This is a genomic window from Novosphingobium sp. NBM11 (assembly GCF_015390225.1).
Classification (GTDB): domain Bacteria; phylum Pseudomonadota; class Alphaproteobacteria; order Sphingomonadales; family Sphingomonadaceae; genus Novosphingobium.
The window spans coordinates 56,389-169,283 of record NZ_VUOG01000001.1; the positions used below are offsets into that span (position 1 = coordinate 56,389).

A 112,895-nucleotide genomic window follows, 5' to 3' on the forward strand; every position below is an offset into this window, starting at 1 on the left:
GGCCAAGAACGCCGAGACGTTCGGTTCCGCCCGCTGGGCGGTCGCCCCCGAAGTGAGCGCCGCCGGCCTACTGGGCCCGGATGGCGTCATCCTGGGGAAATTCGAGCGTGACTATCTCCGCCACGACGGGCCTGAGCATGTGCTGTGCTTTGCGCCTACCCGATCCGGCAAGGGCGTCGGCCTGGTCGTGCCGTCACTGCTGACCTGGCCGGGCTCTGCGATCGTCCACGACATCAAGGGGGAGAACTGGCAGCTCACCGCCGGCTTTCGCGCGCGTCACGGTCGCGTGCTTCTGTTCGATCCGACCAACGCGAAGTCCGCCGCCTACAATCCGCTGCTCGAGGTGCGTCGCGGCGAGTGGGAGGTCCGCGACGTTCAGAACATCGCCGACATCCTGGTCGATCCGGAGGGTTCGCTGGAAAAGCGGAACCACTGGGAAAAAACGAGCCACGCGTTGCTGGTCGGCGCCATCCTGCACGTCCTCTACGCCGAGGCCGACAAGACCCTGGCTGGCGTCGCCGCCTTCCTCTCCGATCCGAAGCGGCCGATCGATTCGACGCTCGCCGCCATGATGAAGACCGCCCATCTCGGCGAAGCCGGTCCGCATCCGGTGATCGCCAGCGCCGCGCGCGAGTTGCTCAACAAATCGGACAATGAGCGGTCGGGCGTGCTGTCCACCGCCATGTCGTTCCTCGGTCTCTATCGCGATCCTGTCGTCGCCGAGGTCACACGCCGATGCGACTGGCGCATCGTCGATATCGTCGGCGGCAAGCATCCCACGACGCTCTACCTCGTCGTGCCGCCGTCGGACATCAATCGGACCAAGCCGCTGATCCGCCTGATCCTCAATCAGATCGGCCGGCGGCTCACCGAGGATCTGAACGCGAAGGGCAACCGCCATCGCCTTCTCCTGATGCTCGACGAATTCCCGGCCCTTGGCCGCCTCGACTTCTTCGAGAGCGCGCTCGCCTTCATGGCGGGCTACGGCCTCAAAGCCTTCCTCATCGCCCAGTCGCTGAACCAGATCGAGAAGGCCTACGGGCCGAACAACTCGATCCTCGATAACTGCCATGTGCGCGTCAGCTTCGCGACCAATGACGAACGGACCGCCAAGCGTGTCTCGGACGCGCTCGGCACAGCGACCGAGATGCGCGCGATGAAGAACTATGCCGGTCATCGCCTGTCGCCCTGGCTCGGCCACATGATGGTCTCGCGCTCGGAAACAGCCCGGCAACTGATGACCCCCGGCGAGATCATGCAGCTTCCGCCATCCGACGAAATCGTCATGGTCGCCGGTACACCGCCGATCCGCGCGAAGAAGGCGCGATATTATGAGGATCGCCGGTTTCAGGAGCGCATCTTACCGCCTCCGAACCTGGTGAAGCCGACAACGGCCCGACCGGACGACTGGAGCACGCTGCCCCTTCCAGCGACACCGGCCGTGTTGACGGCGACAGGCGGCGGGAGCGGATCGGAGGATGAGGATACGACCGACTCCGAGCGCCGACATCAGCCAGAACTAAGCCGCGCAAAGCCCGTCGAGCCTAAGCAACCCATCGAAAACGAGTTCGAGATCGATCCCCGCGACGATGCCGATGAGGATGCCGCACGTCTCTCCCGCATGAACCACACCATGCGCCAGGTGGCACGCCAAGCATCGCTCGATCCCGGCGACGGCATCGAGCTTTAGGAGGCACCATGGCGAAGCCCCCCAAAAAGCAGCGGCTATCCGTGTATCTCGAACCGGACGTCATGAAGGCGCTCGCCGCGCACGCCGCCCGGCGCGATCAATCCCTCTCGCTGATCGCGGAAGCCGGCATCGCCTCGTTCCTGTCGCCTGATGCTGCCGAGCGGCAGGAGGCGGCGACGACGAAGCGGCTCGATCAGCTCGACCGGCGAATGGCGCGTATGGAACGCGACCTTGGCATCGCCGTCGAAACGCTGGCCGTGTTCATCCGCTTCTGGCTGACGACGAACCCGCCACTACCGGAGCCCGCCCAGGCAGCCGCGCGGGCCAAAGCCGGCGAGCGCTACGAGGCGTTCGTCACTGCGCTCGGCCGGCGACTCGCTCACGGACCGAAACTTAGGCAAGAGATCTCCGAGGATATCGAGCCCACGAACGAAAGTTAGAAAACTCGGCAGGCAAGCCGCAGCCTCGCCGAATAGCTCGATTTGGAGGAAAGTGCTCGGGCAGCTTTCGGTCAAGGTTCGTGAGAACCTCCTGTTCCCTTGCCGGCCAACGTCAGACAACCATCAACCGGTCCGCTATGCGCGCTCGAAGGCGCCACTCGGCGGGTTCGGGTCCGGTCGCCGAAAACTGCCCCTCGTTCAGGAATTTCGCGCCCGGATGATACGGCGTGCACGGGCCAGGTTGGCAATGAGTTCCGTCCGAGTCTGGCGTTCCTGCTTCCATGCGGGTTGACCCGGGTGGGTGCGCCAGGACTCGCTGAGCGGGCTGTTGTCGACAGTGTCGAACCCGAATTGGTCGTACAGTCGCCTTACGATCTCCACCGCGTCGGGAAAATCGCTCGACGCCGAAAGCGCCAGACGGTCGGAGGAGTTGGCTGGCTTCCCCCAAGCGATGATCCGGGGAGCCTGGATGTGCGTGAAGGCCTTGACCACCTTCGATGCGGGAAGCTGCTCCTGACGCAGTTCGTGCTCCGTCTTTTCGCCCCGTTCGACGATCGGGCAATGGCCGTCGCGCCAGGCCATGTAGTTGTTCGTATCGATTACGACCTTCCCCGCAAGCTCAGTCGCAGGCATGTCGTTGACCAGCTTGAGCGGGACGGCCACCACGACGAACTCGCCCGCCGCGGCAGCGCCGGTGGCCGATGCCGCGCGTGCTGAAGGGCCTAGCTCTTCGATGAGCCTCTCCAACGTTTCGGGTCCTCGAGAATTGGCGATGACGACTTCGTAGCCGCTTGCGATGGCGGCGCGGGCGACGTGGCTGCCAACCTCGCCGGCGCCAATGATGCCGATGGTCGTCATAGCTGGCTAGGCGCCGAACGCGCCGTCGATCGTGTGCATTGCCCCGGTCGCGAAGCCCGCCTCCGGCCCCGCCAGCCAAGCCACCATCCCCGCCACTTCCTCAGGCCGCCCGTGCCGCTTGATGGCCATGAAGCTGTGCATCAGGTCTTTCATCGGGCCGTCTGCCGGGTTCGCATCCGTATCGATCGGCCCAGGCTGCACGATGTTGATGGTGATGCCGCGTGGCCCGAAATCCCGCGCCAGCCCTCGCGCCATTCCCTGCAGGGCGGACTTGCTCAGCGCATAGGAAGCCATGCCCGGGTTGGGCATACGATCGCCGTTCACGGAACCTATTACAATGATCCGCCCGCCCTCCGGCATCCGCCGCGCCGCTTCTACCGAAGCGTGATAAGGGGCGTGGACGTTGATCCGAAATAGCCGATCGATTGCGTCTGGGTCCTGTTCCAGCGCATCGCCGAAGACGAGGATGCCAGAATTCACCACCAGCACGTCGAGCGGTCCGCTGTCCCGCACCCGCGCGATCACCGCATCCCGATCCGCGCTGTCTGTCAGGATCGCCGTGCTGTCCGTCTCGGCCGCCAGTCGCTCCGCCGCCTCACGCGATCCGGCATAGGTGAAGGTCACCACCGCACCCTCCGTCGCGAAGCGCCGGACGATCGCCGCCCCAATTCCTCGGCTACCGCCGAGCACCAGAACGGACTTTCCTTGAAACGCGGCCATCGGGCTCTCCTTGAGCTTTAATGTAAGATGCACTACATAAAGCGTCTGATGGTCACGTCAAGGAGTTTTGTAATAGTGACTACAAATACCTCTCGCCCGCGCGGCCGGCCCCGGCGCTTCGATCCCGAGGAGGCGGTTGCCACCGCCCAGCACCTCTTCCACGCTCGCGGCTATGACGCCGTCAGCATCACGGACGTTACCCAGGTTCTGGGCATAAACCCGCCCAGCTTCTACGCTGCCTTTGGCAACAAGGCCGGCCTCTACACCCGCATTCTCAACCGCTATGCCGACACTGACGCCATCCCTCTCGCCGACCTGCTGCGGCCTGACCGTCCCGTGGCCGCATGTCTCGCAGCCGTGCTGGAGGATGCAGCCCGCCGCTACGCCGCCGATCCCGCGGCTGCCGGCTGCCTTGTGCTGGAAGGCACCCGCTGCAACGATCGAGAGGCGCGCGAGGCGGCGCGCGCCTTCAACCTCGCCGCGGAAGGCATGATCCGCCACTACATCGCTGCCCGCTACCCAGAGGACGCCGAGCGAGTGACTGACTTCGTCAGCACGACCATGTCCGGACTTTCCGCCAAGGCCCGCAACGGGCACGGCTTGGACCAACTCCTTGCCACTGCCCGCCTCGCCGGTCTGGCCCTCGCGCAGGCCTTTCCGGGCTGAGAGCTGCGCTGATCGGCGAAGCGATAGCCGCTTTTGGTTCAGGCCTGCTGAGCCGCAGCCGGCTGATCGTGGTCCATAGCGGCCAATTCGATAGCGCGACGCGATATGGTTTTCCCCAAACATTTCGCAAGTAATCGGTAGCTCCGCCGTTTCCCTGTCTTTGTACGCCACAGTACGACGACCACATGATGGTTGTTGTCATGCCCTGATTTCTGCCTCTTCTACTCATCCCCGATCCAGGGCCGCACTTCGCGGACCCGCAAGAGAACGGGGACGACGTGGCGGCCACCCACCAGAAATCGGAGGCGATCCTTCGCGGCGCACGCATGCTGCGCACGGCTCTCGGGCCGGCGATCGCCCGGTTTCTGGAAGACCCCACGATCGTCGAGGTGATGCTCAACCCCGATGGGCGGCTCTGGGTCGACCGGCTCTCCGAAGGGCTTTCAGACACGGGTGAAGTGCTGTCGCCTTCGGACGGCGAGCGGATCATCCGTCTGGTCGCCCATCATGTCGGCGCCGAGGTTCATCCTGGCGCCCCGCGTGTCTCGGCCGAGCTGCCCGAGACGGGGGAGCGGTTCGAGGGGCTGTTGCCCCCGGTGGTGTCCGCGCCGGCCTTCGCGATCCGCAAGCCCGCCGTCGCTGTGTTCACGCTCGACGATTATGTCGCCGCCGGGATCATGGCCCCAGGTCAAGCCGAGACGCTGCGCCAGGCCGTCGCCGACCGGCGCAACATCCTCGTCGCCGGCGGCACCTCGACCGGCAAGACGACCCTCACCAACGCTCTGCTGGCCGAAGTCTCGAAGACCTCGGACCGCGTCGTCCTGATCGAGGACACGCGCGAGCTGCAATGCGCCGCGCCCAATCTGGTCGCGATGCGGACGAAAGACGGCGTCGCCTCGCTCTCCGACCTTGTCCGCTCCTCGCTTCGCCTGCGCCCCGATCGCATCCCGATCGGCGAGGTGCGCGGGGCCGAGGCGCTCGATCTATTGAAGGCCTGGGGCACCGGACACCCCGGCGGGGTCGGAACGATTCACGCTGGCACCGCCATCGGCGCGCTGCGTCGCATGGAGCAGCTCATCCAGGAGGCCGTCGTCACCGTCCCACGCGCCCTGATCGCCGAGACGATCGACCTCGTCGCCGTGCTCTCCGGCCGTGGCGCGTCGCGCCGCCTCACCGAACTCGCCCGCATCGAGGGCCTTGGCCCCGACGGCGACTACCGCGTCACCCCCGCAAGCCAGGCCCTCACAGGAGACCCGTCATGATCAAGCACGCTCTGCGCATTCGCCGCCACATCGCCACGGCGGTGTCCGTCACCTTCGTCTCGCTGGTGCTTGCGCCGGCCGCCCACGCCTCCGGCTCGTCAATGCCCTGGGAGGCGCCGCTGCAATCGATTCTCGAATCCATCGAGGGGCCGGTCGCCAAGATCATCGCGGTGATGATCATCATCATCACCGGCCTGACGCTGGCCTTCGGTGACACCTCGGGCGGCGCGCGCAAACTCATCCAGATCGTGTTCGGCCTGTCGATCGCCTTCGCCGCATCCAGCTTCTTCCTATCCTTCTTCTCGTTCGGCGGCGGGGCGCTCGTTTGATGGCCAACGGCGCGGATCATCATGGCGAGCTGGTGGGCTTCTCGGTCCCGGTCCATCGGGCGCTGACCGAGCACATCCTGCTCGGCGGCGCTCCGCGCTCTATCGCCATTCTCAACGGCACGCTCGCCGCCGCGCTCGGCCTCGGTCTGCGCCTCTGGCTGGTCGGCCTGGGCCTTTGGGCCGTGGGGCATTTCGCGGCCGTCTGGGCGGCCAAGCGCGATCCGCAGTTCGTCGATGTCGTGCGCAAGCATTTGCGCATCCCCGGCCACCTGTCGGTTTGAGGAGCGACGCCGATGATGAACCTCGCCGAATATCGCAACCGCAATACCCGTCTCGCCGACTTCCTGCCCTGGGTCGCTCTGGTCGGCGAAGGCATCGTCCTGAACAAGGACGGCAGCTTGCAGCGCACCGCAAGATTTCGCGGACCCGACCTCGACAGTGCCGTTCCGGCCGAACTGGTCGCGGTCGCCGGACGCCTCAACAACGCCTTCCGTCGCCTGGGCTCTGGCTGGGCGATCTTTGTCGAGGCGCAGCGCCATGGCGCTGCGACCTATCCCGCCAGCATGTTCGCCGACAGCGCGTCGGCCTTGGTCGACGCCGAGCGGAAAGCCGACTTCGAGGAAGCCGGCGCGCATTTCGAGTCGAGCTACTTTCTCACCTTCCTCTATTTGCCGCCCGCCGAAGACGCGGCGCGCGCAGAGACCTGGCTCTACGAGGGTCGCGATCACGCCGGCGTCGATGCGCACGAGATCCTGCGCGGCTTCGCAGACCGCACCGATCGCATTCTTCAGCTCATCGACGCCTTCATGCCGGAATGCGCTTGGCTCGATGACGGCGAGACCCTGACCTATCTGCATTCGACCGTCTCGACCAAGCGCCATCGCGTCCGCGTGCCCGAGACGCCGATGTATCTCGACGCGCTGCTCGCCGATCAGCCGCTGACCGGCGGGCTGGAGCCACGCCTGGGCGACGCGCATGTCCGCATCCTCACCATCGTCGGCTTCCCGACCGCGACCACGCCGGGCATTCTCGACGAGCTGAACCGCTTGGCATTTCCCTATCGCTGGTCGACGCGGGCCGTGCTGCTCGACAAGACCGACGCCACCAAACTGCTGACCAAGATCCGGCGGCAATGGTTCGCCAAGCGCAAGTCGATCGCCGCCATCCTCAAGGAGGTGATGACCAACGAGGCCTCCGCGCTGGTCGACACCGATGCGGCTAACAAGGCGGCCGATGCCGACATGGCGTTGCAGGAGCTGGGCGCGGACTACGCCGGCCAGGCCTATGTCACGGCGACGATCACCGTCTGGGACGATGATCCGCGCGTCGCCGCCGAGAAGCTGCGCATGGTCGAGAAGGTCATCCAGGGCCGCGATTTCACGGCCATTCCCGAGACGATCAACGCGGTGGACGCCTGGCTCGGCTCACTACCCGGCCATGTCTACGCCAACGTCCGGCAACCGCCGATCTCCACATTGAATCTCGCCCACATGATCCCGCTGTCGGCGGTGTGGGCGGGACCGGAACGGGACGAGCACTTCGATGCACCCCCACTGCTTTACGGCAGAACCGAAGGCTCGACCCCGTTCCGGCTTTCCATCCATGTCGGCGATGTCGGCCACACCCTGATCGTCGGGCCAACGGGCGCCGGCAAGTCGGTGCTGCTGGCGCTGATGGCGCTGCAGTTCCGGCGCTATTCGCAGTCGCAGGTTTTCGCCTTCGACTTTGGCGGATCGATCCGCGCCGCCGCGCTCGCCATGCGCGGAGACTGGCACGATCTTGGCGGTGGCCTCACCGAAGGCTCAGACGACAGCGTGTCGCTTCAGCCGCTCGGGCGCATCGACGATGTCGCCGAGCGCGCCTGGGCCTCCGACTGGCTGATCGCGATCCTGGGGCGCGAGAGCGTGCCGGTCACGCCCGAGGTGAAGGAGCATCTCTGGTCGGCGCTCTCCTCGCTGGCGTCCGCGCCGATCAACGAGCGGACGCTCACCGGCCTGTCCGTCCTGCTGCAATCCAACGACCTGAAGCAGGCGCTTCGGCCCTATTGCGTCGGCGGTCCCTATGGCCGGTTGCTCGACGCCGAGGCCGAGCATCTGGGCGAAGCGAATGTCCAGGTCTTCGAAACAGAAGGGTTGATCGGCACGGGCGCCGCCGCCGCCGTGCTCGCCTATCTCTTCCACCGCATCGAGGACCGCCTCGACGGTCGCCCCACGCTGCTGATCGTCGATGAAGGCTGGCTGGCGCTGGACGACGAGGGTTTCGCCGGTCAGCTCCGCGAGTGGCTGAAGACGCTGCGCAAGAAGAACGCCAGCGTCATCTTCGCGACGCAGTCGCTCTCCGACATCGACGGCTCAGCGATCGCGCCAGCCATCATCGAGAGCTGTCAGACTCGCATCCTGCTGCCGAACGAACGCGCGATCGAGCCGCAGATCACCGCCATCTATCGCCGCTTCGGGCTCAACGATCGCCAGATCGAGATCCTCGCGCGGGCGATGCCTAAGCGCGACTATTACTGCCAGTCGCGGCGCGGCAACCGGCTGTTCGAGCTGGGGCTGTCGGACGTGGCGCTCGCGCTCTGCGCCGCGTCGTCCAAGCAGCACCAGGCGCTGATCGCGGACGTTCACGCCCGCAGCGGCACGGATGGCTTCCTCGCTGAGTGGCTCGCCGAGAACCGGCTTGCCTGGGCCGCGGACCTCATCGCCGACCTCACCAATGTCATCCCCCAAACCGATCCGGAGACACGCCCATGACCCGTTCTACTCAATCCCGCTCGCTTGCACTGCGTATCACCGCAGCGCTGCTTGCCGCGCCGATCGCGCTTTCGCCGATCCTCAGCACTCCCGCCGCTGCGCAATGGATCGTCTACGATCCGACCAACTATGCGCAGAACGTCCTGACGGCGGCGCGCACCCTCCAGCAGGTCAATCAGCAGATCACCCAGCTTCAGAACGAAGCGACGATGCTGATCAACCAGGCCCGCAACCTCGCCAGCCTGCCATACTCCTCGCTCCAGCAGCTTCAGCAGTCGGTTCAGCGCACCCAGCAGCTCCTGCAACAGGCGCAAGGAATCGCCTACGACGTCCAGCGCATCGACCAGGCGTTCACGTCGACCTACGGCAACGCCTCCATGTCCGCCTCCGACCAGGCGCTCGTGGCGCAGGCGCGGGAGCGCTGGCAGAACACGGTCGGCGGCCTGCAGGACGCCATGCGCGTCCAAGCCGGCGTGGTCGGCAACATCGACACCAACCGCGCCGAGATGTCGTCACTGGTCGGCCAGAGCCAGGGCGCGACGGGAGCGCTGCAGGCGACGCAGGCCGGCAACCAGCTTCTCGCGCTGCAAGCGCAGCAGCTTGCCGATCTCACCGCCGTCGTTGCCGCCAACGGCCGGGCGCAAAGCCTGTCCGAGGCCGAGCGATCTGCCGCGGCCGAACAGGGTCGCGAACAGCGCCGACGGTTCCTGACGCCGGGCACCGGCTATCAGCCCGGCAACGCCCGCATGTTCCCGAACGGCAACTGAGGGCGCGGCCATGGACGGCAAGATGCTCGCACGGCTCGGCGCTGTCGTGTTCGTGGCCGTCGCGATCACTGCGACCGCGATCGAGATGAACCGGAAAGAGGAAGTGCGGGAGGCGTGGCCGTCCGACCGGACCACCCAAGCGCAGGGCGATCCGTTGCGCGACGAACTGATCCGCTGCCAGGTGCTCGGCGAAGCGGGGCCGCGCGATCCGGCGTGCCTGCGGGCCTGGGCCGAAAACCGCAACCGCTTCCTCGCGCCCGGCGCGCGACCTACCGAGCGCTTGCCGGACATCCCGCCAGCGCCGCGAAACACTCTCATACCCCAATCGGACCGCACCGATCAGCCGGCCTTCGAGCCCGCCGCACCGATCGCGCCGCCGCAGCTCGACGAGGCGAGATAAGATCATGGGCGGCACCGGCGTCATTGACCATTTTCTTGAGGTCTTCACCCGCTACATCGACAGCGGATTCGGGCTACTCAGCGGCGAAGTCGCCTTCATCGCCACCACCCTGATCGTCATCGACGTGACGCTGGCGGCGCTGTTCTGGAGCTGGGGCGCCGACGACGACATCATGGCCCGCCTGGTGAAGAAGACGCTGTTCGTCGGCGTGTTCGCCTACATCATCGGTAATTGGAACAACCTCGCCCGGATCATTTTCGAGAGCTTCGCCGGCCTCGGCCTGAAGGCTAGCGGCACCGGGTTCACCACGGCCGACCTCTTGCGCCCTGGCAAGGTCGCTCAGACCGGGCTCGACGCCGGACGGCCGCTGCTCGATTCCATCTCCAGCCTCATGGGCTACTGGTCGTTCTTCGAGAACTTCATCCAGATCGCCTGCATGTTCCTGGCCTGGGCGCTGGTGCTGCTCGCTTTTTTCATCCTCGCCATCCAGCTCTTCGTCACGCTCATCGAGTTCAAGCTGACGACGCTCGCCGGCTTCGTGCTGATCCCGTTCGGCCTGTTCGGCAAGTCGGCCTTCATGGCCGAACGCGTGCTCGGCAACGTCATCTCCTCCGGCATCAAGGTGCTGGTGCTGGCCGTCATCATCGGCATCGGCTCGACGCTCTTCTCAGAATTCACATCCGGTTTCGGCGGCCAGAACCCGACAATCGACGAAGCGATGGCGATCGTGCTCGCCGCGCTGTCGCTGCTCGGCCTCGGCATCTTCGGTCCCGGTATTGCAAGCGGCATCGTCTCCGGTGGTCCCCAGCTCAGCGCCGGAGCAGCAGTCGGCACTGGCCTGGCCGCAGGCGGCATGGTCGCGCTCGGCGCTGGCGCCGTCGGCGCCGCCGCGTCGGGTGGCGCTGCGCTGGCCAGTGGTGCGGCCGCCGCCGCTCGTGGCGGTGCTGCGATCGCTGGCGGCGCGTCCACCGCTTACAGCCTTGGCGCAGCCGGGCAGTCCGGCGCGGCCGGCGTCGCTTCCGGTCTCAGCGGGGTCGCCCGTGCCGGCGGCAGCGCCGCCGTCTCACCCCTGCGCCGCACTGCGTCGCGTGCCGCCGAAAGCATGCGCTCAAGCTTCAACGCTGGCGGCAAGGCCGCCTTTGAGGCGACAGGCGGCACTTCCACCATGGGCTCGATCGGCGGTGACGCGGCCGGTGATGGCGCCGCTGCCGCCGGTTCCGCGAACGCCGGCGGTCCGCCGGCCTGGGCGCAGCGGATGCGCCGATCCCAGCACATGACCCATGCCGTCCAGGCCACGGCCCATGCCGTCCGCTCCGGCGACGCCCACGGCGGCGGCTCTTCCATCAATCTTTCCGAAGGCGATCGCTGATGTTCAAACGACCCTCTACCCATTATGGCAAGGCCCCCGAGCCGGCGACGCCCTATCAACGCGCCACCCAGGTCTGGGATGAGCGCATCGGCGCCTCGCGCGTGCAGGCCAAGAACTGGCGGCTCATGGCGTTCGGCTCGCTGATCCTGTCGGCCGGGTTCGCCACCGCGCTCGTCGTGCAGTCAGCACGCGGGACGATCGTACCCTGGGTGGTCCAAGTCGATCGCATCGGTCAGGCGCAGGCCGTCGCGCCCGCCGAGGCCGACTATCGTCCGACCGATCCGCAGATTGCCTTCCACCTAGCGCGCTTCATCGAGCAGGTCCGGAGCATTCCGGCCGATGCGATCATCGTCCGGCAGAACTGGCTGCGCGCCTACGACTTCACGACTGACCGCGGCGCCATGGCGCTCAATGACTACGCCCGCTCCAACGACCCCTTTACACGGGTCGGCCGGCAGCAGGTCGCTGTCGACGTCTCCAGCGTCATCCGCGCGTCCCCGGACAGTTTCCGCGTCGCCTGGGTCGAGCGCCGATACGAAAATGGCCAGCTCGCCGAGACCACGCGCTGGACCGCGATCCTGACGATCGTCGTGCAGATCCCCCGAAACGCCGACCGGCTCAGGGCGAACCCGCTCGGCATCTACGTCAACGCCATCAACTGGTCACGGGAGCTTGGGCAATGAAGCCGTATTTCCGTAAAGCCGGAAACCCGGCTTCACACACACACGTACTCCCGGCTCTCCGTAGAGCCGCATTCCCGGTCGTTCTGCTAGCGGCGACCGCGCTCGCGGGCTGCGCGACCACCAATCCGCCGCCGGAGATTTCCTACGACAATGCGGCTCCGGCGGTGCAGACCGTCGATCCACCCGCGCCGGTCACCGTGGTCGAGCTGCCCCGGCCGCTGCCGCTGCCTGGCCAATTGCAGCGTGTGGAGGAGACGCGGCGTGCCCCGGAGCCTTCTAATCCGACCGCTCGCGTCAACCAGGCAAACGAGGCGGCACGAGTCCAGCCGGTGCGCGACGGCTTCATTAACTCGATGCAGGTCTACCCGTGGACCCAAGGGGCGCTTTATCAAGTCTATACCGCCGTCGGGCAGATCACCGACATCGCGCTCCAACCCGGGGAGCAGCTTGTCGGCGCAGGCCCGGTGGCCGCCGGCGACACAGTGCGCTGGATCATCGGCGACACCGAGAGCGGATCGGGGGCAACGCGCCAGATCCACATCCTAGTAAAGCCCACCCGCGCCGACCTGATGACCAACCTCGTCATCAACACCAACATGCGCACCTATCACATGGAACTGCGCTCGACAGAGCGCACCTATATGGCGTCGGTCTCATGGCAGTATCCGCAAGACCAGCTCATTGCGCTGCGCCGTCAGAACGCCGAGGCGCAAGCGGCCCAGCCGGTGGCGAGCGGCGTCGATCTCGCGAACGTCAACTTCCGCTATGCGATCGAGGGCGACCGTGCGCCGTGGCGGCCGCTGCGCGCCTTCGACGACGGACGCCAGGTCTTTATCGAGTTTCCGCGCGGCATCGGTCAGGGCGAGATGCCGCCACTCTTCGTCGTCGGCCCCGAGGGCAACACCTCCGAGCTGGTGAACTATCGCGTTCGCGGCCACCACATGATCGTTGATCGTCTGTTCGCGGCTGCCGAACTTCGCTTCGGCTCCGGCCGCGAGCAGAAGCGCGTCAGGATCGTCCGCACAGACGGGAGGCCGACCTCGTGAGCGAGAACCCGCCCCGGAATGAGGAAGTGCCGGACGACGATGCGCAGCCCCTGACCGGCGAGCCGGTCGGGCCTGCGCCGATGCGGCTGCGGGCCGAACCGCCCCGCGTCACCCGGTTATCGCGGAAGGTTCTCGCCGGCCTCGGTCTTGTCGCCAGCGTCGGGCTCGGAGGTGCGCTGATCTACGCGCTTCAGACCCGTGACGCCGGTCGGCCGAACGACGAACTCTATTCGACCGAGAACCGCTCGACCGCTGACGGACTGGCCGGCCTGCCGCGAGATTACAGTGGCGTGCCGCAGCTCGGTCCCCCTCTTCCCGGTGACCTCGGCCGGCCGATCCTCAGTACCCAGGATCGCGGACAGCCGGTGCCCACACCCGGGACGGCCACGCCCAATCCCGGCATCAGCCCGGAAGAGCAGCGCCGCCTTCAGGAAATCGAGACCGCGCGCACCAGCCGTCTCTTCTCCGGATCGGAAAGCCGGGGCGCACCCGCTGCTGCGGGAGCTGCCCAAGCGCTCGCGCCGGCGCCGGATTTGGCGGGCCTTGGCCTCGCTCCGCCGCCCGCCACGCCCTCGGCGCAGGACCGGCAGAACGCGTTTTTGAACGCAGCGGCCGATCGCAGGACGGTTGCGCCCGATCGCGTCGCTGCGCCAGTATCGCCGAACGTCCTTCAGGCGGGCGCAGTGATATCCGCGGCGCTGATCACCGGCATCCGATCCGATCTACCCGGCCAGATCACCGCGCAGGTCACCGAAAACATCTACGACAGCCCGACCGGCCGTATCTTGCTTGTGCCGCAAGGCACTCGTGTGGTCGGGCAGTACGACAACAACGTGCAGTTCGGCCAGAGCCGCGTCCTGCTCGTCTGGACTCGGCTCGTCTTCCCGAACGGGCGATCGATCGTTCTCGAGCGCCAGCCTGGTGCTGACGCTGAAGGGTTCGCCGGGCTTCAGGATGGCGTCGATTACCATTGGTGGGATCTGGCCAAGGCTGCGGGATTGTCGACACTGCTGAGCGTCGGCGCCGAACTCGCGGTCGACAACGACGATCGGCTCGTTCAGGCGATCCGGAACGGTGGGCAGGACACCATCAACGACGCAGGGCAGCAGATTGTAAGGCGTCAGCTCAACGTCGCGCCCACGATCACTATTCGGCCCGGATTTCCCGTGCGCGTTATCGTGACGCGAGACTTGGTGCTGGAGCCATATGGAGGATATTGATGGCGAAGCTGAAGCTAGGCCCCATCGCGGACGAAAAGCCACTTAAGGTACAGGTCGAGCTACCCGCAGCTCTCCACCAGGACCTTGTTGACTACGCCCACCTATTGGGCCGAGAGCAAGGTCAGTCCGCTGTTGACCCAGCTCGGTTAATCGTCCCGATGTTACAACGGTTCATCGCGACAGACCGTGGCTTCGCCAAAGCCAGGCGAACGTTGACGCCGGGGAGCGCCGATTAATCCGTGGTCCCCGCTCTAATGCTAGAGGGGGTGTTGAAACACTTCAGCAGCAGCGGCAAAGTCGGATTGTCGTTGTCTCTGGAGGAAATTATAGCGGCAGTCGGCGCCCGCGCCGATGGGAGCGGGATCAACGCAATATCCGGCCGGTAGATCACGCTGGTGATGGTCAAGCCGAAGCCCTGTTCGACCATCGTCAGCAGGGTTTCTCGGCTGACTTGTTGGATCGAGAGTTGAACCGCTCCGTCTCCGGCGCCCACCATGCGCCGGAGTATGCCAGCGAGCTCACGCCCAGCGCCATCCGAGCGAACGAGGAAGACTTCGTCACAAATGTCCTCCCACGACAGCTGTGGTCGTGCTGCCAAGTCGTGAAGCGGGGATAATGCCACGAACAGATCTGGTTCGCAGAGACGTCGAACTTGGAACCGAGGGCTTTTGCTCGCACTCAGGCTGATTGCTGCGTCCAGTAACCCGCGCTTCACCCCCAAAGAGTTTTCTTCTGAAGTGCCTTCCTCAAGCTTTACCTCGATCGTCGGATGTCGATTTCTGAATCCCGCGAGAATGTCGATGATCGGGCACGCCGGAAACGCTTCGAGCATTCCAAACCTCACTAGCCCGGTTTTGAGTTTTCGCGCGGAGCGGATCTCCGTTGCGGCGTTACGAAGGTAGCGCGCTCCCACCACCGCTTGTTGAAGGAAGCGCTCACCTTCTGGAGTCAGCCCTGCCCCCGCTCGCGTACGCTTGAAGAGAGAAAAGCCAAGCTGGCGCTCAAACAGCTGCACACGTCGGCTGACGGTGGATTGCGATATCGATAGGCGTTCCGCCGCTCGGCGGAAGCTGCCGGCCTCGGCGACCTGAACGGCGTATTTCAGGTATCGGAGATCAAGAGTCAGATCGGGCATGAGACCCGTCCGATCATACCGGCGATCTCATTGGCGAACCGCCTGCGCCCGGTGAGAGGCACCCATGCACGTCCATTCTCATCGAGCCCACCCCCGCTAGCGCCTGGGGTACAAGCACGTCCGTTGATCTCGGATGTGGAATCCGAGCTGAGCCCCTCAATGAGCATGACCATGTCCGAATCTGCCATAGATGCATGCGGCGGTCATACATTTTCACACGCTTGAAGTCTATGCGCGAAGCATATCTTATTGCGTTATGGAGCCTGAGGTCGCCAAGTACCATTTTGGTGCACTCGCGTTGGCGGTTGCTGACAGAATCGCCAGTGTCTCGGCCTCGTTTTCACCAAGCGGTCCGGCGACCGCAGTGATGGTGTTTCTCAGCTTGGAGCCCGGACTGCCGATCAGCGTGTTGGCAAGCCGGATCAGGCTTTCTCATGCCGGAACGGTGCGATTGATCGATAGGCTCGAGCACGAACAGTTGGTGGAACGACGACGACATATCGCCGACAGGCGGGCGCGCTTCATTCACCTCACCAATTCGGGGAAGAAGATAACGGGAGCCTTGCTCGAGGCACGGGAGCAGGTGATCTCCGAATGTGCTTCGCCCCTGTCGCCCAATGACCTCGACATTCTAGGCGTGCTGTCGGAGCGGCTCCTTGTGGCAAACGGCTTCGACAAAGATGGCTCGATCAGCCTTTGCCATCTGTGCAGCTACAGCAGGATCGCGCCTTCCCGTACTAAAGCGAAGCCGGGGCGCTCACGACGCCGGAACGTCGCACCGAACGGCTGACGATATGATCAGGCAGGCTTGATATAATGGGATCGTTGGCGCTCGAACTTCTTCTATGCGTACTTGCCTTCGGGTTCGGATATGCCGCGAACCAAGGCGGAACCTGTTTAGTGGTGGCCGCCCATGAGTTACACAGACGACAGCCGCCGAGAATGTTCGTCGGATTTCTCGCAGCGTCGGCAGCGGCAGGGCTGGTTGCGGTCCCGATAGTCTGGACGGGAATACTGGGCGCAACACTCGCACCCTCGACCAGCATCAATTTCCTCCTGCTCATCGGCGCTATCGCCTTCGGCCTCGGCGCACTCATTAATGACACATGCCTGCTCGGATCGCTGGCGCGGCTTGGGGATGGGGAGATGCGGCTTCTAGCTCTACCCTTGGGATTGGCGATTGGCATCTTGGCTGCCGACCATGGCAGGTTCGGCGATGGTGCAACATGGCCAAGCTTGATCTCCAGACCAAGCGTAACAGGCCTCGTTACTCTCCTAGCCTTCCTTGCTGTGCTCGTGCTGGCACTCGTTTTCGTTTCCATGAAGAGCGTTCTGCGAACAAAGCCGGGTTGGTCGTTCGGCGCTTCGATGATTGGACTCGGTATCACTGGTGGACTTCTATATGCACTCTCGCCGGCCTGGACCTTCGCAGACCTGATTCAACGCGGCCTTCCTCTCAGAATGTCGCCGGCCGGCGAGGTCACGCTCACTGCGGTGATCTCTTCGATCGCAGGCGCCCTTACCGCCTCCTTTCGCCAAGGAAATCTGCGTCTCCAACTGCCGACAGCGAATGGCATTCTGCGATCTGTCGTCGGCGGCACATTGATGGGTATCGGCATCGCGCTCATACCCGGCGGGAATGATGGGTTGATCCTCGCAGCGGTTCCGACACTTTCACCTGGTGGGATAGTCGCCTACCTTCTGATGACGACGACAATCGTCTTCGGATTTGCAGCGCGTGGTAAGTTATTCCGGCGCTGCCTTTCAGGGCCATGACAAGGGCAACAGAGGACTTGCCCCGCTGAGGTTCTGCAGGATTTGCGCGCCCGCCGTCACGAGAGGACCACAGTCACGAGGGCACAAGCGCCCCTCTGTGGCGGACCGAAGCACGCAGCAGCACGAGGGACGCCGCTAGCAGAACTGCGTCCTTCAGTAGAAACTGCCCTGGTGCAGCCGAAATCGCAGGAAAGCCGCCGGCAGTCTGCTCCGCGACACCTGGAGTGGTGATGAAAAAGGTCAGCGTGATCAGATAGGTCGCTGCTGACATTAGTGCGCCTAGCGCAGAGAAGAGTGGACGAAATGCACCAAGGATCAGAACGAGACCGGTCGATAACTCGATAACGCCGATGAAATAGCTTTGTCCCTGCGTCCCGAACATGCCCAGCCAACTCATGATCGGGCTGTGCTCGATAAACGGGGCGATGCCATAGGCCTCGTACGCTGTGAACTTCATCGCGCCGAACCACAGAAATACGATCACGAGAGCCCATCTAAGTAGGCCGAGATCCCTCCGACCGTGCTCGGGGACAAAAAATTCGTAACGGTCGAAAATGCTCATCTAAAATTCCTCAACAGTGGTCCCGTGGGAACGTCACGAACGACGTCTTCGTGCTTCGGGCAGGCGTTGCAGTATATGCGCGACGCATATACTAATAAGCGAGATATGTCAAGCGGCTGTTGGCTCGCGCTTCGCTGCCTCACGATGCCACCCTCATCGGCGATGCCTTTACTGAGCAAACGCGCGACCTTGCGGGATTTTGACTTGATGGGGCTGGCGCTCCGGCTGGGCCTATAGCCTGTTGGCAAACGTCCAGCCTGTACGGATGGACGCGGCCCTGGACGAGATACCATGGCCGACCGAAGTCGTAGCAGCGATCGCCGCACTCCCCGACGTCGTGGAGCACGGACTGTTCCTCAATAAGACGGATACAATCGTGGTCGCGCGCGGTGAAACGATGGAAGTGCGACACCGTGGGGCAAGCTAGGTCTCGCTGATCTACACCTGCGCGGCCTGGATGACGGCGCTGACGCGGAGTGATTCTCGGGCGCGACCTACGGCGATTCCGAGCGAAGAGGCTTGCCCTATAGCCGTCAGGTATCAACGGTTCCGCGGCCTTAACGAGCCGGACCCGCTTTTTTCGGCGCGCTCGATCAGTCGAATCCTCCGAAACCCTTTTAAAACAGGAGTTTTTCCATAAGCCGCGCGGAGAAAGAGGACCACGGTATGGCTTGCTGTCTATGCTCCGCGCACATATAGATGTGGCAATGGATGGACCTCGAGATCGAAACATTTTCGGGGCGTTCGCACTCATGATCAGCGACGACATCGTTCGCGCTAGTTCATCGCGGGCGCCGGAAGCTGGACCCGCCGCCTCCGCGCTGGCGTTGCTCGCGCACAAGCCCGGGCTCTCGATCCGTATGCTTGCGATCGGGGTGGGCCTTTCACATGCAGGGACCGTTCGCCTAGTGGATCGATTGGCGACCGAGGGATTGATCGAGCGTAGGGAGCATTCGACAGACGGGCGCGCGCGATCCCTCTATCTTACTCCAACTGGCAAGGTCGCGAGCGACGAGGTCCTGGCCTCGCGCGATCAAGTGATTGCCGAAGGGCTATCGATCCTTAATCCAGACGAACTGAAAATCTTATCGGACATCGCTGAACGCGTTCTTCGCAATCGCTTGGAAAACCTCGAGCAGTCATACCGCATCTGCCGGCTGTGCTGCTACGAGGGTTGCACGAACTGCCCCATTGATGCCGAATTGTATGAGCGAGGCGTAGACCGCGAGAAGAGCGACGACGCGTAGAAGGCTCGCAGTCGCGGCCTGTAGCGACGCGACGCGCTTTCGACTACATTCGCCAGGTATTTAAGACAGCATCTCCGACTTGCTCATTGACCTGATCCATCCAAGCGCCAGGTCGGGCGCGCGAAGTGGCAGCTATAGCCCCCAGGATAGCGCACCAGGTATCTTTGGTGCTCTGGCTCCGCCTCCCAAAAGGGTTCTTCCGGATTGATTTCCGACACGACCGGGCCAGGCCAACGACCTGATGCCTCAATCTCGGCGATGGTCGCCAGCGCGATTTCCTTCTGCACCTCGGTGGTATAGAAAATTGCCGATCGATAGCTCGGACCGACATCGCTGCCCTGTTGCTCGTAGGTCGTGGGGTCGTGGACCTGGAAGAAGAGCTCCAAGAGAGAGCGATAGCTGAGTACGGAAGGGTCGAAGGTCACTTCTACTGCTTCCGCATGGCCGTAATGTCTCGCATAGGTCGGATCAGGCATTTCCCCGCCTATGTAACCGACACGCGTCGATACCACTCCATTCGCTCGGCGCAGCAAATCCTCCATGCCCCAGAAGCAGCCGCCTGCGAGAATCGCTCGCTCTGTCGCGGCCACCCCATTGCCGGTAGGTGATTGGCTCACAGTCCGTTCGCCCTCTTCCGCGTGTGCCACGGTCAAGTCAGCCTCTCGGGATCGGCGGCCTTGCTGGTGCTCGAGAGCTCGGTCTGCACGTCCGAACCGCGGACAAGAGTTAAATCAACCGGACACCGATCAGCGATCGCGAGAATCCGAGCGCGCTGATCATCACTCAGCGGCCCATCGAGGACGATGGTACGCGTGAATCGGTCGGGCGGCATCATGTCCAGCACCTTCTCGTGCTGCACGGTCGTGCTCGCCCGTTCGAGCGGAAAGCCCTTGCGGTTCGCATAGAGACGCATCGTCATCACCGTGCAGGCTGCGAGGCCGGCAGATACGAGCTCGTAGGGAGATAGTCCGGTCCCGAGGCCACCGACCGATGCTGGCTCGTCGGCGAACAGAGTGTGCTCGCCGCTGCGGACCTTGAGCTGGAACGTCCCTGCAAGAGTTTCGGTGGCGACGACGCCCTCCGCAACCTCGACCTGTGGAAGATCCGCCGTGAGTGGTGGGAGAAAGCGGCTCGCCCAAACCGCCACCATGGCCGCAGCGTAGTTCGCGTCCGCGACGTCGGTGAGAAGGTGATCCGCGTTGTGGAGCGAGATGAAGCTTTTAGGGTGCCTGGACGCGACGAAGATGCGCGACGCGTGGTCGATGCCGACCACCTGATCCAGCGGAGAGTGCATGACCAGCACCGGCCGTCGCAGGGAGGCAATGGCCTTCTCGACGTCGATCCCCTCAACCGCCTCAAGGAATCCTCGGCGAATGAGGAAGGGCCTACCGGCAATCTCCACCGAGGCCTCGCCCTCGCTCGCGATGGTGTCCAGATCATTCGGTCCGAAGAGGCGCAAGATATGCTGAAGGTCGGCCGGCGCACCAATCGTCGCGACCGCCGCAATATCACGCATGTCGGCGGCGGCTGCGATCGCAGCGGTGCCACCCAGGCTGTGCCCGACGAGGAGGGACGGTGACATGCCCGCCGCCGCCATCGCCTTTGCGGCGGCCCGAAGGTCCTCGACGTCCGACGCGAAGTTCACAGGTTCTCCCGTCCCACCGCCGATCCCGGTCCCGGCGAAATCGAACCTCAAGACCCCGATGCCCGCACGCGACAGCGCGCGCGAGATGTAAACGGCGGCGCGACTGTCTTTCCCGCAGGTGAAGCAGTGGGCGAAGATCGCCCAGCCCCGCGGCGTCCCTTCCGGCGGTTCGAGGTGCCCGGAAAGCTGAGAGCCAGCCCCACTAGCAAACGTGAATGTCTTTTCTGCCATGTCCATCGAACCTCCAGCACGCGGCTTGGCGGTTGCGCTCTCAGAACCTTCAACGGAGCTGAGCGGAGCGCACCGCCAACCGAAGTCGTCATCTCAGGGTATCATTTATATGTCTGGCGCATATAGACAAGCCCCTGGACCATGATTATATGCGTCATGCATACTTCTGCGGCCTGCTTTCCACCGACGGTCTCACGGAAGCGGCATCAGTCAGGCGCATGGGCCAAAGGACTATGGAACTCAATCAAGTCAGCTATTTCATCAACTTGGCCGAGACGCTGAATTTCACAGCGGCCGCTCGCTTGAGCGGTGTGTCACAGCCAAGTCTGGCTCTGACTCACTTTTGCTGCTGGAGGTGCTCAGTTTGCGCCGACGAGGCGAGCTTCAAGCAGATCGAGCTTTGCGCGGCCATACATTTGACGTTTGATCAGCTTTAGGCGGGTAATCTGCCCTTCTGTCTGTCCGTTCGACCATTGTGATACCATTGCATTTCGGACCGCTGCCAAGTCTCGTTCAACGCCGTTGACAAAAGAGCTCACGAGGCCGCCTCTTGCGCTGTCGAGCCAGTCACTGAGCTTAGCCGCTGATTTTGAACGGATCATCGATTGGAACTCGCTGATCGCTTGACGCGCTGCGACCAGATCAGGGACATGATCTTCGATCACGGCCACAAGGATCGCTTCGGATCTGGCAAGTCCGTCGCGCGCAGATGTCATCAGCCGCGCAAGCACCCGTGCCGATGGTGTGCGAGCGAGGCCGCTTTGATTGGCCTTCTCGGCAAGGCGCCGACGTTGCGCCCATTGCGATACGATACCACGTTGCCCGACAAAGCCTTCGTTGCGCATTTCACGCCAGAGCGCCGAGGCATTGCGAGCACCAGCCTCCCACCTATCATTCATCCATGGCAGCCAGGCATCAAGGGAGCTAGGCCGAGTGCGGAATACATCCAGACGCTGACCGCGCAGCACGTCGCGTACGAGCTTGCGGCTGTACCCCGTTTGTCGAACGATTTGCCGGATGGAGGTCCCATTCTGTGAGAGTTGTTGGATTGCTTCATTCGTCTCCTGCCGGCGCAGGTAGCCTTCATACTGCAGCTTCTCGGCACAGGTGAGAAGCTTGGGATCCACGACATTGTTGCCGACCGCATGCCTAATCTGACGCATGGATTTGTTCACGGCATCAAGGAATGCCCGGCTCGAGTTCTCCATAAGATGCCATCTGTCCGCGACCTGTTCAGCATCAGGTAGACCTTTGGCGATGGCTTCACCGTAGCCGCCACCGCGATCACGGGCGACAACCGATATCGAGGGATGCCTTGCAAGCCAGGCGCGGGACGTTTCCAAGGCGCGATCTGGCAGCAAGGTAACAGGTTTGCGCCGTTCCAAATCGCAAACAATCGTGCCGTAAGTTTGACCACGCCGAAAGGCGAAGTCGTCAATGCCAATGACATTGAGCTCATCGCACCGTGCACCGACACGTCGCCGTACGACCCGCAACAGAGTGTCTTTGCTCACAGGCATCATCAGCCGTTGGGCAAAAGCTGCTCCAGGCCTGCCACCAAGCGCCAGTCCAAGCTGATGAACGATCGTTTCGAGCCGCTGAGTTCGCCGAGCGTACCGGGTAAGAACGCTTTTATTGAATTGCTCGCAAAAGATGCGTCGGCCACAAACTACCACGTCACACCAGAAACGACGTGCCTCGATCAAGAGAATAACCCGCCGACCGCTAAGCGGAAGGTCCGATGGTCTGCGCACATATCGACTTTGTACGCGCCGACTTCGTCGGCCACAGTCGGGACATGTCCCTACAGAGCAACGCGACCGTAACAGAATATGGAAATTCTCACCGACGCTATCAACCGAAACGACCACGAAACCTTCGGGGACCAAGTTCGCGCGCTGAAATCGACCGGGCATGGCAGATCCTCTCAATGGAACAGCCAAAGCCTATCATACCAGCAGCAAAAGTGAGTCAGAGCCCAAGTCTGACCCGCGCGATCCGCCGCTTGGAAGATGAGCTTGGCGGGCCGCTGATCTATCGCGACGGGAAGAACAGCCGCCTGACTGGCCTTGGCCATGACGTCGAGGCAGAATTCCGGCGCATGGTGGTCGCGATGAAGAGCGTTCGCAATCACTCGGAGCACTGGGCGATGGGGGGGCACCGCGTGCTGGATGTCGCCGTCGCGCCCACCGTCGGACCAAAGGAATTTACGGCATTCTTCGAGAGCGCATTGGCGGAGATGCCATCCATCGAAATCAAGCTGCACTCGCTCCAGTCGAACGAGGACACATCGGAGGTGCTTTCAGGAAAATACCACGCGTGCATCATGCCGCGTGAAACAAGACCGGAACGCAAGCTGGATGTGCATCCTCTATTTTGGGAGCGCTTCGTGCTCGGCTGTTCTGCAAACCATCCCTTGGCTGCCAACGAGATCGTGAGCGGCGAAGACCTGCTCGAGTTTCCTTTCGTCGATCGCCTGAAATGCGAGTTTCGCGATCGGATCCTCGATCACTTCGCGCGACGGGACTTGCTCATGCGACCTCGCTTTCGATCAGATCGCGAGGACTGGGTGCAACGGGTCGTCGCTGACGGCCACGCCATATGCATTCTTCCGGAACGATCGGCGACCGTGCAAGGCCTCGTCACTCGGCCGATCGACGGATTTGTCTTGGAGCGCGAAGTCGTGATCGCGACAGTATCCGGCTCCACGGCAACGGTCGAGATACGGAACATCGCGCAGCTGGCAACCCGGTACGAGTGGAACTGAATCACGACGTGAAGAGCTTCGGCGCTATGGAAACTATACGCGCAGCGTATTGGATAAATCTGAGGCGCACTGCGATAGTCGGCGCAATGACTGCAAAGATAAATGACAGTGTGCCTAGCTCTCTAGGTTAAGTATTGGAGACTATCATGAAGTTTGAGAAGTCACAGGCAGCAGTTGACCGCCTGACCCCCGAGCAACGCCGGATTACCCAGGATTCGGGGACCGAAAGGCCCTTCACGGGTGAGCACAACGACAACAAGGAGCCTGGCATCTACGTCGACATAGTGTCGGGAGAGCCGCTGTTCGCTTCAACAGACAAGTTCGATTCGGGTACTGGCTGGCCCAGCTTCACCAAGCCGATCGTTCCCGCAAACGTGAACGAGGTGCGGGACAGCGCACACGGCATGGTCCGGACGGAGGTCAGGTCGGTACACGCCGACAGCCATCTGGGCCACGTGTTCCCGGACGGTCCTTCCGACCGCGGCGGTCTGCGCTACTGCATCAACTCAGCGTCCCTTCGCTTCATCCCGCGCGACGAGATGGAGTCCGAGGGATACGGTGAATATCTCGATCAGGTAGAGGAGGATTAACATGCATCAGCGCGCAATTCTCGCAGGCGGATGTTTCTGGGGTATGCAGGATCTCATCCGCAAGAGGCCCGGCATCGTCTCGACTCGTGTGGGCTACACCGGCGGCGATGTTCCGAACGCCACGTATCGCAATCACGGCACGCATGCCGAGGGGATCGAGATCATGTTCGACCCGGCGGTGACGAGCTACAGGAACATCCTGGAATTCTTCTTCCAGATCCACGATCCGACGACGAAGAACCGCCAGGGCAATGATCGTGGTCTCTCCTACCGGTCGGGCATCTATTACGTCGACGAGGAGCAGAAGCGCGTCGCCGAGGATACGATCGCCGATGTGGATGCCTCCGGGCTATGGGATGGCAAGGTGGTCACCGAGGTCGAGCCGGTCGGCGATTTCTGGGAGGCCGAGCCGGATCACCAGGATTATCTGGAGAAGCGGCCGGGCGGCTACACCTGCCACTTCGTCCGTCCCGGCTGGGTGCTTCCGAAGCGTCAAAAGGCTGACGACGTGCAGCCCGCGGCCGGGACTGCAGCGGAATAGGCTTCACTGCCGTTGCCGCTGCACCGGTCCGGTTCGCAATCTTCGCGACCGCGTCGTTCAACGACGCGGTCGCCGAACCCTGCTTCAGAGAGACGGGCGGTTCCATTCAGTCGCCATCGCAGCACAGGATCGCAGATTTATGCCAGACCTCTCGTCCTTTCCGATCACGCAGCGCTGGCCGGCATCTCATCCCGATCGCCTGCAACTCTACGCCGCTCCCACGCCCAATGGCGTCAAGGTTTCGATCATGCTGGAGGAGACTGGCCTGCCGTATGAGCCCCACTTCGTCGACATCTCGAACAACGAGTCGAAGGACCCAGCGTTCGTGTCGTTGAATCCCAACGGCCGCATACCCGCGATCATCGATCCGGCTGGCCCTGACGGCCAGCCCATTGGCATATGGGAAACCGGTGCGATCCTCATCTATCTGGCCGACAAGACGGGGCAGCTCATCTCAACAACACCCGCCCAGCGGTACGAGACCCTGGCCTGGGTGTTCTTTCAGGTGTCGGGCGTTGGGCCGACCTTCGGACAGCTAGGCTTTTTCCTGCGATTTGCCGGCAAGGACTATGAGGACAAGCGACCTCGGCAGCGCTTTGTTGATGAATCCAGGCGTCTTCTCGGGGTCCTGGATCACCGGCTGGAGGGCCGCGAATGGATTGTCGATGATTACTCGATCGCGGACATTGCGACGTTTGGCTGGGTGAATGCGCTGGTCGAATTCTACGCAGCGGGCGACATCCTCGGCCTAAGCAGCTATTCGAACGTGCAGGCATGGCTCGAACGCGGCCTGGCGCGACCGGCTGTACAGCGTGGCCTGCGAATTCCTGCGAGGCCTGCATGACCATTATCGCCGCATATTATTACAACGAAGGTAAGCGAGTCCGTGAAATCAGGCTCGATGAGCACGTCGAACTAAACGAGAATCGCTCGGGCTTCTGCTGGATCGCGCTTAGCGAGCCCACCGCAGACGAACTCAGCGCGATCCAGACGACGTATAACCTCCATCCTTTGGCGATCGACAACGCCATGCACCCGCTGTGCCCGCCCAAGCTCGAGGTCTACAACGATGAGTTGTACGTCGTCGCCCAGACCGCCGAGCTGGTCGGCGACCGGATCAGCTACGGCAAGATGGCGATCTTCACCGGTCACAATCACCTCATCACCGTGCGGCACGGCAACGCCGGAGCGCTGGGCAAACTTCGGGAGCAACTCGAGGCATCGCCGACGCAGTTCGGCAAGGGTGTCGACTATGTGCTGCACGCGATCTTGCACCGCGTGGTCGACCAGTATCTGCCCATCTTCGAAATGATCGAGGACGACGTCCTGGCGATGGAGCGACGGTCGCTGCACGATTTCCTCGGGCCAGAAGAGGTGGCGCGAATCTTCGAACTAAGGTCCGAACTCACGCGGTTCCAGCGCACGCTCGGGGCTATGGCCGAGCTGGTGCGAAAGCTCGTTCGCGGCCACTTTCCCTGCATCAGCGCCGAAATGACACCATATTTCCACGACGTCGCGGACCATGTCCACCGCGTGCAGTCCATGGTCGACGGCCTCCTGCTTGTCCTGTCCACGGTCTTCGAGGCCAGCAGCCTTCTGGAAGCGCAAAGGATCGGTGTGGTCACTCGCCAGCTCGCGGCCTGGGCGGCGATCTTGGCGGTCCCGACGGCGATCGCCGGAATATATGGCATGAACTTCAAGCACATGCCGGAACTGGACACGCCATATGGCTACTTCGTCGTGCTCGGAGTGATAGCGGTGTTCTGCCTTCTCCTGTTCATGCGCTTCAAGAAGGCCAAGTGGCTATGAGTAACGCACTTCGCGAGCTTCTCCGTCCGCTGACGAGTCACAGCGCGCTTTGTGCGCGAGCGTGTCCAATCCAGTTCAAGATGAAGGTGCTTCCATGACCTCCCAGGTGACCGACGTTCTAGAAGCAGTCCAGTCATTGATCGCCAAAGGCTATGACCGCGAATACCGCGTAAAGGACGGCAATCTCGTCGATCTCGAACTAGGGTCAACCCTCGATGCATGCAGCATTCGCGTCGATGCGGCGTTGCGCCTCGAGAGCGGGGACGACGGCGAAGATGCCTCCAACATCTACGCGATCACCGATCCGGCGACAGAGCATAAAGGCCTGTTGATCGACGCCTTCGACGTGTTCCACGAAATCTGCCCCCGCGACTTGTCCGAGCGCCTTGAAGCGCATCGGGAAACAGCGCCCGCGGGTGACCAGGACGCGCCGAGCAAGCATGGACTGCGGAAAGTCTACAAGAGCGAGTTTCACAGCGATCCCGAGCGTTACGTTCTGCGCGAGGGCTTTCCAGACTTCCCGCCATGCCCTTTCGGCCAATCCTTCAGCATCCTCGGCTTCGATACCGCCGAGCAGGAATATGTCTGGCTCGTCACGAGCATCATTCGAGATCCTCGGCTGATCAGGGTTCCATACCAGGGCGAAGACGTCATCAGCGACGAATAGCGGTGTCGCTTAGCCGGAAAGGCTGACCTTCCTGGCCCACACATCTGCAGGCTGAACTTTAAGAACATCGAAAATTAGGAGGTGATTATGGACTGGAACAAGGACCACATACGAGAAACTATGCTCTTGCTGGAGACAGCAGCGTTGCACAGCGCTCGCGAAAACTACCTGGACTATGTCTCTACCGCTCGGCTCGATCGGAGCGAACCGATCGAAAACGACGAACTAGCTCAGGCCGAGGTCGCGAGCGACTTCGCTGAAGCGCTCGATGACACGCTCCATGACTACGCCGATAAACTCGAAAAGCTCAGGACGATCGATTTCGGCCCCAAGTTGGCCGTCAACGAAGGCGCTGTCGTCAAGCTGTCCGGCCGCCACTTTGTGATCGCGGTGTCAACGAGCAAGTTTACCTGTCAGGGGCGTGAGCTCATGGGCATTTCCACGATGGCGCCGATCTTCGAAGCGATCGAGGGTGCCCGAGCCGGGGAGACCGTGCAGTTCAACGGCCGAGACCTCACCGTAGAAGACGTGGAATAAAGCCCTCCACCGCAGCCGGCGCGCTAGTGCCGAACGCCCTGCATCTCTTTCTGCATGCATACGGTCACTTGCAGCCGCATTGACCTGGCTCATCAAAGGCAAACTCATGACAACACCTTCATTCTTCATCACCCCCGGATACGGGACGCGCCTGCATGACGCGCTTCATTATTCTCAGGCAATGCGCATTGGTGACCGCGTGGAAATCTCCGGACAGGGCGGATGGAACGACGATCTCGTCATTCCGGAGTCGATTGAGGAAGAGATCGAGCAGGCGTTCAAGAACGTGGAACGGACGCTCGCGACCGCCGGAGCACGCTGGCCGCATGTGGTCCACGTCAATTCCTATCACGTCGGTGGATTCCCTCCTGTGATCAACGAAACAATGGCCAAGCTGTATCGCCACTACATGCCCGACCGCGCTCCAATCTGGACGCAGTTGGGAATCGAAGCGCTGGGGCTTCCAACCATGCGTATCGAAATTCGCGTAACAGCTATCATCGCCTGACCCCGCGGTTCGTGCAGGAGCCGTGCCGCGCTAATCCCGCACGCCCTGCGCCCGCTTCTCCATGCATATCATCGTATCGAGAGATCCGGTTATCATCGGCGTGCTCGGAGAACGGGGGGCCGCCTTGGCCTGGTTGGCGCGCCTCGGCTGCCTGCGGGCGATGGCCAGCACTGCCAGGAGCGTGAGCAACGCCGCCGCATAAAGGAACAGGCCGCCAGGGCCGACGATATTCATTGCAGCTGCTCCTATTAGGGGGCCAGCGGCTGTCCCGATCCCGTTGAGCAACAGAAGCCCGCGCGCGGTGCCGAGTAGCCGACCGGCCGGAAGATCGTCGTTTGCGACGGCGAGACACAACGAATAAATCGGGATGCCAAAGCCGCCGAACAGCGCACCCGCCGCAAGGAGCAGCGGCAGAGGCGCTTCCACCGCCAACGCTACGCCGATGGCAGACGCTGCGGACGCCAGCGCCGCACCGGCGATGACAAGATTCCGGGGCACTCGATCCGAAAGCCAACCGAGTGGCCAATGGAAGGCGAGCGTTCCACCAAGAACCGCAGCCATGAAGGCGGAGATACCGCCCACATCGAGGCCGATGCTCTGGGCGAAGCTCGCGCCCATGCCCCAGAAACCACCGATAGCCAGGCCGGCCAGGAAAGCGCCAGCCGCAGCGAGAGGTGATACGAGGACGAGGTCCCTGAACGCGACCCATTCCTGTTCCACCTGGGCCGGCGGATGACTGGGCAGCAAGGTGATCGGAACCACCGCCGCTGATATCAGCAGCGACACGATGAGGAACAATGTCACGTCGGCGGGCGGTGCGATGTTGAGTAACGCCTGCCCGATTGCCCATGAGGCCATAGAGACAACTCCGAATATCGACAGGAGCTGCCCGCGTGTGGATGGCAATGCGTGGGCGTTGAGCCAACTCTCCGTTGCGAGGATCATGCCCGCGTAGGCGAAGCCGGTAATCAGGCGAAGCGGCATCCAGGCGATCGGCTCCACGAACGCCACATGGAGAAGGGCGGTCATCGAGGCAATGGCCGCGAAGCCGGCGAAGGTTCTGACATGTCCCACGGAGACGATGATCGGTGGCAACACGAGCGCGCCGATCGTGAAACCCGCGAAGTAGAAGGACATCATCGCGCTGATCGCGCCGGTCGAGAACCCCTCATGGCCGGCTCTCACGATCAGGAGCGTGCTCAGCAGGCCATTGCCCAGCAGCAGAGCGGCGACGCTCAGCAGCAGCGCCGCCACCGGCGCGAGAACGAGGCCGCGCTTGCCCGCCGACCTCATGGTATCCATCGCCGGGCTCATTCTCGGGCCTGACTTGAGGGTTGATACTCTGCCGCACTGATGAACTGGTCGAATGCTTCGCACCAGATGACGACCGTGTTGTAGTCACGGACATCGATGCCGGCAGGCACCTCGACGATGAAGCCGTTGAACGTCTTCACGTCGCCCACGCGGACTGATCTGTCCTTGATCAGGAGAAAGGCCTCCTTCGTGTCGACGAAACGTGGTGCGAGGTAGAGCTTGTAGTCGGGACCAGGGGCGAGGCGCCCGATATGGGCGATACGGTCGCGCGAGACCCGGATCTCGCCTTCCCCCCAGTGAAGCAGGTCGCTGCCTTTGAGATCGCGGGCCAGACGCCCTGCGTAGAGCGTCTCGGCTGAGATGGTCCGCAAGGCCGCCGCATCCGGGGCCTGGGGGGCGGTCAGGATCGGCAGCGTGTAGACACCGCCCGCGAAGCCCATGGCGAGCATCGCGAGATGGGTGGCAATCAGGATGACCCAGCGCCGCATCGGTTACACCAGCTCCAGTCCCTTCACGAGCTGATCGGCGTCGAGATGGAAGTCCGAGAATACGATGCGGCCGCCAGCGTCCATCACGGAGAACCAGGGCGTTCCCCGCGTGCGGTAGTCCTCCATGAAGGTGGGAAGCGTCGCGCCGGCAGGTGGCTCGTCGTGACCGAACGCGACAGGAAGCGCATACTTGAGCTGGTTCACGCGCAGCTTCTCGAAGGTGTTCTCATCCGCTCCTTCGAAGACGGTCTGGATCACCGCGAAGCCCACGCCCTTGGCGCTCAATGCACCATGCAACCTTTGTAGCGTCGGAAATCCATGCAAATGGCAGCCACGGCACCAGTGCTGGAAGGCGAAGAGGACTTTCGGGCCGGTGCCGAGATCCGACAGCTTGAGCGGCGCGATGCTTTCTCCATCCACGCCAATCCATCTCTGCACCCGCAGCTCGGGGGCTTGTCGTTCGTCGACGCTCATCTAATCCTCCAATTCCGATGCAGAAGTCCGATGAGTGGTCGCGTGTGGCGATGGCACGCGAACCTCACCGCCTTGATCCCCTACAGGTTGTAGGATGCGAGTTCGCCGACCGATACCTCGTGGCCAGCGCCGCCGTTCTTCCGTCGGTGTGTCACCGCCGCCCCTCAATGACAAAGGCGCGATAGCGGGAACCGGCAAAACGGTGCGCAGCGATGGTTTGGTAGGCGGGGCTATGATACCAATCACGGGCGGCCTGCATCGTCGGGAACCGCAAAATTACGGCCCCTTCGACGGGCGGCCCCTCCAAATGCTCCATCGCGCCATAAGCGGCGAGAAAGGTTACGTCGTGGCCATCGAACGATGGGCCGACGCCTTCAGAATAGTTTGCGAGTTCTTCCGGATCGGTGGTTTCTTCGCGGGTGAAGACGACGAACGCTTCCATCTTAAAGTCTTTCATAAGGTCGCATCTGCAGGCCACCGCCGCTGGCGATGGCCTTAATGTCGTCAGGCTGGCAGCTCGAACCCGATTTTCGTGAGTGCCTCGACGCACGCATCCTGATCCTGCTGATAGTTGCCTCCGGAGATGCCGATCCCGCCGATCAACTTCCCGTCTTCCAGGATCGGATAGCCTCCGCCGACAGCGACCATCCGGGGGCGATAGGCCAGCGGCGCCACTTTTGGATCGTTCGAAACATAGTCGTTCCAAACATGGGTCGGGTACCCAAACGAGGCGGAACTCCAAGCCTTGTCGATGGCAACATCGACGGTGAGAAACGGCGCGTCATCAGTGCGCTCGAACGCGCGCAGGTTACCGGTGGCGTCGACGACGGCGACCGCAGCCGGGATGCCGATTGTACGTGCCGCGGCGATCGCCGCGTCGATGAGGGCGACGGCGGTTTCGCGGTTGATCGAGGCGGTGGCAATGGATTTCGTCATGGAATTTCCTTCGCCGTGGCGTAATCCGTCCGGCGTTCTTGAGGTTAGAAAAGACGTTCGGCGGTGGCAGTCATCAGAAGCCTTCGAGGACAATCTTGCCTCTTGCCGCGCCACTTTCGATCAATGCGTGCACCGTCTTCAGATTGGCGGCATTAATTGGCGACAATTTTTCGGTTAGCGTCGTGCGAATTTTGCCGTCGTCCACCAGCACCGCCAGCGAATTGAGGATCTTGCCCTGCTCATCCATGTCGGGCGTGCCGTAGAGCGACCGTGTGAACATCAGCTCGTGGTGGATCGACACTGCCTTGCGCTTGAACAGCATGACGTCGAGCGCCTTGGGATCGTCGATGAATCCGAACCGTCCTTGCGGGGCGATCAGTTCGGCGATGTCGGATGCATGCTGCTCGGTATGCGTGGTCGAGAACACGAAAGCGGGAGCGCCGATGTTGAGCTCGGCGATCTGTGGCGCGAGCGGCCGAGAGTGGTCGATGACATGATGAGCCCCAAGCCCTTTAACCCACTCCTGGGTTTCCGGCCGAGAGGCGGTGGAGATGACGATGAGATCCGTGCGCTGTCGAGCGATCTGGATGGCGATCGACCCGACCCCACCCGCACCACCGATGATGAGGATCGCCGCCGCCGCCCCGGGAACGGGCTTCGTCACGTCCAGGCGATCGAACATGGCTTCCCAGGCCGTCAACGTCGTGAGTGGCAGCGCCGCCGCTTCCGCCCAGTCGAGCGACGCGGGTTTACGACCGACGATCCGGGCGTCGACGAGATGGAACTCCGCATTGGTGCCAGGCCTTATGAGCGATCCGGCATAATAGACCTCGTCGCCTACCGCGAACTGCGTCACGTCGGGGCCGACCTCTTGCACGATCCCGGCCGCATCCCATCCCAGCACCTTCCAATCGCCATCAGCGGGCGGCGTGCTGCTGCGGATTTTGTAGTCGACCGGGTTGACCGAGACAGCCTTCACCTCAACCAGGATATCGCCTCCTTCAGCGACAGGCCGAGGCAGATCAATGTCGACCAGAGAGGCGTCCTCGGCGATGGGTCCCGGAACCTTGTAACCAACGGCTTTCATCGGTGTCTCCAGCTTGCTGTATCCTGAAGTCTTATCGATCAGATCGAATTTTCTTCCGAAATATACTCAGGATTTAAAGATTTCGCGTGTCAGACTATGAAGGTATGCGCGCAACATATCCAATAGCGGTACGACATAGTTTCCATACCTCGGAGCCGGATTCAGAAGTTTATCGAAAATAGCGGTTTATTGCTGTTCGGCGGGTGAGCATTCGGATGGAGGCGATAAGCGCCCAAGCGGTTGAGGAGTCGACCTCTCAGCGGTCGCGTTGGCAGGGGCGATCTCGCCCGCCGGTCTCACACCAACGTTGGCAAGCGACGGCGTCCGCTCGAAATCCGCTGACGGGGATACGCCTGCAATGCCGATTCGAAGCTATCGAAACTATAGCTACAGGGTATTGGGAAATCATACTGGACTGACGCTATAGTCTTCACGCATAACCACGACTCAAAATGGTCCAACACTTTTATACGCTAATAGAGAATCCGGTATTCTGATTTTCAGTGAATTGGCTCGTTCGGCGGTGGTGCGCGCAAAGATCTTTTACAGAATTCTGAACTGAATCAGGTTCTGGTCTGTCGTGACAAGCAAGGGGGTTTCGCTATGGTCACCAGAGGTTTCACAGGCCGCGGGCCAGGCGGCGACCAGTACGATCGGATTCCGCCGGGTCAGCATCTCGTGGAGAATTTCCCTGTTCTGACGGCCGGGCCAACGCCGAACGTGGAGCCCTCCGATTGGAAATTCACCGTCAAGATCGGTCCGAAGCCGGTCAAAGTGTGGAATTGGAGCGAGTTCAACGCTCTACCGAAGACCAAGGTGACCCGAGACATTCACTGCGTCACGTCCTGGTCCAAGCTGGATACCGCGTGGGAGGGCGTACTCGTAGAAGACATCCTTGCAGATGCAGGGCTCGATCGGCCCACCGATTTCGTCTTGGCGCACTGCTACGATAACTACTCGACAAACATCCCGCTGGCGGATCTTCTCTCCGGGAAAGCGATGGTCGCCCTCAACTATGCGGGCAAGCCGCTTCCCCGCGATCATGGAGGGCCGGCGCGTCTTCTGGTTCCGCACCTTTACTTCTGGAAGTCCGCCAAATGGGTGAACGCGCTGCAATTCACAACGCGTGACGAGGCCGGATTTTGGGAGCTGCGCGGCTATCACATCTACGGCGATCCGTGGCGCGAGCAACGATACACCAATGACTGAAAACGGCGCGCAAATCGCGTGGCAGCCATGCGTAATCGACGAAATCGTCCAACAGACCCCGAGTATCAAGAGCTTCTTCCTTCGGTTGAGCAAACCGTTCGCGCACATCGCAGGGCAGCATGTCGATGTCCGGCTGACCGCGCCCGGTGGCTACAGTGCGATGCGGAGTTACTCGATCGCGTCTTCGGCAATCTCGTCTCCGATCGTCGAGCTCGCTATCGAGCGCCTACCGGATGGCGAAGTTTCGCCGTTCTTTCACGATGTCGCAGCGATCGGCGACGAAATCGAGCTTCGTGGTCCGCTCGGCGGCCATTTCCTGTGGCCTGAACCTGCCATAGACCCAGTGCTGTTGGTCGGGGCAGGCTCGGGCCTCGTGCCGTTGATGGCAATGATCCGGCAGCGCCGCGCGCTGGCCCAAGTCGTGCCGACAGCGCTGCTCTTGTCCGCACGAACCGCTGAGGACGTTCTCTTCTCAAAAGAGCTTCATTCCATCGACGTCAGCGACCCGGCATTCGTCTTGGCGCTGGCAATTACGCGCGAGAAACCGATCCGCCCATCGGACTTTGCGCGACGGATCGACGGCGCGATGGTCCAGGAAATCCTGGCTCGGCTTCCCCGAAATCCCACACAAGTCTTCGTTTGCGGATCCAACGGATTCGTCAACATCGCGACCGAGGGCGCGCTGCTGGCCGGCCTAGACCCCTCCATTGTCAAAACCGAGCGCTACGGCGGCTAGCGGCGCAAGCTACTTCGCGTCCCGCCGATCGTGGACGTGCAGCCCACGGATTAATTTTGGAGATCATCATGAGCCGCTTTGCCGAACCCGTCTTCATTGCCGCCGGCCTTCGGACGCCTTTCGGCCGCGGTGGAGGCGCGTTGGCTGCCTACGATGCCATCTCTCTGTCCGTGCCTGTCGTGCAGGCGATGGCGGCGCAGGCGGAGCCTGATCTCCTCGTCTGGGGAACCGTGATCCCGAATTTGGGCTGGAGCAATATTGCTCGAGAGACCTGGCTTGACGCCAAGCTCACTCCGACGGTTCCGGCATTCTCCGTCGTCCTGGCATGCTCAACCAGCATGACAGCGACCTTCGCTGCGGCGGGGATGCTAGGTGGCGAAACGGACCTCACCATGATCGGCGGGTCCGAAGTGATGAGCCGCCCTTCAATCGCCCTGACGGCCGAGGCGTCGAAGCGGCTCACTGACCTCTTTGCGAAGGATGCGATGGGCGCGCTCACCGCCCTGCAGTCCCTTGCCCCAAACGACTATGTGCTCCCCACCAAGGGCTGGGCCAACCGGATCACCGGCAGGACGATGGGTGATCACATGGAGGAGACCGCCAAGGCCTGGCGGATCTCGCGCGAGGCTCAGGATGATTGGGCGCTCAAGAGCCACGAGCGCGCCGTCGCGGGTTGGGAACGGGGCTTCTTCGACGATCTCGTGATTCCCCTGCCTGAACTGGCGCGCGATGCGAACCCGCGCGCCGACACGTCGTCCGAGCGGCTTGCCGCTTTGAAGCCGGCCTTCGATCGCGACAGCGGGAGGGGAACCTTGACCGCCGGGAACAGCTCGCCAATCACGGATGGCGCCGCCGGCTGCTGGGTCGCCACCGAAGCCGGTGTGGCGAGACTCCCGGCGGGCACCCCCTACGCGCGGCTCGTTGACTACGAGGTCTCGGCCGTCGATTTCCACACCGAGGGTCTGCTGATGGCGCCCTCCTACGGCATTCCGCGCCTGCTCGCCCGCCATCAACTCGGCTTCTCCGACATCGCGCTCTGGGAAATCCACGAAGCCTTCGCAGCCCAGGTGCTGGCGAACGTCGCGGCCATCACCGACCCGGAGTGGGTGCGCGCGACAGCCGGCGTCCAGGCGGCGATGGGCGATTTCGACTGGGACCGCGTCAATCCCAATGGAGGCTCGGTCGCCCTGGGTCATCCGTTCGGGGCTACAGGCGCGCGCGACCTCAGCCAGGCGGTGAAGGAGCTCTGGGCCATGCCGCCCGGATCGCGAGCGATCGTCAGTATCTGCGCCGACGGCGGCCAGGGCACAGTCGCCCTTCTCGAACGCGGCTGACCGGAGATCGCCGCCACGAAAGCGATCCGCTTCCAACTGTCGGAGACGCGATATGACAACTGATGTGCTGCTGTACACCACGAACTGGTGCCCCTTCTGCCGCCGGGCGAAGACGCTCCTCAAGGAGAAGGGCGTGCAATGGAAGGAACTCGATATCGAAGCTGATCCGGTCCACCGGCAGGCCATGACGGAAGCTTCGGGTCGAAGCTCCGTGCCGCAGATATTCATCAACGGCACGTATGTCGGTGGCTCCGATGAGCTTTTCGCGCTCGATGTTAGAGGCGAGCTCGACAAACTTCTCGGGCGCACGTCGCCCTCCGCCTGAGGAAACCCGGGCCGGACAATGCGGGGCCCCGCACGGGTCGATGAATACGAAAGGAGAGCCTCTTGGTCTCAGCAATCTGGAACGGCGCCACCATCGCCACAAGCGAAGAGACAGTCGTCATCGATGGAAACCACTACTTCCCGCCTTCGGCGGTCGATTTCGGCCTGCTCGAGATGAGCCCGCACACATCCGTCTGCCCGATCAAGGGCGCCGCGCGCTACTTCCATGTTCGCGTGGGCGAAGACCTCAATGTGAATGCGGCCTGGACCTATCCCGAACCAAATCCGGGCTCCGAAGGCATCCGGGATCACATCGCCTTCTGGAAGGGCGTGGAGGTCGGGTAGAAGACCGGACCAGCGGCAGCTTGGCAGATGGTTCGGTAGGGGTCTGCGCCGCAATCCATTCGCCCGGCCCGGGACGGGTGGGCTCTCGCAGCCGCAGGGGACTTCCCGCGGACGGGCGCCTGCAGCCGATGCGCGGCCGCGCATCGGCTGATCAGGACGGAGGGACATCATGGAGCATGCCGAGTTCAACTCCGCTTTCGCGAAGCTTGCACTGGGATACGGCGAAGGCGTCTACGACGGCCGGCGTTTCGGCGTGACGGTCCGGCGATCCCCGGATGGACGGCGCAACAGCCTGTTCGCCAGGGAGTTGGCTGGAACCAACATCGTCAGCTTCAACCTCTACCGGACCGGGTCGGATCAAACCTTGCTTAAGCCCTGCGAAATGTCCGCCGAAAAGGTCTTGGCATTCGTGCTGGATTTCAAACCGGACTCCTGACGGGCAGGTGGAGGTCGCGGCCGACCGGTTCGACTGCGACGCCCGCCCCCTACGATTGCGCATGGCGCTCAAAGGTATCGAAACTATAGCCGCCGGTCATTGGACTTCGTCGGGCGATGAATTCATCTTCTATAAATCGCCATCCGTTGGGGAATCGGTGCTGGCTCTGGTCTACGCCAGATTGAGAAAGTCTAAGCGATGACGAACAACAATGACGCTACCTTTCCGACACCTTCTGATCTTGATGAAGGCGCGGCGATGACTGTCGCCGACGCTCTGAAAATTATTCTGGCGAACAGCTACGCGATTTACCTGAAGACGAAAAATTTCCACTGGCACGTCTCTGGACCCTACTTCAGGGACTATCACCTGCTTCTTGATGAGCAGGCCGCAGAGATCCTCGCCGCCACCGATGCGATCGCCGAGCGCGCCCGAAAGACGGGCAATACCACCATTCGATCGATCGGCGATATCGCGCGCCACCAGACCATCAAGGACAATGATGCTGAGTTCGTGACGCCGCAGGACATGCTGGGCGAACTCCGCGCCGACAATCTCCACATGGTCGAGTCGTTTCGCCGCGCAAAGGACGTCGCGGACAAGGCGAAGGATAATGCGACGTCCGGCCTGATCGACGCTTGGACGGACGAGGCTGAGCGCCGTGCGTGGTTTCTCTTCGAAATCAGCCGCTAGCGCTTCGCCGAGCAAACCTGCGTCAGGAATGACGCCCGGGCGTGGGAGGCGATGATGGCGAAGGCCGGCTTTGGAGGGGGATGCCATTGGTGCACAGAAGGCGTGTTCCAGGCGTTGCGCGGGGTCGCCCAGGTCGACCAGGGCTTTGTCCAGTCGGACGCGCCGGCAGATACCTGGTCAGAAGGGGTGATCGTCACCTTCGATCCATCGGTTATTCCGTTGGCGACGCTGTCCGAGGTGCATCTCAGAACGCATTCCGCTGCCAGGGTCCGCTCACCTCGCAGCAAGTACCGTAGCGCGATCTACGTCTTTGAAGAGAGCCAGCGGCCTGAGGCCGAACAGGCGATCGTCCGCTTCGCCGACGCGTCTGGCAAGGCGGCGCACACCCTGGTCCTCCCGTTTAAAGGTTTCAGGGCGTCGGACGAGCGTTACCAGAACTACTATCGAACCGACCCGAGCAGGCCCTTCTGCCGCCGCTACATCGATCCCAAGCTGGATCATATCCGACGGCACTTTTCGGAACTGGCGCTCCCTGAAGCGACCCCGACTGTCCGGCGAGCCATCGAAAGCGGTGATGGCTCGTAGTTCTAATGCGGCTCTCGAACGCGCCGGCTTAAGCGGCTCGCCGTTGAGCAGCGCGGTATCGTCCGTAGCCAACCTTGATCAACAGTCCCTCCTCGCACATCCGAGTTAGGTAGCACCGAGGAATACCGATCTCCGTCAGATCGCGGGTGCGGGCTTCGCCGAGCTTCTCCACCAACCTCACTGCATGCTCTCGGAGAGTCGGCATCGGCCCGCCGGCAGCGGCAATCCTCTCTGCTCTCAGTCGATCACGCTTACGCACCTTGACGGAGGGCGTTTGGATATGATTGAGGGAAATTGGCAGGTCGAAGTTCGCATTTTCGTCGACCCCGGCGAGCCACTTCCCCTTCCTCGCGCCAGAGCGCCGGAAGGGAGAAACAGCGAAGCCACACAAACCGCGTTTACACCTCCATTGCCAATTCGGTCGCTTGCCGGATCGCGCGCTTGGCATCGAGCTCCGCCGCTTCACAGGCGCCGCCGACAAGGTGCGAGCGGATGCCCGCCGCCGCCAGGTCATCGTGCAATCCGCGCGCCGGTTCCTGGCCGGCGCATACGATCACGGTATCGACATCGAACAACACCGGCTGCCCTTCGACCAGCGTGTGCAGCCCGGCATCGTCGATGCGCAGGTATTCGACGCCGCCGACCATGCGCACGCCCCGGCGCTGAAGCGTAAGACGATGGGTCCAGCCCGTGGTGCGGCCCAGACCCTTGCCCACGGTGGTCGCTTTGCGCTGCATCAGCGTGACCTCGCGATCGTTGCGCGCCACTACCGGTTCCACCCCGGTCACGCCGCCACGCGGATGATTGCGGAAATCGATGCCCCATTCTTTGCAGTCGCAGTTTATGTCGAGCGTGGCGGCGAGAGACGCAGGTTTCCTTCGGTTTTCCATGATTTCACTCCAGATAATTACGGTTCCCTCGACCTGAACAAGTCGAAGGAACCAACATGCGATCAAGATCATTATTGTCGTTTCGAGCGGCCCGGCTCCGGGTCGAAGACCCGCCCAGTCACGACGCTCTACTCACCGCATTCCTCTCCTCTCTGTCGCTCGACGAGAGGTCAGGCAGTGCGATTCTGTTTGGCGCTGCGGCCCGTCATTTCCTGCATTGGATGGAACTGCATGGGATCGCGATCCGCACGATCGACGATCGGACCGTTCGGCGGTTCGAGAAGCATCGGTGCCGTTGCCACCGGTATTCGGCGCAGCAGCCAGTCTATAAGGCGGACATTGCAGCGCGAGTCAGGCGCTTCGTCCGCTTCCTGGAGGATCAAGGCTACGTCGGTGTCGACGACGGGATCGACGATCTGCCACGGCACCTCGCCGACTATTTCGATGGGATCGATCGCTTGCAACTCGCGCAAGGACCGGCCCAGTCCTATCGATCCGAGGCCGAGCATTTCGCGGCCTGGCTTCGCATTGCGCGACGACAATGGGCCGATATCGATGACACGATCATCGACCAGTACGGCGCGCATGATTGTCGATGTCCGGTCTGGCGCAAGCGAGGCAAGCTTGTTGCCTCGGGCGCGAAGCGGCGGCGGCGAGGCGCTCGGCACTTCGTCGAGTTCTTGCGCGACCGCGGTGTCATCCCTTCAGTCGAACTGGTGTCGGATGACGACCCGCACATGGCGGCATATCTGGCATGGCTCAAGCAACACCGCGGCGCGACCGATGAGACGATCCGGCGCTACCGGGCCGATATCAGGCGGCTCGCGCCTATGCTCGGCGAGCCTTCACAATGGGATGCAGCCGTCCTCAGACGGGCGTTTCAACAACGAAGCAAGGAGACGCCGGGTTCGGCATCACTGCTCGTCACGATAATACGGAGCTATATTCGGTTCCTGGTCGTGCAGGGTATTTGCCGTCCAGCTTTGTTGCACGCGATCCCATCAGTGCAACGCTACCGTCTTTCGACGCTGCCCCGGCACGTTAACCCGGCAACGATCGAGCAGATCATCGGCGCATGTCCGACTGATCGCCCGGTGGAAGTTCGGGACAAGGCCATCATTCTCCTGCTCGCCCGGCTTGGCCTGCGTGCCGGTGATATTCGGGATATGCACCTCGACGATATCGACTGGCGCTCGGGCCACCTGACGGTCAAGGGCAAGACGCGTCGGCCTGATCGCCTGCCATTGCCTCAGGACGTCGGTGACGCGATCCTGGACTACATTGCCACGGCGCGTCCCAAGACCGCCGATCCGCATCTGTTCGTGCGCGCGCAAGCCCCGTTCCGTTCGTTCCGCTCATCGGCGGAGATCGCCGGCATCGTTGCACGCACGCATGAGCGCGGCGGGATCGAAGGCGTGCCGACCGGATCGCACATTTTCCGGCATTCGCTTGCCACCAACTTGCTGCGCGCGGGCGCAGGGCTGGAGTCCGTTGGAACGATCCTGCGCCACAGCTCGCCCGAGACCACCGCCATCTACGCCAAGGTCGACCTGCCGATGCTCATGAAAATCGCGCAGCCATGGCCGGGAGAACCGTCATGCTGAGCACGCAGATTGCCAGATACGTCTCGCTGTATCGCAGCTTGGGGCGGAAGTTCTCGGAACAGGAACGACTGCTGCGCCAATACGCCGCTTTCGCTGAACGCTTCGGTGACCGGCACACCCGAGTGCAGCGCATCTACGACTGGTGCCACACGGCAAGCTCGCAAAACGTGGCTCGCCATAGGTACGACGCTGCTCGTAACTTCAGCCTTTTCGCTCATGCCGAGGACCCAGACAACGAAGTCCCGCCTGTCGGCGTTTTCGGCCGGGGGAAGCGGCCACGTCCCACTCCGACCATAATCGAAGCGGACCAGGTGCGGGCGATCATGGCGGCGGCATTGAACGTTCCGCCCCATGGCACGATTAGCCCATACACGTACCATTACCTGTTCGGCCTGCTCGCGGCGACAGGTCTCCGGATTTCCGAGGCTCTCGCGCTACAGTGCAACGATCTGGTCGAGGATGGGCTGGTCGTCCGCAACGGCAAGTTCGGCAAGCAGCGACTGATCGCCTTGCAGCCATCGACGCGCCAAGCACTCGAAGCCTACATTGCGATCCGCGCGAAGCACCCGGCCAAGTGTAATGACCTGTTCGTCACTATCCGGGGGCGGGCGCCGCACAAGGTGCGCGCCCACGTCGTGTTCGTCAGGTTGGCCCGGCTTCTCGGATATCGTGGAGCAACCGGTACGGCAGGCATGCGACTCCACGATCTGCGACATACGTTCGCTGTTCGCTCGCTTGAGTCCTGCCCGCGTGACAGGGAGGCCATTGCCCACCACATGGCCGGTCTCAGTGTCTACCTGGGGCACGCGTCGATCGCCAACACGTACTGGTATCTCGAAGCCACGCCAGTGCTGCTGCGCGACATTGCGGCTGCAAGCGAGCAACTTTTTCAAGGAGAAGCGGCATGACGGCGCTTGCTCTCCATCTCTCGGCATATCTGCGGGAACATCTGCCGCGCGAACGCGCCGTCAGCCCGCACACGGTGAAGACCTATGCCAACTGCTTCGTCCTCCTCGTCCAGTTCGCTGCCGATCGGCTGAAGCGCCGACCGACCGATCTCGAGGTTGAGGATCTCGGCACAGACATGATCATGGCCTTCCTCGATCATGTGGAGATCGGCCGCGGCAGCTGCGTGCGGACCCGCAATGGCAGGCTCGCCGCGATCCGATCCTTCTTCCGATACATCGAGTACCGGATTCCAGCCTGCCTCGATCAGGCACTCCGTGTCAGAGCAATCCCGACCAAGAAGACAGACAAGGCGCTGATCGATTACCTCGACCGGGCCGAGATCAAGGCTTTGCTCGATACACCCGATCCCCGGACACGCCTCGGCACCCGTGATCGCGCGATGCTGCATCTTACCTATGCTGGCGGACTGAGGGTGTCGGAACTCGTAACGCTGCAACTGGGCGATTTCCCGGACCGCTCCCTGTCCACCATGCACATCATGGGCAAAGGGCGACGTGAACGGGTCCTGCCGCTGTGGAAGGAGACCCAGATCGCATTGCGCGCATGGCTTGCGATCCGGCCTCAAGTTGAGGTCACCGAGATTTTCCTCAATGCCAACGGGCAGCCGATGACCCGCGACGGATTTGCGTTCCGATTGGCCGAGCACGTCAAGACGGCAGCGACGAAGCAGCCGTCGATCCTTGGGAAGCGCGTCACACCCCACGTGCTTCGTCATTCTTGCGCGATGCACACGCTCGCGGCGACGGGGGACATTCGCAAGGTCGCATTATGGCTCGGCCACGCCAGTATCCAGAGCACCGAGACCTACTTGCGCGCCGATCCCGAAGAGAAGCTGCAGATTCTCGCAGCCCACGGTGCCCCTGCGATCAAGCCGGGGCGCTTCAAGCCGCCTTCCGACGCCTTGATCACAATGCTCACCGACGTTCGAAGGCGGGCCTGACCCGTCTTCGAACACTCCCTCTAACCCGCATATTATCTGGAGTGAAATCATGGAAAACCGAAGGAAACCTGCGTCTCTCGCCGCCACGCTCGACATAAACTGCGACTGCAAAGAATACGTTTAATGTGGAGCTCCACATTACACATATTCGCGGGCGAACACATCGATATCGAGCGCGGCGGACGTGCCCTGGTGGGTGATCAGCTCCGCCACGTCGAAGCCGATGCCGCCCGCCCCCATGATCGCCACCTTGCGGCCGACCTGTGCCGCGCCCGCGATCACATCGATGTAACGCACGGCCTTGGGATGATCGATGCCGGGCAGATCGGGCCGGCGCGGCGCGATACCCGTGGCGATCACGATCTCGTCGAAGCCGCCGTCCGCCAGCATCGCGGCATCGACGCGCGTACCCAGTTTCAGCGTGACCCCGTGCACATCGATCATCCGGCGAAAATAGCGCAGGGTCTCGTGGAACTCCTCCTTGCCGGGGATGCGCTTGGCGAGATTGAACTGCCCGCCGATTTCGTCCGCCGCATCGAACAGAGTGGCGTCGTGCCCGCGTTCCGCCGCGAGCGTAGAGAAGGCGAGGCCGGCCGGCCCCGCGCCGACCACTGCGATTCGCTTGCGCGGCTGCGCCGGGCGCATCACGATCTCCGTTTCGCGGCAGGCCCGTGCGTTGACGAGGCATGAGGTCAACTGGCGGGTGAAGGTATGGTCAAGGCAGGCCTGGTTGCAGCCGATGCAGGTGTTGATCTCGTCCTCGCGCCCTTCGCGCGCCTTGTTGACCAGATCGGGATCGGCCAGCATCGGCCGCGCCATCGAAACGAGATCGGCATCCCCCCGCGCAAGGACGGCTTCCGCCACATCGGGCATGTTGATGCGGTTGCTGGTGATGAGCGGGATCGACAATTCCTTGCGCAGCCGCCCGGTCACCTGCGTGAAGGCCGCGCGCGGCACCATCGTCGCGATCGTGGGCACGAAGCTTTCATGCCAGCAGAAATGCGTGCTGATGACGTCGACGCCTTCGGCTTCCAGCGCCTTCGCCAGCGAGACGACCTCGTCCCACGCCAGTCCGCCCTGGAGCATGTCCATGGCGGAGATACGGAAGATCAGCAGAAAGTCCGGGCCAACCGCCACGCGCACACGCCGCACCACTTCCAGCGGAAAGCGCATCCGGTTTTCCCACGAACCGCCCCAGCGATCGGTGCGCTGGTTGGTCTTTTCGACGAGGAAGGTGGAGATCAGGTAGCCCGCCGAACCGATGATCTCCGCGCCGTCGTAGCCAGCTTCCCGCGCCAGCTTCGCGCAATTGGCGAACGCGGCGATCATCTCCTCGATCCCCGCTTCATCCAGTTCGCGCGGGACATAGGCGCCGATGCGCGACTTTACCGGCGATGGCGCGACGCAATCCGGGGTATGGGCCAACGGGCCAGTATGGAGGATCTGCATGCAGATCTTCACGTCGGGATCGGCCGCGTGGACGGCGTCGGTTACGTGCCGGTGCAGCGGTATTTCGGACGGTTCGGATAGTTTCGCGCCGACGCCGCCCGTCACGTGCGGCGCAATGCCGCCGGTGATGATCGTACCGACTCCCCCCTTCACGCGGTCGACGAAATAGGCGGCAAGCCGTTCGGCGGCATCCGGCACGTCTTCCAGGCCGGTATGCATCGATCCCATGATGATCCGGTTCTTGAGCCGATGCGGGCCGATCGCCAGCTCGGAGAACACGTGCGGATAGCGGACAGGTGCGTTCATGGAATCCTTCCTCCCGGATCATTGCTAAACACTGTTTAGCAATTGCATAATAAACGTCGTTTAGTATGGCAAGGGCCATGGCCGTATCGTTGACAGAGGAACAGGTTGGTGCGGTGCGCGAACGCATCCTGCGCACGACCGAACGCCAGATCGCCACGCGGGGCATCGACGGCACCTCGCTGCGCTCGATCGCGACGGAGATAGGCTGGACGGCGGCCTCGCTTTACCGCTATTTCGCCAGCAAGGGCGAACTGCTGGCCGCCGCGCGCGCCGCCGCACACGACCGCTTTTCGGACCGGATCGAGGCCGCCTATGCCAGTGCGGACGATCCGTGGCAGCGCTCGCGCGCGATCGGCGACGCCTATGTCGCCTTCGCCTTTACCGAGCCGGCGGCGTATCAGCTCATCTTCGCCTACAACCAGCCCGACAGCGAACGCACCGACGACCTGCGCCGCGCCGAAGCGCGTTCGCGGATGACGATGACAGGCTATGTGCGCGACATGGTGACCGAAGGACTGCTGGAAGGCGATCCCGACGCAATCGCGCAGTCCTACTGGGCGGCGCTGCACGGGCTGATCGTGCTCCACATGGCGAACAAACTGGGCGACGCGCCGGGGTTCGAACGGATGCGGCACGAAGCGGCGCGGCTCATCACGCGCGGCGCCCGCCCCCTCCTATCCCGGCAGTCGGATGGGTAGCCCGTCAGCCTAGGGCAACGACCTCGTCCACCAAAGACTCGTCCGCCGGCACCTGTCCGTCGAGCATCAGCATGGCAAGCCCGTGGACCAGGCTCCACGCCCAGATCGAACGAACCTCGGCCGCGCGACTGTCCGGCGCGGCGCCCGCCGCCTGCGCGGCGTTGGCCCGCAGGAACGCCATCGCGTCGGTGCCATCGACATGATCGGCCGAGGGCGGAGCCGACGTAAAGATCATGCGGAACAGCGCCGGGTTCGCCAGCGCGAAGCGGACGTAAGCCCGCCCCGTCGCGGCAAAGCCGGCCGCTCCGCCGCCCGCTGCCACAGCCGCCTGCCGTTGCGCCGCGCCGAGCCGCTCCAGCCCGTCCGCCGCGAGCGCCGCCAGAAGGGCAGCCTTGTCAGGAAAATGGCGATAGACGGAGGTCGCGCTGACCCCCACGGCGCGCGCCACTTCTCGCAGCGAGAGATCGTCCGCCGCGCGCGTTTCAAGCAAGCGCAGGCCCGCCTCGATCAGTGCCGCGCGCAGATCGCCGTGGTGGTACTTCCGATCCATGTTGACACTGTTATCATTATTCGTCATGTTCACACCGTAAACATAGGGAGACGATCATGGCCACCAAAATCGACGAGGAACTGGCTTGTGCCCCCGTTCCCGTTTCCGACCATCCCTTCCTTTCCGGCATCCACCGCCCGATGACGGCGGAACACACGATCACCGACCTCGCCGTGGACGGCACGATCCCCGCCGCGCTCGACGGCTGCTACCTGCGCATCGGCCCCAACCCGATCGCACCCGATCCGGCCAATTATCACTGGTTCTCCGGCGATGGCATGGTCCACGGGCTAAAACTCGCGAACGGCAGGGCGCAGTGGTATCGCAACCGCTGGATCCGTTCGGAACGGGTGGCCGAGGCGCTTGGCGTGCCCAAGGCCCCCGGCCCGCGCAACCTGTTCGACACCGTGAACACCAATGTCCTTGCGATCGGCGGACAGACTTACGCGCTGGTCGAAGCCGGCAGCTATCCGGTGAAGCTTGGCCCCACGCTGGGCGACCAGCAGTACGATGCCTTCGGCGGCACGCTGCTCGGCTCCTACACCGCGCACCCGCATCTCGACCCGCTGACCGGAGAGAACCACGCGATCTGCTACAGCGCGCATAATCCGGGCGAAGTCCGCCATGTCGTCGTCGATGCCCACGGCAAGGTGACGCGCGAACTGGCGATCCCGGTTGAACACGGCCCGATGATCCACGATTGCGCGATCACCGCGCGCTACGTGGTGATTCTGGACCTGCCCGTGACCTTCTCGCTGCCGGCGGCGATGGCGGGCAAGCCCTTCCCCTACCGCTGGAACCCGCAGCACCGCGCGCGCGTGGGCCTGCTGCCGCGAACCGGCGCGGCGTCGGACGTGATCTGGTGCGACGTGGAGCCATGCAGCGTGTTTCACGTAGCCAACGCCTACGACCGGGCGGACGGCGCGGTGATCATGGATGTCTGCGCATATGGCACGATGTTCGGCCCGGAAGCCGTCGGCCCCGACGGCGCGGCCCGCGGGCTGGAGCGCTGGACGATCGATCCCGTGACCGGGACGGTGGCGATCGCCACGATCGACGCTACCCCGCAGGAATTCCCCCGTCCCGACGAACGCCGCTTCGGCCAGCCCTATCGCTATGCCTATGCCATGGCCGTGCCCACCGATCCGGCGGCGGAATTCATCGGCGATACCCGGCTGTTCCGGCACGATCTGGTGGAGGGCACGAGGCAGGTTCACGATTTCGGTCCGCGCCGGCATCCGGGCGAATTCGTGTTCGTCCCCGCATCGGAAGACGCGGCGGAAGGCGAAGGCTGGCTGGTGGGCTTCGTTGTCGACATGGCGAACGACACCACCGACTTCGTGGTGCTGGACGCAATGCGCTTCGAGGAGCCGCCAGTGGGTGTGGTCCACCTGCCGCATCGCGTGCCGGCAGGCTTCCATGGCAACTGGGTGCCGGGCTGACATCACCGCACGCGGAGATTTCGTCTCGTAAAAGCGCCAGCAAGATCGTGGATCACAGTGATCGGGGAAATCCGCGAGACTTTCGCAGCGGCCAACCCCATCATGAACGCATGAAACAGATCGAAAACGCCATCGCCTTGCCCGTGCGGCAGATCGTGCCCCCCGCGCAGCTTGCCATTGGCGGGCTGATTGCGCTGACCGGCGCGGTCATCGCGCTGGCGCCGCTGGTCACGCCGGGCTGAGAACACAACCCGAGCGCGTGATCCTAACGCGCGTGCGCCGGTTTGCCCTTGCGGTGCGGGCGCTTTTCGGAGCCTGGGCCGCCTGGCCGATGCGGTTTGGGCGCGCCGTGATTGCCGCGCGGGCCGTTCGGACGGGGCCTGTCGTTGGGTCCATCGTTGGGGCCACCCCGCTGCTGGCGCGCGTTGCGCCGGGCGGTATCGCGCGGCGGCTCGGCCGCCAGTTCGATCGTGACGCCGCTCTCATCGCCGGCATCCTCGCGCGCGGTGCGCTTCACTGCAGCGACGAAGCGCGCTTCCAGCGTTCGAGGAATCTGGAACCAGGTCTCGTTGGCGGCGATGCGGATCGCGCCCACCTCGTTGCGGGTGATATGTCCGCGGCGGCACAGCAGCGGCAGAATCCAGCGCGGATCGGCGTTCTGGCGCCGGCCGATGTCCATGCGGAACCACACGATATCGTCGAAGCCTTCGCGGTGATGCTCCTTGCCCCGCTCCGGCTTCCCTTCGCGCGTGGAGATGTCGATCAGTTCCTCCGGCTCGGGCATCGCCTTGCGGTGCGCCTGCACCAGCGCGGCGGCAATCTCGATCGCGTCGCGGCGGGACAGCAGTTCGCCGGCCAGCGCGAGATCGGCCTCGCTCGCTTCCACCGGTTGCGTGAGAATTTCAAGCAGGCGTTCGCGGTCGCGCTGGCGGATCACCTCGGCATCGGGCACCGCGATCCAGTCGGCGGAAATGCGCGCGGCGCGCAACATGCCTTCCACCCGGCGGCGGCGCGGATAGGGCACGATCAGCACGGCGGTGCCCTTGCGCCCGGCGCGGCCGGTGCGGCCGGAACGGTGCTGCAGCACTTCGGCATCGCGCGGCACCTCCACGTGGATCACCAGGCTGAGCGTGGCGACATCGATGCCGCGCGCGGCCACGTCGGTCGCCACGCAGACACGTGCGCGGCCGTCGCGCAGCGCCTGAAGTGCATGGTTGCGCTCGTTCTGGCTGTGCTCGCCCGAAAGCGCCACGGCGGCGAAGCCGCGTTCGACCAGCGTCGCGTGAAGATGCCGCACGTTGTCGCGCGTGGCGCAGAACAGCATCGCCGTTTCCGCTTCGTGGAAGCGCAGCAGGTTGATGACGGCGTGCTCGATGTCGGCCGGCGAAACGGTCACCACCTCGTAGGCGATGTCGCCATGGCCCTGCCGTTCGTCGATTGTCGAGACGCGCAGGGCATCGCGCTGATAGCGTTTGGCCAGCGCCTGGATCGGCTTGGGCATCGTCGCCGAAAACAGGAAGGTGCGGCGACCTTCGGGCGTGGCGTCGAGCAGTTCCTCGAGATCGTCGCGGAAGCCCATGTCGAGCATCTCGTCCGCTTCGTCGAGCACCGCGAAGGCGGCGGCAGAGAGGTCGAGCGCGCCGCGCTCCAGATGATCGCGCAGACGGCCGGGCGTACCGACGACGATGTCCGCGCCCTGGAACAGCGCGCGCCGTTCGCGCACCGGGTCCATCCCGCCGACGCAGGTGACAATGCGCAGCCCTGCCTTGCCGAACAGCCAGGCGAGTTCCTTGCTGACCTGTAGCGCCAGTTCGCGCGTGGGGGCGATTACCAGCGCTCGCGGCGCCTTCGCGCCATCGGGAATCCCGCGGGCGGCGAGCAGGTCTTCCGCCATGGCGACGCCGAACGCCACCGTCTTGCCGGAACCGGTCTGCGCGGAGACGAGCAGGTCGCGCCCCTGCGCCTCCGGCTCCAGCACCGCTGCCTGCACAGGGGTGGGCGCCTGATAGCCACGCTCGGCAAGCGCGGCGGCAACGGATTCAGGAAGGGTCGAAAACGGCATGGAACAGGGCTTCTCGGCTGGATTGGGAGCAGTCCGCGGGCGACGTGCTCTAACGATCCGCCGGATGAACTGGGTATGAAAGCGCGCGGTAGGTGGCCGGGCACGAAAGTCAATCAAAACCGCGTATTTCAAGCCGCCGGCACCCAGCGTTCTGCCAACGGATCAATTCCGTGCCGTATCGAGGAATGCTTGTGCCGCGCGGCTGACGCGCCGTGCGCGATGCCGCAGCAGCAGGAAATCGCGCTCGACCAGCGCGCAATCGAGTTCGCGAACCAGGCCCGCGGCCACGCGTGGCCCGGCGGCCAGATCGGATACTGCCGTCACCAATCCGCCCGCGCCCAGCGCTTCCAGCACCGCGCCGTTGGAAGGAAGCTCCAGCCGCACGTCGAGATCGGCCAGCGTCAGGCCGAACCGCGCGTGCAGGCTGTGCTCCAGGTGGTTGCGCGTGCCCGATCCCTGCTCGCGCAGCACCCAGCACGCGGTCGCGATGTCCTCGCGCGCGAGCGGGCGGCCGGCGAGCGGGTGTGCAGGCGCTGCATAGAGCGCGAGGCGGTCCCCGCCGATCCGCTCGACGGCAAGAATATCTTCGTCCACCCCGCCCTCGACGAAGCCGAGATCGGCCGCGCCCGCCAGCAGCGCCGCCACCGCCTGCGCGGTGTTGCCGACTTCGAGATGCAGCGTGACGCCGGGGTGTGCGGCGGCAAAGGCGGCCATGCGGCAGGGTAGCCAGTACGTCGCGACCGTCTGGCTGGCGGCGATGCGCAGATCGCCCCGCTTCAGCCCGGCCAGATCGTCCAGCACGCCCAGCGCATCGGCCGCCTGCGCCAGCACCGCGCGCGCTTCGGGCAGGAAGGCGCGGCCCGCGTCGTTCAGTTCCAGCCCGCGCCCCACGCGATCGAACAGGCGCGTGGCGTGGCGTTCCTCCAGCGCGGCGATGGCGGCGCTGACCGCGGGCTGGGTCAGATGCAGGCGTTCCGCCGCCGCGCGCATGTTCAACGTTTCGGCAACGGCGACGAAAATGCGCAACTGTTCGAGCGTCATGCAGCGGCCGCTATTCAGGCGTGATGCGCAGCACCGGCTTGACCACGCTGCCGGTCTCGCTGGCGTGCACCGCCGCGTCGATGGCGTCGAAATCGAAATAGCCGATCAGGCGTTCGAACGGAAAACGGCCGGCAACGTGCAAATCGATCAGTTCGCGCAGGAACGGACCGATGTCGCTGTCGCCGCCCAGCACACCCATCACGGTGCGCCCCTGCCCCATGAACGCCGTTTCGTTGAAGGCAAGCGTCGCCTCGGGCCCGGAGGCACCGACCATCGCCAGCTTGCCCCTGGGCGCCAACAGATCGAACGCTCCTTCGATCACCCGGGCGATGCCGGTCGTGTCGAGGGCATAGCCAAGCCCGGCTGGGCAGGCCGCGCGGATCGCGGCGGCCACATCGTCGCGCGCATTCACCGTGTGCGTCGCGCCCAGTTCGCGGGCCAGCGCCAGGCGATCGTCGTTGATGTCGATCGCAAAGATCGGATTGGCCCCGGCGATCCGCGCCGCCATGATCGCGGCGATGCCGACCGTGCCCGAACCGAACACCGCGACCGGCATGTCGGCGCGCACCTTCATGCTGCGCAGCACGGCGCCCGCCCCGGTCATCAGACCGCAGCCCAGCGGAGCCAGTCTTTCCAGCGGGATCGCGGCGGCGCTTTCGGGCACGACCACCACGTTGCGCTGGTGCGCGATGGCATGGGTGGCAAAGCTCGACTGGCCAAAGAAATTGGCGTGGAGCGGCGCACCATCGCGAAAGAGCGTCGGCGAACCGTCCGCCCGCGTGCCGGACCAGTTGTGCGGGAAGAAGTTGTAGCAATAGGTCGGCGCCTCGACCGCGCAACTGGGGCAATCGCCGCAGCTGTTGAAGCTCATCAGCACGCGGTCGCCCCGTTTCGCGGCGGTGACCGCGCTGCCAACGGCCTCGACGATCCCGGCCCCTTCGTGGCCCAGCACGATCGGCAGCGGCACGGGCAGTTGCCCGTCGCGCACCGCCAGATCGGTGTGGCACACGCCGCAGGCCACGATCCGCACGCGCAGTTCGTCAGGCCGCAGCGCGTCCAGCGTGGCGTCCTCAATCGTGAACGGGGCGTCCTTGCCCCGGCAGACGGCTACTTTCGCCGATACGGTCATATCCCCTCCGTTATCCGTTTCCGCTTATCCGGCTTCGCCTGTCATGGCTTTGCGCCACCCCGGATGATGCTCAGCCACGGGTTGAGATCGGCCTCGCCCACCTTGACCAGCTTGTTGCGGTCGCGGTGCGCGAACGGCTCCTTGCCGCGTACCACCAGCGTGGTGTCGCTGATGTAGCTCCATGATCCGTCGGCGTTGAAGGTCACGTCGATCTGGTAACGATCGGTGCGGAACGCCTCTTCCAGAAAGGTCGTCGAACAGATGCCGTAGTCGGTCCTGCCCCGTTCGGCGGAGAGCGAAAGGTGCGTATCGTCCTTTCCGGCGTGGCCCGAAGCCATGGCGATCTGCCCGCGCGGGATGGCCAGCGTCTGCATGATCAGGCCGGTCGCCGGCTCCCACAGCCAGAACCCCACCTGGTCGTGGAAGGTGATGTCCTCCTCCACGGTGTTGATGTGCTGGTGATAGCGCAGCCCGTAGAGCAGCTGGGGGCCATTGGCCTGCGGATCGATCGGCTGCATCTCGATCCGCTCGTAATAGGCGCGCCGTTCTGGACCGTCGGCCTTCGGCGCGATGTCGATGCCACCGCGCCCTTCCCAGATGCCGGCCAGATGGCGCAACGGACCCAGATTGGCCAGCGCGTCAGGATCGACGTCCTCGGGTTCGGTAAAGATGTCATCGGGAATGGCCATGCGTCTCCTCTTTCGGTCACGGTCCGCGTGGTGCTGTGCGGTGCGGCATTTATCCTAGCGCCGAACCACGGCACGAACAGCGCGAAATTGCGGGATCGTGGCGAGAGGTGGAAGAAACGCATAATGGTTGTAACACCCGATAGTATGAAGTATTTTTAAGTTCTGCATACAATGGGACGGAATGAGCGGGCAGTGGGCAAAGCAATGCGAGCCGGGCAAAACGGTGTGCCCGAAACGACCATGGCCGCTATTGCAGCGGTCTTGTGCCTTGCGTGCACGCACGCCGCGCTTGCCGCCGAGGAAGCGCCCCCGCCGGGCGACGACATCGTCGTCTATGGCCGTGCCCTGCCCCAGATCGGCACCGCGATCTCCGGATCGCAGGGCGTGGTGGGCTACCAGGATTTCGAGAACAAGCCGCTGAGCCGGGTGGGCGAACTGGTGGAAAACGTGCCCGGCGTGATCGCCACGCAGCATTCGGGCACGGGCAAGGCCAACCAGTATTTCCTGCGTGGCTTCAACCTGGACCACGGCACCGATTTCGCCGGCTTTGTCGATGGCGTGCCGGTCAACATGCGCACGCATGGCCATGGGCAAGGCTATCTCGATCTCAACTTCCTGATCCCCGAACTGGTCGAACGGATCGATTACCGCAAAGGCCCCTATTTTGCTGACGTGGGCGATTTCTCGTCAGCCGGCACCGTGCAGTTCACCACCGCCAGCCGCCTTGCCCGTCCCATCGCCGAAGCTACCGTGGGCATGAACGGCTATTATCGCGCGCTCGCCGCCGGCAGCGCGGGCGTGGGCGATGGCGATCTGCTGGTGGCGATCGACGGCACCCGCTCCAACGGACCGTGGGATCTCAACGAGGATCTCAAAAAGGTGAACGGGCTGGTCAAGCTTTCGCAGGGCACGACGAATCATGGCTGGAGCCTCTCCTTCACCGGCTATCACGCCACCTGGAACGCCACCGATCAGGTGCCCGAACGCGCCATCGCCAGCGGACTGATCAGTCGCTGGGGCAATATCGATCCAGCGCTGGGCGGCCGCACCACGCGGCTGGGGCTGACCGCCAACGCCACGCTGGGCGGCACAAGGCTGAACGCCTATGCGCTCTATTACGATTTCCGCCTGACCTCGAACTTCACCTATTTTCTGAATGATCCGGTCAACGGCGACGAGTTCCAGCAGGCGGACCGGCGCGGCGTGTTCGGCGGATCGGTGCGGCACGATTTTGCGCCGGCCTCGCTCGGCGGCGTGCCCGTGACCTTCGCGGTGGGCGGCGATGCCCGCTGGGACCATATTGGCACGATCGGCCTCTACAGCTCGATTGCCGGCACGCGCAGCGGCACCGTGCGGCAGGACAAGGTCGATGAATATTCCGGCGCGCTCTATGCCGAAGGCACCGCCGCGCTGACCGGCCGGCTGCGCCTGACGCTGGGCGTGCGCGGCGATGTCTATGGCTACGATGTCGATGCCCGCACGCTGCCGGTCAATTCGGGCAAGGGATCGGCCGCGCTGTTCAGCCCAAAGGTGGCGCTGGCCTGGCGCGCGGCGGACCATCTCGAATTCTACGCCAACTATGGCGAGAGCTTCCATTCCAACGACGTGCGCGGCGCGTCGATCCGCGTCGATCCGGCCACCGGCGATCCGGCGGAGCGGGTGCAGGTGCTGGTCAAGGCGCGCGGCGCGGAACTGGGCGCGCGCGTGGAAACCGCGCGCTTCACCGCCTCGCTCGTCGGCTTCTGGCTGAGCCTCGGCTCCGAGCTGGTGTTCGTGGGCGATGGCGGCACGACCGAGCCGAACGACGCCACCCGCCGCTACGGCGTGGAAGGCAGCCTGTTCTGGCGGCCGACCGACTGGCTGACGCTCGATGCCTCCGCCGCCGCAACGCGCGCACGGTTCCGTGGCGTCGCGCCCGGCGCCACGTTCATTCCCAACGCGGTCAGCAACGTCATTTCAGCCGGCGCGGCAGTGGATTTCGGCAAGGGTTTGAGCGCCTCGCTGCGGTTGCGCCATTTCGGTGCGGCGCCGCTGATCGAAGACGATAGCGTGCGCTCCGATCCGACCACGCTGGTCAACCTGGGCGCCTATTACGCGCGCGGCCGGATCAAGCTGGGGCTGGACGTGCTCAACCTGTTCGACGCCAAGGACGCCGACATCACCTATTTCTATGCCTCGCGGCTGCAGGGTGAACCAGCGGACGGGGTGGAAGACCGGCACATCCACCCGGTCGAGCCGCGCCAGGTGCGCGCCTCGATCCGTTTCGCGTTCTGACGGAACCGCCGTCGGGTCCGCTGGACTGCTATTCCTCGCCCATGCGCAGCGCGGCGATGAAGGCTTCCTGCGGAATCTGTACGTTGCCGTATTCGCGCATCCGGGCCTTGCCCTTCTTCTGCTTTTCCAGAAGCTTCTTCTTGCGGGTGATGTCGCCGCCATAACACTTGGCGGTGACGTCCTTGCGCAGCGCGGCAATCGTCTCGCGCGCGATCACCTTGCCGCCGATCGCAGCCTGGATCGGAATCTTGAACAGATGGCGCGGGATCAGGTCCTTCAGGCGCTCGCACATGCCGCGCCCGCGCTCCTCGGCCACCGCGCGGTGCACGATCATGCTCAGCGCGTCGACCGGCTCGTTGTTGACGAGGATGCTCATCTTGACGAGATCGCCCTCGCGCAGTCCGATCTGTTCGTAGTCGAAGCTGGCATAGCCGCGGCTGATCGACTTCAGCCGGTCGTAGAAATCGAACACCACCTCGTTCAGCGGCAGCTCGTAATTCACTTGCGCGCGCCCACCGACGTAGGTGAGGCCCGTCTGGATGCCGCGCCGGTCCTGGCACAGCTTCAGGATCGATCCGAGGTATTCGTCGGGGGTGTAGATCGTTGCCTTGATCCACGGCTCGTCGATCTGCTCGATCCGGTTCGGATCGGGATAATCGGCGGGATTATGCAGCAGGATCTCACGCGCGTCGTCGGTCTTGCTCGCGCGCAACTGGATGCGATAGACCACCGACGGGCTGGTGGTGATGAGGTCGAGGTCGTACTCGCGGCTCAGCCGCTCCTGGATGATTTCCAGGTGAAGCAACCCCAGGAACCCGCAGCGGAAGCCGAAGCCAAGCGCCGCGCTGCTTTCCATCTCGAAACTGAAGCTGGCGTCGTTGAGGCGCAACTTGGCGATGCTTTCGCGCAGCTTGTCGAAGTCGGCGGCGTCGACCGGGAACAGGCCGCAGAACACCACCGGCTGCACTTCCTTGTAGCCCGGCAGGGCCTCGGTGGCGCCCGCCTTCACCGTCGTGATCGTGTCGCCGACCTTGGCGGTTTCGACCTCCTTGATCTGCGCGGTGATGAAGCCGATCTCGCCCGGCCCCAGTTCGGGCAGTTCCTCGCGCTTGGGCGTGAAGCAGCCGACACGGTCGATCAGATGCTCAGTGCCGCCCTGCATGAACTTGACCTGCAGGCCCTTCTTGATCACCCCGTCGACCACGCGCACCAGGATGACGACGCCGAGGTACGGGTCATACCAGCTGTCGACCAGCATCGCCTTGAGCGGACGGGTTCGGTCGCCCTTGGGCGGGGGGATGCGGGCGACCACGGCGTCGAGCACGTCCTCGATGCCGATGCCGCTCTTGGCGCTGGTGAGCACCGCCTGGCTCGCGTCGAGACCGATCACTTCCTCGATCTCGGCCTTGACCTTTTCCGGCTCGGCCGCGGGCAGGTCGATCTTGTTGATCACCGGCACGATCTCGTGGTCGTACTCGATCGACTGGTAAACGTTGGCCAGCGTCTGCGCTTCCACGCCCTGCGCCGCGTCCACCACCAGCAGCGCGCCTTCGCAGGCGGCCAGGCTGCGGCTGACCTCGTAGGCGAAGTCGACGTGGCCCGGGGTGTCCATCAGGTTCAGTTCGTAGGTCAGCCCGTCCTTGGCCTTGTAGTTCAGGCGGACGGTCTGGGCCTTGATGGTGATCCCGCGCTCTTTCTCGATATCCATGTTATCGAGCACCTGCGCGCTCATCTCGCGGTCGGTCAGGCCGCCCGTGAACTGGATCAGGCGGTCGGCCAACGTCGATTTGCCATGGTCGATATGGGCGATAATCGAGAAGTTACGGATCAGTGCAAGCTCGGTCATGCGCCGCCGTTAGCAGCGGCGGGCGCACAAGTCAGCCACCTTCGTCATCCCACCTTGCGCAGGCCCGCCGGCTCGGTCTGCACGGCCGGTACCGCCTTCACCGCCACCGCCGCGATCCGCCCGTTTTCGTCAAGGTGCAGCGGTTCTGCGAACTCCACGCCCATGCGCTCTCCCTCGCTCCATTTGCAGATCGCGGTGACGGCATAGGTTTCCGACAGATAGAACCGGAAGCTCGTCTCGGGCGGCACGTTCCACAGCCCTTCGATCAGCGCGCCCGATTGCGAAATGTTGCGAACCGTGCCGTTGTAGCGGTGGCCGCCATGTTCCAGCACCACCTTGCGCAGCATGGCCTGGCGCGGCGCGCGGGCGGAACGGGGGCCGTGCGCCACCGCGATCAGGCCGGTCGACAGCCGCGCCGCGGCGTCCAGCGCGGAAAGCGGCCGTTCGTAGATATAACCCTGCACATGGCTGCACCCGAGTTCGCGCACGAGGTCCAGCTCGTCGAACGTCTCGACGCCTTCCGCCGTGGTTTCCATCCCCAGCGCTTCGGCCAGGCTGACGATCGAGGCGATGATGGCGCCATTGATGCTGCCCGGCTGCGTTGCGCCGCGCACGAAGCTCTGGTCGATCTTGATCTTGTCGAACGGGGCCTTCTTAAGATAGCCGAGCGAGGAATAGCCGGTGCCGAAATCGTCCAGCGCCATGCGCACGCCGATCGCCTTCAGCGCGCGGAACATCTGTTCGGTGCCCTCGTCATCGTTGATGAACACGCTTTCGGTGATTTCCAGTTCCAGCCGCTGCGGATCGACCTGCGCGTGGGCCAGCGCCTGCGTGACGATAGACGGCAGAGCCGGATTGGCGAACTGCAACGCCGAAACGTTGACCGCCACGCGCACGTTCGCGGGCCAGCGCGCCAGATCCTTGCATGCCGTGCGCAGCGCCCATTCGCCGATTGCGGCGATCATCCCGGTATCCTCGGCGATCGGGATGAACTTGGCCGGCGAAACGAACCCGTGCTGCGGATGGTTCCAGCGCAGCAGCGCCTCGAATCCGGTGATCTTCTCGGTCGCCGTCTGCACGACCGGCTGGTAATAGAGTTCGAGCCCCCCGTTCGCCACGGCGTCGCGCAGATCGTTCTCCATCTTGCGACGCTCCTCGGCGTCGCTGTGCAGGTCGGCCGCATAGAAATGATAGCGGCCGCGCCCGCCGTCCTTCGCCGCATAAAGCGCAAGGTCGGCGTTGCGGATCAGCGCCTCGCTGGTCACGCCGTCGCCGGGCGCCAGCGCGATGCCGATCGACGCGCCGATCGTGACCCGGCTGCCTTCCAGCGAATAGGGCTGCGAAAGCGCCTCGATGACCCGCGCGGCGAGATGCCCCAATTCGTCACGATCGATCTTGCCGGGGAAGATGACCTGGAACTCGTCGCCGCCGAGGCGGCCAACGCGCCCCATCGCACCCACCGTGCTCTCCAGCCGCTGCGCCACCTGCTTGAGCAGCGCATCGCCGGCGGGGTGCCCCATGGTATCGTTGACCTGCTTGAAGCGGTCGAGATCCAGCAGGAACACGCTGCACTCCCGATGCTGCTCCTGCGGCGCGTTGAGAATCTTCTCCAGCGTCTGAGAGATGCGGAAGCGGTTGGACAGCCCCGTAAGCGAATCGAAATGCGCCAGGCGCGATGCATGTTCCTGCGACCGGCGCTTTTCGGTCAGATCCGCGCCCGAACCGCGAAAACCCTGGAAGTTGTTGAAGGTGTCATAGGTCGGCCGGCCCGTGATGGACCACCAGCGCTCGTCGTCGCGGCACACCGCGCGCACCGCCAGTTCGCTGAAGCTGGAGCGCGCCGAAAGGTGGAAGGTGAGCGTGCGCTCGCCGTCGCCGGACTGTTCGGACAAGTCGAACAGGTCGGTGAAAGGCTTGCCGACAAGGTCTTCCGTCTTGCGGCCGACGGTTTCGGCCACGGTCGCGGACAGATAGGTCAGTTGCCCGCGCCGGTCGGTTTCCCAGAACCAGCCCTGCCCGGTCTCTTCGTATTCGGCGAGGAGCTCCTGCGCGCGGGCCTGCACGCGCTGCGCCTCTTCGGCCTGCTCCTGCGCGAGCCGTTCGATCTGGCGCTGGCGCAGGAAGGCGATGACCGTGATGACCGTGCCGATCGCCAGCGTGGTGAAGCCGCCAATACGGCTGGCCACGCACGTGACGCCGGACCACATCGCGATCTGCGCGACAAGCACGCCTGCAAGCCGCCCGGATTCGGTCACACTCGCCAGCAGCGAAATTGTGACCAGCACGGCCAGGCATTGCAGCCACGGCATCAAGCCGGCCATCGCCAGCAGGCCGATGGCGGAGCCATAGAGCATCATCGGCAGACCGATGACCAGACCCATCAGGCTCATCCGCTGGCCCGTGGAAAGCCGCTTGGTCTGTTCCAGCCGCACCGCGTATACCGAACAGAACGCCACCACGATGGCGATGCCGGCCAGAACCGTCGGCACCAGAGGCGGCACCACCATGTTAAGCCCCGTAAGCGCCACCATGCCGCCGAGCATGGCGATGCCCATCTGCGGCCATTCCTTGGCGATCAGGTTGTTCTCGCGCCCCACCCCGAACAGGAAGTTCGACATGGCGGTGCCATCCTGCACCGGACTCGTCCGGTCCCGACGGCGATGCGTTCGCGCGAAATCGCGCACGCCAACGGGCGGCATCTCCTCGGTTTGAGAAGCTATCTGCAAGCGGGAACTTTCAAGATCGGGCATTGGCCCCGATTGCCCGATTTGCTTTGAGAAACGGTTAAGCGGCGCGCCTCGGAAACGGCTTCGGTCCGCCCTTTCTCGTGCGGTCCCGGCATGCTAATCCGGCGCCGGTTTGCGGAGGCAGGGTTTCGGTTCGTGTCGGGTACAGCGGAATTTTCGATGATCGGCGTGGCCGGACGGCGGCTTCGCATGGGGCAATGGCATCGCGAAGCCACAGGGCGGCGACCGCTGGTCTTGCTGAACGGCATCGGCATGAACATCGAACTGCTGGAGCCGGTGGCGCGGGAACTGAACGATCGCCGGATCATCAGCATCGACATGCCGGGCATCGGCAAGTCGCCCGATCCCGTCTTCCCCTATACCATCCCCTGCATGGCGCTGACGCTGGCGACGCTGCTCGATCGGCTGCGGATCGACCGTGCTGACATTGCCGGCATCAGCTGGGGCGGCGCGGTGGCGCAGCAGTTCGCGTTCCAGCACCGCGCCAAGACCGGTGGCCTGATCCTGGCCGCCACCGCATCGGGCGGCGCGACGATGGTGCCTGCCAACGGTTCGATGTTCAGCCACCTCGTCGATCCGATGGAATATACGGTGGAACGGGCGCTGCGCCGCAACCTGGCCTCGCTCTACAACGGCGGCGGGCGCGGCAGCGTGTCCCTGAACGCCGCCAAGGCGCCGTCCCCGCTGGGCTGGGCCTGCCAGATGACCGCGTTCGGCGCGTGGAGCAGCGTTCCCTTCCTGCCGCTGATCTCCCCGCCCACGCTGATCATGGCGGACGAGGACGATCAGTTGATCCCGCCCGCCAATTCGCACTTCCTCCACAATGCCATTCCCGGCAGCCAGCTCGAAATGTTTCGCGGCGGCGGGCACTTGTTCATGCTGTCGGATCCGGTCTCCTTCGGGAATCGCGTGCGCACGTTTCTGGACGCCGCCGCCAGCAAGGGCTGACCGCACACGCCGCTTCCCTTTTCCCCGTCGCGCGCTAGCATCCCGCAAAACGAGCAGGACAAGCGCGGGAGAATGAATGCGGCACATCGCCATTATCGGTTCCGGTCCCGCCGGATACTACACCGCCGAAGCCGCGCTCAAGCAGTGGGGCGAAGATGTAAAGGTCGACATATTCGACCGCCTGCCCGTTCCGTTCGGCCTGATCCGCACCGGCGTTGCGCCCGATCACCAGTCGATCAAGGGCGTCTCGCGCCGCTATGAACAGACCGCGCTGTCGGACAACGTGCGCTTCGTGGGGAACGTCACCATCGGCCAGGACGTGAGCATCGAGGAGCTGGGCGGCTTCTACGACGCGGTGGTCCTCGCCACCGGCGCCCCGCGTGACCGGCCGCTCGACCTGCCCGGCGATCGGCTGGGCAATGTCTTCGGCAGCGCGGCTTTCGTCGGGTGGTATAACGGCCACCCCGAATTCACCTCGCTCGCGCCCGATCTTTCAGGCGAGACCGCCGTGGTGATCGGGATGGGCAACGTGGCGCTCGACGTGGCACGCATCCTGTCCAAGACGCGCGACGAATTCGCCGGGAGCGACATCGTGGCGCACGCGCTCGACGCGCTCGATGTTTCGAAGCTGCGGCGGATCGTCATCCTGGGCCGGCGCGGCCCGCACCAGATCATGATGACTCCCAAGGAACTGGGCGAACTGGGCCATCTTTCGCGCGGCACGCCCGTGGTCGATCCGCAAGACCTGCCGGACGGGGCAGAGGATGCCCTGCTGGAGCCCGGCATCCGCAAGTCCGTCAGCCATCTGCGGGCGTTTGCCGGCAACGACGCCAAGGGCGCGGACATCGCCATCGAATTCGATTTCTTCGCCGCACCTCGCGCCCTGCTCGGCAATGGCAAGGTGGAGGCGATCGAGGTCGAACGGACGCGCATCGAAGACGGCCGCGCGGTCGGCACCGGCGCGTTTTACGAGCTGCCGGCCAGCTTGGTGGTCAGTTGCATCGGCTATCGCACCGTGCCCGTTCCGGGCGTTCCCTTCGACGAACGGGCGGGCCGCTTCGCCAACGACGAGGGGCGCATCCTGCCCGGCCTCTATTGCGTGGGCTGGGCCAGACGCGGGCCTTCCGGCACGATAGGTACCAACCGTCCGGACGGATTCGCTATCATCGAACAGATCGCCGCGGACATAGGTGAAGGTGCGGGCAAGGCGGGGCGCGCCGGATTCGACGCGCTGGCCGAAACGCGCAAGCTCGATGTGGTGACGTTCCGCGACTGGAAACGCATCGAGGAAGCCGAATCGGCGCGCGCGCGCAGCGGTGCCCCACGCGAGAAGTTCGTGGATGTGGCGGACATGATCCGCGCGCGAGGCTGACGCACCGCTCCGCGATGCGGCGAAGCCGCGTGTCCTTCCGATCAGTTGCGGCACGCAACGGATTGACCACTGCGTGCAGACGTGCGTTAATCACACGGTTAAATGCGACGGCCCGCTCCTGACTACACGCGGCCGCGCGGGGAGAGGAGCAAGCGCATGCCCCAATACGATCTCATCATTCGCAACGGCACGATCGTCGATGGCACGGGCCGTCCGCGCTTCAAGGGCGATGTCGCCGTGCGCGACGGGCTGATCGCCGCCGTCGGCACCGTGCATGGCGATGCCGCCGAGGAAATCGACGCCAGCGGCCGCGTGGTCGCTCCGGGCTGGGTGGACATCCACACCCACTATGACGGCCAGGCGACGTGGGACGCGGAAATGGCGCCTTCTTCGTGGCATGGCGTGACCACCGTGGTCATGGGCAACTGTGGCGTGGGCTTCGCGCCCGCCGCGCCCGACCGGCACGACTGGCTGATCGGCCTGATGGAAGGCGTGGAGGACATCCCCGGCACCGCGCTGGCCGAAGGCATGAAGTGGGACTGGGAAACCTTCCCCGAATATCTCGACGCACTGGAGCGCCTGCCGCGCAGCGTGGACGTTGCCACCCACGTTCCGCACGGCGCGGTGCGCGCCTATGTGCTGGGCGATCGCGAACGGCCCGGCGCCGTGCCGACCGACGAGGACATGGATCGCATGGCCGCGATCGTGGAGGAAGGCGTGCGCGCCGGGGCGCTGGGCTTTTCCACCAGCCGCACCGTGATCCACAAGTCGGTCGATGGCGAACTCGTGCCCGGCACCACCGCCACGGCCGAGGAACTGATCCGCATCGGCCGTGCCATGGGTCGCGTGGGCCATGGCGTGTTCGAAATCGCCTCCGACATGAAGCGCGAATGGGATGAATTCGGCTGGATGGGCGCGATCAGCCGCGAAACCGGGCTGCCGGTAACGTTCGCCGCGCTCCAGTCGATCGCCAAGGAGCTGCCGCTGTCGGAACAGATCGCGGAAATGGAGCGCCAGAACGCGCAAGGGGCCAATATCGTCGCCCAGATCGCGCTGCGCGGGAACGGCATCGTCATGGCCTGGCGCGGCACGGTGCACCCGTTCCGCTTCCGCCCGAGCTACATCGCCATTGCCGATCTGCCGTGGGACGAACAGCTTGCCAGCCTGAAAGACCCCGCGTTCCGCGAAAAGCTACTGGCCGAAGCGAATGTCTATCCGGAGAGCGACATCATCCACCTCTTCCGCATGATCGCGGAAGGCTGGTTCAACCAGTACCAGATGGACGACGATTTCGATTACGAACCCCAGGCCGAAGCCAGCATCGCCGCGCGCGCGGCGGCGCGGGGCGTGACTCCGGATGCCTATGCCTATGATCTGATGATGGAGCAGGACGGCACCGGCTTCATCTACCTGCCGATCCTGAACTATGCCGATGGCAATCTCGATTTCCTGGAAGCGCTGCAGGCCCGCGACGATTGCGTCAATTCGCTGTCGGACGGCGGCGCGCACTGCGGCACCATCTGCGATGCGGCCAGCCCCACCTTCATGCTCCAGCACTGGGTGCGCGATCGCAAGCGCGCCAAGGATCGCCAGGAGGGCCGGCTCACGCTCGAACACGCGGTCAAGCGCCAGTGCCACGATACCGCGCGGCTCTATGGCCTCGACGATCGCGGGGTGCTCGCGCCGGGCTACATGGCGGACATCAACGTGATCGACTTCGACAACCTGAAGCTGCTGCGGCCCTGGCTCGATTTCGACCTGCCGGCGGGCGGCAAGCGCCTGCTTCAGAAGGCCGAAGGCTATGACGCTACGATCAAGTCCGGCGTGGTGACCTTCCGCAAGGGCGCGTGGACCGGGGCGACGCCGGGCGGGTTGGTGCGCGGACCGCAGCGCGTGGAAGCGCTGGAGGCCGCCGAATGAGCGACGTGCAGGCGATCCGCATCGGCGCGCCCGCCACTCTGGACAGCCTGCACGCCGATACCCTTCCCGATCCCGGCGCGCCGGGGCCGGGGCATATCCGCGTGCGCCTGGCTGCCTCGTCCCTGAACTACCACGATTTCGCGGTGGTGACGGGCATGTTGCCCGCCGCCGCCGGGCGCATTCCGATGTCGGACGGTGCGGGCGAAGTCGTGGCCGTGGGCGATGGCGTCCGGAGCGTCGCTGTGGGCGATGCGGTAGTGTCGACGTTCTTCACCGACTGGGACAGCGGGCCGCCCCCGTCGAGCGCGTTCACCACCGTCCCCGGCGACGGGATCGACGGCTATGCGCGGACCGACGTGGTCGTGCCCGCGCACTGGTTCACCCGCGCGCCGGCGGGCTATTCGCACGCCGAAGCCGCCACGTTGACATGCGCGGGCCTCACCGCGTGGCGCGCGCTATTCGTCGATGGCGCGACCAAGCCGGGCGATACTGTGCTGGTGCAGGGCACGGGCGGCGTCTCGATCTTCGCGCTCCAGTTCGCCAAGGCCGCCGGGGCACGGGTAATCGCCACCAGTTCCTCGGGCGAGAAACTGGAACGGCTGCGCGCGCTGGGTGCGGACGAAACCATCAACTATCGCGAGGTGCCCGCCTGGGGCGTCAAGGCGCTCGAACTGACCGGCGGGCGCGGCGTGGATACTGTGGTCGAAATCGGCGGGGCGGGAACGCTCGACCAGTCGATGATGGCGGCCCGCGTGGGCGGCCATGTCGCGCTGATCGGCGTGCTGGCAGGCTTTGCCGGGCCGGTGCAGACCGCGCTGCTGATGGCCAAGAACCTGCGCGTGCAGGGGCTGACGGTCGGATCGCGGGCAGACCAGCTGGCGATGATCGCCGGCGTGGAGGCCAACGGCATTCGGCCCGTGCTCGATCGTCACTTCCCGCTGGCCGCGCTCGCCGATGCGTTTCGGCATCAGGCGAGCGGGGCGCACTTCGGCAAGATCATCGTCGATATCTGACCGGCGTGGGGAATCAGGCCGCCCGCGCCATTCGGCGCGGGTAGCCGCCCCTGTTCGCATCGAGCACGAAGTGTCCGACCAGTTCGGCCATGCGATCGGCCTCCCCGGCCAGATTGCGCGCGGCTGCGGTCGCCTCTTCCACCATGGCGGCGTTCTGCTGGGTCATCACGTCAAGCTCGCGCACCGTTTCGCGCGTCTGGCCGATGTGGTTCGCCTGCTCACCGGCTACGGTCGCGATGTTGTTGGCAAGATCCGCGATCTCGCCAACTTTGGTGACGATCCGCGCGAATGTATCGCCGGACTGGCCGACCAGTTCCACACCGCGTTCGACCTGAACCGAGCTTTCCCCGATCAGCTTCTTGATATCGAGCGCCGCTTCCGCCGATCGCTGTGCCAGCGCGCGCACTTCGTTGGCAACGACGGCGAATCCGCGCCCCGCATCGCCCGCGCGCGCGGCTTCCACGCCCGCGTTGAGCGCGAGCAGATTGGTCTGGAACGCGATGCCATCGATCACCGAGATGATCTTGCCGATCTCCTGCGCGGAACGATGGATGTCGTTCATGGCGTGGACCGCCTCGCCCACCACCGCGCCCCCCTGCTGGGCATCGTTGTGCGCCTGCTGCACCGAATCGCGCATGTGCGAGGCGTCTTCCGCCGTCGTCTGCACGCTGCTCGCCAGCGTCGTCATCGAAGAGGACGCCGCTTCCAGCGAAGCGGCCTGCTCTTCGGTGCGCGTCGCCAGATCGTGCGATGCCTCGCGGATTTCCCGCGCGCCAAGGTCAACGTTCTGGGCGGTTTCGGAGACAGCGGAAAGCGCAACGCGCACCTTTTCGCGCATCGTTTCGAAATCGTTCTGAAGCTCGACGAACTCGCCCGGAAGGTCGGTCAGCGCGGCGGTGAAATCGCCGTCGGTCATCTTGCGCAGGGAATCGCCCAGCTTGTCGATCACGGAGCTGCGCAACGCCGCGTTGGCGACATCAAAATACGTCGAAAGCGCGATTTCCATGTCCAGCATGGCCATCTTCAGCATGGCGCTGATCGCCTGGCCCAGCTTGCGCGATCCGGTGACGCCAAGGCCGGAACCAGCCGCCATCGCCACGATCACATCGGCCAGCACCCCGGCATAGGCACCGATGTACCACCCCGGCTCCAACCCGATCTTCGCATGAATGTTTCCAATGCGGCGTGCCCGCGCGTTGTAGGCATCATCGGGCCGGCCTTCGAACATCTGGCGCCAGTGATCGAGCTGCTTCTGCTTGGCGTGTTCCACCATCGCCTGCGAACTGAAGAAGCCGGAAAGCGAGGGTTCGGCCGCGATGCCATCGTAAAGCCGGTCCAGCGCAGGCGGCGCATGCTTCGCCAGAGCGCGCAAAATCGTCGGAAAATGCGTCTGCTCCTTCTCCCCGATATCGAAGAAGGCAATCTTCCTGCTGAAGTCCTGTCGCTTGTCGTCCACGGCCTAATTCCTCCTGTGCCGGCGCCGGTTTATCCGACCGTGCTTCAGGCCGCCTCAACGCGGGCATAGGGATATTTCCGGACTTCCATACGCGAAAAGCCCCGCAAGCGCGGGCTTGCGGGGCTTGGTGGTTCCCGAAGGGATGCGCTGGATCAGACGCGCATCGGCATCAGCACGTAGAGCGCCGGGCTTTTCTCGTCCTTGCGGATCAGCGTGGGCGCGCCGGCATCGGCCAGGTGCAGTTCCACCGTATCGCCGTCGATCTGGCTCAGGATATCCTTGAGGTAATTGGCATTGAAGCCGATCTCGAAGCCTTGCGCGGTGTAGTCGGCCGGCAGTTCTTCGGCCGCGGTGCCGTTGTCCGGGCTGGTGACCGACAGCGTCACACGATCGGTTTCCAGCGCCATCTTCACCGCGCGGGTCTTTTCGGTGGCGATCGTCGCAACGCGGTCCACGCCTTCGAAGAAGCTGCGCGGATCGAGTCGGAGCAGCTTGTCGTTCCCGGTGGGAATGACGCGGCTGTAATCGGGGAACGTGCCGTCGATCAGCTTGCTGGTCAGCACCACGCCGTTCTCACCACCCAGCGTGAAACGCACCTTGCTGGCGGAAAGATCGATCAGCACGCTGGTATCGAGCACTTCTTCCAGCAGCTTGCGCAGCTCGCCCACGCATTTGCGCGGGATGATCACGTCCGGCATCCCTTCGGCACCATCCGGGCGCGGCAGCGTGTAGCGCGCCAGACGGTGCCCGTCGGTCGCCGCCGCCTTCAACACCGGCTGGGCCTCGTCCGAAACGTGCAGGAAGATGCCGTTGAGGTAGTAGCGCGTCTCTTCGGTCGAGATCGCGAAGCGGGTGCGGTCGATCAGTTCGGCCAGCACGCGCGCCGGAATCTCGAAACTGGTCGGCAGATCGCCTTCGACGATCACCGGGAAATCGTCGCGGGGCAGCGTGGGCAGCTGGAAGCGGCTGCGCCCGGCCTTCACGACCATGCGGTTGTCCGCCGTTTCCAGGCTCACCTGACTGCCGTCGGGCAGCTTGCGCGCGATGTCGAACAGCAGGTGCGCCGACACGGTGATCGCGCCGGGCTGGTCCACCGACGCGGCGGGCATGGTTTCCACGATCTGCAGGTCAAGATCCGTGGCCATCAGGCGCACCGTGGCATCCGGCGCGGCCTCGATCAGCACGTTCGACAGGATCGGGATCGTGTTGCGCCGTTCCACCACCGATTGCACGTGGGACAGGCACCGCAGCAGGGTTGCGCGTTCGATCGTCGCCTTCATTCTCGTCTCGATCCCCCCAGTCGGCCGGACGCCATGTCACTGCAATGGGTGCAGTCGCAACATCAACATCCGCCGGGCTGTGTAAACGGCCTTATCGCGCGGAATCGCACGGTTCGGCTCCGGTTCGGACCACCTTCCTTAACGCACGGGACCGCTTGGGCAAGCCGCCCATGCCCCGTTCGGGCGGAAGCTGTGCATAAATGGCGCAAAAGCTTGGGGAAGAGCAAGGTTGCGGTAACTATTCGAGCTTGCGCTGCCCGTCGAACATCGCCGCCGTGGCCGAGATGTAGGCGTTGATCAGCGCCCATGCCTCTGGCGTGACCGAGGCCGGGTTGATCCCAGCATCCGTCATCGCGATGGTGATCCGCCGCAGATCGCCCTGGGTGATCTGCTCCGCCGGGTTGTTGGCCTTGCCGGGGCCGATATCCAGCGCGTCGTCGATCAGGGCATGGGGCACGCCAGCGGCTTGGAGCCGGTCTCCCAGCACATCGCGCGCCATGCGCCCCATGGCATAGGAAAAGTAGGCCTTGCGCGCCGCATCGTCCATGAACTGATCGTCGCCGCAGCGATCGACCACGTTCTGCAGATCGCGCAACGCCGGCCCGTCGGACTGCTGCGCCAGCATCGCATCGGCCAGCCGTGCGTCCAGCCCGGCCGGCGCACGCTGCACCGCGCAGGCCAGAGCCTCGGGCGAACGGGCTTGCGCCGGCACGCCCGCCAGCGCCGTCACCATCGCCAGGACGACAGCGGCACGGGCCAGCAACTCCGCAAACGGTCGCCGCATCGCGATCAGGAAAGCATCGCCATGCCGCCGTTCACGTGCAGCGTCTGGCCCGTCACGTAGCCCGCTTCCTTCGATGCGAGATAGGCCACCGCCGCGCCGATGTCGCTGCCCTCGCCCATGCGCCCCATCGGGATACGAGCGTTGAGCGCGTCCTTCTGCGCATCGGGCAGCACGTCGGTCATCGCGGTGCGGATGAAGCCCGGCGCCACGCAGTTTACGGTAATGTTGCGGCTGGCGAGTTCCTGCCCCAGCGACTTGGACATGCCGACCAGCCCGGCCTTTGCGGCGGCGTAGTTCACCTGCCCCGGATTGCCCGTGGCGCCGACGACGCTGGTGATCGTGACGATCCGGCCGAAGCGCGCCTTCATCATCGGCTTGGCCGAGGCGCGCATCAGGCGGAAGGCGGCTTCCAGGTTGACGCGGATCACCGCGTCCCATTCCTCGTCCTTCATCCGCATTGCCAGGTTGTCGCGCGTGATTCCGGCGTTGTTGACCAGGATATCCAGCTTGCCGAGCGTATCGAGCGCGGCCGGCACCAGACGCTCGACCTGCTCGGTGTTGGAAAGATCGCAGGTGATCTCCACGTGATCGTGGCCATACGTGTCGTTCAGTTCCTCGCGGAACGCGCGCAGCTTGCCGGGATTGGTGCCCGACAGCGCCAGCCGCGCGCCCTGCCGCGCCAGCGCATGACAGATCGCCGACCCGATGCCGCCGGCGGCGCCGGTAACAAGGGCGGTCATGCCGGTAAGGTCGAAAAGGCGGTGTTCCATCGATTGCTCCATTTTTTTGTTCGCGCAGAGTTCGCTGAGAACGCGGAGATTCAGCCGGTTGGCCGATAGTCGTTCACGAGCCTGCGAATGCCTTCTTTCATTGTCAGACCCGAGAAGTTTAAAAGCAGCCCGACGGGCTGCCTCATCAACCGCAGATAGGTCAGCAACTGCTTCGCATGGACCTTCGTCAATTGCTCGACGGCCTTGATCTCCACGACCAGTCGATCGTCAACCAGAAGATCGACACGGAATGCCCCTTCAAGCCTCAAACCGTCATATTCGATCGCCACAGGAACCTGCCTTGCCACCTTGAAGCCAGAGCGTTGGAGACCTGCCGCAAGTACCACTTCATAAACGCTTTCAAGCAGGCCCGGCCCAAGTTCCCGATGAACTTTGATCGCTTCCCCCACCACGGCGGCGCTGACGTCATTAATGTCCAACACCCCCTCCGCGTCCTCTGCGATCTCTGCGCGATCCTATCAAACCAAAATCACAAATCCTTCGCCAGCGCCTCTATATCGGCCATGCCGATCACGCTGGTGACCGAAACGTCCGCCACCGTGCGGTTGATCATCGGGCCAAGCACCTTGCCGCCCAGTTCGACGAACTGTTCGACGCCCGCGTCCCTCATCGCGATCGCGCTTTCGCGCCAGCGCACGCGGCCGGTGACCTGCTCGACCAGCAGCCGCTTCACTTCGGCCGGATCGGTGACCACGGCAGCGGTGACGTTGGCGAACAGGGCCACGCGCAGCGCGGCGGGCGGGATCTTGTCCAGCGCTTCGGCCATGGCGTCGGCGGCGGGCTGCATCAGCGGGCAGTGGAACGGCGCGGACACCGGCAGCAGCACGCCGCGCTTGATCCCGTGTTCCTTGACCAGCGCCACGGCCCGGTCGATCGCGCCCTTGTGACCGGACAGGACCACCTGCGTCGGATCGTTGTCATTGGCGACCGTGCAGACCTCTCCTTCGGCCGCCGCTTCGGCCAGCGCCGTCGCCTTCTCGATATCGGCGCCCAGCAGCGCGGCCATCGCGCCCACGCCCACTGGCACCGCCGCCTGCATCGAACGCCCGCGCAGCTTGAGCAGGCGCGCGGTATCCGCCAGGCTGAAGGCCCCCGCGGCGCAGAGCGCGGTATATTCGCCCAGGCTGTGCCCCGCGACGAAGTCCGCCTTGTCGGCCAGCGCGATGCCGCCTTCCTTTTCCAGCACGCGCAGCACGGCGATGGCATTGGCCATGATCGCGGGCTGGGCGTTCTCGGTCAGGGTCAGCGCGTCTTCGGGGCCTTCCCGCATGATCTGGAACAGCTTCTGCCCCAGCGCGTCGTCCACTTCCTCGAACACTTCGCGCGCAATCGCGCTGGCTTCGGCCAGTTCGACACCCATGCCGACCTTCTGGCTGCCCTGCCCCGGGAAAACGAAAGCTCTCATATCCTGTCTCCGCTCCTGCGCGTCTCGAAGTGCTTCGGGCGCGCGCCCTATTGTCGTGGCTCGCCGGGGGCAAGCCCGAACGGCACGATTCTGTTGTCGATGTCATGGCCGATGACGGCCGTCCCCAGAAAGCGGATGCCCGTCTCTGCGCACCAGTACCGCGCCATCGCTTCCGGTTCGGCGCCAAACGGACGGTCGTTTTCAGGCACGTCGCTCACCCGGCCGAGCCGCAGCCCGGCAATGCCCATCGGCGCGAGCAGGGCGGTCACATGGAACAGCAGGCGGTCGATCGCGTAGTGATGCTCCGCCACTTCCTCCACCATCACCACATGTCCGGCCAGGTCCGGCATCAGCGGCGTGCCCGCGATCATCGCCAGGGTCATCAGGTTGAACGCCACGGCGGGTGCTTCGCCCAAGGAGGGCTCCAGCCCCGCGTCCGATCCCGCGAACCAGCCCAGCGTGCGGCGCACCGCCGCTTCGCCCCCGGCGCGGCGGATGTCGGTGGGCATCGGCGCGTGGACCGGATGGCCGATTCTTGCGCGATAGAGCGCGCCCAGCAACGTGCCGCCGTCCGAATAGCCGACGAAAGCCTTGCCCCGCGCCGCGTCGGTCATGCCCGCCACCACCTCGGCCGCAATGCGGTTCGCGCCATAGCCGCCGCGCACGAACCACACCGCATCGAACGCCGGATCGTTGGCGCATTCGAGCAGCGCGCGCAGCCGCAGCGCATCCGGCCCGGCAAAGTGACCTTCGCTGGCGAAGCACTGATCGTGGAAGTGCAGATCGAGTGCCGGAAACTCCGCCAGCGCCAGCGCGGAAACGCGCGCCGCATCCTCGCGCGTGAACGGCGTGGACGGCGCGCAGATGGCGATCCTGTTCATCGGACGATCGGGCAGCGAGGGCATCACCCTGCCCTAGCCCGTTTCGTCCTTCGGGCGAAGTGGGGAATGACGGTGTTGAGTTGCGCGCCAAGGCGGCATACCGAGCAGGGCATGACAGCCTCCATTCCCGCCGCCGGCCCCTCGCTCACCTCGCACCCCTGGTTCTTCTGCGGTATCGGCGGATCGGGCATGTTGCCGCTGGCGCTGATCCTCAAGGGGTTGGGCGCGGACGTTGCCGGATCGGACCGGGGCCGCGATCAGGGGCGCACGCCCGAAAAGTTCGGCTGGCTCGAAAGCCTGGGCTTCACTCTGTTCCCGCAGGACGGCAGCGGCATCGCCCGGGCCGATCAGGTGCTGGTCGCCTCGGCCGCAGTGGAGGACACGGTGCCCGAAGTGGTCCGCGCGAAAGCGCTGGGCTGCGCGCGGATGAGCCGGGCGGACCTGCTCGCCACGCTGTTCAACGCCACGGGAGCGCGCATTGCGGTCGGCGGCACCAGCGGCAAGTCCACCGTCACGGGCATGCTCGGTTGGATTCTGACCGAAACCGGCGCCGATCCCACGATCATGAACGGCGCGGTGATGAAAAACTTCCGCACGCCGGACGCGCCCTTCGCCAGCGCGCGCGTGGGCGGTGGCGATCTGTTCGTGTCCGAAGTGGATGAAAGCGACGGCTCGATCGCGCTCTATCGCCCCACCGTCGCCGTGCTCAACAACGTCAGCCTCGATCACAAGAGCCTGGAGGAACTGCGCGCGCTGTTCGGCGATTTCCTCGCCCGCGCCGATCGGGCGGTGCTGAATGCCGACGATGCCGAAAGCCGCGCCCTGCTCCCCCGCGCGCGCGACGCAATCACCTTCGGCTTTGCCGAAAGCGCGACGATCGGCGTGGCGGCCGGCAGCGTCATCGAATCCGCCACCGGCATCGCCGCCAGTGTGGTCGACCGCCGCACCGGCGAACGGCACGCGCTGGCGCTGGCGCTGCCCGGCCGGCACAACCTGGCCAACGCGCTGGCGGCGATCGCTGGCGCCTCGGCGGCGGGCGTGCCGGTGGCGCAGGCGGTCTCCGCGCTCGCCACCTTCGCGGGCCTCGCCCGCCGCTTCGACATCGTCGGCACCAGCCCCTCCGGGATCACCGTGATTGACGATTTCGGCCACAACCCGGAAAAGGTCGCCGCCACGCTGGCGACGCTGAAAGCGCATCCCGGCCGCGTGATCGCGTTCTTCCAGCCCCACGGCTACGGCCCGCTGCGCCAGATGGGCGCTGAACTGGCCGAAGTGCTGGCCACCCGGCTCGACCCCGACGACGTGACGATCCTGTGTGATCCGGTCTATTTCGGCGGCACCGTGGACCGTTCGCAGGGCAGCCAACGCATCGTTCACCTGATCGGCGCGCACGGCGGCCACGCCGAATACGTGCCCGCGCGCGAAGCCTGCGCAGACCGCATCGTGGAAATCGCCCGCCCGGGCGACCGCGTGGTCATCATGGGCGCCCGCGACGACACACTGAGCCAGTTCGCGCAGGGGATTTTGGGGCGGTTGGGGTGAGCCTTACAGTGGTCCGCTCCGCACATTTCCCTCGAAAGCGGCTGTTTCGGACACGAAGCGATACTGGACGTGCTTCTTATTTTGGCAACACTATCTGCCAGCAGTTATCGCGAAAGGTTATGCGTTCACGTCTGGACAGCCAAGCGGCAAAATCCGAGGTGAAAAAATCCTTCGTCCGCGCTTCATAAGTGCAATCAAAAATGTCCTCGCCCTCGAGGCTGCAGCTAACGTTACGCGTCTCAACCGCCGGTCCAAACTCGTCGAAAGTCCGACCGTCCAGGGTCTGGCTTACGTAGGGAGCTGTCCCGCGGGCAACTTCGATTGCACGGATGTCGCTCGGCGCGGGGGCAACAGTTGCAGCAACGAGAAGCATCGCAAGCATCAAACATCAATAGCACTTCGCGATGGCAACCGGAAGTCCGCGCCCCCGCCATAACAGCCATGCAAACCGCCTTGCTTTGCCAGCATCAACGCGAAGCACGCCCACCAAACACGGCGGAAGCCGAAAGCGCATCCCGCGCTTCCGGCTTCCTGGCCCCGGTGCGACCCGTGGGCTCCTTACTTGATCCTGACGCGCGCCGTCAGTCGAACCGCTTTTCCAGCAGGACCAGATGCGGATCGCCATCGACGGCGTGCGCGCTATAGCCGCGTTCGCGTTCCAGTTCGATCGCGGCGTGGTTGGCGCGGTCCTCGATCGAAATCACGCGCTTCAGGCCGCGGCGGCGCGCTTCCTGGCCGACATGGTCGAGGATCGTCCACGCCACGCCACGCCCGCGATAGTCCTCGCGGATCGACACGGCCACTTCGCCGCAATCCATCTGCGCATCGCACGCAAGCAGCGCCGAGGCGACGAGTTCGCCGGTCGCCTTGTCGAAGCCAAGGAAGCTCTCGGTCTTCCAGTGATCGACATGGGTCAGCAGTTCGAGCTTTTCATGCCCGACGTGCTTCTGTGCGGAAAGGAAGCGGAAGCGGCGGTCTTCGTCGCTCACCTTGTCGAAGAACTCTTCCAGCGCCGGTTCGTCCTCGGCAAAGGCGGGCCGGATCGACAGCACCACACCATCGCGCGTGGTCATTTCGGTCGTTTCCGCAAGTCCGGGCAATGTCGTGCCAGTCATCAGGGCATCTCCTTGGGATCATTCCATGCCAATGGCGGCCTGTTAGCACTCGCAACACGGCAGGCTTTGATCTGGGACAACCCCAAGACCTTTTCCCGCCAAATTGCCAGCCCATCCCGATTGCCATTATCGCGGCGGCAATTGCACCGATAAAAACATAAGACTTTAGTCTATGGCCGCGATTACATGGAGCGCGCCGATGCTCTACTCGCGCGACAGGGCTCGCCGCAGGCACGTCCGCCCGCCGGCCATGCCTCCAACGATCCCGTTATGCTTGCTTTTCCACAGCGATTGGTCTAGGCGCGCGACCGTTCCAATGGTTCGCAAGCGCTTTTGGAATGTTCCCCGCGACATCCGGTCCGGGGGACGGTTCGGCCCTTAGCCCCGGATATGCTCCGGTGTGAAAGACCGGCGGACTCAACCGCCTGGCCGGAAAAACCGTAAGATTAGGACGTAACTGAATGGCCTCTACGGCAACTCCCACGCGCGACGATTTCGCCGCGCTGCTCGACGAATCGCTCGGCGCTGCCGGCAATGGCGGCTTTGAAGGCCGCGTCGTCAAGGGCACCGTCACCGCGATCGAAAACGACAAGGCCGTTATCGACGTCGGCCTCAAGAGCGAAGGCCGCGTCGCGCTGCGCGAATTCGCCGCCCCCGGCCAGGCCCATGGCCTGAAGGTCGGTGACGAAGTCGAAGTCTATGTCGACCGCGTCGAAAACGCCGACGGCGAAGCCATGCTGTCGCGCGACCGCGCCCGCCGCGAAGCCGCGTGGGACAAACTCGAATCCGAATTCGGCGAAGGCAAGCGCGTTGAAGGCGTGATCTTCGGCCGCGTGAAGGGCGGCTTCACCGTCGATCTCGACGGCGCCGTGGCCTTCCTGCCCGGCAGCCAGGTCGACATCCGCCCCGTGCGCGACGTCACCCCGCTGATGGACGTGCCGCAGCCGTTCCAGATCCTCAAGATGGACCGCCGCCGCGGCAATATCGTCGTCTCGCGCCGCGCGGTGCTGGAAGAAACCCGCGCCGAACAGCGTTCTGGCCTGATCCAGAACCTGAAGGAAGGCCAGATCATCGACGGCGTGGTCAAGAACATCACCGATTACGGTGCGTTCGTGGACCTCGGCGGCATCGACGGCCTGCTCCATGTCACCGACATGAGCTACAAGCGCGTTAACCACCCCAGCGAAGTGATCGCCATCGGCGATACCGTGCGCGTCCAGATCATCCGCATCAACCAGGATACGCAGCGCATCAGCCTGGGCATGAAGCAGCTTGAAAGCGATCCGTGGGATGGCGTTGCCGCCAAGTACCCGGTCGGCGCGAAGCTGCGCGGCACCGTCACCAACATCACCGAATACGGCGCGTTCGTGGAACTGGAAGCGGGCATCGAAGGCCTCGTCCACGTTTCGGAAATGTCGTGGACCAAGAAGAACGTCCACCCCGGCAAGATCGTTTCGACGAGCCAGGAAGTCGACGTCATGGTGCTGGAAGTCGACAGCGACAAGCGCCGCATCAGCCTGGGTCTCAAGCAGGCCCAGCAGAACCCGTGGGAAGCCTTTGCCGAAAAGCACCCGGTCGGTTCGACCGTGGAAGGCGAAGTCAAGAACGCGACCGAGTTCGGTCTGTTCATCGGCCTCGATGGCGACGTGGACGGCATGGTTCACATGTCGGACATCGCTTGGGGCATCTCGGGCGAAGACGCGCTGGCGCTGCACCGCAAGGGCGAGCAGGTTTCGGCCGTGGTTCTCGACGTCGATGTCGAGAAGGAACGCATCAGCCTGGGCATGAAGCAGCTTGAAAAGGGCGCTCCGGCCACCGGCGGCAACACCGGTTCGCTGCGCCGTGGCGAAGTCGTCACCGTCACCGTTCTGGAAGTCCGCGATGGCGGCCTCGAAGTGCAGGCTGGCGAAGACGGCTCGACCGGCTTCATCAAGCGTTCGGACCTCGGCCGCGACCGCGACGAACAGCGTCCGGATCGCTTCCAGGTCGGCCAGAAGCTCGATGCCATGGTCACCGGCTTCGATCGTTCGAAGAAGCCGAACTTCTCGGTCAAGGCCCGCCAGCTGGCCGAAGAGAAGGAAGCGGTCGAACAGTACGGTTCGTCGGATTCGGGTGCGTCGCTGGGCGACATCCTCGGCGAAGCGCTGAAGAACCGCAGCTAAGCAACGCTTAGAAGCAAGCAACCCAAAGGCCCGTCCGGAGCGATCCGGGCGGGCTTTTGCTTTGTGCGGCCGCAAAGGCTAGGGTTCCCGACGCCCCGCGACCGCGAGTGAGAGATGATGCCCCTCCAGATTCACCAGTTTCCCTGCCTGTCAGACAATTACGGCTATCTGCTGCACGATCCTGCCAGCGGCGAGACGGTGTGCATCGATACGCCGGAAGCCGACGTCTATCTGCGCGAGGCGGCGGCGCGGGGCTGGACGATCACCCAGATATGGAACACGCACTGGCATCCCGACCATGCCGGCGGCAACGAGGCGATCAAGGCTGCGACGGGCTGCACGATCACCGCGCCGGCGGGTGATGCGGCGAAGATCGCCGGCGTCGATCGCGCCGTGGGCCAGGGCGATACGGTGCGCCTCGGGGCATGGGAGGCCTCGGTCATCGATGTGGGCGGCCACACCCTGGGCCATGTGGCCTTTTACGTGCCCGGCGCGCAGACCGCCTTCGTCGGCGATTCCCTGTTCGCGCTCGGCTGCGGGCGGATGTTCGAGGGGACGGCGCCACAATTCTGGGACAGTCTCTCGCGCCTGAAGACGCTGCCGCCCGAAACGGCAATCTGCTGCGCCCATGAATATACCGCCTCCAACGCCCGCTTCGCGCTCCATGCCGATCCGGACAACGGCGCGCTGCGGGACTACGCGGCCGAGATAGAACGCCTGCGCGCCGATGGCCGGCCCACCGTGCCCGCGCGGCTTGACCGGGAACTCGCCACCAATCCCTTCCTGCGCGCCGACGATCCCGCCGTGCAGGCCCGCTGGGGCGGTGGCGACGCGGTGGCGACGTTCGCGGCGCTACGGACCGCGAAGGACACGTTCCGCTGACGGACGGCATACAGGGGGGCATACAGACGATGACCGGAACCGCGAAGCGTCCGCCGCGCATCACGTCGTTTGACGTCGCCGAAGCGGCGGGGGTCAGCCAGTCCACGGTCAGCCGCGCACTGGCGGGCGATCCCTCGATCAGCGAACCGACGCGGCTGCGCGTGGCCGAAGCTGCGCGCAAGCTGAACTACCAGGTGGACGAGAACGCCGCGCGCCTGCGCCGGGGCCGCACGGGGACGCTGGCGATCGTGCTGATCTGCCGACCGGGGCAGGACCGGAAGGACATCAATCCATTCTACTATTCGCTGCTGGGCAGCGCCTGCGCCGCCGCTTCGGCGCGCGGCTATGAAGTGCTGGTGTCCTTCCAGGACGGGCCGGACAACTTCTGGGGCCACTATCAGGAACGGCGCAAGGCGGATGGCCTGATTGTGATCGGCACGACCTCCAACGCCGCAGCGTGGGATTATTTCGGCAAGCTGCCGGAAGGAACGCACTGGGTCTGCTGGGGCGCGCCGCGCGATGATTTCGCATGGGTGCGCAGCGATAACCTTTCGGGCGCCACGCTGGCGACGCGCCACATGCTGGTGCGCGATTATACCCGTATCGTCTGCATCGGCTCACTCACCTCGCCCCAGCGGCAGTTCATCGAACGCTACGAAGGCTATGCCCAGGCAATGGACAATGCCGGGCTGGAACCGCGCCTCGAACATATCGAAAGCGGCCTCCCGCGCGAAGAGCAGGGCCGGCGCGCCGCCGCCCGGCTGGTCGAATCCGGCGCGGCATTCGACGGCATCTTCGCGGTGTGCGACGAGATGGCGCTGGGCGCGCTGAAGGAACTGACCGCGCGCGGCGTGCGCGTGCCCGAAGACGTGGGCGTGGTGGGATTCGATGGCATCCGCGCCGGGGCGTGGTCCTCACCCCCGCTCACCACGATCGAACCCGATTTCCAGACCGCCGGCACGCTGCTGGTCGATCGCCTGCTGGCGATGATCAATGGCGAGGAAGGTTCCGCGCGGCGCGTTCCCGTACGGCTCGTCGTGCGCGGTTCGACACGGGCCTGACATCGTACTTGGCCGGAATAGAAAAGGCCCCTCCCGCGACCGGCGGAAGGGGCCTTTTCAAGCGTAAGGCTTCGAAGACCGCGCTCAGTGCGTAGCGAGCCCCGCGATCGCGCTGTTCACCAATGCCTTGTCGGCGTCCGCGCCATGATGGCCAGCGATGAGCTGACCGGCGGCGGCGGCGGCGGCGGATGCGGCCCTGGCGCGCAGATCCTCCACCGCGGCGCGTTCAGCCGCGGCGATCTTGTCGGCCGCCATCTTCTCGCGCCGGGCGATCACATCGCGCGTATCGGCTTCGGCCTTGGCAACAATCGCCGTGGCTTCGTGGCGGGCGTGCTCCAGCATGGAGGCCGCGTCCTTTTCGGCATTGGCGATCTTGGCCGAATATTCGGCGCGCAGCGCTTCGGCTTCGGCGCGCAGCGCCTTGGCTTCGTCCAACTGCTTGCGGATGGCGACGATCTGCTTGTCGAGACCGCCGACGATCAGGCCCGGCACCTTCTTCCACACGAGGATAAGAAGGAACACGAACATGGCCAGCGCCACGAACCATCCGGCCCCCAGACCGGCGACGGTCGGTTCTTCGCCATGCGCCTCGCCATGCGGCTGTTCGACGCCGGCGGTCAGTTCGCCGTGCGCGGCTTCTGCATTAGCCATTGGCCAGCACTCCCTTCACCGCGCCCTGCGCCTGTTCGGCCGAAACCGAAAGGCCGGCAAGGCGGCTGACGATGTCCTGCGCGGCCGATGCGGCAACGCCTTCGATCTCAGTCAGCGCAGCGTCGCGCGCGGTGGCGATGCGGGCTTCGGCGGCCGAAACCGTCTGCTCGATCTTGCCGGAAGCGACATCGAGGCTCGCCTGTGTGGTGCTGGCGGCTTCGGCCTTGGCCGTAGCGATCAGCGCCTGCGCTTCGGCGCGCCGCTTGTTTTCCTGCACGCGCCATGCCTCTTCCTCGGCGTCGGCGGCAGCCCTTGCAGCCTCGGCGGCGGAAAGGTCATCGGCGATCTGCTTGTCGCGCTGGTCGACGGTCGCCATGACCTTGGGCACCATGCCGCGGCCGATGACGAAGAAGATCAGGCCGAAAAACACCAGCAGCCAGAAAACCTGGCTGGCATAGGTGGTGGCAAGCTGTGCGATTTGAGGCATCGGTCGGTCCGCGCATCATACGACCGGGGCGAACCCCGGTCGTTCCATCAACATTCGTTCGTAATGACTGACGTCGTCGCGATCAGGCGACGAAGATCAGGATCATGGCAACGACGAACGAAAGCAGGCCCAGAAGTTCCGCGGCGGCGAAGCCGATGAACAGGCGGCCCTGCTGGCCGTCAGCGGCACCGGGGTTGCGCAGCGCACCTTCGAGGAACTTGGCGAAGACGTTGCCCACGCCCAGCGATGCAAGGCCAGCACCGATGGCGGCAAGACCAGCGCCGAGAAGCTTCGCGCTCTGTGCGTCCATGATAAAAACTCCCTCTTTCAGATCCGTAGTGGAAAAGTTGCGCCTAAAATATTCGGCAAAACAACCGGGCAAAGGCCCGGCACGAAATTTCAAAACTCAGTGCAGGTTTTCCGCGTCGTTCAGATAAACGCAGGTCAGCAGGGCAAACACATAAGCCTGGATGCCCGCGACCAGCAGTTCCAGCGCGCAGATGCCGATCATCAGCAGGAAGCTGGGCAGCGCGGCGATGCCGAAGGTCAGCGCACCGGCGTTGGTGCCCGAAATGACGAAGCCCGACAGCACTTCGAGCAGCACGTGCCCGGCCATCATCGCGACGAAAAGACGCAGGCCGAGCGAGAACGGACGCACCATGAACGAGATCAGCTCGATCGGGAAAATGATCGGGATCATCAGGACCGGCGTACCGTGCGGCACGAACAGCGAGAAGAAGTGCAGGCCATGCTTGGCGAAGCCGACGATCAGCACGATCGAGAAGCTGAGGATCGCCAGCACGCCGGTCACCGTGAAGTGGCTGGTAGCGGTGAACGGGTGCAGGCCGACCAGCGCCAGCGGCAGCAGGCCCAGCAGGTTGGCGAACAGGATGAAGGTGAACAGCGAGAAGACGTAGGGCAGATACTTGCGACCGGCGGGGCCAATATTGGACTTCAGCAGGTTGTCGACAAAGCCGGTCAGCCCTTCCACCGCCATCTGCCAGCGGCCCGGAACCAGCTGGCGCTTGGCGCCGCCGCCCACGAACACCAGCAGCACGATGGCCGTGATCGCCATCCACAGCGCCGAATTGGTGAAAGCGATGTTGTAACCCGCGATGCTCCAGTGATCGGTGCCGAAAAGCGGCTCGATAGTGAACTGGTGAACCGGATCGACCTTGCCTTCGGCCACGCGCTTAACCCCGTCTCATCGCATATAACAACAGCGCCCCTTGTCAGGGACGCCGGCTCGAAATCCTGATGATATTGCGGAAGGCGACACCCACGCCCACGAACAACATCACCAACAGGCCCAAGGGCGACGTTCCCGCAAACTGGTCGATGACCCACCCCAGAAACGCGCCCCCCGCAAGCCCGCCGATGAGTTCCGCCAGCACCCGGTTTCCTTCGCGATAGCTCGCGTTGGATTCTTCGGGCGCCGGCTTCGCGATACGCTCGTCCTCCCGCTTGCGAGCAGCTTTCAGCCGCTGTTCAAGCGTATCGATCCGCGCATCCTCGCCGACAGGCTCCATCCCGGTTTGCTCGTCGCTCATGCCATTCTCCCAGCTGGGCATTCCCAGCACGAAAGCGTGACGTGCGCAACGGCTCCCCGCCGAGGGCGCCGTCCCCTTAGGCGGGGGGCATACGTGAGTCAACCGCCCCGCAACCGCTCTGACCAAGGTCTATGCATACGGTTGCACGGGGCCACCGCACAGAGCGGAATCCCGGGCCTGGAGAGCGTTCCCGGTCAGTCGGCCGGAAACAACGCTGGAATCAGGGGCAGCGGGGATCGCGCATCGGCGGCGCGCCGGTGCGCGTCTGCCAGCTTCCGTCCGGCGCCTGGTACTTTTCGCCAGGCGTGGTCTGCGCCACCAGCAGGCAGCCGGAAGTGAGCGCGTATTCCTCCACCGTCGCGCCCTTGGCCTTGGCCTTGTCGGCATAGACCGCCTTGCGCTTGATGTTGATGTCCTCGATCACCGCGCGCAGCGCCGGGCTGGGCGTGGTGACATAGCCGAGATAACCGTCGGCCTTCTCGCCCACCTGCCCCGCTGCGCGCGCGGCGGCATAGGCAGGATCGCGCTGGGCAAAGGCCGCGCCGGGCAGAGCGGCAGCCAGCGCCGCGCCTGCGAGGACCGCGCCGAGCGAAATCGTGCGAAAACGGGATGCGATTGTGCGGGCCATGGTCAGAAAATCTCCGGATTCTTCTCGATCGTGCTGCCCGCGTCCGCCGCGAGCTTGTACACGACTTCCTGCTTGATGTTGATGTTCAGCTCGATGACGATGGGCTTGTCTGGCGCCTTCACCGAAATGCAGCCCGACAGCAGTGCCGTCATCACCGTTGCTCCCACCAGCGGCAGCACCCGCAGAAGGCGCTGCCCGATCCTGCCCCTGATCCCGTCGATCCGTTCATCCATGGACGAACGTTTCGCAGAGCGCGCAGGCAGGGTCAATTCGGAGCTTCTCATGGCAGGTTCCCGCTTTCTGGACGCTGAATGCCGGTGCCGGATACCGCCGGCCCGATGGTGCTGGAACCGGCACCGCCGGTCCCGGTATTGTTGGTAAGCCGCCGCACCGCCCGCCCCTGCGCGTCGACCAGACCCAGCGTGCGCGGGTCCTGGACGTAGTTGGGGTCGTAGAGCGACTTGGCCGAGGTGACGAGCCGGTAGAACGGCGCGCGGATGTTGACGTTGAACTGGATCGGCAGGCCCGCGACCTGCCGCGTCAGGAAATTCTGGCGCGTGCCGATGCCCTGCTTGACGCCACCGAAGCGCACGTTGGTGACGATCTCGCCCGCGAGATCGCCCCGCATCCCGATCGTCATGGTCTTGTAGTCGATGGATTTCAGCGCCTCGAACGCGAAATTACCCATCGCCGACAGGTCCTTGTAAGTCAGCGCTCCGACGTAGGAGACGTTGCCGCCCGGCGCGCGCGAAACCAGGTTGCCCGCTTCGATGCGCCCGCCGTTGTCGTCGAACACCAGCGGCATCCGCCCGTCGAAGGTGCCGGTGGCCGCCAGGTTGCCCAGTTCCATGCGCTCGAGGAACTTCGCCGCGTCCAGCCCTTCGATCACCAGGGTATAGCGCCGTGTCTCGGCCACGCCTACGCGCATCACGGTGGGTTCGAGGCTCAGCTTGCCGCCGAGGAACGGCCAGGTCGCGCTGTGCAGCTTGAGCACCTGCCCCGGCTCCATCGCGAAGACGACGACGCCGTCATTCACTTCGATGCCGGGGTTGATCGCGGCCACCCGCAAGGTCTGGTTGGGCGCGGTGACCATGTTGAGCAGGTCGGTGAACTCGACCGTCCCCGCCAGCCCGCGCGCGGGTCCGAAGGCGGCGGCCAGATCCAGCCCGGTGCTAGAGAACCGGCCCGAACTGGTCACGCCGCGCGCGTTCCAGTCGATCCGGCCCTTGCCTGTCACCGTGCCTTCGACATTGGCGATCACGCCCAGCGCCATGCGTGTCAACGCATCGGGCTGCATCGCCTTGTCGAAGCGCAGGCCATCGACCAGCAGGTCGGCATGGCCCGAACTGTCGGACAGATCGTGGCGAATCACCGCGCGCGTCACCGTACGGTCGGACTTGGGCTCGCGCAGCACCGCGTCCGCATCGATTCGATTGTCGTGCAGGGTCAGCGTCGCATCGCGGGCTACCATCCGCTCGAAGCGGGTTGGCCTCAGGCGGTCGGTCAGGTCGAAGCGCGCACCCGAGAGCGTCAGCGTGCCATCGGCATAGCGCCAAGCCCCCGCCGCGTTGGTCAGGTCCATCGGCACCGCCGCCAGCCGCGCGTCCACGCCGCCGAACGTGCCGGCGAAGTCCTTGCCCGCCCGGGCCGTCACATCGGCGAGATGGAACCGCGTCGCCTCCTCAGGCGGCCCCAACGCGACATCGAGCGCGCGCGCCGTCACCGTTCCCGGCCAGGCGAAGCCGACCGGTCCCGACTGGATGCTCAGCGGCGTTTCGCCCAGCCTGCCGGTCAGGGCGAGCGCGGGCACGCCCAGCGCAACGCGCAAGCCCCCCGCCCCGTTGCGCACGATTGCGCCGCCGGACTGCGGGCAGACTGTTATCGCGCGGCCATCCAGCACCATTTCGCCCAGCGTCAGCCCGTCAAAACGCGGGGTGATGCAATGGCGATAGAGCGCCAGTTCGCCCCGGGCCGAAAAGGCGCCCTGCACGGGCAGTTCCAGATTGCGGGCTGATCCGCCCGGTATCGCGCCGGAAAGCCGGGCCGTGCCCGAAAAGCCCAGTGAACCGTCGGAAACCTGCGCCAGCGACATCTGTGGAATGGCCAGCGCGCCGCCGCCCGCGTGGTATTCGGCCATCGTCAGGCGGAACAGCGCGCCACCGGCCGCGCCGCGCTCCATCACACCCTCGATCCGGGGCAATCCAACACCACCGGTGGCGAAGTTCCCGGCGATGCGCGGCAACCCTCGCGGTTCGCCGGTGACCTGAAAGCGCGACAGTTCCAGCAGCGAAGCGCCACTGCCGCCGCGCAACCGCGCTTCGGGCACCACGAACGACCACCGGTCGCCTTCCTGTCGATAGTGAAGCTGGCCAGCGATGCGGCTGCCACGCTCCTCGCGCCGCAAGGCCTGCCGCACCTGCGCCACCATCGGCGCGATCAGCGTGCCAGTGGACGATGCCTCTGCCGAAGCAAGACCCGCGTCGAGCGCCGGCCCCTGACGCAAGCCCTTCCCGTCCACATTCCCGCGGAACTCCACGGTGCGAAAACCATCGCGCGTCCGCACCAGCCCGTCCAGCCCGAGCAATGCAACCGTCGCGCCCGGAGCGTGAACCCCGCCGGCATTGCCCACCAGCCGCCCCGAAAGCATCCCGTTGCGATAGGCCATCGCCGCATCGAAGGTCAGCGCATCGGCCTGCGCCGATGGCAGGGCCAACGCTCCGCTGCGCAGCTTGGCCTGCACGGTGGCGCCCGCGAAATCGCGATCCGCCCGCGCGTCGACCTGCACCGTGGCCGCGCGCAGGGCCGCGCCCTGCTCCACGCACTGTGCCCCCGCAAGCCGCAATGGACCCGAAAACCGCGGACGCTCGCCTTCGATTACCACCCGCCCGTAAAGGCTCGCGCGGCCCAGCGCGCAGCCACCGACATGCGCTTCGGGCACAAGCGCCGCGATCGTTCCGGCAAACCCGTCGCGCAGCGCGCCGGCGCCGTCGGCTTTGAACGCCAGCCGGCCATAATCGCTGTCGATCAGCCCGCGGGCGTCCACCACCTGAAGGCCATAATCGGGCAGCCGGAACGGTTCGCCGCTGGACGGACCGAACAACAGCTTGTCGAGCGCCCCGAAACTCAGCTTGTTGGCATGATGCCGGCCATAGAGCCGGGGGCGGATCAGCGTGATCCCGCCGATGCGCGCGCCGCGCAGGCCATAGGCCATGCGCACTTCCATCCGCTCGACGGTCAAATCCGGCTTGCGCGGATCGCCGATCACGATGTTGCGCAGGACCTGCGTGCGGCCGCCGATGGTCTCGATCTCGTATGTCGCGGGCAGGCCGGTCTGGGCAAGCTGGCTGGCGATCAAGCGGTCGGCAAGGGGTTCGCGCGCCAGCCAAAGGCCGCCTCCGGCCACACCGATGACGCCAAGCGTCGCCAGCGCCGCGCGGCGCAAGCGCCGACGGCGCACCGGCGACGGCGCATAGCCGCCGTTCCCGGCCTCGCTCCCCATCCCGGAGCCATCGGCCGCAACGCCGTCCGCCAAATCGGTCCTATCCGCCATTCCGCCCCTTCTTGCGCACTGCCGCGGCTTAGGCAATGCACTGTTCCGGCCACAACGCCGCGAACAGCGAAAGGTGCCCGCGCGGACCCTTCATGAACGACGAACCCGGTCTCTTTGGTGAACAGGTGCCGGAACGGACCCGAAAGATGGTCCGGAGCGGCGATGATCACACTTCGGAAGACCGCGTGCGCGAAGCGGCGCATGATCCCAGCGGCCACCGCGCCCGGCTGCGCGAGCGTTTGCTGGAGGGGGGCGATGATGCGCTCGCCGATCACGAACTGGTCGAATACCTGCTGATGGCGGCGATCCCCCGGCGTGACGTCAAGCCCCTCGCAAGGATGCTGCTCAAGCGGTTCGGTTCGCTCGCCGCCGTGTTCAACGCCGATCCCCGCGCCTTGCAGGCTACGCCCGGCGTCGGGGAAACCGCCGCCGCCGCGCTCCGCATAGCCGGCATCGCGGCGCGGCGCATGGCGCGGAAGCAGGTGCAGGAGCAGCCCGTGCTGGGAAGCTGGCAGGCCCTGCTGGACTATCTGCATATCGACATGGCGCATCTACGGCGCGAACGGGTCCGCGCGCTCTATCTCGATACGCGCAACCGCCTGATCCTCGATGACCTTGTCAGCGAAGGCACCATCGACGAGGCCGCGATCCATCCGCGCGAGATTATCCACAAGGCGCTGGACATCGGCGCGGCCGCGCTGATCCTCGTCCACAACCACCCCTCCGGCTCGCCGCAGCCGAGCCGGGCCGACATCCAGATCACCCAGCGTGTGATCGAGGCTTCGCGGCTGCTGGGCATCGTGGTCCACGATCACGTGATCGTGGGGCGCGAAGGGCATGTTTCGCTGAAGGCAAAAGGGTTGATCTGAACGCCCGCATCGACTGCCGCCGGCCATGTACGCCTGATGGCGTATAACGCTTCGGAGCAAATTCGGTCATTTTGAACCGGATACTTTGTATCGCGGGGACAAGATGAACGGAATTCGGGTAGGCAAAAGGATCATCGGAGCGGACTCTCCGGTAACCATCGGCTGGGAAAACATCCCCCGCGTGGAGGGAGGTCCGGCAAAGCAGTTCATCTTCACCTGGTTTCAGCCTGCCATGCTGCTCGCGCTGCTGGCGTTCTGGTACTACGCGCCCAATTCCATCGCCAAGGCATCGACCGCCATCGGCATCGGAATCGGCTTCAAGGTGCTGCTGCTGGGGCTGGAATGGGTGAACCCGCGCTACCGCAGCTGGCAGCTCACTTGGAAGGAACTCACCACCGACTTGTTCTACGTCGGGCTGGGCTACACCATCCTGCGCATCGTCGACAGCTACATCGGCAGCGACGTGATGGCCAAGGGCATCCAGCACGCGTTCCACTGGGACAAGTTCACGTGGTTCGTCGGACTGCCCCTGCTGGTGCAGGCGTTCCTGATCTCGTTTCTGTTCGATTTCGGGCAATACTGGATGCATCGCGGGATGCATAACTGGTATCCGCTGTGGCTGACCCACGCCCCGCATCACTACATTACGCAGCTGAACATCAACAAGGGCGCGGTCGGCAACCCGGTGGAGCTGTTCCTGATCGGCCTGGGCGTGGGCGGGTTCTTCGATTTCCTGCCGCGCGCCTTCCTTCTCGCCGGCACGTTCGGCATGGCGGTCAGCACCTACCAGCACATCAACGTGCGCTTCAACACGCCCGCCTGGTGGCGCTTCATCTTCAACACCACCGAGCACCACAGCCTGCACCACTCGCGCGACTACGAAGCGAGCCGCAGCAACTATTCGGGCACCTGGATCTTCATCGATCGCATCTTCGGCACCTGCGTCGACGGTGAAGCGGAACTGCTGGGCATGGAGGGCGGCCGCCGGATGTCGATCGTCGAACAGATGCACTATCCGTTCACGGAAGCCTGGAAGACGCTGAAGGCGAAGTTCGGGCGCGGCCGGTTCGACACGCCCGAAAGCGCGGTGCCAGCCGAATGACCGGAATGACCGCCCAGCCGATCTGGCACGAAACCGTCATCCCCGAAGGCCCACGCGTGAATCTGCGCTATATCGACTGGATTTGGCACGTGCGCGGCAGCGTGCCGCTGCCCGACGGCCAGACTGCCGGTGAGGCGCTGGACCGGATCGAACCCGTGTTCGACGAAGTGGGCACGGCGCACGTCCGCTCCGACGCAGCGCTCAGCTTCACCAAGAAGAATCCTGCATCGCAAGACCCGCTGTCCGTATTCGAACGCGGGGTTCTGCGCGTTGAAGGGACCGCGCCAGAAGGCAGACTGCGCTATCATCTGGTCAGCCGCGCCCTGCTGGCCTGCTTCCTGGCGCCGCTGCTGTTTCTCGGCTTTGCGCAGTTGACCATCTTCGTCAACGCGTACCAGAAGCCGGCGGCGGAAGCGGCGGCCAAGAAGCCCGATGCCAAGAAGGCGGACGCTCCGCCAATGCATCCGATCGACAAGGCGCTTGGGGCCCCCGAGCCGGAAAAGCCCGGCAAGAATGGAGCGGAGGGCGGCAAGCGCAATAGAAAGCCTACCCCGACCCCGGCCTATGTCTTTGCCGGCATTTTCGCCGCGCTCTATGTCGGCGGCCGCATCCTGGAAGACCGGCTGGTCAAGCGGCTTTTCCGAAAGCGCCTGTTGCAGGCGTAGATTGCCCGCTCCAATGCGAAGATCATGATGCCACGGCCAGGGCCGGGATGAACGACGACGCGCGCACCCCGGCCCAATGCCTGCTTACATGCCGTCGAGGCCCTTGCTGACCAGAACGTTCACCGCCACGCGGCGGTTCTGCGCCTTGCCCTCGATGGTATCGTTGCTGGCGGCCGGATCGGCTTCCGCCATGCCGGTGGGGGTCAGCATCCGATAGGGCTTCCAGTGGCAGACCTGCTGAAGATAGTTCACGACGTTGCCGGCCCGCTTTTCGCTGAGGCGCTGGTTCAGTTCCTGGCTGCCCGTAGAGTCCGTGTAGCCCACCACCAGCAGCAACGCGTTGTCCATGCCTTCGGCCGAGGACGCCGCCGAGCACAGATCGGCCTTGGCCTGATCTGACAGGACCGCCTTTCCGGTATCGAAGTTCACGTTCGTCGTGCTCTTCACGTTGTACTGGTCGATGTCCGCCATGCGGCTGCGCAGCGCCTCGGTTGCGGCGGCCTGTTCGGTAAAGCGCTGGTCGGTGCCGTTGTGGATCATCGACGCGACCTTGAGATCCTTGCTCTTCAGGTCGATCTGGCTGGCCACGAGTTCGCCGCCCGATTGCAGCGTCTTCACCGAAACAGGCAGGCCGTTGAGCAGCGAGGTTGCGGCCAGGGTGCTGCGGTTCATGCTGAGGAAGCCGCCGCTAGCGCGAATGCGCGTGGCGTCGTTGATGGCGACAACCGACTTGGTGCCATCGGCGGACGTGACCTGCATCCTGTCACCCTTGCGCGCCGAAATGATGCCTTCGATATCCGGCCCCTTGGTCGCCGGTGCAGCCGGAGTGGTATCGGTTACGCTGCCCGTGATCCCGGAATCGGGCGTCTCCTGCGGCTGAGCGGATACGACGCCGGGCACTGGCAAGGCCGCCACGGCCAACAGCGCGAACGCGCCGGTCTTCTTGGAAACAACACGCATCAAGCAACTCCTTCAAACCTGAAACCTGCCAACATGAAAACTGCTAAAGCGCCGATGTGAACATTTCCTGTTGTGCAAGGTTCCGGCCGGAACCTTGGGCATGGGCATGTACCGGGCGTTTTATGCGATGAATTGCATGGAGCGGGCGCCTTTTCCGCAAAATCGACTCACTCAAGTTAGCTTTCGCGCATTTTCGTCCGCTCTGGTGCCACCTCTCTCGCACCACGCTTCGCCATCTCGATGCCAGGGAAAATGCCGCCTGATCCCAACAATCGCGCCCGCCCCTTGCCATCCGCGCCCCCTCCTCCTAGCGGCGTGGCCAAACGTATCTGACGGAGTCGAACATGGTACCCCGCTACGCCCGCCCCGCGATGACCGCGATCTGGGAACCCGAAGCCCGCTACCGCATCTGGTTCGAGATCGAGGCTCACGCCACCGAGAAGCTGGGCGAACTGGGCGTGGTTCCGGCCAGCGGCGCGAAGGCGCTGTGGGACTGGTGGGCGACCAGCCCCGCCATCGACGTGGCCGCGATCGACGCGATCGAGGCCGTGACCAAGCATGACGTGATCGCCTTCCTCGACTGGGTGGCCCAGCAGGTCGGCCCCGAGGCCCGTTTCATGCACCAGGGCATGACCAGCTCGGACGTGCTCGATACCACGCTGGCCGTACAGCTCGCCCGCGCGGCCGACATCCTGCTGGAAGACATCGACGCGCTGCTCGCCGCGATCAAGCGCCGCGCCTATGAGCACAAGTACACGCCCACCATCGGCCGCAGCCACGGCATCCACGCCGAACCGACCACGTTCGGCAAGAAGCTGGCCGAAGCCTACGCCGAATTCAGCCGTTGCCGCACGCGCCTGGTCAACGCACGCGCCGAAGTGGCCACCTGCGCCATCTCCGGAGCGGTCGGCACGTTCGCGAACATCGATCCCTCGGTGGAGGAATACGTCGCCGACCAGCTAGGCCTTGCGGTAGAGCCGGTATCGACCCAGGTCATCCCGCGCGATCGCCACGCGATGTTCTTCGCCACGCTGGGCGTGATCGCCTCGTCGATCGAGCGGCTCGCCGTCGAAGTCCGTCATTTGCAGCGGACCGAAGTGCTGGAAGCGGAGGAATACTTCTCGCCGGGCCAGAAGGGTTCGTCGGCCATGCCGCACAAGCGCAACCCGGTGCTGACCGAGAACCTGACCGGCCTTGCCCGCATGGTCCGTTCAGCCGTCACGCCCGCGCTGGAGAATGTGGCGCTGTGGCACGAACGCGACATTTCGCACTCCTCGGTCGAACGCTTCATCGGCCCCGATGCCACGATCACGCTCGATTTCGCGCTGGCGCGGCTGACCAGCGTGGTCGACAAGCTGGTGGTCTATCCGGAGCGGATGCAGAAGAACCTCGACCGGATGGGCGGGCTGGTCCATTCCCAGCGGGTGCTGCTGGCCCTGACGCAGGCGGGGGTCACCCGCGACAACGCCTATCGTCTGGTCCAGCGCAACGCGATGAAGGTGTGGGAATCGGACGGTCAGCTTTCGCTACTGGAACTGCTGAAGGCCGATCCGGAAGTGACCGCCGCCCTCCCGGCGCGGGAACTGGAAGAGAAGTTCAACCTCGATTACCACTTCAAGGCGATCGACACGATCTTCGCACGGGTGTTCGGCGAATAAGCGGAGACTCGCGCGAAAGGGAAAAGCGGGTTACGGCCTGTTGAGCAACGCGGCCAGACGGCCGGATGTCCGGGGGAACAAAGGCAATGCGGATTGTTCGCACGATCTTCTGGACCGCGGTCGTCGTGGTGCTAGGTCTGTTTTCCGTAGCCAACTGGCAACCGGTGGAAGTGCGCATCTGGGAAGGGCTGGTGCTGGAAACACGCCTGCCCGCGCTGGTGATCTCCGCCTTCCTGCTGGGTCTGGTGCCGATGTGGGCCTTGTACCGTGCTACGCGCTGGCGGTTGGGGCGGCGCATCACCAACCTCGAATCCCTGCTTGCCGCGCAAAATCCCTCGCCGCCTCTGGCGACCTCCACGCAGCTCGAAGCCGCGTCCACCCCCGATAGTTCAAGAGCGTGACCCCCGTGAGCAATCCGATCTACCTCGCCCTCGACCTGCCCCGCCTCGATGCCGCGATCGCCCTTGCGCAAAAGGTGCGGGGCCATGTCGGCGGGCTGAAGCTGGGCCTCGAATTCTTCTGCGCGCACGGGCATCACGGGGTGCATGAAGTGGCCCGGATCGGCCTGCCGCTCTTCCTCGATCTCAAGCTGCACGATATTCCAAACACCGTGGCCGGCGCGATGCAGTCCATCCACGTCCTCGAACCCGCGATCGTCACGGTCCATGCCTCGGGCGGGCGGGCGATGATGGAAGACGCCAAGGCCGCCGCCGGCGAAAACTGCAAGGTCGTGGCCGTCACCGTGCTCACCAGCCTTGACGACAGCGATCTGGCCCGCGTGGGCGTGGGCGGATCGGCGCACGATCAGGTGCTGCGCCTGGCCGATCTGGCGCAGGAAGCGGGCATCGACGGCATCGTCTGTTCCGGGCACGAGGTTGCCGCCGTGCACAAGCGCTGGAAGAACGGCTTCTTCGTGGTGCCCGGCCTGCGCCCCGCCGATGGCCACCTGGGCGACCAGAAGCGCGCGGTGACCCCGCGCCAGGCCCGCGATGCCGGCGCCAGCGTGCTGGTGATCGGACGCCCGATCAGCCGCGCCGAAGACCCGGTGATGGCCGCACGCGCGATCGAGGCCACGCTTTAGGTTGCGCCGTCGTTTCCGGCGCGGGCAACGGCAGCGGCTATCCCAGCCATAGCGTGCTTTGGGAACGGGGGTGGGATCGGGTCCCGGAACGATTCACCAATCTGAACGGTTTCCGTTGCAACGGTTCATCACGCCGTAACGTCGCTTCGTCCAGATCGCGCAACAGAGTGCAACAGGAGACCGCCCCATGAAACGTGCCCTTCTTTCCGTCGCTGCCGCGGCCGCTTTCGCGCCGCTGGCGATGATGGCCACTCCGGTGGCGGCGCAGGCCGCGCTTTCCACCGCGCCGGTCGTCGCGCCGGGCAACAGCGTGCTGACCATCTCGGCCGAAGGGAAGACGACGCGCACGCCCGATCTCGCAGTGTTCAACGCCGGCGTCACCACGCAGGGCAAAGCCGCCGGCGAAGCGCTGAGCGAAAACGCCGACAAGATGAACGCGGTGATCGCTGCGCTGAAGCGCACCGGGATTGCCGACCGTGACATCCAGACCAGCAATCTTTCGGTGAACCCGGTCTATGGCCAGCCCAAGCGCTTGCCAGACGGTTCGATCGAGCAGCAGGAACCGGTCATCGTCGGCTATCAGGCGACCAACCAGGTCTCCGTGCGCCAGCGCAAGATCGACCAGTACGGCAAGGTGATCGACACGCTGGTGGCGGCGGGCGCCAACCAAGTCAACGGCCCGTCGTTCCAGCTCGACAACGCCGATGCCGCGACGGACGAAGCCCGCGTCGACGCGATGAAGAAAGCCCGCGCCCGCGCCGATCTCTACGCCCGTGCCGCCGGCCTGCGCGTGGTGCGCGTGTTGACGATCAGCGAAAGCAGCGGCTGGTCGCCGCCCGCGCCGGTCCTCTATGCCCGCGCCGACAAGATGATGGCCATGGCCGCACCCAGCCCGGTTGCCGCCGGTGAACTGGACGTGGGCGCCAGCGTTACCGTCACCTACGAACTCGCCCCCTGATCGGCAGTTTGACGAAGCGGCCGGGCATGGCCTAACGCACGGCCATGCCCGGCCCTTCCATCAAGATCTGCGGAATCACGACGCCGCAAGCGCTCTCCGCCACGATCAAGGCCCGCGCCGAATACGTCGGGTTCAACTTCTATCCGCCATCGCCGCGTTTCCTGGGCTTCGCGCAAGCCCCCGCGCTGGCGGAGCAGGCCCAGGGCAGGGTCACGCGCGTTGGCGTGTTCGTCGATGCCGACGATGCCTTCCTTGCCGAAGCCGTCGCGGCGGCACGGCTCGATGCCATCCAGCTTCATGGCCACGAAGCGCCCGATCGCGCGGCGCAGGTCCGCGCGCGGTTCGGCCTGCCGGTGTGGAAAGTCCTGTCCGTCGCCACGGCTGCCGATGTGGCGCGCGCCGGTGCCTATGCCGGCACGGCCGACTTCATCCTGTTCGATGCCAAGACGCCCAAAGGCGCGGCCCTGCCCGGCGGACTGGGGCTGGCGTTCGACTGGACGCTGCTGGCCGGCTATCGCGGGGCGCTGCCGTGGGGCCTTGCCGGCGGACTGTCGCCGGACAACGTGGCCGAGGCAATCCGCATGACCGGGGCGCCGATGGTCGATGTCTCGTCCGGCGTGGAAAGCGCGCCCGGGGTGAAGGACGAACAGCGCATCGCCTCGTTCTGTTACGCCGCCCGCGCGGGCTGATCGCTCCACCGAAACAGAAAAAGGGCGGCTTCCCGAAGAAAGCCGCCCCGAAGCTATGCCACGCCTTCAGGCGTGGCCGGATCGCGTGGCTGACGCGATCAGAACTTCACGCCCACGCCGGCCACGACCGCGTTGGCATCGTTGAAGCCGTTGCGGCCGAAGTAGTGGCGATATTCCACCTTGCCATAGAGGTTCCCCATGAAGCCGCGCTCATAGCCAGCACCGAGATGCCACGATCCTTCGCACAGGCTGCACGGTTCGGTGGTGTAACCGCCAGTGCCGTAAAGCTTCGAGCCGGCGAGCTTGGCGCCCAGGCGGCCGGTGAAGCCCCACGCAACCTTGGTGCCCGAAGTGAGAATCTTGTCACCCGAGACTTCAAGGCCGGAAAAGGCGGCCGGCCCCAGATCGAAATCGTAGCCGGCGGCGACACCGGCCGTGCCCTTCGTCGCGCCGTCCGTCCAGTAGACGCCCGCGCGCGTTTCGACGCGGACTTCGTTGGCAAGGGCCGGCGTCGCCGCGACCAGCGAGGCGGCGAGCGAAAGAAGAACAATACGCATAATAAACTCCTGACTTGAACGCCCCTTCTTTGCTTTATGGGGGCAACGGCCAGTTAATTTTCAATCATATATGCCACAACACGGAAAACATTCATCCAACCAAAACCTTCATATAAGTGACATCATTGCCACACATTTACCGGTAGGCTTGTAACGAATATTTTCAGCATCGTTTCCGAATATAAAAATAAAAAGGCGGCCTCTTTCGAGACCGCCTTCACGACGTTGCAGCGCCTCTCTAGCGACTGCATCTTTCCGCAAGATGAACGTCGGCACAAAATCGTGCAATCCGACGCGCACGCCGTCCAAATCCACAAGAGGCCAGGAGCTGTCCTTGCCCCGTGGTGAAACGCGCACGCGCGAGGGACGCGAATCTGGACAAGCCGCGCGGCCTCTGCCAATCGCGGCGCATGAGCGCAGAACCGACAGGGGCCACCCCCAACAGCTTTCGCAGCCAGCCCGACGATCGTGGCCATTTCGGCCAGTTCGGCGGGCGCTATGTTGCCGAAACGCTGATGCCGCTGATCCTCGATCTCGAACAGGAATACCGCAGGGCCAAGGCCGACCCCGCATTCCAGGCCGAGTTCGACGACCTGCTCGAACACTATGTCGGCCGCCCGAGCCCGCTCTATTTCGCGCCCCGGCTGACCGAGGAACTGGGCGGCGCGCAAGTCTGGTTCAAGCGCGACGAGCTGAACCACACCGGCGCGCACAAGATCAACAACTGCATCGGCCAGATCCTGCTGGCCATGCGCATGGGCAAGACGCGGATCATCGCCGAAACCGGCGCAGGCCAGCACGGCGTCGCGACCGCGACGGTCTGCGCGCGCTTCGGCCTGCCCTGCGTGATCTTCATGGGCGCGACGGACGTGGAACGGCAGAAGCCGAACGTGTTCCGCATGAAGCTGCTGGGCGCGGAAGTCGTGCCGGTCACGGCCGGCGCGGGTACGCTCAAGGATGCCATGAACGAAGCGCTGCGCGACTGGGTCGCGAACGTGCACAACACGTTCTACATCATCGGCACCGCCGCCGGGCCGCACCCCTATCCAGAACTCGTCCGCGATTTCCAGAGCGTGATCGGCAAGGAAGCCCGCGCGCAGATGCTGTCCCGCATCGGCCGCCTGCCTGATCTGCTGGTCGCCGCCATCGGTGGCGGATCAAACGCGATCGGCCTGTTCCACCCGTTCCTCGATGATACCAGCGTCAGGATGCTGGGCGTGGAAGCGGCGGGCCACGGGCTGGACAAGGAACATGCCGCCTCGCTCGCGGGCGGGCGCCCCGGCATTCTCCACGGCAACAAGACCTACCTGCTGCAGGACGAAGACGGCCAGATCACCGAAGGCCACTCGATTTCGGCGGGCCTCGATTATCCCGGCATCGGGCCGGAACATGCGTGGCTCAAGGAAATCGGCCGCGTCGACTATACCTCGGTGACGGACACGGAAGCGCTCGATGGCTTCCAGCTGCTCTGCCGCACCGAAGGCATCATCCCGGCGCTCGAACCCGCCCACGCCATCGCGGCGGTGAAGAAGGTCGCGCCGACGATGGGCAAGGACCAGATCATCCTCGCCAACCTGTGTGGGCGGGGGGACAAGGACATCTTCTCCGTCGCCGAACATCTGGGGGTGTCGCTGTGACCCGCCTCGCCTCCGCCTTCGCCAAGGGCCGGCCCGCCCTCGTCACCTTCGTCACGGGCGGCGATCCGACGCCGGACGCCACCGCCTCCATCCTCGACGCGCTGGTCGAAGGCGGGGCGGACGTGATCGAGCTGGGCATGCCGTTCACCGATCCGATGGCCGATGGTCCGGCGATCCAGCTGGCGAACCTGCGCTCGCTCGGCGCTGGCACCAAGACCGCCGACATCCTGCGCATCGCCGCCGCGTTCCGCGCGCGCCATCCCGAGGTGCCGCTGGTGCTGATGGGCTATGCCAACCCGATGACCGTGCGCGGGGCCGACTGGTTCGCCGCCGAATGCGTGAACGCGGGCATCGATGGCGTGATCTGCGTGGACATTCCGCCAGAGGAAGATCCCGAACTGGGGCCGGCGCTGCGCAATGCCGGCGTTTCGCTGATCCGCCTGGCCACGCCAACCACCGACGCTGCGCGCCTGCCTGCCGTGCTGGAAGGGTCTTCGGGCTTTCTCTATTATGTCTCGGTCGCCGGCATCACCGGGATGCAGCAGGCGGCGCAGGCCTCGATCGACGAAGCCGTCACCCGGATCAAGGCTTCGGCCACGATCCCGGTTGCCGTCGGCTTCGGGGTGCGCACGCCCGAACAGGCCGCGGCCATCGCCAGGGTGGCCGATGGTGTCGTCGTGGGATCGGCGCTGGTCGATCTCGTCGCCAAACATGGCGCGGACGCGGCGGGGCCGGTGAAGGAACTCACCGCCGCGCTCGCCGCCGCCGTCCACTCTGCCCGCAAGGAAATCGCATGAGCTGGCTCAACCGCGTTCGCAACGCCCTGCCCTTCACACCGAAGCGGGACACGCCCGACAACCTCTGGATCAAGTGTCCTTCGTGCAGCGAGATGCTGTTCACCAAGGACTATGAGGACAACCTTTCCGTCTGCCCGCATTGCGACCATCACGGCCGCATCGGCGCCGACGCGCGGTTCGCCCAGTTGCTCGATCCGGGCTTCGAGCTTCTTCCCGCCCCAAAGGTGAAGGAAGACCCGCTGAAGTTCCGCGACAGCAAGAAGTACACCGATCGCATCAAGGCGGCCAAGGCCGCCAACCCGCACCCGGACGCGCTGACCAACGCCGCCGGCACGATCGACGGGCACAAGGCCGTGGTCGGGGTGCAGGAATTCGCGTTCATGGGCGGATCGATGGGCATGGCCGTGGGCAACGCCTTCATCGCCGGGATCGAGCGCGCGATCGCGGAGAAGTGTCCCTATATCGCGGTGACCGCCGCTGGCGGCGCGCGGATGCAGGAGGGCATTCTCAGCCTGATGCAGATGCCGCGCAGCACCGTGGCCATCGCCAAACTTCACGCGGCGGGCCTGCCCTATATCGTGCTGCTGACCGATCCCACCACCGGCGGCGTCACTGCCAGCTATGCCATGCTGGGCGACGTGCAGATCGCCGAACCCGGCGCGCTGATCGGGTTTGCCGGCCAGCGCGTGATTCAGGATACCATTCGCGAAAAGCTGCCCGAAGGCTTCCAGCGCGCGGAATACCTTCACGCGCACGGGATGCTCGACATGGTGGTCCACCGCCGCGACATGAAGGCAACTCTGGCGCAAGTGATCGACTACCTCACGGCCGCAAAGGCCGCGTGACCGCCTCTCCCCTCCCGTATGCGGGAGGGGCCGGGGGTGGGTCCGACACACGCGGCACCCGGCCCCGCCCACCCCAAACCCCTCCCGCATGCGGGAGGGGCCTTTGACGCGCGACTTCGCCATTTCCGAAAACGCGGCGGTGCAGGCGCAGCTTGACCGGCTGGGCGCGCTGTCGCTGCCGCAGGGCCGGTTCGGGCTGGATACCGCGCGCGAACTGCTCGCCCGCGTCGGCAACCCGCATCTCGCGCTGCCGCCGGTGTTCCATGTGGCCGGCACCAACGGCAAGGGATCGACCTGCACGTATCTGCGCTTCATGCTGGAAGCGCAGGGGCTGACGGTCCATTCCGCCACCAAGCCGCATCTGGTGCGCTACAACGAACGCATCCGCATTGCCGGCAAGCTGATCGGCGACGATCTGCTGGCCGCGCTGCTCAAGGAAGTGCTGGACGCAGCGGAGGACCTTGCCCCCAGCTTCTTCGAAGTGACCACGGTGGCGACGTTCCTGGCCTTCCACCGCATCCCTGCCGACGTCTGCGTGATCGAAACCGGGCTGGGCGGGCGGCTCGACGCCACCAACGTGCTGCCGACCGCGGCGGCGTGCGGCATCGCGACGCTGGGGCTGGACCACGAAGGCTTCCTGCTGACGCCCGAAGCCGGCGTGCCCACCGATCCGCTGGCGCGCATCGCTTTCGAGAAGGCGAGCATCGCCAAGCCCGGCGTTCCGCTGGTGACGCAAGCCTATCCCGCTGCAGTGGCGCAATCGGTGCTGGATACGGCGGAAGCGATCCGCGCGCCGGTGATGATGCGCGGGCGCGACTGGAACGCCGAGATCGGCGATGCAATCGCCTATAGCGATGCGCGCGGCTCGCTCACCCTGCCGCTGCCTGCCTTGCCCGGCAGCCACCAGGCGGACAACGCCGCGCTCGCCGTGGCAATGCTGCGCCATCAGAGCGTGGTTGTCGTCTCGCCCGCAGCGATGGCGCGGGGCATCCCCGCCGCGCGCTGGCCCGCGCGGCTGCAACGGCTGGGCGCTGGCCCGCTCACCGCGCTGGCCGGCGCGCGGGCGGTGCGGCTCGACGGCGGGCACAACCCCGATGCCGGCCTCGCCATCGCCCGCCACTTCGCCGGGGGTCCGAAAATCCATCTCGTCACGGGCATGCTCGCCAACAAGGACCCGTCCGCGATCATCGCGCCGCTGGCGGACCGGTTGCTGTCGCTGTCGATCGTTCCCGCACCGGGGCACGACGCGCACCGCCCGGAAGACTTCGCGCCGTTCACCACGCTGCCAGCGCGCAGCTTTGCCAACGTGGCCGAAGCGCTGGCCGCGTTGCCGCCCGAAGGCGATGTGCTGATCGCGGGTTCGCTCTACCTTGCCGGGGATGTGCTGCGGCGGAACGGGGAAGTGCCGGATTAGGTTTCGACGGGTTCCGGCTTTGGCTCCCGGCTAACCCTCGCCCATTCCAACAGTACAAAGAAAACGGCCACCAGCCCGGCCGCCGCGGTCCAGCGGAATACGACGGCATAGCCGTAAGTATCGAAAGCCTCGCCTGCGATCCCGCGCCCTAACGATCCGACGAGGAATGTCAGCGAGGAAAGCAGCGCGTACTGAACTGCAGTGTAACTTTTGCTCACAATTCCCGACATATACGCGACGAACGCGGCACCCGCGATACCGGTGGATATGTTCTCGAAGCTGATCGCCAGCAGCAGGCGCACCATACGCTCGTCAAAGCCGAACAAGGCAAACAGGGCCTTCAAACCAATCGCGCCGCCCACCGCATCAATACCTGGCGAGCCCTCTGCGAGATCGGCGTAGACGAAATTGCCAAGAATCGGCAGGATCGCCCCGATCAGGATCGTGGGCATGCGCCCCAGACGGGCGAACAGATAGCCACCCAGGCTGATGCCGAAGATGGTCATGAAAATCCCGAAAACCTTGGAGGCAAACGCGACCTCCTCCTTCGAATACTTCAGGAATTCCAGATAGAACGGAAAAGCGAAGCTGCCCCAGATATTGTAGCATAGAGTATAGGTCAGGATCATGCCGATCACGATCAGCACACCCCACCCCAGCCGGGCGGACAATTCGGCGAGCGGCGAGACCAGCGCCACGTATAGGTGATTGCCAGCCGTCCGCACTGGTGAAACCCGCGGATCAGATACGGTCAGGGTCCATATCTGTCGAGCTTTCAACCAGTTGGTGGCGGCTGCGACAATCAGCGGCACGGCTACCGTCGCAAAAACAATCCACGGCCCGAACAGTCGTGTGAAATCGCCAACTGAAGGGAGAGGCCTCTGCGGATCGGACGGGGCGAGCATTCCCACCATGAAATGAATGATCGTGCCGATCGCCCACGCCCAGCTTACCCCTACGAAGAGAAGGGCGACGGCACGAGTGCGGGGCGAAAGCTCTCCACGCTGCGCCAATGCGGCGTGTAACAGCCCTTGTTCTGGGCGAGGCGTATCGGGCGCACGAAACGTGACAAACGCTATCAGGACGATCAGGCCAGCCATGAACATATAGACCAGTGACCATGACATCCGGCCCGCCATCAGTAACGCCAGTGCTCCGCCCACGATCGAGGCAATGCGATAACCGAACTGATAGATCGATGAGAGCAGTTCCACCGGCGTTTCTTCATCGGCGACATCAATGCGCCAAGCGTCAATAGCCACGTCCTGCGTTGCCGATGCCAAAGCGGCCATGAACGCAAAAAGCGCGAACACACCGATTGCATGCGCGGGATCGGTCACTGCCAATCCGAAGAAGCCTGCGACAAGCAAACCCTGGCAGAGGAGAATCCAGCTTTTGCGCCGGCCCAACCGATCCAGCCCCGGCAAACGGAAGCGGTCAACCAGCGGCGACCACAGAAACTTAAAGGAATAGGACAGGCCGATCCATGACAACACCCCTATCGTCGCCAGCTTCACGCCCACTTCGCCGAGCCAAGCATTCAGGGTACCGATCAGCAGCGCATACGGCAGGCCAGATGCAAAGCCGAACCCCAGCATGGTTGCGGATTTGCGCTTCTGCAAAGCCAACCTGAGCAGGCGCCAGCCCTTGGGTCGGGGCACCGGCGCGGTAGGCGATGTCATTCTGGTCCCTTCCGTCTGAGAATTTTTTCTGAACACCCTAGCGGCCTTTCGGGGTATGCCTAGCCCCGACAACAAAAGATAGGGAAGAGGACCCCATGGGACGCCCCACCGAAGGTCAGCTCGCGCTGGCGCATCAGGTTGCCGCCGGCGCCGGACAGCAGGCTTCCGCCATCGCCCATGTGCCCGCGTCCGCCTATGTCGATCCGGCGCATTTCGCGCGCGAGAAGGCCACGCTCTTCGACCGGATGCCGCAAGTGCTGGCCCCTTCGGCGCTGCTGCCCGAACCCAACATGGCCGTGCCCCACGATGGCACCGGCCGGCCGCTGCTGATCGCGCGCGATGGCGAGGGCGCGATCCGGGTGTTCCTCAACGTCTGCCGCCACCGGGGCACGCGACTGGTCGAAGGACAGGACGTGCAGTGCGGCAAGCGCATGGTCTGCCCGTATCACGCGTGGACTTATGCCACCGACGGCCGCCTGCTCGCCCTACCCCGCCCGGATACCTTTCCCGGCTTCGACAAGGCGGCGCACGGCCTGGTCGAACTGCCGAGCCACGAATCCGGCGGCCTGATCTGGTTCGCGCCCGCAGCCCCCGACGCCGATTTCGGTGACGCCGCGCGCGTGGGTGAGGACTTCGCCGCGGTGGGCCTCGCCGGGCAGCACCTCTATGCGCGGCGCACGCACCGGGTGGCGTCGAACTGGAAGCTGATCATGGACGCCTTCCTGGAAAGCTACCATGTGCTGCGCCTGCACGCGGCGTCGATCGCACCGTTCTTCAAGGACGGCATCACCTCGGGCGACGAGATCGGGCCGCACAAGCGGTCGCTGGTCGGCCGCGCGGCGGAGATGGAGGGCGTGGACTTGTCCGACTGGGCGCAACTGCGCGCGGTGGGCACGTTCGCCTACCAGCTCTTTCCCGCCACCGTGGTCGTGGTCAGCCCGGATTACGTCAACCTGATGACGATCATGCCGCAGGCGGTGGACCAGACGCTGGTCGAGGATTTCATGCTGATCCCCGAACCGCCGCGCGACGAGAAGGCGGAGAAGCACTGGCAAAAGAGCTGGAAGCTGCTCGACGGCCAGGTGTTCGGCGCGGAGGATTTCCGCGCGGCGGAACTTGGCCAGCAGGGCCTTGCCAGCGGCGCCGTGGACCGGATCACGCTCGGCACGCTGGAAGCCGGCATCGCGCGCTTCCACGCGATCTGCGCGGAGCAGATGGCGAGAGCCGGCCTCTGACCGCAAGAGCCGGGGTGACGCGCGGGCCAAGCGCGCGTAAGGGCGGGGCATGACACTTCCCCCCAAACCCCGGAACGGCCGCCCGGGACGGCCCGCCGCTCCGAAGAGGCCCGACGCTGCGAAGCGTCCCGCCGCGCCCCGCAAACCGGCCGCACCGCGCACGCCGGCCACGCCCGCCGCCGATGGCCCGCCGCGCGAAGGCGAACGCATCGCCAAGCTGCTGGCGCGCGCCGGCATCGCCTCGCGTCGCGAAGTCGAACGGATGATCGTCGACGGCCGGGTGAAGCTGAACGACGAAGTGCTGACCACGCCCGCCACGGTGTTGAAGAACCTGAAAGGCGTGACGGTGGACGGCAAGGCCGTGGCGGCCGCGGAGCCGGCCCGCCTGTTCCGCTTCCACAAGCCCGCCGGCCTGATCACGGCGGAGCGCGATCCGGCGGGGCGGCCGACGATCTACAACGCCCTGCGCAACGCGCTGCCGAAGGAGACGCCGCGCCTGATGCCGATCGGCCGGCTCGACCTCAATACCGAGGGGCTGCTGCTGCTGACCAATGACGGCGAACTCAAGCGCGCGATGGAACTGCCGTCCACCGGCGTCCCCCGCACGTACCGCGCCCGCACCTTCGGCGACATCACGCAGGAACGGCTGGAAGAGCTGAGCGAGGGCGTGGAGATCGACGGCATCCGCTATGGCTCGATCGACGCCAACATGGAGCGGCGCACCGGCCGCAACCAGTGGATCGAACTGACGTTGACCGAAGGCAAGAACCGCGAAGTGCGCCGTGTGCTGGAGCACCTGGGCCTGCAGGTATCGCGCCTGATCCGCATCCAGTACGGTCCCTTCCCGCTGGCCGACATTCCGCGCGGTATGGCCGACGAAATCCGCCAGGTCGATGTCGAGCGTTTCCGCAAGACGCTGCAGCCCAAGGGCCGGGGGCAGGCATGAGGATCATCGCCGGAGAATGGCGCGGCCGGCCGCTGCGCGCGCCCGAGGGCGACACCACCCGCCCCACGGCCGACCGCACGCGCGAGACGCTGTTCTCGATGCTGACCAGCCGGCTCGGCAGTTTCGAAGGGTTGACGGTGGCCGATCTCTTCGCGGGATCGGGCGCGCTGGGACTGGAGGCACTGTCACGCGGCGCGGAGAAGGCGATCTTTGTCGAACAGGCCCCGCCCGCGATCCGCGCGATCCGTGCCAATATTGCCGCGTTGCACGCCCAGCCGAAGTGCGATGTGCGCGCGGCGTCGGTGCTGACGCTGGGACCGGTCAAGGAACCCGTCGACCTGGTCCTGCTCGATCCGCCTTACGGCACCGGCGCGGGTGCGGTCGCGATCGACCGGCTGGTGCGGCTCGGCTGGATCGGCGAAGCCACGTGGATCAGTCTGGAAACCGCCGCCAACGAACAACCGCAGATCCGCGCGTGCGAGGTCGATGCCGAACGCAAGGTGGGCAAGGCGCTGCTCACCCTGCTGCGCCTCAAGAGCTGACGGAACAGGCGTCAGCCGGCCTTGCGGCCGAACAGCACGCCCGCCAGCGTCAGGCTGCCCGCCACAGTCAGGAACAGCCCGACGTAGGCGGTGCCGCCGTGCTGCGCGAGGTATTGCGCGGCAAACGGCGCCATCGCCCCACCGATGATCCCGCCGACGTTGAACGCCACGGATATCCCGGTGTAGCGCACCGGCACGGCATAGAGCGTGGGCAGCCACGCGCCGAGGGGGCCATAGGTCAGCCCCATCACCAGCAGCGCGGCGGCCAGCGTCAGGAACACCAGCGGCAACGAGCCTGATCCCAGCCCCGCGCCGAACACCAGCCCGATCACCGCCGTCAGCGCCGCGCCCTTGGCCAGCACGTTGCGCGCGCTGGTCCGGTCCGCCCACCAGCCGGCCAGCAGGATGCCGATGGCGAGGAACGCGTTCGCGCCCAGCTGTACCATCAGGAACGCCTCGCGCGAATAGCCGAGGGTCTTGGTGCCGAAGCTCAGCGCGAACGTGGTGGCGAGGTAGAAGATCGCGAAACAGGCGACCACGCCCGCGATCCCGGCGATCACCGCGCCGGCATGATCCTCGAACAGTCGGCCGATCGGCACGCGCGGCGGCGGCGCGGTTTCCAGCGCGGCGCGGAACGCCGCCGTCTCGCCGATCCTCAGCCGCACCCACAGGCCCAGCCCTACAAGCAGCGCCGAGGCCAGGAACGGAATGCGCCAGCCCCATGCTGCGAAATCGGCGTCCGAAAGGTTCACCGCCAGGATCAGGAACAGGCCATTGGCGGCGAGGAAGCCCAGCGGCGCACCCAGCTGCGGCGCGGAGCCGAAGCGGGCTTCCCACCCCTTCGGCGCGTTCTCCACGGCCAGCAGCGAGGCCCCGCCCCATTCACCGCCAAGCCCGAAGCCCTGCCCGAAGCGCAACAGGCACAGCAGCGCTGGCGCGATCGGCCCGGCCATGGCATACGTCGGCAAAAAACGCGATCAGCAGCGTGGAGAGCCCCATCAGCATCAGCGAGGCGACCAGCGTGGACTTGCGCCCCGCCCGATCCCCGAAATGGCCGAACGCGATCGCCCCCACCGGCCGCGCGAAAAACGCCAGGCCGAAGGTCATGAACGAGGCCATGTTCTGCGCCGCTTCCGATTCCGCCGGAAAGAACAGCGGCCCGATCACCAGCGCCGCCGCCGTGGCATAGACGTAGAAGTCATAGAACTCGACCGCCGTGCCAACGAGGCTGGCCGTCAGGATGCGGGCGTGCTGGCGGATCGGATGCGCGGTGGACGTCATGGGCCGCTTCGTTCGGCGCGGGGTGGGCACTTGTCAAGAATCCCGCGAACTGCGCGACCGTCACCGCCTCTGCGAAATCACGTATCCCGGCATTCAGCCAATCACAGCGCGCTTTCCCTAGCCCGGCTTATTCACCGCGTTGGGCCGAGAGGGTTGGCGGGAGTGGCATAAGCCTCTGATCTGAATTAGGAACTGGGTGTCTAAGCCGAACCTGCCGCAGGGCAGAAGATGCCACAGGCCACCCCGCCATGACCGACGATACTGCAAACCCATTCCGATTCCCAGCAGTGCGCAGCCGGAAAGTCACAGCCGCCTTTGATGGTGGTCGGCTGACCTCGGACGGCGGCGTCCTGCTACTGGCACAGGCTGAGCGCGCGATGGGCATCTGCCGTCGGCTTGCCGCTTGCATAGCCGACCCGCGTGACCCTGGCCGGGTGATCCATGCGCTGCCCGACATCCTGCGCGCCCGGGTGTTCGCGATCGCTTGCGGATACGAGGATGCCGACGATCTCGACGCCCTTCGCGACGATCCCGGCTTCCGCCTGGCGCTGGGCAAGCTGCCGGGCTCCGGTGCCGGGCTTGCGAGCCAACCCACGATGAGCCGCTGGGAGAACGCGCCGACCACGCGCGAACTGGCGAAGTTGATGGCCGCCATGATCGATATCTACTGCGCCAGCTATCCCACTTCGCCGGCGGCGGTGACGTTGGATATCGATGACACCTGCGATGTCGTCCACGGCTATCAGCAGCTCTCGTTCTGGAACGGGCACCATGGCGAGCGCTGCTTCCTGCCGATCCACGTCTACGACACCGCCAGTGGCCGGCCGGTGGCGATGCTGCTTCGCACCGGCAAGACGCCATCTGGCGCCGAAGCTGCTGGCCACATCCGGCGTCTGGTGCGTCACATCCGCCGGCACTGGCCCGATACCCACCTCACCATCCGCGGTGACGGGCACTATGGCCGCCCCGAGGTCATGGCGTTCTGCGAGGCGTACGGCATCGATTACGTGTTCGGCCTGCCAACCAACGCTGCGCTGCGGGCCGATCCCGCCATCGTCGCCGTCGCCGATACCTGCGCGGTCAAGCGGGCCGAGGAGCAGCGTGTGATCCTGCGAAACTATGCCGAGACCCGCTACGGCGCCAAAAGCTGGAAGGGCCAGCGCCGCGTCGTCGCCCGGATCGAGGCCAGCACGCTGGGCATGGACATCCGCTATGTCGTCACTTCGCTGACCCAAGGCTCGGCCGAGCACATCTACGACACGCTCTACTGTGCCCGCGGCCAGGCCGAAAACCTGATCAAGCGGCACAAGACCCAGCTCGCCAGCGATCGCACCTCGTGCCGCTCGGCCAATGCCAACCAGATGCGCCTCATTCTGCACACCGCCGCCTACTGGCTCCTGTGGCGGATCCAGCAAGAAATCCCAAAATCTGCCGCGCTTGCCGTCGCCGAGTTCGCAACGATCCGCCTCCGGTTGCTCAAGGTCGCCGCCCGCGTCATTGAATCCGCAACGCGCATCCGCATCGCCTTCGCGTCAGCATGCCCCGATGCCGCCACGTTCAAGGCCGTCGCCACCAACCTTCGGCCTGCTCCTACATAGCCCGCGCGGCCGTGCCGCCGAACCGCAAGCCCCCCTCCATTAACCCCGAAAAGCCCATCGATCCCACCGCGGTGAAAAACACCGCCAGAGGCGCTCGTCCGGATCACATCACCGAAAACGCATCGCCACCCAACAAGCCCGGAACCTCAGTCTCATGAATAGGCCGGGCTAGAAAGAGGCGGAACAGGCCGCGCGAAGGCTTCGCGGCCCGGCACCGAGGGTAACGACGTGAACATGCTGAACTGGTTCGAGAAGCAGGCTCCCATCCGAGAGAAATTCCGCGCCCTGCTGTTCGTGCATACGGGCCTTGCCGTTCTCGGCCTGCTGGCGACACTCTGGGTGGGCCTGGGCGGCGGGCTGATCCTGCCGCTGATCGCCTCGACCGTCGTCGTCGCGCTTTCGGCCGTGACCGTGATCGTCAGCGGCGAACGCATCTGCACGCCTTACGTGAACACCGTCGTCCGCATGGAAGCGCTCGCCCGCGGCGATCTCGACAGCCCGATCCACTATACCAACCATACCGACTGCGTCGGCCGGATGACCAAGGCTATGAGCGTATTCCGCGAAAACGCGCTGGACTTGCGATCCTCTTCCGCAACCCGTGACACGGTGAGCAACGCGATGACCGAGGCCCTGTCGCATCTTGCCCAGGCCGATCTGTCCTATCGCATCGATACCGGCTTCCCGGAATCGCAGGAGCAGATCCGCTGCGATTTCAACCGCGCCGCCGAAGCGCTGGCGGGTACGCTGTCCTCCGTTGCCACCTCCGCCATCTCGATCGACAGCAGTTCGGGCCAGATCCGCACCGCGTCGGACGACCTGGCCGCGCGCACCGAGCAACAGGCCGCCTCGATCGCCAAGGCCAGCGAATCCATGCGGGCCGTCACCGCGCTGGTCGAACAGAACGCCGGCAGCGTGGCCGATGTCGACAAGTCGATCGCGGATGCCCATCGCGGCGCCACGCAGGGCGGCGAAGTCGTGGAGCAGGCGGTCGCGGCGATGACGATGATCCAGAAATCGTCGCAGGAAATCACCCAGATCATCAACGTAATCGATGGCATCGCCTTCCAGACCAATCTCCTCGCGCTCAATGCCGGGGTGGAAGCCGCGCGCGCGGGCGATGCCGGCAAGGGCTTTGCCGTCGTCGCCAACGAAGTGCGCGCCCTGGCGCAGCGCTCCGCCGATGCCGCGCGGGAGATCAAGGATCTCATCACCAACAGCAGCGATCATGTGAACCAGGGCGTGACGCTGGTCGGCGAAACCGGCCGCGCGCTGGGGCAGATCGTGACGCGCGTGGGCGAAGTCAGCCAGCTGACCAAGACCATCGCCGAATCCGCGCGGCAGCAGTCGGAAATGCTGCGCGACGTGAACGAAACCGTGACCCAGATCGACCTCATGACCCAGCAGAACGCCGCGATGGTGGAGGAAAGCACCGCCGCATCGCGCAGCTTGGCGCAGCAGGCGGGCAATCTTTCGGCACTGGTGGCACACTTCAACACGGCGGGCGGGCAAGCATCGAGGCCGCCGGCACCGTCCGCCGAGATCGTCGTGCTTGCACCACCGCCGCCTGTCGCTGAACCGTTGGAGATCGTCGAGCGCACGCTGCCGGCACCCACGCAGGGCAACCTCGCCCTGAAAGGGTCCGACGATACGCAGGACTGGAGCGAATTCTGAAATCCGGCATCAACTCGGGGCGCTGCAGCCGCAGGGCGGGCAGCGCGAAGGGCGCCGGAGTGATCCGGCGCCCTTCCTTCAGGCCCGACCCGAAGGGCCTTCAACTGTCAGAGTTCAGACGCCGCCACGGTTCCGGCAGCTGTCCTGCACCGTCTTCGAACACAGCGGGTAGGCCTTGGCCGCGGCGCCATCAGCCGAAGCCATGTTCCCGCGCGGTGCCGCTTCCGACGGGGCATCGGCCGTGGCGGCCGGTGGCGCGGAGGCGGGAGCCGCCGCAGCCGACGGCTTGCCGCTCACCTGGGCCACGATCGTCGGCCACACCTGTTCACGCTGATCGGGCGTCATGGCGAAGACCTGGCCCCGTTGCTGATCGCTCAGCGCCCACCAGCCAGCCTGGCGATCGGGCGCAAGCGACCAGAAATATTCCTGCTGGCTGGCCGGCCACGCGTCGTACTTGGCCTTCTTGTCCGCCGGCCATGCATCGTACTGCGCCTTCTGCTCGGCGCTGGGGCTGAACGTGGTGGTGGCGGTCGAAGCGTCCGCAGAGGAAGCCGGCGGAGTGGCCGCTTCCGGAGTCGCCGCTTCGGGGGGAACGGGTGCCGTGGTATCGGCGGGCGGAGGAGTGGTGGCCTGCGCAAGCGCGGCGGCAGGCAGGGCGGCGGTTGCGAGCGCAAGCGCACTCACGCACAGAAACTTACGCATTTTCAATCTCCTGCTGTCGTCAGGTACTGTGAACAAGCTACGCACGGCCCCTGCCTGCGATCCCGCCAAAGCGGCGGAACGTGCCTTTCGCGCCGACGAGCCGAACCGTGACGGAAACCGGGCGCGACGGGCCGAATGATCGTTGCGACGACCTGTTTTGGTCCCTATCTGTTCACGATGTCCGTTCCCCACCCTACGAATCCCGCAGACAGCGAAGCCTGGCTGGATGGCCTGAACCCGCCACAACGCGAAGCCGTGCTGACGACCGAAGGCCCCGTGCTGATGCTGGCGGGCGCGGGCACGGGCAAGACCGCCGCGCTCACCGCGCGCATGGCATATTTGCTGCGCACGCGCCGGGCGTGGCCGTCCGAAATCCTCTGCGTCACCTTCACCAACAAGGCCGCGCGCGAAATGCGCGAGCGCGTGGGGCAATTGATTGGCCCAGCGGTGGAAGGGATGCCCTGGCTGGGCACGTTCCACGCCATCGCCGCGAAAATGCTGCGCCGTCATGCGGAGATCGTCGGGCTGCAATCGAACTTTACGATCATCGACACCGACGACCAGTTGCGCCTGCTCAAGCAGCTGATCCAGGCGGAAGGGCTGGACGAAAAGCGCTGGCCCGCCCGCCAGCTGGCGGGGCTGATCGACAAGTGGAAGAACCGGGGCCTCAACCCCGCCGATCTCGATGCGGGCGAGAACGAAGCCTACGCCAACGGGCGCGGCCAGAAATTCTACGCGCTCTATCAGGCGCGGCTCCAGGCGCTCAACGCCTGCGACTTCGGCGATCTGCTGCTCCACATGCTCAACGTGTTCCGGCGCGAGCGCGAGGTGCTGGAACAGTACCAGCAGCGCTTCAAATACGTGATGGTGGACGAATACCAGGATACCAACGCGGTGCAGTACCTGTGGCTGCGGCTGATCGCGCAGGCCCGCAAGAACATCTGCGTGGTGGGGGATGACGACCAGTCGATCTATTCCTGGCGCGGCGCGGAAGTGGCCAACATCCTGCGCTTCGAAAAGGATTTCCCCGGCGCCAAGGTGATCCGGCTGGAGCAGAACTACCGCTCCACCCCGCACATCCTGGGCGCGGCGTCCGGGCTGATCGCGGAAAATTCCGAACGACTGGGCAAGACGCTGTGGACCGAACAGAACGGCGGCGACAAGGTCCGCGTCGTGGGCGTGTGGGACGGGCCGGAGGAAGCCCGCCGCGTGGGCGACGAGATCGAGCGGCTGGAACGCGAAGGCTGCGGACTGAACCAGATCGCCATTCTGGTGCGCGCGCAATTCCAGACGCGCGAACTGGAAGACCGCTTCATCCAGATCGGCCTTGGCTATCGCATCGTCGGCGGCTTCCGCTTCTACGAACGCGCCGAAATCCGCGATGCGCTGGCCTACCTGCGCCTGATCGCCTCGCCATCGGACGACCTCGCGTTCGAGCGGATCTACAACACGCCCAAACGTGGGCTGGGCGACAAGACGCTGGAAAAGCTCCACCGCCATGCCCGCGCGCGCGGCGTGCCGCTGTCGCTGGCGGCGGTCGAAATCCTCGATACCGATGAACTGCCCGCCCGCGCGCGCGGCACGCTGACCGCGCTGATGCGCGATTTCGCGCGCTGGCGCGATGCCTCGAAAACGCTGGTGCCGGCGGAACTGGCGCGGACCATCCTCGATGAAAGCGGCTATACCGCCGCGCTTCAGGCCGAACGCAGCGCGGAGGCGAACGGGCGGCTGGAAAACCTGTCCGAACTCGCCCGCGCGATGGAGGATTACGAGACGCTGGGCGATTTCCTCGAACACGTCAGCCTCGTGATGGACAACGAAGCCGCGCCCGATGACGAGAAGGTCACGGTGATGACGATCCATGCCGCCAAGGGGCTGGAGTTCGACCAGGTGTTCCTGCCGGGCTGGGAGGAAGGCGTGTTCCCCTCGCAACGCGCGCTCGACGAAGGCGGCCTTGCCTCGCTGGAAGAGGAACGCCGGCTCGCCTACGTCGCCATCACCCGCGCGCGCAAACGCTGCACGATCCTGCACGCCGCCAACCGCCGCATCTATGGCCAGTGGACCAGCTCGATCCCCAGCCGCTTCATCGGCGAACTGCCGCAAGGGCATATCGAGGAAGAGACGACCCTGTCCGGCGGCGCGTCGCTATGGCGCGCGAACTGGTCGGAACAGAGCGATCCCTTCGCCGACGTCGCGCGCGCGCAACCGTCGCGCGGCGTGGGCCGCGGCCCCGGCTGGCAGCGTGCGGCGGCGCAGAGCTATGACCCCGCCCCTCGCCGCATTCCCGAAGCGACCCGCAGCGCCGCGAGCTTCGCCGCCAAGCCGCGCGCCGACATCGCCATGGGCGCACGCGTGTTCCATGACAAGTTCGGCTACGGCACCGTCGCCGCGCAGGAAGGCAACAAGCTGGAGATCGATTTCGAAACCGCCGGTCGCAAGCGCGTGATCGACAGCTTCGTCAAGCCGGCGGGGTAGTCTACTCGATCATAGCTTCGACTGTTTCATGAGGGTAAGCCACGAACTCCCGGTATATCTGGAAGTGCGGTGTCTCCTCGAGGCTGATCGGCCGCAAGCCGTAAGCGTCGACAAACTGAAGATCTGCGTCGGGCAATGCCATCAACAGCGGCGAGTGCGTGGCAATGATGACCTGCGCATTGGCATTGCGCTGCATCCGCCTGAGAATCTTCAAGAACTCGAACTGCTTGTATGGTGAAAGCGCCGATTCCGGCTCGTCGAAAATAAACAGGCCTTGGCGATCGAGCCTCTCCTCGAAAAATTGCAAAAAGCCTTCGCCGTGCGAAGAGGAGTGGAAGTCTGCATATAGCGATCCGGCATCGTCCAAATATCGAGCCACTGAAAAGAAAGTCTCGGCCCGAAAGAACCAGCCGTCACGAATCTGCGGGAGCCAGGCGCCGCGAAGCGCATTTCCCACCTCTCCGGCATCCTGCCCCGAGACCTCGGAGCCCGAAACCGCCGCCATGCCCGGGCCGCCACCGCCATCTTTGAAGCCGGCCAGTCCGGCGATTGCTTCAAGCAGCGTAGACTTCCCCGCACCATTCTCGCCGACAAAAATCGTGACGGCGGCAGAGAAGGAAAAGGCAAACTCGCCCTTCCCGAACAGCGGTAATGAAAAGGGATACGCCTCCCAGTCGAGGTCAGCCCTCCCGTCCTCCGCAAACCATATCCGCTTCAAATAAGGCGGTGGCAGGGAAGTGGTGGATCTCTTTCTGGCCATCCCAGGAGGTTATCGCAGAAAGCCATTCCTGCAACTGCGGCCAATCGCTGGTCAAAGCGCCGAAACGTTCAGGAATCCCGGTATCGGCCCGTTCCACGCGCCCGGTTCGCTCGGCGGTTCCGCATCCTGATAGCGTGGCGCGCGATCCGCCGGCGCCTCGCGGCGGGGCCGCGCTTCGCTGCGGGGCGGGCGGGCGCGGGAGGGTGATGCTTCTTCCTCCGGCGCGCGCGGTTCGGCCTTGCGGCCGCGCTTCGGCTTTTCGGCCGCTGCGGGTCTTTCCTCGCGCGGCTTGCGGGCCGGCCGTTCCTCCGCCGGAGCGCCAGCGATATCGAGCTTGATCTCGGGAATCGGGGCGCCGGTAAGCTTCTCGACGTTCTCGATCGCTTCGGCATCCTCCGGCGCGACGAGCGTGAACGCGCGGCCGGTGGCCCCGCCTCGCCCGGTGCGGCCGATGCGGTGGACGTAATCGTCCGGGTGCCACGGCGTGTCGAAGTTGAAGACGTGGCTCACGCCCTTGATGTCCAGCCCGCGCGCGGCAACGTCGGACGCGCACAGGATGTTGATGTCGCCCGACTTGAAGCGGTCCAGTTCGGCGATGCGGCTGGACTGGTCCATGTCGCCATGAATCTCGCCGGCGGCAAAGCCGTGGCTCTTGAGGCTCTTGGCCAGTTCGCGCACGGTGGTCTTGCGGTTGGCGAAGATGATCGCGGTGGTCACGTTGTCGTTGCGCAGCAGGTGGCGCAGCACTTCGCGCTTCTGCCGGCTGCCGACCTTCACCTTGTGCTGGGCGATGCTGGCGTTGTTCGAAGCAGGCCGCGCGACCTCGATGTACTTCGGATTCGACAGGAAACGATCCGCCAGCTTCTTGATCGGCGGCGGCATCGTCGCCGAAAACAGCAGCGTCTGCCGCTGCGCCGGCAGCTTGGTGCAGATGTTCTCGATGTCCGGAATGAAGCCCATGTCGAGCATCCGGTCGGCTTCGTCGATCACCAGCAGGTTGCAGCCCGTGAGCAGGATCTTGCCGCGTTCGAACAGGTCCATCAGCCGGCCGGGGGTGGCGATCAGCACGTCCACGCCTTCGGACAGGGCCTTGATCTGATCGCCCATCTGCACACCGCCGATCAGCAGCGCCATCTTGAGATCGTGGTTCTTGCCGTACTTCTCGAAATTCTCGGCCACCTGCGCGGCGAGTTCGCGTGTCGGCTCCAGGATGAGCGAACGCGGCATCAGCGCGCGGCGGCGGCCATGGGCGAGGATATCGATCATCGGCAGCACGAAACCGGCGGTCTTGCCGGTGCCCGTCTGCGCGATGCCGATCAGGTCGCGCATCATCAGCACGCTGGGGATGGCCTGCGCCTGGATCGGAGTCGGCTCGTCATAGCCGGCGTCCGTCACCGACTTCAGCAATTCGTCAGACAGGCCGAGATCGGCAAACTTCATCAGCGACAATTTCCGAAAGAAGCGGGGCCGGATATACTCCTCCCCGACCGTCGCCGCATGACGCCGGTTCCCTTAGCGCGCGCTTTGACCATTGCGGGGCCAAAGTCAAGGAAACCCGAGAACTTCGGACGCTTTCAGGCTTAATTTTCGCAATGGTGGCGTTTTGGGATCAGTTTTCGGGAACGAGCTCGCGCATGCGGCTGATCTCGCAGGTCGCCCCGGCGCGTGAATGAATGGTGTCGCGCCCGGCACAAAGCATCCCGTCGGCGGTCTGCTCCACATAGAAGCCCAGATAGAAATCGCGCGCGTTGCAGGATTTGTCGAGGCTGGCGCCGATGACGCGGCGATCGCGCATGAACAGCACCAGCCGGTCAGCCATATCGCGCTGCACGCCGGCGATCCCGGCCACGGGCAGGCAACGTGCGGACTTGCGCTCCCGCAGGCGCATCGGCCCGGGAGGCGGTGGAGGCGGCGCGAACGAATCACGGCCCGGCGCGCGCGGCGCGATGCGAATAATCAGGCGCTGTTCGATACGGACCTGATCCCAGGAATCCTCTGGAAACCCGCCTGTCCACTCCGCTAGCGGTCCTCCGCCGAAACGGCCGTCACCGGCGAACCCGCCGATAAGCGGCGGCCCTTCCGGCGCCACGGCCGTCGGCCACGGATCGCCAACGCCCTCTCCTCCCGCCACGGCGGGAAACAGCAGCGCGAACGGCGCTAGAAATGCGGCAAGCACCATCATGGAAGGAAAACGGCCAACCTGATCCCTCATCCCGCACGCGAACACGCACCCCCCGGCAGGTGTCGCTGCGAATGTTGCTTCGTTACATCGTCCTGTTGAACGGCTGCTTAACCCGATTGCCGGACCGGATGACAAGCAGATTTGAATTGCAGCACCCCGACGCGCGGCCTAGCGCTGCCGGATGTCCACATCCTTTTCGCCGACCGCCTTTCTTGAAGAAGCAACCGCCCTGCTCGGCCCCAAGGGCATCACCGCCGATCAGGAGGCCATGGACGGGTGGCTGACCGACTGGCGCG

113 protein-coding genes and 3 pseudogenes (2 of these 116 only partly in view) are annotated in these 112,895 nt (G+C 64.8%); 69 read left to right on the forward strand and 47 right to left on the reverse strand.

All coding sequences use genetic code 11. The features are described 5' to 3' along the window. Positions 1–1,690, forward strand: the 3' portion of a protein-coding gene (locus tag F1640_RS00285; protein ID WP_066115928.1) for a conjugal transfer protein TraG. 299 nt of this gene lie to the left of the window's left edge; only the last 1,690 of its 1,989 coding nucleotides appear in the window; the start codon falls outside the window, past its left edge; the stop codon is at positions 1,688–1,690. A gap of 8 nt (positions 1,691–1,698) precedes the next feature. Next, complete coding sequence (locus tag F1640_RS00290; RefSeq protein WP_066115930.1) at positions 1,699–2,130, forward strand: CopG family transcriptional regulator; 432 nt, start codon at positions 1,699–1,701, stop codon at positions 2,128–2,130. Positions 2,131–2,328: 198 nt separating this feature from the next. Here F1640_RS00290 and F1640_RS00295 read toward each other — a convergent pair whose 3' ends face one another. Next, positions 2,329–2,988: an NADPH-dependent F420 reductase gene (locus F1640_RS00295; protein WP_066115932.1), complete on the reverse strand. Its 660-nt coding sequence runs from the start codon at positions 2,986–2,988 to the stop codon at positions 2,329–2,331. 6 nt (positions 2,989–2,994) lie between these two features. After that, entirely contained in the window at positions 2,995–3,708 is a 714-nt protein-coding gene (gene bdcA, locus F1640_RS00300; protein WP_066115956.1) for an SDR family oxidoreductase, read from the reverse strand. Positions 3,709–3,783: 75 nt separating this feature from the next. Here bdcA and F1640_RS00305 point away from each other — a divergent pair, with 75 nt between their 5' ends. The 12 genes from F1640_RS00305 to F1640_RS00360 all read left to right on the forward strand — a co-directional run bounded on the left by F1640_RS00305 (position 3,784) and on the right by F1640_RS00360 (position 14,436). Further along, complete coding sequence (locus F1640_RS00305) at positions 3,784–4,374, forward strand: TetR/AcrR family transcriptional regulator (RefSeq protein ID WP_066115958.1); 591 nt, start codon at positions 3,784–3,786, stop codon at positions 4,372–4,374. A 278-nt stretch (positions 4,375–4,652) separates the two neighbouring features. Then, the gene (trbB, locus tag F1640_RS00310; RefSeq protein WP_066115934.1) at positions 4,653–5,636 is read left to right on the forward strand and encodes a P-type conjugative transfer ATPase TrbB; all 984 of its coding nucleotides are present in this window, start codon (positions 4,653–4,655) and stop codon (positions 5,634–5,636) included. Next, complete coding sequence (locus F1640_RS00315) at positions 5,633–5,965, forward strand: TrbC/VirB2 family protein (protein ID WP_066115936.1); 333 nt, start codon at positions 5,633–5,635, stop codon at positions 5,963–5,965. The genes trbB and F1640_RS00315 overlap by 4 nt, the downstream gene beginning before the upstream one ends. Beyond that, on the forward strand, positions 5,965–6,246 hold the full coding sequence (locus tag F1640_RS00320; protein WP_066115938.1) for a VirB3 family type IV secretion system protein: 282 nt from the start codon (positions 5,965–5,967) through the stop codon (positions 6,244–6,246). Before F1640_RS00315 ends, F1640_RS00320 begins: the two co-directional genes overlap by 1 nt. A 12-nt stretch (positions 6,247–6,258) precedes the next feature. Further along, positions 6,259–8,715 (forward strand): conjugal transfer protein TrbE, encoded by a 2,457-nt coding sequence (trbE, locus tag F1640_RS00325; RefSeq protein ID WP_066115940.1) that lies wholly within the window; start codon positions 6,259–6,261, stop codon positions 8,713–8,715. Next, positions 8,712–9,482, forward strand: coding sequence for a P-type conjugative transfer protein TrbJ (gene trbJ / locus F1640_RS00330; RefSeq protein ID WP_066115942.1), 771 nt, complete (start codon positions 8,712–8,714; stop codon positions 9,480–9,482). The genes trbE and trbJ overlap by 4 nt, the downstream gene beginning before the upstream one ends. Before the next feature lie 10 nt (positions 9,483–9,492). After that, positions 9,493–9,882 (forward strand): putative entry exclusion protein TrbK-alt, encoded by a 390-nt coding sequence (gene trbK-alt, locus F1640_RS00335; protein ID WP_066115944.1) that lies wholly within the window; start codon positions 9,493–9,495, stop codon positions 9,880–9,882. 4 nt (positions 9,883–9,886) lie between these two features. Next, on the forward strand, positions 9,887–11,251 hold the full coding sequence (trbL, locus tag F1640_RS00340) for a P-type conjugative transfer protein TrbL (RefSeq protein ID WP_174076592.1): 1,365 nt from the start codon (positions 9,887–9,889) through the stop codon (positions 11,249–11,251). Beyond that, positions 11,251–11,934 (forward strand): conjugal transfer protein TrbF, encoded by a 684-nt coding sequence (gene trbF, locus F1640_RS00345; RefSeq protein ID WP_066114569.1) that lies wholly within the window; start codon positions 11,251–11,253, stop codon positions 11,932–11,934. Before trbL ends, trbF begins: the two co-directional genes overlap by 1 nt. After that, positions 11,931–12,980 (forward strand): P-type conjugative transfer protein TrbG, encoded by a 1,050-nt coding sequence (gene trbG, locus F1640_RS00350; protein WP_011191356.1) that lies wholly within the window; start codon positions 11,931–11,933, stop codon positions 12,978–12,980. Before trbF ends, trbG begins: the two co-directional genes overlap by 4 nt. Then, entirely contained in the window at positions 12,977–14,200 is a 1,224-nt protein-coding gene (locus F1640_RS00355) for a TrbI/VirB10 family protein (protein ID WP_066114567.1), read from the forward strand. Before trbG ends, F1640_RS00355 begins: the two co-directional genes overlap by 4 nt. Further along, on the forward strand, positions 14,200–14,436 hold the full coding sequence (locus F1640_RS00360; protein ID WP_174076590.1) for a DUF2274 domain-containing protein: 237 nt from the start codon (positions 14,200–14,202) through the stop codon (positions 14,434–14,436). Before F1640_RS00355 ends, F1640_RS00360 begins: the two co-directional genes overlap by 1 nt. On the opposite strand, the gene F1640_RS00365 is transcribed toward F1640_RS00360, so the two are convergent. Further along, the gene (locus tag F1640_RS00365) at positions 14,433–15,335 is read right to left on the reverse strand and encodes a LysR family transcriptional regulator (protein WP_066114562.1); all 903 of its coding nucleotides are present in this window, start codon (positions 15,333–15,335) and stop codon (positions 14,433–14,435) included. The genes F1640_RS00360 and F1640_RS00365 overlap by 4 nt on opposite strands. 190 nt (positions 15,336–15,525) lie before the next feature. Between F1640_RS00365 and F1640_RS00370 the strand changes: the two genes are divergently transcribed. Together F1640_RS00370 and F1640_RS00375 are read left to right on the forward strand one after the other, a co-directional pair. Next, positions 15,526–16,125, forward strand: coding sequence for a MarR family winged helix-turn-helix transcriptional regulator (locus tag F1640_RS00370; protein ID WP_232312007.1), 600 nt, complete (start codon positions 15,526–15,528; stop codon positions 16,123–16,125). Between the two features lie 26 nt (positions 16,126–16,151). After that, complete coding sequence (locus tag F1640_RS00375; RefSeq protein ID WP_083954934.1) at positions 16,152–17,111, forward strand: YeeE/YedE thiosulfate transporter family protein; 960 nt, start codon at positions 16,152–16,154, stop codon at positions 17,109–17,111. 73 nt (positions 17,112–17,184) lie between these two features. Here F1640_RS00375 and F1640_RS00380 read toward each other — a convergent pair whose 3' ends face one another. Further along, entirely contained in the window at positions 17,185–17,673 is a 489-nt protein-coding gene (locus F1640_RS00380) for a YkgB family protein (RefSeq protein ID WP_066114561.1), read from the reverse strand. Positions 17,674–17,938: 265 nt separating this feature from the next. Between F1640_RS00380 and F1640_RS24990 the strand changes: the two are divergent. Together F1640_RS24990 and F1640_RS00385 are read left to right on the forward strand one after the other, a co-directional pair. Next, positions 17,939–18,100: pseudogene (locus tag F1640_RS24990) on the forward strand (ribose 5-phosphate isomerase A); the annotation flags it as partial. 325 nt (positions 18,101–18,425) lie between these two features. Then, the gene (locus F1640_RS00385) at positions 18,426–18,920 is read left to right on the forward strand and encodes a MarR family winged helix-turn-helix transcriptional regulator (RefSeq protein WP_198149082.1); all 495 of its coding nucleotides are present in this window, start codon (positions 18,426–18,428) and stop codon (positions 18,918–18,920) included. A gap of 83 nt (positions 18,921–19,003) precedes the next feature. Here the strand turns inward: F1640_RS00385 and msrA (F1640_RS00390) are convergent, their stop codons facing one another. Together msrA (F1640_RS00390) and F1640_RS00395 are read right to left on the reverse strand one after the other, a co-directional pair. Further along, positions 19,004–19,510, reverse strand: coding sequence for a peptide-methionine (S)-S-oxide reductase MsrA (msrA, locus tag F1640_RS00390; RefSeq protein ID WP_142172216.1), 507 nt, complete (start codon positions 19,508–19,510; stop codon positions 19,004–19,006). 59 nt (positions 19,511–19,569) lie between these two features. Further along, a complete protein-coding gene (locus tag F1640_RS00395) occupies positions 19,570–20,802 on the reverse strand; it encodes a bifunctional alpha/beta hydrolase/OsmC family protein (protein WP_142172124.1) in 1,233 nt (410 codons plus the stop codon). Positions 20,803–21,029: 227 nt separating this feature from the next. Between F1640_RS00395 and F1640_RS25945 the strand changes: the two genes are divergently transcribed. After that, on the forward strand, positions 21,030–21,233 hold the full coding sequence (locus F1640_RS25945; RefSeq protein WP_375336195.1) for a LysR family transcriptional regulator: 204 nt from the start codon (positions 21,030–21,032) through the stop codon (positions 21,231–21,233). Here the strand turns inward: F1640_RS25945 and F1640_RS00405 are convergent. Next, complete coding sequence (locus tag F1640_RS00405) at positions 21,156–22,712, reverse strand: ISL3 family transposase (RefSeq protein ID WP_194917215.1); 1,557 nt, start codon at positions 22,710–22,712, stop codon at positions 21,156–21,158. The genes F1640_RS25945 and F1640_RS00405 overlap by 78 nt on opposite strands. A 14-nt stretch (positions 22,713–22,726) precedes the next feature. Between F1640_RS00405 and F1640_RS00410 the strand changes: the two genes are divergently transcribed. The 8 genes from F1640_RS00410 to F1640_RS00445 all read left to right on the forward strand — a co-directional run bounded on the left by F1640_RS00410 (position 22,727) and on the right by F1640_RS00445 (position 28,215). Next, the gene (locus F1640_RS00410; protein WP_194917216.1) at positions 22,727–23,563 is read left to right on the forward strand and encodes a LysR family transcriptional regulator; all 837 of its coding nucleotides are present in this window, start codon (positions 22,727–22,729) and stop codon (positions 23,561–23,563) included. 146 nt (positions 23,564–23,709) lie between these two features. After that, entirely contained in the window at positions 23,710–24,153 is a 444-nt protein-coding gene (gene msrB, locus F1640_RS00415) for a peptide-methionine (R)-S-oxide reductase MsrB (protein ID WP_066114554.1), read from the forward strand. A gap of 1 nt (position 24,154) precedes the next feature. Beyond that, entirely contained in the window at positions 24,155–24,694 is a 540-nt protein-coding gene (gene msrA, locus F1640_RS00420) for a peptide-methionine (S)-S-oxide reductase MsrA (RefSeq protein WP_142172126.1), read from the forward strand. Positions 24,695–24,833: 139 nt separating this feature from the next. Next, entirely contained in the window at positions 24,834–25,538 is a 705-nt protein-coding gene (locus F1640_RS00425) for a glutathione S-transferase N-terminal domain-containing protein (RefSeq protein ID WP_066117792.1), read from the forward strand. Then, on the forward strand, positions 25,535–26,503 hold the full coding sequence (locus F1640_RS00430) for a magnesium and cobalt transport protein CorA (protein WP_039392455.1): 969 nt from the start codon (positions 25,535–25,537) through the stop codon (positions 26,501–26,503). Before F1640_RS00425 ends, F1640_RS00430 begins: the two co-directional genes overlap by 4 nt. A 94-nt stretch (positions 26,504–26,597) precedes the next feature. Continuing rightward, complete coding sequence (locus tag F1640_RS00435; protein ID WP_066117795.1) at positions 26,598–27,170, forward strand: hypothetical protein; 573 nt, start codon at positions 26,598–26,600, stop codon at positions 27,168–27,170. An 87-nt stretch (positions 27,171–27,257) separates the two neighbouring features. Then, a complete protein-coding gene (locus F1640_RS00440) occupies positions 27,258–27,707 on the forward strand; it encodes a hypothetical protein (protein WP_018429624.1) in 450 nt (149 codons plus the stop codon). Positions 27,708–27,786: 79 nt separating this feature from the next. Next, positions 27,787–28,215: a RidA family protein gene (locus F1640_RS00445; protein WP_018429625.1), complete on the forward strand. Its 429-nt coding sequence runs from the start codon at positions 27,787–27,789 to the stop codon at positions 28,213–28,215. A gap of 30 nt (positions 28,216–28,245) precedes the next feature. Here F1640_RS00445 and F1640_RS00450 read toward each other — a convergent pair whose 3' ends face one another. The 6 genes from F1640_RS00450 to F1640_RS00475 all read right to left on the reverse strand — a co-directional run bounded on the left by F1640_RS00450 (position 28,246) and on the right by F1640_RS00475 (position 32,514). Then, positions 28,246–29,517, reverse strand: a complete 1,272-nt coding sequence (locus tag F1640_RS00450; RefSeq protein WP_142172128.1) for an MFS transporter — start codon at positions 29,515–29,517, stop codon at positions 28,246–28,248. A gap of 8 nt (positions 29,518–29,525) precedes the next feature. Continuing rightward, positions 29,526–30,017, reverse strand: coding sequence for a DM13 domain-containing protein (locus F1640_RS00455; protein WP_066117798.1), 492 nt, complete (start codon positions 30,015–30,017; stop codon positions 29,526–29,528). Between the two features lie 3 nt (positions 30,018–30,020). Next, the gene (locus F1640_RS00460; protein ID WP_026227543.1) at positions 30,021–30,491 is read right to left on the reverse strand and encodes a peroxiredoxin; all 471 of its coding nucleotides are present in this window, start codon (positions 30,489–30,491) and stop codon (positions 30,021–30,023) included. A 151-nt stretch (positions 30,492–30,642) separates the two neighbouring features. Further along, positions 30,643–30,933, reverse strand: a complete 291-nt coding sequence (locus F1640_RS00465; RefSeq protein WP_066117885.1) for a DUF1330 domain-containing protein — start codon at positions 30,931–30,933, stop codon at positions 30,643–30,645. Between the two features lie 62 nt (positions 30,934–30,995). Next, complete coding sequence (locus F1640_RS00470; protein WP_004357630.1) at positions 30,996–31,427, reverse strand: heme-binding protein; 432 nt, start codon at positions 31,425–31,427, stop codon at positions 30,996–30,998. 73 nt (positions 31,428–31,500) lie between these two features. Then, the gene (locus tag F1640_RS00475) at positions 31,501–32,514 is read right to left on the reverse strand and encodes a zinc-binding alcohol dehydrogenase family protein (protein WP_066117801.1); all 1,014 of its coding nucleotides are present in this window, start codon (positions 32,512–32,514) and stop codon (positions 31,501–31,503) included. Positions 32,515–33,117: 603 nt separating this feature from the next. On the opposite strand from F1640_RS00475, the gene F1640_RS00480 reads away from it, so the two are divergent. The 8 genes from F1640_RS00480 to F1640_RS00515 all read left to right on the forward strand — a co-directional run bounded on the left by F1640_RS00480 (position 33,118) and on the right by F1640_RS00515 (position 38,176). Then, complete coding sequence (locus F1640_RS00480; RefSeq protein WP_066117805.1) at positions 33,118–33,723, forward strand: sulfite oxidase-like oxidoreductase; 606 nt, start codon at positions 33,118–33,120, stop codon at positions 33,721–33,723. Then, entirely contained in the window at positions 33,716–34,459 is a 744-nt protein-coding gene (locus tag F1640_RS00485; RefSeq protein WP_066117808.1) for a ferredoxin reductase, read from the forward strand. Before F1640_RS00480 ends, F1640_RS00485 begins: the two co-directional genes overlap by 8 nt. 68 nt (positions 34,460–34,527) lie before the next feature. Then, positions 34,528–35,793, forward strand: coding sequence for an acetyl-CoA C-acyltransferase (locus tag F1640_RS00490; protein ID WP_066117886.1), 1,266 nt, complete (start codon positions 34,528–34,530; stop codon positions 35,791–35,793). A gap of 52 nt (positions 35,794–35,845) precedes the next feature. After that, complete coding sequence (gene grxC, locus F1640_RS00495; RefSeq protein WP_142172132.1) at positions 35,846–36,118, forward strand: glutaredoxin 3; 273 nt, start codon at positions 35,846–35,848, stop codon at positions 36,116–36,118. A 62-nt stretch (positions 36,119–36,180) separates the two neighbouring features. After that, a complete protein-coding gene (locus F1640_RS00500; RefSeq protein ID WP_066117815.1) occupies positions 36,181–36,462 on the forward strand; it encodes a DUF427 domain-containing protein in 282 nt (93 codons plus the stop codon). Between the two features lie 169 nt (positions 36,463–36,631). Beyond that, entirely contained in the window at positions 36,632–36,898 is a 267-nt protein-coding gene (locus F1640_RS00505) for a hypothetical protein (protein ID WP_066117817.1), read from the forward strand. 198 nt (positions 36,899–37,096) lie between these two features. Further along, positions 37,097–37,591 (forward strand): Dps family protein, encoded by a 495-nt coding sequence (locus F1640_RS00510; protein WP_066117820.1) that lies wholly within the window; start codon positions 37,097–37,099, stop codon positions 37,589–37,591. A gap of 51 nt (positions 37,592–37,642) precedes the next feature. Beyond that, complete coding sequence (locus tag F1640_RS00515) at positions 37,643–38,176, forward strand: peptide-methionine (S)-S-oxide reductase (protein ID WP_142172137.1); 534 nt, start codon at positions 37,643–37,645, stop codon at positions 38,174–38,176. A 398-nt stretch (positions 38,177–38,574) separates the two neighbouring features. On the opposite strand, the gene F1640_RS00520 is transcribed toward F1640_RS00515, so the two are convergent. Continuing rightward, a complete protein-coding gene (locus tag F1640_RS00520; RefSeq protein ID WP_194917217.1) occupies positions 38,575–39,066 on the reverse strand; it encodes a hypothetical protein in 492 nt (163 codons plus the stop codon). Between the two features lie 56 nt (positions 39,067–39,122). Between F1640_RS00520 and F1640_RS00525 the strand changes: the two genes are divergently transcribed. Genes F1640_RS00525 through F1640_RS00535 form a run of 3 tightly spaced genes read left to right on the forward strand, consistent with a single transcriptional unit; the run spans position 39,123 to position 42,579 of the window. Further along, entirely contained in the window at positions 39,123–40,670 is a 1,548-nt protein-coding gene (locus F1640_RS00525; protein ID WP_011540750.1) for a tyrosine-type recombinase/integrase, read from the forward strand. Then, positions 40,664–41,578, forward strand: coding sequence for a tyrosine-type recombinase/integrase (locus tag F1640_RS00530; RefSeq protein ID WP_011540751.1), 915 nt, complete (start codon positions 40,664–40,666; stop codon positions 41,576–41,578). Before F1640_RS00525 ends, F1640_RS00530 begins: the two co-directional genes overlap by 7 nt. Next, complete coding sequence (locus F1640_RS00535) at positions 41,575–42,579, forward strand: tyrosine-type recombinase/integrase (protein ID WP_011540752.1); 1,005 nt, start codon at positions 41,575–41,577, stop codon at positions 42,577–42,579. The genes F1640_RS00530 and F1640_RS00535 overlap by 4 nt, the downstream gene beginning before the upstream one ends. A 138-nt stretch (positions 42,580–42,717) precedes the next feature. Here the strand turns inward: F1640_RS00535 and F1640_RS00540 are convergent, their stop codons facing one another. Next, positions 42,718–44,334 (reverse strand): NADPH-dependent 2,4-dienoyl-CoA reductase, encoded by a 1,617-nt coding sequence (locus F1640_RS00540; protein ID WP_194917218.1) that lies wholly within the window; start codon positions 44,332–44,334, stop codon positions 42,718–42,720. Between the two features lie 77 nt (positions 44,335–44,411). Between F1640_RS00540 and F1640_RS00545 the strand changes: the two genes are divergently transcribed. Further along, on the forward strand, positions 44,412–45,032 hold the full coding sequence (locus tag F1640_RS00545) for a TetR/AcrR family transcriptional regulator (RefSeq protein ID WP_125955695.1): 621 nt from the start codon (positions 44,412–44,414) through the stop codon (positions 45,030–45,032). Between the two features lie 4 nt (positions 45,033–45,036). Here the strand turns inward: F1640_RS00545 and F1640_RS00550 are convergent, their stop codons facing one another. Continuing rightward, entirely contained in the window at positions 45,037–45,582 is a 546-nt protein-coding gene (locus tag F1640_RS00550; RefSeq protein ID WP_194917219.1) for a TetR/AcrR family transcriptional regulator, read from the reverse strand. 56 nt (positions 45,583–45,638) lie between these two features. Between F1640_RS00550 and F1640_RS00555 the strand changes: the two genes are divergently transcribed. Together F1640_RS00555 and F1640_RS24995 are read left to right on the forward strand one after the other, a co-directional pair. Next, entirely contained in the window at positions 45,639–47,024 is a 1,386-nt protein-coding gene (locus F1640_RS00555; protein ID WP_194917220.1) for a carotenoid oxygenase family protein, read from the forward strand. Positions 47,025–47,134: 110 nt separating this feature from the next. Beyond that, positions 47,135–47,266 carry a hypothetical protein gene (locus F1640_RS24995; RefSeq protein ID WP_255352114.1) on the forward strand — a complete coding sequence of 44 codons (132 nt, stop codon included), beginning with the start codon at positions 47,135–47,137 and terminating at the stop codon, positions 47,264–47,266. Positions 47,267–47,289: 23 nt separating this feature from the next. Here F1640_RS24995 and F1640_RS00560 read toward each other — a convergent pair whose 3' ends face one another. From F1640_RS00560 to F1640_RS00575, 4 genes are all read right to left on the reverse strand, one after another. After that, positions 47,290–49,086: a DEAD/DEAH box helicase gene (locus tag F1640_RS00560; RefSeq protein ID WP_124807315.1), complete on the reverse strand. Its 1,797-nt coding sequence runs from the start codon at positions 49,084–49,086 to the stop codon at positions 47,290–47,292. A 162-nt stretch (positions 49,087–49,248) separates the two neighbouring features. After that, positions 49,249–50,127, reverse strand: coding sequence for a LysR family transcriptional regulator (locus F1640_RS00565; protein ID WP_194917221.1), 879 nt, complete (start codon positions 50,125–50,127; stop codon positions 49,249–49,251). Positions 50,128–50,137: 10 nt separating this feature from the next. Then, a complete protein-coding gene (locus F1640_RS00570; RefSeq protein WP_194917222.1) occupies positions 50,138–51,256 on the reverse strand; it encodes an NAD(P)-dependent alcohol dehydrogenase in 1,119 nt (372 codons plus the stop codon). A gap of 41 nt (positions 51,257–51,297) precedes the next feature. Continuing rightward, positions 51,298–51,945 (reverse strand): FABP family protein, encoded by a 648-nt coding sequence (locus F1640_RS00575; protein ID WP_124807312.1) that lies wholly within the window; start codon positions 51,943–51,945, stop codon positions 51,298–51,300. A 240-nt stretch (positions 51,946–52,185) separates the two neighbouring features. On the opposite strand from F1640_RS00575, the gene F1640_RS00580 reads away from it, so the two are divergent. After that, the gene (locus tag F1640_RS00580; protein WP_255530132.1) at positions 52,186–54,219 is read left to right on the forward strand and encodes a TonB-dependent receptor; all 2,034 of its coding nucleotides are present in this window, start codon (positions 52,186–52,188) and stop codon (positions 54,217–54,219) included. Between the two features lie 28 nt (positions 54,220–54,247). Here the strand turns inward: F1640_RS00580 and lepA are convergent, their stop codons facing one another. Continuing rightward, positions 54,248–56,065, reverse strand: a complete 1,818-nt coding sequence (lepA, locus tag F1640_RS00585) for a translation elongation factor 4 (RefSeq protein ID WP_194917226.1) — start codon at positions 56,063–56,065, stop codon at positions 54,248–54,250. 44 nt (positions 56,066–56,109) lie between these two features. Then, positions 56,110–58,749 carry an EAL domain-containing protein gene (locus F1640_RS00590; RefSeq protein WP_309229169.1) on the reverse strand — a complete coding sequence of 880 codons (2,640 nt, stop codon included), beginning with the start codon at positions 58,747–58,749 and terminating at the stop codon, positions 56,110–56,112. A gap of 222 nt (positions 58,750–58,971) precedes the next feature. Between F1640_RS00590 and F1640_RS00595 the strand changes: the two genes are divergently transcribed. The 4 genes from F1640_RS00595 to F1640_RS00610 all read left to right on the forward strand — a co-directional run bounded on the left by F1640_RS00595 (position 58,972) and on the right by F1640_RS00610 (position 64,065). Further along, complete coding sequence (locus F1640_RS00595) at positions 58,972–59,760, forward strand: alpha/beta fold hydrolase (RefSeq protein WP_194917228.1); 789 nt, start codon at positions 58,972–58,974, stop codon at positions 59,758–59,760. Positions 59,761–59,836: 76 nt separating this feature from the next. Beyond that, positions 59,837–61,132, forward strand: coding sequence for an FAD-dependent oxidoreductase (locus F1640_RS00600; RefSeq protein WP_194917230.1), 1,296 nt, complete (start codon positions 59,837–59,839; stop codon positions 61,130–61,132). Between the two features lie 156 nt (positions 61,133–61,288). After that, positions 61,289–63,052 (forward strand): amidohydrolase family protein, encoded by a 1,764-nt coding sequence (locus F1640_RS00605; protein WP_194917232.1) that lies wholly within the window; start codon positions 61,289–61,291, stop codon positions 63,050–63,052. Positions 63,053–63,057: 5 nt separating this feature from the next. Further along, a complete protein-coding gene (locus tag F1640_RS00610; protein ID WP_194921006.1) occupies positions 63,058–64,065 on the forward strand; it encodes an NAD(P)-dependent alcohol dehydrogenase in 1,008 nt (335 codons plus the stop codon). 13 nt (positions 64,066–64,078) lie between these two features. On the opposite strand, the gene F1640_RS25745 is transcribed toward F1640_RS00610, so the two are convergent. The 7 genes from F1640_RS25745 to F1640_RS00645 all read right to left on the reverse strand — a co-directional run bounded on the left by F1640_RS25745 (position 64,079) and on the right by F1640_RS00645 (position 70,662). After that, entirely contained in the window at positions 64,079–65,521 is a 1,443-nt protein-coding gene (locus F1640_RS25745) for a methyl-accepting chemotaxis protein (protein ID WP_194917234.1), read from the reverse strand. A gap of 152 nt (positions 65,522–65,673) precedes the next feature. Further along, positions 65,674–66,801, reverse strand: coding sequence for a DNA polymerase III subunit beta (dnaN, locus tag F1640_RS00620; protein WP_124807304.1), 1,128 nt, complete (start codon positions 66,799–66,801; stop codon positions 65,674–65,676). A 238-nt stretch (positions 66,802–67,039) separates the two neighbouring features. Then, complete coding sequence (locus F1640_RS00625) at positions 67,040–67,585, reverse strand: hypothetical protein (protein ID WP_124807303.1); 546 nt, start codon at positions 67,583–67,585, stop codon at positions 67,040–67,042. A gap of 5 nt (positions 67,586–67,590) precedes the next feature. Further along, entirely contained in the window at positions 67,591–68,355 is a 765-nt protein-coding gene (fabG, locus tag F1640_RS00630; RefSeq protein WP_124807302.1) for a 3-oxoacyl-[acyl-carrier-protein] reductase, read from the reverse strand. Positions 68,356–68,405: 50 nt separating this feature from the next. After that, on the reverse strand, positions 68,406–68,795 hold the full coding sequence (locus F1640_RS00635) for a GxxExxY protein (protein WP_206694597.1): 390 nt from the start codon (positions 68,793–68,795) through the stop codon (positions 68,406–68,408). Positions 68,796–68,845: 50 nt separating this feature from the next. Next, positions 68,846–69,781, reverse strand: a complete 936-nt coding sequence (fabD, locus tag F1640_RS00640) for an ACP S-malonyltransferase (RefSeq protein WP_194917235.1) — start codon at positions 69,779–69,781, stop codon at positions 68,846–68,848. A gap of 47 nt (positions 69,782–69,828) precedes the next feature. After that, complete coding sequence (locus F1640_RS00645) at positions 69,829–70,662, reverse strand: LD-carboxypeptidase (RefSeq protein WP_255530133.1); 834 nt, start codon at positions 70,660–70,662, stop codon at positions 69,829–69,831. A 111-nt stretch (positions 70,663–70,773) separates the two neighbouring features. On the opposite strand from F1640_RS00645, the gene F1640_RS00650 reads away from it, so the two are divergent. Beyond that, positions 70,774–72,204, forward strand: coding sequence for a glutamate ligase domain-containing protein (locus F1640_RS00650; RefSeq protein ID WP_255530134.1), 1,431 nt, complete (start codon positions 70,774–70,776; stop codon positions 72,202–72,204). A 581-nt stretch (positions 72,205–72,785) separates the two neighbouring features. On the opposite strand, the gene F1640_RS00655 is transcribed toward F1640_RS00650, so the two are convergent. Next, positions 72,786–73,319, reverse strand: a complete 534-nt coding sequence (locus F1640_RS00655; protein WP_124807297.1) for a GNAT family N-acetyltransferase — start codon at positions 73,317–73,319, stop codon at positions 72,786–72,788. A 461-nt stretch (positions 73,320–73,780) separates the two neighbouring features. Between F1640_RS00655 and rpsA the strand changes: the two genes are divergently transcribed. From rpsA to F1640_RS00670, 3 genes are all read left to right on the forward strand, one after another. Next, a complete protein-coding gene (gene rpsA, locus F1640_RS00660) occupies positions 73,781–75,481 on the forward strand; it encodes a 30S ribosomal protein S1 (RefSeq protein WP_124807296.1) in 1,701 nt (566 codons plus the stop codon). A gap of 117 nt (positions 75,482–75,598) precedes the next feature. After that, positions 75,599–76,363, forward strand: a complete 765-nt coding sequence (gene gloB / locus F1640_RS00665) for a hydroxyacylglutathione hydrolase (RefSeq protein WP_194921009.1) — start codon at positions 75,599–75,601, stop codon at positions 76,361–76,363. Between the two features lie 29 nt (positions 76,364–76,392). Next, positions 76,393–77,424: a LacI family DNA-binding transcriptional regulator gene (locus F1640_RS00670; protein ID WP_124807295.1), complete on the forward strand. Its 1,032-nt coding sequence runs from the start codon at positions 76,393–76,395 to the stop codon at positions 77,422–77,424. 84 nt (positions 77,425–77,508) lie between these two features. Here F1640_RS00670 and F1640_RS00675 read toward each other — a convergent pair whose 3' ends face one another. The 8 genes from F1640_RS00675 to F1640_RS00710 form a co-directional block, all read right to left on the reverse strand. Beyond that, positions 77,509–78,075 (reverse strand): hypothetical protein, encoded by a 567-nt coding sequence (locus tag F1640_RS00675; protein WP_124807294.1) that lies wholly within the window; start codon positions 78,073–78,075, stop codon positions 77,509–77,511. After that, on the reverse strand, positions 78,068–78,562 hold the full coding sequence (locus F1640_RS00680) for an ATPase (RefSeq protein WP_124807293.1): 495 nt from the start codon (positions 78,560–78,562) through the stop codon (positions 78,068–78,070). Before F1640_RS00680 ends, F1640_RS00675 begins: the two co-directional genes overlap by 8 nt. Before the next feature lie 82 nt (positions 78,563–78,644). Then, positions 78,645–78,872: a F0F1 ATP synthase subunit C gene (locus tag F1640_RS00685; RefSeq protein WP_022677864.1), complete on the reverse strand. Its 228-nt coding sequence runs from the start codon at positions 78,870–78,872 to the stop codon at positions 78,645–78,647. A 96-nt stretch (positions 78,873–78,968) separates the two neighbouring features. After that, the gene (locus F1640_RS00690; protein ID WP_124807292.1) at positions 78,969–79,751 is read right to left on the reverse strand and encodes a F0F1 ATP synthase subunit A; all 783 of its coding nucleotides are present in this window, start codon (positions 79,749–79,751) and stop codon (positions 78,969–78,971) included. Positions 79,752–79,794: 43 nt separating this feature from the next. Further along, complete coding sequence (locus F1640_RS00695; RefSeq protein WP_194917241.1) at positions 79,795–80,112, reverse strand: AtpZ/AtpI family protein; 318 nt, start codon at positions 80,110–80,112, stop codon at positions 79,795–79,797. 220 nt (positions 80,113–80,332) lie between these two features. Beyond that, on the reverse strand, positions 80,333–80,740 hold the full coding sequence (locus tag F1640_RS00700) for a YdbL family protein (RefSeq protein ID WP_194917243.1): 408 nt from the start codon (positions 80,738–80,740) through the stop codon (positions 80,333–80,335). Between the two features lie 2 nt (positions 80,741–80,742). Then, positions 80,743–80,973: a YnbE family lipoprotein gene (locus F1640_RS00705; protein WP_124807643.1), complete on the reverse strand. Its 231-nt coding sequence runs from the start codon at positions 80,971–80,973 to the stop codon at positions 80,743–80,745. Between the two features lie 47 nt (positions 80,974–81,020). Next, on the reverse strand, positions 81,021–84,290 hold the full coding sequence (locus tag F1640_RS00710; protein WP_194917245.1) for a YdbH domain-containing protein: 3,270 nt from the start codon (positions 84,288–84,290) through the stop codon (positions 81,021–81,023). A 92-nt stretch (positions 84,291–84,382) separates the two neighbouring features. Here F1640_RS00710 and radC point away from each other — a divergent pair, with 92 nt between their 5' ends. The 3 genes from radC (at position 84,383) to F1640_RS00725 (ending at position 86,926) form a co-directional block, all read left to right on the forward strand. Further along, complete coding sequence (gene radC, locus F1640_RS00715) at positions 84,383–85,159, forward strand: DNA repair protein RadC (protein WP_125955740.1); 777 nt, start codon at positions 84,383–84,385, stop codon at positions 85,157–85,159. A 103-nt stretch (positions 85,160–85,262) separates the two neighbouring features. After that, positions 85,263–86,261: a sterol desaturase family protein gene (locus tag F1640_RS00720; RefSeq protein ID WP_124808635.1), complete on the forward strand. Its 999-nt coding sequence runs from the start codon at positions 85,263–85,265 to the stop codon at positions 86,259–86,261. Positions 86,262–86,266: 5 nt separating this feature from the next. Beyond that, complete coding sequence (locus F1640_RS00725) at positions 86,267–86,926, forward strand: hypothetical protein (RefSeq protein ID WP_206694598.1); 660 nt, start codon at positions 86,267–86,269, stop codon at positions 86,924–86,926. A gap of 84 nt (positions 86,927–87,010) precedes the next feature. On the opposite strand, the gene F1640_RS00730 is transcribed toward F1640_RS00725, so the two are convergent. Then, a complete protein-coding gene (locus F1640_RS00730; RefSeq protein WP_124808636.1) occupies positions 87,011–87,886 on the reverse strand; it encodes an OmpA family protein in 876 nt (291 codons plus the stop codon). A 344-nt stretch (positions 87,887–88,230) separates the two neighbouring features. Here F1640_RS00730 and purB point away from each other — a divergent pair, with 344 nt between their 5' ends. The 5 genes from purB to F1640_RS00755 all read left to right on the forward strand — a co-directional run bounded on the left by purB (position 88,231) and on the right by F1640_RS00755 (position 92,272). Further along, positions 88,231–89,544 (forward strand): adenylosuccinate lyase, encoded by a 1,314-nt coding sequence (gene purB, locus F1640_RS00735; protein ID WP_124808637.1) that lies wholly within the window; start codon positions 88,231–88,233, stop codon positions 89,542–89,544. Positions 89,545–89,630: 86 nt separating this feature from the next. After that, positions 89,631–89,945: a DUF1049 domain-containing protein gene (locus tag F1640_RS00740; protein ID WP_124808638.1), complete on the forward strand. Its 315-nt coding sequence runs from the start codon at positions 89,631–89,633 to the stop codon at positions 89,943–89,945. A gap of 5 nt (positions 89,946–89,950) precedes the next feature. After that, positions 89,951–90,625: an orotidine-5'-phosphate decarboxylase gene (gene pyrF / locus F1640_RS00745; protein WP_124808639.1), complete on the forward strand. Its 675-nt coding sequence runs from the start codon at positions 89,951–89,953 to the stop codon at positions 90,623–90,625. A gap of 187 nt (positions 90,626–90,812) precedes the next feature. Then, complete coding sequence (locus F1640_RS00750) at positions 90,813–91,583, forward strand: SIMPL domain-containing protein (RefSeq protein WP_194917247.1); 771 nt, start codon at positions 90,813–90,815, stop codon at positions 91,581–91,583. 44 nt (positions 91,584–91,627) lie between these two features. Next, positions 91,628–92,272, forward strand: a complete 645-nt coding sequence (locus tag F1640_RS00755) for a phosphoribosylanthranilate isomerase (protein WP_194917249.1) — start codon at positions 91,628–91,630, stop codon at positions 92,270–92,272. Between the two features lie 98 nt (positions 92,273–92,370). On the opposite strand, the gene F1640_RS00760 is transcribed toward F1640_RS00755, so the two are convergent. After that, positions 92,371–92,829: an outer membrane protein gene (locus F1640_RS00760; protein WP_124808642.1), complete on the reverse strand. Its 459-nt coding sequence runs from the start codon at positions 92,827–92,829 to the stop codon at positions 92,371–92,373. Between the two features lie 108 nt (positions 92,830–92,937). After that, positions 92,938–93,129, reverse strand: coding sequence for a hypothetical protein (locus F1640_RS00765; protein WP_206694599.1), 192 nt, complete (start codon positions 93,127–93,129; stop codon positions 92,938–92,940). A 110-nt stretch (positions 93,130–93,239) separates the two neighbouring features. Here F1640_RS00765 and trpB point away from each other — a divergent pair, with 110 nt between their 5' ends. The 4 genes from trpB (at position 93,240) to F1640_RS00785 (ending at position 97,522) form a co-directional block, all read left to right on the forward strand. Further along, positions 93,240–94,466 carry a tryptophan synthase subunit beta gene (gene trpB / locus F1640_RS00770; RefSeq protein WP_194917252.1) on the forward strand — a complete coding sequence of 409 codons (1,227 nt, stop codon included), beginning with the start codon at positions 93,240–93,242 and terminating at the stop codon, positions 94,464–94,466. Beyond that, positions 94,463–95,263, forward strand: a complete 801-nt coding sequence (gene trpA, locus F1640_RS00775) for a tryptophan synthase subunit alpha (protein ID WP_194917254.1) — start codon at positions 94,463–94,465, stop codon at positions 95,261–95,263. Before trpB ends, trpA begins: the two co-directional genes overlap by 4 nt. After that, entirely contained in the window at positions 95,260–96,108 is an 849-nt protein-coding gene (accD, locus tag F1640_RS00780; RefSeq protein ID WP_194917256.1) for an acetyl-CoA carboxylase, carboxyltransferase subunit beta, read from the forward strand. The genes trpA and accD overlap by 4 nt, the downstream gene beginning before the upstream one ends. Before the next feature lie 88 nt (positions 96,109–96,196). Then, a complete protein-coding gene (locus tag F1640_RS00785; protein ID WP_194917258.1) occupies positions 96,197–97,522 on the forward strand; it encodes a folylpolyglutamate synthase/dihydrofolate synthase family protein in 1,326 nt (441 codons plus the stop codon). Here F1640_RS00785 and F1640_RS00790 read toward each other — a convergent pair. Beyond that, positions 97,519–99,204 carry an MFS transporter gene (locus F1640_RS00790; protein WP_255530140.1) on the reverse strand — a complete coding sequence of 562 codons (1,686 nt, stop codon included), beginning with the start codon at positions 99,202–99,204 and terminating at the stop codon, positions 97,519–97,521. The genes F1640_RS00785 and F1640_RS00790 overlap by 4 nt on opposite strands. A gap of 95 nt (positions 99,205–99,299) precedes the next feature. On the opposite strand from F1640_RS00790, the gene F1640_RS00795 reads away from it, so the two are divergent. From F1640_RS00795 to rsmD, 3 genes are read left to right on the forward strand one after another with little or no spacing between them, the layout of a single operon-like run. After that, positions 99,300–100,439, forward strand: a complete 1,140-nt coding sequence (locus F1640_RS00795; protein ID WP_194917260.1) for an aromatic ring-hydroxylating dioxygenase subunit alpha — start codon at positions 99,300–99,302, stop codon at positions 100,437–100,439. A gap of 49 nt (positions 100,440–100,488) precedes the next feature. After that, complete coding sequence (locus tag F1640_RS00800) at positions 100,489–101,385, forward strand: pseudouridine synthase (protein ID WP_194917262.1); 897 nt, start codon at positions 100,489–100,491, stop codon at positions 101,383–101,385. Beyond that, positions 101,382–101,927 (forward strand): 16S rRNA (guanine(966)-N(2))-methyltransferase RsmD, encoded by a 546-nt coding sequence (rsmD, locus tag F1640_RS00805; RefSeq protein WP_194917263.1) that lies wholly within the window; start codon positions 101,382–101,384, stop codon positions 101,925–101,927. Before F1640_RS00800 ends, rsmD begins: the two co-directional genes overlap by 4 nt. A gap of 11 nt (positions 101,928–101,938) precedes the next feature. Here rsmD and F1640_RS00810 read toward each other — a convergent pair. After that, a pseudogene (locus F1640_RS00810) lies at positions 101,939–103,208 on the reverse strand (MFS transporter). Positions 103,209–103,456: 248 nt separating this feature from the next. On the opposite strand from F1640_RS00810, the gene F1640_RS00815 reads away from it, so the two are divergent. Together F1640_RS00815 and F1640_RS00820 are read left to right on the forward strand one after the other, a co-directional pair. Continuing rightward, positions 103,457–104,806: an IS1380 family transposase gene (locus F1640_RS00815; protein WP_194917264.1), complete on the forward strand. Its 1,350-nt coding sequence runs from the start codon at positions 103,457–103,459 to the stop codon at positions 104,804–104,806. A 234-nt stretch (positions 104,807–105,040) separates the two neighbouring features. Further along, positions 105,041–106,480: a methyl-accepting chemotaxis protein gene (locus F1640_RS00820; RefSeq protein ID WP_194921014.1), complete on the forward strand. Its 1,440-nt coding sequence runs from the start codon at positions 105,041–105,043 to the stop codon at positions 106,478–106,480. Positions 106,481–106,594: 114 nt separating this feature from the next. Here F1640_RS00820 and F1640_RS00825 read toward each other — a convergent pair whose 3' ends face one another. Continuing rightward, positions 106,595–107,182 carry a hypothetical protein gene (locus tag F1640_RS00825; RefSeq protein WP_194917265.1) on the reverse strand — a complete coding sequence of 196 codons (588 nt, stop codon included), beginning with the start codon at positions 107,180–107,182 and terminating at the stop codon, positions 106,595–106,597. Positions 107,183–107,359: 177 nt separating this feature from the next. On the opposite strand from F1640_RS00825, the gene F1640_RS00830 reads away from it, so the two are divergent. Continuing rightward, positions 107,360–109,657 (forward strand): ATP-dependent helicase, encoded by a 2,298-nt coding sequence (locus F1640_RS00830; RefSeq protein ID WP_125955863.1) that lies wholly within the window; start codon positions 107,360–107,362, stop codon positions 109,655–109,657. 1 nt (position 109,658) lies between these two features. Here F1640_RS00830 and F1640_RS00835 read toward each other — a convergent pair whose 3' ends face one another. From F1640_RS00835 to F1640_RS00845, 3 genes are all read right to left on the reverse strand, one after another. Continuing rightward, a complete protein-coding gene (locus F1640_RS00835) occupies positions 109,659–110,417 on the reverse strand; it encodes an AAA family ATPase (RefSeq protein ID WP_194917266.1) in 759 nt (252 codons plus the stop codon). A gap of 51 nt (positions 110,418–110,468) precedes the next feature. Further along, positions 110,469–111,857: a DEAD/DEAH box helicase gene (locus F1640_RS00840; protein ID WP_194917267.1), complete on the reverse strand. Its 1,389-nt coding sequence runs from the start codon at positions 111,855–111,857 to the stop codon at positions 110,469–110,471. A 169-nt stretch (positions 111,858–112,026) separates the two neighbouring features. Continuing rightward, positions 112,027–112,506 (reverse strand): hypothetical protein, encoded by a 480-nt coding sequence (locus F1640_RS00845; protein ID WP_194917268.1) that lies wholly within the window; start codon positions 112,504–112,506, stop codon positions 112,027–112,029. 274 nt (positions 112,507–112,780) lie between these two features. On the opposite strand from F1640_RS00845, the pseudogene F1640_RS00850 reads away from it, so the two are divergent. After that, positions 112,781–112,895, forward strand: a pseudogene (locus tag F1640_RS00850) (FAD-binding oxidoreductase); its annotated part runs 695 nt beyond the window's last position; the annotation flags it as partial.

Bases quoted from the DNA above. Each gene is read 5' to 3' on its own strand.
- F1640_RS00825 (WP_194917265.1), bottom strand. From the start codon at position 107,182: ATGCGTAAGTTTCTGTGCGTGAGTGCGCTTGCGCTCGCAACCGCCGCC.
- F1640_RS00425 (WP_066117792.1), top strand. From the start codon at position 24,834: ATGCCAGACCTCTCGTCCTTTCCGATCACGCAGCGCTGGCCGGCATCT.
- F1640_RS00625 (WP_124807303.1), bottom strand. From the start codon at position 67,585: ATGCGGCGACCGTTTGCGGAGTTGCTGGCCCGTGCCGCTGTCGTCCTG.
- F1640_RS00410 (WP_194917216.1), top strand. From the start codon at position 22,727: ATGGAACAGCCAAAGCCTATCATACCAGCAGCAAAAGTGAGTCAGAGC.
- F1640_RS00545 (WP_125955695.1), top strand. From the start codon at position 44,412: ATGGCCGTATCGTTGACAGAGGAACAGGTTGGTGCGGTGCGCGAACGC.
- F1640_RS00830 (WP_125955863.1), top strand. From the start codon at position 107,360: ATGTCCGTTCCCCACCCTACGAATCCCGCAGACAGCGAAGCCTGGCTG.
- gloB (WP_194921009.1), top strand. From the start codon at position 75,599: ATGCCCCTCCAGATTCACCAGTTTCCCTGCCTGTCAGACAATTACGGC.
- F1640_RS00605 (WP_194917232.1), top strand. From the start codon at position 61,289: ATGCCCCAATACGATCTCATCATTCGCAACGGCACGATCGTCGATGGC.
- bdcA (WP_066115956.1), bottom strand. From the start codon at position 3,708: ATGGCCGCGTTTCAAGGAAAGTCCGTTCTGGTGCTCGGCGGTAGCCGA.
- msrA (WP_142172126.1), top strand. From the start codon at position 24,155: ATGCATCAGCGCGCAATTCTCGCAGGCGGATGTTTCTGGGGTATGCAG.
- F1640_RS00365 (WP_066114562.1), bottom strand. From the start codon at position 15,335: ATGCCCGATCTGACTCTTGATCTCCGATACCTGAAATACGCCGTTCAG.
- F1640_RS00405 (WP_194917215.1), bottom strand. From the start codon at position 22,712: ATGCCCGGTCGATTTCAGCGCGCGAACTTGGTCCCCGAAGGTTTCGTG.
- F1640_RS00360 (WP_174076590.1), top strand. From the start codon at position 14,200: ATGGCGAAGCTGAAGCTAGGCCCCATCGCGGACGAAAAGCCACTTAAG.
- F1640_RS00680 (WP_124807293.1), bottom strand. From the start codon at position 78,562: ATGCCTCAAATCGCACAGCTTGCCACCACCTATGCCAGCCAGGTTTTC.
- F1640_RS00570 (WP_194917222.1), bottom strand. From the start codon at position 51,256: ATGACCGTATCGGCGAAAGTAGCCGTCTGCCGGGGCAAGGACGCCCCG.
- F1640_RS00475 (WP_066117801.1), bottom strand. From the start codon at position 32,514: ATGAAAGCCGTTGGTTACAAGGTTCCGGGACCCATCGCCGAGGACGCC.
- trbF (WP_066114569.1), top strand. From the start codon at position 11,251: ATGTTCAAACGACCCTCTACCCATTATGGCAAGGCCCCCGAGCCGGCG.
- F1640_RS00470 (WP_004357630.1), bottom strand. From the start codon at position 31,427: ATGACGAAATCCATTGCCACCGCCTCGATCAACCGCGAAACCGCCGTC.
- trbJ (WP_066115942.1), top strand. From the start codon at position 8,712: ATGACCCGTTCTACTCAATCCCGCTCGCTTGCACTGCGTATCACCGCA.
- F1640_RS00525 (WP_011540750.1), top strand. From the start codon at position 39,123: ATGCGATCAAGATCATTATTGTCGTTTCGAGCGGCCCGGCTCCGGGTC.
- F1640_RS00315 (WP_066115936.1), top strand. From the start codon at position 5,633: ATGATCAAGCACGCTCTGCGCATTCGCCGCCACATCGCCACGGCGGTG.
- F1640_RS00320 (WP_066115938.1), top strand. From the start codon at position 5,965: ATGGCCAACGGCGCGGATCATCATGGCGAGCTGGTGGGCTTCTCGGTC.
- F1640_RS00370 (WP_232312007.1), top strand. From the start codon at position 15,526: ATGCATGCGGCGGTCATACATTTTCACACGCTTGAAGTCTATGCGCGA.
- F1640_RS00480 (WP_066117805.1), top strand. From the start codon at position 33,118: ATGGTCACCAGAGGTTTCACAGGCCGCGGGCCAGGCGGCGACCAGTAC.
- F1640_RS00395 (WP_142172124.1), bottom strand. From the start codon at position 20,802: ATGGACATGGCAGAAAAGACATTCACGTTTGCTAGTGGGGCTGGCTCT.
- F1640_RS00790 (WP_255530140.1), bottom strand. From the start codon at position 99,204: ATGACATCGCCTACCGCGCCGGTGCCCCGACCCAAGGGCTGGCGCCTG.
- F1640_RS00520 (WP_194917217.1), bottom strand. From the start codon at position 39,066: ATGGAAAACCGAAGGAAACCTGCGTCTCTCGCCGCCACGCTCGACATA.
- trpB (WP_194917252.1), top strand. From the start codon at position 93,240: ATGAGCGCAGAACCGACAGGGGCCACCCCCAACAGCTTTCGCAGCCAG.
- lepA (WP_194917226.1), bottom strand. From the start codon at position 56,065: ATGACCGAGCTTGCACTGATCCGTAACTTCTCGATTATCGCCCATATC.
- F1640_RS00800 (WP_194917262.1), top strand. From the start codon at position 100,489: ATGACACTTCCCCCCAAACCCCGGAACGGCCGCCCGGGACGGCCCGCC.
- F1640_RS25945 (WP_375336195.1), top strand. From the start codon at position 21,030: ATGGAACTCAATCAAGTCAGCTATTTCATCAACTTGGCCGAGACGCTG.
- fabD (WP_194917235.1), bottom strand. From the start codon at position 69,781: ATGAGAGCTTTCGTTTTCCCGGGGCAGGGCAGCCAGAAGGTCGGCATG.
- trbK-alt (WP_066115944.1), top strand. From the start codon at position 9,493: ATGGACGGCAAGATGCTCGCACGGCTCGGCGCTGTCGTGTTCGTGGCC.
- F1640_RS00705 (WP_124807643.1), bottom strand. From the start codon at position 80,973: ATGGATGAACGGATCGACGGGATCAGGGGCAGGATCGGGCAGCGCCTT.
- F1640_RS00755 (WP_194917249.1), top strand. From the start codon at position 91,628: ATGCCCGGCCCTTCCATCAAGATCTGCGGAATCACGACGCCGCAAGCG.
- F1640_RS00750 (WP_194917247.1), top strand. From the start codon at position 90,813: ATGAAACGTGCCCTTCTTTCCGTCGCTGCCGCGGCCGCTTTCGCGCCG.
- F1640_RS00580 (WP_255530132.1), top strand. From the start codon at position 52,186: ATGGCCGCTATTGCAGCGGTCTTGTGCCTTGCGTGCACGCACGCCGCG.
- F1640_RS00645 (WP_255530133.1), bottom strand. From the start codon at position 70,662: ATGAACAGGATCGCCATCTGCGCGCCGTCCACGCCGTTCACGCGCGAG.
- dnaN (WP_124807304.1), bottom strand. From the start codon at position 66,801: ATGAAGGCGACGATCGAACGCGCAACCCTGCTGCGGTGCCTGTCCCAC.
- F1640_RS00710 (WP_194917245.1), bottom strand. From the start codon at position 84,290: ATGGCGGATAGGACCGATTTGGCGGACGGCGTTGCGGCCGATGGCTCC.
- trbL (WP_174076592.1), top strand. From the start codon at position 9,887: ATGGGCGGCACCGGCGTCATTGACCATTTTCTTGAGGTCTTCACCCGC.
- F1640_RS00515 (WP_142172137.1), top strand. From the start codon at position 37,643: ATGATGGCGAAGGCCGGCTTTGGAGGGGGATGCCATTGGTGCACAGAA.
- F1640_RS00465 (WP_066117885.1), bottom strand. From the start codon at position 30,933: ATGGAAGCGTTCGTCGTCTTCACCCGCGAAGAAACCACCGATCCGGAA.
- grxC (WP_142172132.1), top strand. From the start codon at position 35,846: ATGACAACTGATGTGCTGCTGTACACCACGAACTGGTGCCCCTTCTGC.
- F1640_RS00565 (WP_194917221.1), bottom strand. From the start codon at position 50,127: ATGACGCTCGAACAGTTGCGCATTTTCGTCGCCGTTGCCGAAACGTTG.
- F1640_RS00670 (WP_124807295.1), top strand. From the start codon at position 76,393: ATGACCGGAACCGCGAAGCGTCCGCCGCGCATCACGTCGTTTGACGTC.
- F1640_RS00595 (WP_194917228.1), top strand. From the start codon at position 58,972: ATGATCGGCGTGGCCGGACGGCGGCTTCGCATGGGGCAATGGCATCGC.
- F1640_RS00835 (WP_194917266.1), bottom strand. From the start codon at position 110,417: ATGGCCAGAAAGAGATCCACCACTTCCCTGCCACCGCCTTATTTGAAG.
- F1640_RS00460 (WP_026227543.1), bottom strand. From the start codon at position 30,491: ATGAGCGTCGACGAACGACAAGCCCCCGAGCTGCGGGTGCAGAGATGG.
- F1640_RS00795 (WP_194917260.1), top strand. From the start codon at position 99,300: ATGGGACGCCCCACCGAAGGTCAGCTCGCGCTGGCGCATCAGGTTGCC.
- F1640_RS00785 (WP_194917258.1), top strand. From the start codon at position 96,197: ATGCGGGAGGGGCCTTTGACGCGCGACTTCGCCATTTCCGAAAACGCG.
- F1640_RS00740 (WP_124808638.1), top strand. From the start codon at position 89,631: ATGCGGATTGTTCGCACGATCTTCTGGACCGCGGTCGTCGTGGTGCTA.
- F1640_RS00430 (WP_039392455.1), top strand. From the start codon at position 25,535: ATGACCATTATCGCCGCATATTATTACAACGAAGGTAAGCGAGTCCGT.
- F1640_RS00650 (WP_255530134.1), top strand. From the start codon at position 70,774: ATGACAGCCTCCATTCCCGCCGCCGGCCCCTCGCTCACCTCGCACCCC.
- F1640_RS00510 (WP_066117820.1), top strand. From the start codon at position 37,097: ATGACGAACAACAATGACGCTACCTTTCCGACACCTTCTGATCTTGAT.
- F1640_RS00380 (WP_066114561.1), bottom strand. From the start codon at position 17,673: ATGAGCATTTTCGACCGTTACGAATTTTTTGTCCCCGAGCACGGTCGG.
- F1640_RS00675 (WP_124807294.1), bottom strand. From the start codon at position 78,075: ATGGCTAATGCAGAAGCCGCGCACGGCGAACTGACCGCCGGCGTCGAA.
- F1640_RS00490 (WP_066117886.1), top strand. From the start codon at position 34,528: ATGAGCCGCTTTGCCGAACCCGTCTTCATTGCCGCCGGCCTTCGGACG.
- F1640_RS00815 (WP_194917264.1), top strand. From the start codon at position 103,457: ATGACCGACGATACTGCAAACCCATTCCGATTCCCAGCAGTGCGCAGC.
- F1640_RS00450 (WP_142172128.1), bottom strand. From the start codon at position 29,517: ATGGATACCATGAGGTCGGCGGGCAAGCGCGGCCTCGTTCTCGCGCCG.
- rsmD (WP_194917263.1), top strand. From the start codon at position 101,382: ATGAGGATCATCGCCGGAGAATGGCGCGGCCGGCCGCTGCGCGCGCCC.
- F1640_RS00535 (WP_011540752.1), top strand. From the start codon at position 41,575: ATGACGGCGCTTGCTCTCCATCTCTCGGCATATCTGCGGGAACATCTG.
- F1640_RS00385 (WP_198149082.1), top strand. From the start codon at position 18,426: ATGATCAGCGACGACATCGTTCGCGCTAGTTCATCGCGGGCGCCGGAA.
- F1640_RS00700 (WP_194917243.1), bottom strand. From the start codon at position 80,740: ATGGCCCGCACAATCGCATCCCGTTTTCGCACGATTTCGCTCGGCGCG.
- F1640_RS00685 (WP_022677864.1), bottom strand. From the start codon at position 78,872: ATGGACGCACAGAGCGCGAAGCTTCTCGGCGCTGGTCTTGCCGCCATC.
- F1640_RS00555 (WP_194917220.1), top strand. From the start codon at position 45,639: ATGGCCACCAAAATCGACGAGGAACTGGCTTGTGCCCCCGTTCCCGTT.
- F1640_RS00540 (WP_194917218.1), bottom strand. From the start codon at position 44,334: ATGAACGCACCTGTCCGCTATCCGCACGTGTTCTCCGAGCTGGCGATC.
- F1640_RS00440 (WP_018429624.1), top strand. From the start codon at position 27,258: ATGGACTGGAACAAGGACCACATACGAGAAACTATGCTCTTGCTGGAG.
- trbE (WP_066115940.1), top strand. From the start codon at position 6,259: ATGATGAACCTCGCCGAATATCGCAACCGCAATACCCGTCTCGCCGAC.
- F1640_RS00600 (WP_194917230.1), top strand. From the start codon at position 59,837: ATGCGGCACATCGCCATTATCGGTTCCGGTCCCGCCGGATACTACACC.
- F1640_RS24995 (WP_255352114.1), top strand. From the start codon at position 47,135: ATGAAACAGATCGAAAACGCCATCGCCTTGCCCGTGCGGCAGATCGTG.
- purB (WP_124808637.1), top strand. From the start codon at position 88,231: ATGGTACCCCGCTACGCCCGCCCCGCGATGACCGCGATCTGGGAACCC.
- F1640_RS00725 (WP_206694598.1), top strand. From the start codon at position 86,267: ATGACCGCCCAGCCGATCTGGCACGAAACCGTCATCCCCGAAGGCCCA.
- F1640_RS00375 (WP_083954934.1), top strand. From the start codon at position 16,152: ATGGGATCGTTGGCGCTCGAACTTCTTCTATGCGTACTTGCCTTCGGG.
- F1640_RS00760 (WP_124808642.1), bottom strand. From the start codon at position 92,829: ATGCGTATTGTTCTTCTTTCGCTCGCCGCCTCGCTGGTCGCGGCGACG.
- trbG (WP_011191356.1), top strand. From the start codon at position 11,931: ATGAAGCCGTATTTCCGTAAAGCCGGAAACCCGGCTTCACACACACAC.
- F1640_RS00560 (WP_124807315.1), bottom strand. From the start codon at position 49,086: ATGCCGTTTTCGACCCTTCCTGAATCCGTTGCCGCCGCGCTTGCCGAG.
- F1640_RS00550 (WP_194917219.1), bottom strand. From the start codon at position 45,582: ATGGATCGGAAGTACCACCACGGCGATCTGCGCGCGGCACTGATCGAG.
- F1640_RS00575 (WP_124807312.1), bottom strand. From the start codon at position 51,945: ATGGCCATTCCCGATGACATCTTTACCGAACCCGAGGACGTCGATCCT.
- msrB (WP_066114554.1), top strand. From the start codon at position 23,710: ATGAAGTTTGAGAAGTCACAGGCAGCAGTTGACCGCCTGACCCCCGAG.
- F1640_RS00840 (WP_194917267.1), bottom strand. From the start codon at position 111,857: ATGAAGTTTGCCGATCTCGGCCTGTCTGACGAATTGCTGAAGTCGGTG.
- F1640_RS00720 (WP_124808635.1), top strand. From the start codon at position 85,263: ATGAACGGAATTCGGGTAGGCAAAAGGATCATCGGAGCGGACTCTCCG.
- radC (WP_125955740.1), top strand. From the start codon at position 84,383: ATGAACGACGAACCCGGTCTCTTTGGTGAACAGGTGCCGGAACGGACC.
- F1640_RS00485 (WP_066117808.1), top strand. From the start codon at position 33,716: ATGACTGAAAACGGCGCGCAAATCGCGTGGCAGCCATGCGTAATCGAC.
- F1640_RS00820 (WP_194921014.1), top strand. From the start codon at position 105,041: ATGCTGAACTGGTTCGAGAAGCAGGCTCCCATCCGAGAGAAATTCCGC.
- F1640_RS00655 (WP_124807297.1), bottom strand. From the start codon at position 73,319: ATGACTGGCACGACATTGCCCGGACTTGCGGAAACGACCGAAATGACC.
- F1640_RS00455 (WP_066117798.1), bottom strand. From the start codon at position 30,017: ATGCGGCGCTGGGTCATCCTGATTGCCACCCATCTCGCGATGCTCGCC.
- rpsA (WP_124807296.1), top strand. From the start codon at position 73,781: ATGGCCTCTACGGCAACTCCCACGCGCGACGATTTCGCCGCGCTGCTC.
- F1640_RS00435 (WP_066117795.1), top strand. From the start codon at position 26,598: ATGACCTCCCAGGTGACCGACGTTCTAGAAGCAGTCCAGTCATTGATC.
- F1640_RS00730 (WP_124808636.1), bottom strand. From the start codon at position 87,886: ATGCGTGTTGTTTCCAAGAAGACCGGCGCGTTCGCGCTGTTGGCCGTG.
- F1640_RS00295 (WP_066115932.1), bottom strand. From the start codon at position 2,988: ATGACGACCATCGGCATCATTGGCGCCGGCGAGGTTGGCAGCCACGTC.
- fabG (WP_124807302.1), bottom strand. From the start codon at position 68,355: ATGGAACACCGCCTTTTCGACCTTACCGGCATGACCGCCCTTGTTACC.
- accD (WP_194917256.1), top strand. From the start codon at position 95,260: ATGAGCTGGCTCAACCGCGTTCGCAACGCCCTGCCCTTCACACCGAAG.
- F1640_RS00695 (WP_194917241.1), bottom strand. From the start codon at position 80,112: ATGAGCGACGAGCAAACCGGGATGGAGCCTGTCGGCGAGGATGCGCGG.
- F1640_RS00505 (WP_066117817.1), top strand. From the start codon at position 36,632: ATGGAGCATGCCGAGTTCAACTCCGCTTTCGCGAAGCTTGCACTGGGA.
- F1640_RS00530 (WP_011540751.1), top strand. From the start codon at position 40,664: ATGCTGAGCACGCAGATTGCCAGATACGTCTCGCTGTATCGCAGCTTG.
- F1640_RS00290 (WP_066115930.1), top strand. From the start codon at position 1,699: ATGGCGAAGCCCCCCAAAAAGCAGCGGCTATCCGTGTATCTCGAACCG.